Origin of the sequence: Pseudoalteromonas prydzensis (genome assembly GCF_001661495.1) — a bacterium.
Lineage (GTDB): Bacteria > Pseudomonadota > Gammaproteobacteria > Enterobacterales > Alteromonadaceae > Pseudoalteromonas > Pseudoalteromonas prydzensis.
Map to the genome: position 1 here is coordinate 1 of NZ_BDDT01000018.1, position 85,972 is coordinate 85,972.

Below are 85,972 nucleotides of genomic sequence, written 5' to 3' on the forward strand. Positions count from 1 at the left end.
TCCCATTATCACATTCAAATAATTTATTCTAATACACAAACACAAAAACAATTAAAATATTTATATAAATAACAATAATTACAAACTTAAGCTAAGCGCGCTGTGTGCGAAGAAACAAAGAAAAATGTGGTAACTTCAAGTAAAACAAACCTGTTAAAATTGGTTTATAAGCTTTTCGAAAACCATTACTATTGGCCGCTCTAAAATATAAATAACGGATATTGACATGCTAGATTTTGCTGTACTGGGAGTATTTATACCGACTTTCTTTTTTGTCTCAATTACCCCTGGCATGTGTATGACTCTGGCCATGACCTTAGGGATGAGTATTGGTGTACGACGAACTATGTGGATGATGATCGGTGAATTACTCGGTGTTGCCATTGTTGCGATAGCTGCGGTCGCAGGTGTAGCCAGTATTATGCTCAACTACCCAGCCGTATTTAATGCCTTAAAATGGCTCGGCGCAGGGTATTTAATCTACATAGGTGTGATGATGTGGCGCGCAAAATCAACCGTCAAATTAGATGCTCAAAGTCAGCTGAAAGTATCTCGACAAACTTTATTCTCACAAGGGTTTATTACCGCGATTGCCAATCCTAAAGGTTGGGCGTTTATGATTTCCCTCCTGCCGCCGTTTATCAATATTGACTACGCGATTGTGCCGCAATTGAGCATGTTAGTCACCATCATTATGCTCAGCGAGTTTACTTGTATGATGCTCTATGCCACTGGCGGAAAAAGTTTACGATTGTTTTTAAATCAAGGTGATAACATCAAATGGATGAATCGTATCGCCGGTAGTTTAATGGTTGCTGTAGGAGTATGGTTGGCAGTTAGTTAATGACCAACTAAGAAAAACGCTCGCGCACCACTGATGCCTAAATGAGTGATGCGCACTAAATTTTATCTCTTTTACATTGTTATTAACTCACGATTAAATAGTCCCCTTTTCATACTGTTCATTTAAAGCAACCACTCGCTCACGCAGTTTATCAGCAGTTACTTGGCTTGCAGCAATTGGCTCGTCAACGGTCACAGCCACCAGCGACCACTTCAGTCGTGGAAGTCGCCATTTTGCTTTGCGACTAAACATACTGCCCCATAAACCGCCCAGATGAACAGGAATAACGGGCACCGGTGAACGCTGTATAATACGTTCAATACCACGGCGGAAAATATCAATAGACCCATCGCCGGTTAATTTACCTTCAGGGAAAATCCCCACTAACTCACCGTTAGCTAATGCTTTTGCAACCTCATCAAATGCTTGTTGGAACGCCTGCGGATCAGATTTTTCACTGTCAATTGGAATTGCCTTGGCCATTTTAAATAACCAATGCAATGCCGGAGAATAGTAAATAGGAGCAAACACCATAAACCGAATAGGTCTTGGTGACGCCGCTAAAATAAACATCCAATCAACAAAGCTGACGTGATTACTCACCAATACAGCGGCACCTTCGCTGGGAATATTATGTTCCCCTTTGGTACGCACTCGATACATGCAAATAGTCAACAAGTAAATAATAAAACGTAAGAAGAACTCCGGCACCTTAGTATAGATATACACGCAGATCAGTAAATTTAATCCTGCCAGTAATAACAACAACTGTGGAATTGACCACGCAAATACAGACAGCGTTATAATACTTAACACCGCACTGGCGACCATAAACAACGCGTTTAACACGTTATTCGCGGCAATGATGCGTGAACGGCTTGATTCTACGGTGCGTTGTTGGATCAACGCGTACAGCGGCACAGTATAAAAACCAGCCGCAATACCTATGCCGGCCATCCAGATAAAATGCCAATACATATCACCGGTATGCAGTACTTGCTCAAGTGTAAATAATGCTTCGCTTGGTTGCTGGTAAAAGCTCATTGCCGGTTCTTGACTCAGTAGATACAGAAATAATGTGATCAACAAGGCACCAAACGGCACGATACCAAGTTCAATCCGAGAGCGAGATAGTTTTTCACACAGCAGCGACCCTATTGCAATACTTAATGAAAACACCACCAACGCGCTGGTGACAACAAGCTCATCACCAACCATCACATACTTCACGTAGTTTGGCAGCGCGGTTAAAATAATGGCCCCAATAAACCAAAACCAGCTGATGCCAAGTACGGACTTTCCGACTGATTCAGTTTGGGCATTGAGTGCCTTAAACAAACCTGTAGTCGATGAAAATAAATTAAAACTAAACACTAAATTAGCATCATTCGCTGCACTGAAAGGTATAGAGCGACTACTCAGATAGCCAATAATCGCCAAGCAAACAATTGTTACACTAATAATCGTCGGCCCCAAGGTTTGAGTAATGTAATACGTACCAAACGTTGTGCCGAGCAAAATGGCCACGAATGTCGCGGACTCAACAAGGCCATTAGCTTTGGTCAATTCATCGGCTGCGACGTGTTGCGGTAAAATAGAGTACTTTAGTGGGCCAAAAAAGGTACTTTGTAATCCAGTTAAAAATACCGTTGTTAACATCAGCCAAACAGACTGCGTTGAAATGGCCACTGCGCCTACCAGCATAATCGGGATTTCTGCAAGTTTTACGGCACGGATCAATTTTGATTTTTCTTTTTTTTCTGCAAGTTGCCCCGCCATCCCTGAAAATAAAAAGAACGGTAAAATAAATAAGCCAGCCGCTAAATTAGAATACAAAGCGCCATCGGCAACATTTGCGGTTTGAAAAATGAGTAACAGCAACACCGCTTGTTTATATACATTATCGTTTAACGCAGAGAAAAACTGAGTAACAAACAGTGGTAAAAAGCGTCGGCTCTTTAACAAAGCGCGCTGAGGTTTTTTATTATCTTGCATTGTTATCCTTACAAATTAACCTGACTGATGAAAAATGAACTCACCTCACTACAAAATAGATTACACAGTTAAAGGACAAATTACGATCAAACTTTACCGCCAAGCTATAAGAACAAAAAACCTGCATAACGGGCGTTAATGCAGGTTCTAAAGTCGCGTTGCAGTTATTAACTAAAAATGATTAATCTTGCCCCACAACTCTGCGACCACTAAAAGCATGCATGAGGGTCATACCATCGAGTAAATCAAGTTCACCACCGACCGGAATACCATGAGCTATGCGTGATGCAGCAACCTTATAACGATGGCACAACTGAGCGATATAATGCGCTGTGGTTTCGCCTTCAACCGTCGGGTTAGTTGCCAAAATCACTTCATTGATACCGCCTTGCTGCAATTTTTGCTCAAGAACATCAAGGCCAATTTCATTCGGACCAATACCATCAATGGGTGATAAGTGCCCCATTAACACAAAGTATAAACCTTTGTATTGCCCAGTCTGTTCAATCGCAAGTACATCAGTAGGTGATTCAACAACACACAAAATGCCGCTGTCTTGACGCTTAGGGCTTAAACAGATTTCACACTGTGGTTGCTCTGCAAAAGTACGGCACGACTGGCAATGCCCTACGGCACTCATCGCTTTGATCAGTGCATTACCAAGTTGCGTCCCCCCTTTACGGTCACGCTCAAGTAAATGAAACGCAATGCGCTGCGCTGATTTTGGGCCTATGCCCGGCTGACAGCGCAGTGCTTCAATTAACTGATTTAAACTCTCGGAAAGTTGCATGATTTGCCTTAGAACGGCATTTTCATACCTGGTGGTAATTGCATACCGCCAGTAACTTTACCCATGCGCTCTTGCGTCTCTTCTGCTACACGACGGACTGCATCATTGCAGGCAGCAGCAAGTAAGTCTTCAATCATGTCTTTGTCGTCTTCCATTAAGCTTTCATCAAGCTCAACGCGGCGAACATTGTGATTACCAAGCATAGTTACTTTAACTAAACCAGCACCGGCTTCGCCAACTACTTCTAAGTTAGCGATTTCGTCTTGGGCTTTTTGCATGCGCTCTTGCATTTGCTGCGCTTGCTTCATCATATTACCCATTCCACCTTTAAACATAACTTTCTCTCTTTCTATTTCTAATTGCCATGAAGATAAGGGCTATTGCAGTGAATTACAATGCCTGAATACTGTTTTCATCGATAATTGCAGAAAATAGCTGCTGTAGTTGCACGATATTTTCATCGCTGTTGATCACATCAATAGCTTGCTGATGACGCCCAGCATCTATTTTTTGCTGAATTAAATAAGGCGAATCAATCACCCCAGCAGCAAAATTGATGGTCAGGTCCACGTTATGCTCATAAATACTCGCTAAAGCAGCACTAAGCTTTTGTCTTAACATCGGGGTATCAAGGTGTTTTTGCGACTCATCCACTTCTAAATGCAACTGTTGCTGCTGTTTAGAATAAATTGAATGCAAGGCAAATTGACGCATCCGCCCGCCTAGTCCCATACGCTTAATTAAATAAGCCCATTCATCTTGCTGATGCGCGAAACGAATATCACTGATCGGACTTTGAAAATCATCCGGCACTTGAATATTTATTTCAGGCTCTGCCTCAGTCACCACTTTTTGTGGATTAATTTGCTCCAATAACTCTGGCGCTAAATTTTCTACTATTGTCTGGTGCTTCTCTTTAAAGTCAGGCTTTAAAACCTTTGTTGGCACACTCTTAGGTGTATAACTGCCAACCTCTGCTTGGCTAGGACTGGGTGTCCCCGTTATCTGGGGTTGTGGCTTTTTTACTGATAGATTGCTCTCAACCTCAGCTGTGCTATTCATTTGTGACTGTGTGGATAATTTACCACCAGACAGTGTCCCAGCACCGGAAATATTTCTATCACGTAAAATACGCGCTATGGCAGACTGCGCTTGTGCTTCTTTTTGGCCGACATCAGTGGTTGGCGAATACTCAGGCAATGAGGCGCTCTGCAGAGCGGCACTACTTTGTTCAACATCCGGTTGCTGTTCGTTACCATAATGCTCAGCGTAATGAGCATTGTCAGCATGAAAACCTTGCTCGGCTGCATTACTCATCACATCATCATATTGTGATGCTAATTGCTGCTCAAGTTCGCTATCTGAATCATCAGCTGTAGCATTACTATCACTCGTTTGTGACGCAGCTGCAGCGGCTTGAGTAGGCTCGTTATTGACGGTACTGAATTGCGCTTGCTGCACTGCCTCAGGGCTGACTGTATTATCGACGGTTTTGTCTTCTTCAGTGGCCGAAGTAGTAGATAATGTGGCTTGGTTATCAATATGCGCTGATGATACTTGCTTATTTTTATTTAGAATATCTCTGAGCGAACCCGCTCGATCACGCTTCTGTTCAGCCGATTTGGCTGTTGTGGTTGTGCTGGCAAGTACTTGGTTATCAATCGGTTGAAATGCCAATAAACGTAACATGATCATTTCAAAGCCTAAGCGAGGCTCTGGTGCCCACTGTAAGTCTTTTTTACCATTGAGCAGCAATTGATAATAAACCTGAATTTGCTGCGAGTCGCAGCTAAGCGCTACTTCACTAATAAACTCGCGGTTGTAATCGTCTAACTTGGCCGCATCAGGCACCAATTGCGTTAATTGCGTCAAATGTGTCAGGCCGATAAGATCGTCTAACAAAGCAATATAGTTTGGGTTTTGAGTCGCAACTTGCTCAATTTGCGCCATCAATGCTGGGCCGTCTTGGGCTAATAATGCAACCAATAAGTGCTGACTATAATGGTTGTCTATCAAACCAAGCATTGCTTGCACGGCTTGATGTTGTATATCACCATTCGTTTGTGCAATCGCTTGGTCGGTTAAGCTCAATGCATCACGCATACTACCATCAGCCGCTTTGGCGATAATTTGCAGTGCTTGTGTTTCAAAACGTAGTTTTTCTTCGCCTAACACGTATTCTAACTGTTGGAGTATTTCCGGTTGCGATAACGCATTAAGATTAAACTGCAAACAACGCGATAAAATAGTAACGGGTAGTTTTTGCGGATCAGTTGTGGCGAGTAAAAATTTAACGTGTTCAGGTGGCTCTTCGAGGGTTTTTAATAACGCATTAAAACTGTGCTTTGAAAGCATGTGCACTTCATCGATAAGGTATACTTTATAGCGCCCACGAGTGGGGGCATATTGTACATTATCAAGAATTTCACGGGTGTCTTCCACTTTTGTCCGTGATGCCGCATCAATTTCAAGCAAATCAATATAGCGACCGGTTTCAATATCTACACAGCTGCTACATTTTCCACACGGTTGCGCCGATATGCCTTCATCACAATTTAAGCTTTTTGCAAAAATTCGTGCGATGGTGGTTTTACCCACCCCGCGAGTCCCAGTGAACAAATAAGCGTGATGCAGTCTATTTTGTGTTAAAGCATTAATAAGTGCTTGTTTCACATGAGACTGACCGACCAATTCATGAAAGGTCTGGGGACGCCACTTTCTCGCTAGGACTTGATAACTCATTAATTATTCGCCTTCGAATTCAACCAATTTTAGGATTTTAATACCCATTTTCGCAATGCGTTGCTCGCCACCCAGTTCGGGTAACGATACGACAAATGCTGCATCTGTTGCATGACCACCTAATTTGTTCACTAACTTAGCAGTCGCTTCAATCGTACCACCCGTTGCTAATAAGTCATCCACTAATAACACTTTATCGCCAGAGACAATCGCATCGGTGTGCAATTCTAAAACATCTTCACCATATTCTAGCTGGTAATCTTGAGAGATCACGGCACGTGGCAATTTGCCAGGTTTACGCACCGGAATAAATGGGATGCCCAGTGCATATGAAAGTGGCGCACCAAAAATAAAACCACGAGATTCAGTACCAATGATTTTAGTAAAGCCTTGATCTTTATAGGCGCTAATAAATGCATTGATGGTTGCTTGAAATGCCGCAGGGTTAGCCATTAAGGTTGTTACATCACGGAACATGATGCCCGCTTTTGGGTAATCTGCAATAGTGGTAATGCTATCTTTGATGATAGACGGAGTTACTTGAGTCATAATTTAAATTATTTTATCTGTAATATTACAAAGCAGATAAGTATAACATCACAAAAATCAGTTGTCGGCAGGAAGTTTAGAAAAAGATAAGGCTGCAAAGGCAGCCGCTAAATTTGCATGGTGCAAATTAAGATACAGTGGTGATCCAGCCTAGGATTGCATTTAAACAGCCAATTCCTACAAACACGGCTAAAAACGCAAGAAAATACATTGCATTAAATGGGTCTTTAAAATCTTTATCTTCAGACATGAAGTACTACCTTTTATTAAGCGCGACAAATTAAGGCGCACATAATAGACGATGTAAAATAATCAATAAAGGTTTTAAGCGTGATTTTTTGTCACGATGACACCAAGTTTAGCCATTGCAGTTAACGTTGCAGTCGCACCTTGAAATAATTGCTCTGGCGTAAATTGCGGGGCGTGTTGAGCAACTTGCGCCACCAAAACAGGTAAACGAATACCTGGGGTAACATCTATAATCGATAATAACAGCGCCGTCATTGCATTGGTGGCAAGAAATTGCACTTCGTCATCTGTATCACGGTATACCACAAAATAGTGCGGCTGCTCACTAGGCAGTTGTGGTTGAAAATCCGCACTGATATGCTGCACAGGAAACTGGTAACTCAAGTTTCTAGCGCTGCTACTTAGATACAGAGGCACCTCGGTTAGCTCATCAGTTATTGCACACTCTATTGGATCGCTTTGTGCTATCGATACATCCAGCTCAATCCATTCATAATGGGCAAGCTCTAACATAAACACAGGATCACTTGGCTGTAATTCGTAGTCAGTACTTAAATAAGCTATAAACTCTCCCGCGATATCCAAAAAATAGGGAGAGTGGCAATCGTGCTCTGCAAAAAACCGCCGCACTAACTTTACCCAGTCATCATCGCTGTAAAGTGTTTTCAGTACTGGAAACCCAGAGGAAATAAAGCCGTTGATATTATTAAAAAATAGGTCACGGTAAATCGCCATACGGCGGTCTTCGATGCCATCAGGCTTTGGGTGTAATTGCGGGTTACGAATATGCGCCATAAACGCATGTTGGCTATCTATAAAGTTCATATCAGGCACTTTCTTTATTCTGTGTTATAGCGTGTTTTGCTTGTAGCTGATGGATGATATCCAACTCTTTTATAAGCTCAGGCATAGCTGGAATATTAAAATCACGCTCTAATAAGGTGGGAAACACCCCGTGATGCTGATAAGCAAGGTCAAGTAAATGCCACACCGGATCAATTACATCCGCGCCATGCGTGTCAACAATCAAATCATCCGCTTCATTGTAATGCCCTGCTACATGACCATACGCTATGCGGTTTGATGGTAAGTTCGCCAAGAAATGTTCGCTGTCGTAACCATGATTTACTGAATTTACATAAATATTATTCACATCTAGCAGTAACTTACAGTCAGCTTGCTGTAAAATTTCATTAGTGAAGTCCAATTCACTGATCTGCTGATCTGGCGCGGCATAATAAGAAACATTTTCAATCGCAATTTGTTGCTCAAGAATATCTTGTACTTGTTTAATTCGAGAGACAACATGTTTAATTGCCTGCTCAGTAAATGGGATCGGCATTAAGTCATACATGTGCCCATTGCCTGAACAATAACTGAGGTGCTCACTAAAGAGTTTAATGTTATGTGTTTTGAAAAATACTTTTAATGATTTTACAAATTCAATGTCTAACGGTTCAGGGGAGCCTATAGATAACGATAAACCATGGCAGAGGAAATTATTTGCGTCAGTAAGTGACTTAAACTGCTTAGCGAAACGACCACCCAATTTTAACCAATTCTCTGGCGCGACTTCCATAAAATCAATTTGGCTTGGCATCTGAGTAAACAACTCGTCGAGCATCTCTCGACGTAAGCCAAGACCTACCATGCCAAATTCATCTTGTTTTTTTACTACCATTTAAATCTCCACCAATAAAAAAGGGCCTATGCAGGCCCTGATTATGCATTGCGACTAATTTATACCAATCGTATTAAGTCGAGATTGGTATTGTCTCAATCAAAATTAGCTACGGCCACCACATTTACCTTCGCCGCATTTACCTTCTTTTTTAGCTTTTGCGTCTTTAGCATCACCGCCGCATTTGCCTTCACCACATTTACCTTCTTTTTTAGCTTTAGCATCACCGCCACATTTGCCTTCACCACATTTGCCTTCTTTTTTAGCTTTAGCATCACCGCCGCATTTGCCTTCGCCGCACTTGCCTTCTTTTTTAGCTTTAGCATCACCGCCGCATTTACCTTCGCCGCACTTGCCTTCTTTTTTAGCTTTGTCGTCTTTGTTTTTTGCATCACCACCACACTTACCTTCGCCACATTTACCTTCGGTAGCGTCAACTTGGTAGCCCGTCACCATTTGTTGAAATTCAAACGGATTTGCTTGTACATCTGCAGAAATGAAACTGGTGCTGCCTACTACTACTGCGCCTAATGTTAACGCAATGGAATTCTTTTTAATTGTATTCATTTTATGACTCTCTCTAAACAAAGGGTGTTATACCCAAACCACCTCAAGATGCGAGCGTCGTTGGAATTAAAAGCGATTTAGACAAGGCATTGATTGCAAATAATAGTGGTTCTATTGTTAAAATCAATAACGCAGTATAAATCGCTTTTAAACCAACCCGCAGGGCGTTTCACAGGCACTTACTCTCATCGTTGTTACTTCTTAAAAGGGACTGCATTCTTGCAAAGTAACGCCTTGATATTAAGCACCTGTGAAACGCTGAATTCTGCATTTTAAGGTGGTTTGGATATATTAGTAGACCTCGCTACAAAAAATAATATTTCACTTGCCAACAAGTTTTTATATTATTTTTTTGCATTCACTGCAAAAGTCTCACAATTGACTACATTAACTATGGAAGTAAAGTCGGGATTTATCAATATTATATTTATAGCTATGCTGCATGGTTGGCATCTTGAGGTAGCTTAAGTATACAGGTAAACTACGCCTCCTTTTCAGTAGTATGAAGTGTCTCGATCATGAAATTAGTTTTAGCGCCTATGGAAGGGGTTGTCGATTTTAAAATGCGTCAACTACTCACCGATATCGGTGGCTTTGATTTATGCGTAACTGAATTTGTTCGTGTTATAGATGCCTGCCTACCTGATAAAGTGTTTAAGCGCTACTGCCCTGAATTGCAAAACAATGGCTTAACGCGCGCTGGTACTCCAGTACGTATCCAATTACTTGGCCAAGTTGCACACGCATTGGCTGAAAATGCCGTAAAAGTGATCGAACTTGGTTCCCATGGTGTTGATCTTAATTTTGGCTGCCCTGCAAAAACCGTCAACAAAAGTAAAGGCGGCGCTGTGCTACTGAAAGATCCTGAGCACATGTATGAGATAATCAAAGCTGTGCGTGATGCCGTGCCAAACGAGCATCAAGTAAGCGCAAAAATTCGTTTAGGTTTTGATGATGACAGTAACAGCCAGGAAATTGTTGATGCCGTTGTCAGTGCTGGTGCCAATAGTATTGCGATCCATGCCCGAACGAAACGCGATGGCTACAACCCCCCTGCGTATTGGGAAAAAATCCCACCGCTTATCAAAGATAAAAATATTGCCGTGGTAGCCAATGGCGAAATTTGGCAAGTAGAAGATGCGCTACTTTGTCAACAACGCAGTGGTTGCACTGATTTAATGCTTGGCCGTGGTGCGTTGTCCCACCCGGATCTAGCGCGAAAAATAAAAGCACATATCAATGATGAACACTATGCGGGCTTACAGTGGGAACACATTCTGCATCACTTAATTAATTCAGCCATACATCAGGATCCAGCGAAAGATGAAAAATACTTTGCTTCTCGTACTAAGCAATGGTTGGGCTATCTAAAACGTCAATACTCTCAAGCCGATACATTATTTGATGAGATCAGGCGTTTGAAAATAAAACAAGATGTAGCTGATGTTTTGAAAAAATACGCAATTGCACCTTAACTTGATACACATCATGGTGCTTTTTGTTAATTAATGAATACTACAGCATTGCTCAACGAGGAAATAATCATGGTCAATGCTCAACACCACCTTCAGTTATTAAATACAGAACTGCTACAAGTAAGGCAAGCTTTGCTATCAAGGCTCTCAGAGTCAAATAACCTTATTCATCATGCATTGGTTGCAAGGTTACACAAACACAACCCCGAGCAGTGGTTAGAGCTACTACAAAAGCAACTTGGCACTGAATACCAAGATATCGTTTTACGTTTGGAGCAAGTTGAAGCTGCCATCTGCCAAATTGATATTGGCCAATACGGCTATTGCTGTGACTGTGAAGAAAAAATTGACCCGCAAAAACTGCTTATTGATCCTACAATCCAACGCTGTAGCAATTGCGAGTCTAATTTATAAAAGTATGTGCTTTATCACTTAAGGTGCAGTGATAAGTGTGGCAAACGCAAAACTGTAAGCCGGATAAAAAATGATATCTGTGACTAAATAATCAGCTTGTTGTGGGGTCATTTTTAGGCGTTTCAGTAAATTAACTTTCGCTTGTTGCACTGTCCAAGCATGGTAATGAATACCAAGATCGGTTTCCATCATCGCCAGCCAAAATATTCGCTCTGCATCGCTTAGCCCAGTTGCAGCTTGCTGGGCTGAGTCTCTAAGATTTTGGTAATTTTGCGCCCAGTCAAAACCCGTCGTTTGACTTTTAGACAGCGAAAAGCGCCGCTCAAGTACTGAATGCTGATGATCAGTCGCTAAATTAAGCGGATAAGCTTGCTGCTTGCTCCCCTTCAATCGAGATTGCACTGCAACCAACCAATTAATAGGTGCTTGAGTCGCTCCTGAGAAGTAATTTAGTTTACTTTGATACCAAGGCCCACCATTAGATAAACCATGTAAACCAGCACTACCGCGTGGTGTATACGACGCTAAAAAAGCATTGAAATCGGTTAATGTGTGCTTAATAACTACTGGTAAGTCTTTGCGGGAAAGACTTTTTGATACTTGCGTTTGCAATGCATCAAGCTCGATAGAATTAAGTCTTAGTTTACTTTCTTTCGCTGCTACGAGCTGTTGCTGCGTAAAACTGATCCAACTAGCAATACCCGCTGCAATATCCTGATGCTGATTGTATTCAAGCATATTTTCGAGCACAGGAATATATACCGGCCAGCTGAAATAACGCTGTGGAAAACGCTCTGCAATGACGAGGTAGTCTAATAGCTGCTTATCACTTGCTGATAACTCCAGAGACTGCATCGCTTGGTATATTGTGTGGCGCTCTTTTAAATACGCATCACTAAACGGCCACTGTGACTCAGATATGCCAGTGCTTATAACATTACTTGTCGGTCTTAAAAACTGATTGAGAGAGTATAATGCCTGTTCGGCTTGCTCTTTAGATTGATACTGCTTATTTCCATCACTGCATGCGCTCAAAAAAAATGCACTGAGGCATACCCATATTAAGTTCTTTAGCATAAATTTAATCCAATAAAAAAAGCCCCAATGGGGCTTTTTATAAATTGCTATAGCAAATTAAAGTTAAATTTTAACACCGTTGCGAGCGGCTTTATCTTTAATAAATACAGACCAACCTTTAGCAAACTTACGTGTGCGTGGGTCATCCATTGCTTTAGTAATTGCAGCATAAGCTTGCTTATACTTTTCTTGATAGTAATAAGCTTCTGCTAAATCTGAATAAATAGTTCCTTGCTTATCAGAACCTAATTCAAGTGCCTTGTTCAAACGAACAACGGCTGCACTATAATTTTGCGATTGCAATAATAATGAACCTGCTTTGCGATAAAGCTCAGCATCATCATCAAATTTTGCCGCTTCTTCATAGTATTTAGCTGCTTTTTCAATATCTTTAGAGCGATGATAGTTGCTCGCTACTGCGCTGATATTTTGTTTAGTACGTTTAACAATCTTATCATCAATTGACTTCTCTAAAACCTTAGCGGCTTTATAAGGAATTTCATTCAATGAATAGAAGTTAGACAAAACTTTATAATCAACTTCAGATTCAAAATAACCATTTTTGTAAGCTACTTCCATCGTTGCAAGACCAGTTTTGTAGTCTTCCGTCTGAAGGTAGTATTTACCTAAGCTTACCCATGCTTTTTTATCATCAGGCCAGATACGAACAATTTCTTCACCAACTTTAACCATATTTTTATAGTCTTTAAGTTCAAAGTAAGAACCTAATTTAAGTTGGTAAGGGCCTTTATTAGGCTCTTTTTGAAGCTTAATTGCTTTATCTGCCGGTGAAAAAACGTCTTTGAATTGTTGTAACTGGTAGTTAGCTTGGGCTATACGCGTATAAACCGTTGCATCTTCTTCACCAGTAAAATCCATCCACGCAACATATGCTTCTTTGGCTTTTGCATACTGCTCAGTGCCCGCGTACATATCGCCCAATGTTTTTAAACTTTGCTCTTGATCGGCAAAATTTAAAACATCAGGAGCAACAGCTAATTGTAGGTGTTTAATCGCAGTTTTATACTGCTCTTTTTGACCATACATGCTACCTAAATAGCGATTAACAGTTGCTTTGTCGAAATCATCAGAAGGATCTAACTCTTTCAACATCGCGATAGCTTCATCAAGCTTGTCTTCGTTATATAAGTCGAACGCTTTGATAACTTTCTTACCAACACGCTCTCCCATCACTCTAGTCTTTGCTTTTTTACGCTCTTCAATCTTTGCGTAATCCGGCGCAGCCAGAACGGATGCAGTAAATACTGCACCCGAGAGAGACATAAGTACCGCAAGTGCTGTTACTTTAGATAAATTTCTCATTACTTGCCTCCTTAGTTGCCTTGGTTAATTTTAAAGTCTAGCTGAACTTGTAAACCAACTTGCTTTTGTGGCTTACCGTCAATGATCTTAGGACGGTATTTCCACTTGCTCAAGGCACGCTTAGCTTCTCTATCGAAAATACGTTTAGGATCTGCGTCAATAACTTCAACGTCAGTTACGCCACCTAACTCATCGATTGAGAATGAAAGTTGAACCCAACCTTCTTTACCATCACGTGCTGCTTGTGTTGGATATTTTGGTTCAATACGAACGATAGGTGTCGCATCACCATCTCGTCCGAATGCCCCTGGACCACTTAGACCACCAGCCGAACTTCCCACATCGATGCTGCCCATATTAAATGACATTGCACCTGGATTTGGGTTGTTATTTTCCGGCTGTGGCGGCTGCGGTTTAGGCGGCTGCTTAGGCGGTGGAGGCGGCGGAGGCGGTACACGCTTCCGTTCCTGCACCTTAGATTCAGGCGGATTCGTCATAATTTCGACTATGATCTGCTCTTTTTGTTCCGTATTACGGTCAGCCCCACCAGAGATGAGGAAGGCCATGAAGTAGAACAAGCCGAAAGTAACTGCCCCACCTGCAATCAGTGAAAACAGAAAACGAATCATTACTGATCTCCAGCTATTGAAATTCTCAGGTTATCACCCGTCGCTTTGATCTGGTCCATAACTTTAACTACTACGCCGTGTTTTGCTTCTTTATCAGCTTGCAAAATTACAACTTCAGTAGGTTGTTCTGCTAATAAGCTTTCAATTTTTGCTGAAACACGTTCAACATCAACTTGTTGCTTATCAATCCAGATCTCGCCGTTGTCACGAATTGCAATAAAAATGTTAGCATTTTTTTGCTTCGTAGCTTGGGCCGCTTTTGGTTTATTGACCTCGATACCAGCCTCTTTAACGAACGATGTAGTTACGATAAAGAAAATAAGCATGATAAATACGATGTCAAGCATCGGTGTCATATCTACCGCTGCTTCTTCTTCTTCACGAAAACGTTGTTTACGTGCCATATTTAATTCTCTCTCTAGTGATGAGGCATGCTATCTACAAGTTTGGCTTTCACCATTCTCGCTCTTGCCTCAAGGCGTGAGCTAAAGAAAACTCCAGATAATGCCGCAACCATTCCAGCCATTGTTGGGATTGTTGCCATTGAAATACCTGATGCCATTAAACGTGCATTACCTGTACCTTGGCTGGCCATGGTTTCGAAAACCGCGATCATACCAGTTACTGTACCAAGTAAGCCTATCAAAGGACAAACAGCTACTAATGTTTTAATCAACAACATACGCTGATCTAATTTTTCAGACGCTTCAGAAATCCATGCTTCACGGATTCTGTGTGCGTACCAAGACGTAGTGTCTTGGCGGGCATCCCACTTTGCTACAATTTCCTTCGACATACGAGGAAACTCAGAAAGTAAGAACCAATAGCGCTCAATCATTAAAACCCACATAAGAAAGAGTGCTATCGCGACCACGTATAAAACCTGGCCGCCTGTGCCAACAAAATCCCTGATAGATTCCCAGATCTCCATCAGGACTAGCATTAGGCTTTCTCCTTCTCCGCGTGAGTCGCAACGATACCCGCGCTTTGCTCATCAAGGATGTGTAATACCGACTTACTACGACCCGCAACAACAGCGTGAAGAAGGATAAGTGGTAATGCAGCAATTAGACCTAGCGCAGTAGTTACAAGTGCTAGAGAGATGTTACCTGCCATGATCTTCGGATCACCTGTACCGAACAATGTGATTGTTTGGAACGTTAAGATCATACCGATTACCGTACCTAGTAGACCAAGCAGTGGCGCGATTGCAGCAAGAATTTTGATGATGTTGATACCAGCTTCGATACGTGGCGTTTCACGAAGAATCGCTTCATCAAGTTTAAGCTCAAGGTTTTCAACGTCTTGATTCTTGTTGTCATGGTACACCTTAAGAATACGACCCAATGGGTTATTTGTATTCGGTGTTGCAACATTTTTAAGTTGGCTCTTAATCTTACTAGTCGTAAGTGTAAGGTCAATAAAACGAACTGCAGTGATAAGCATACCTAAACCTAATAACGCAGTGATGATATAACCAACTACGCCACCTTGGTGGAAGTATTCTTCAAGCGTCGCTTTTTGTGTATTGATACGTAATATAGCACCACGTGTAGGATCCACGTATACGCCTGCATAGTTATCAGCAGAAGTATTTGCTAAATCATCAATACCAGCAAGGATATAGCTATCAGGTTGCTTACCTAGCGGCTGGATTGATTTAGTTTCAGGTGAGTAAATTAAGTAGCCATCGTCTGTAACTAAGTTGAAGTTACCGATACGCGTTACTTTCTTCACAGTCGGGTTACCGTCAAGACCTGCAACTTCAGTTTCAAACGTTGAAACTTTTGCTGACTCAGTCATTTCAGTTTGTAGTGAAATCCAAAGTTCTTCAAGTTCACGAACTGTTGGTAGTTCTTTAGCTGCTGCTAATGAACGTAAGATTTCAGCACGACCTGGCTTTTCAGCAGAAACAAGTGACGCTTCGATTGAACCGATTGCATCTTGTGCTGCACGACGTACAACACCAAACATCTCACCTAAAGTACCTTGTGCACTTTGTAGAGCTGCTTCTTTCTCAGCTAAAGTAGTTTCATTTTGTGCATATTGCTTTGTTAAGCTATCACCACGTGCTTTTTCAGCAGCTAATTGGCTTTTCGCTTTATTAAGTAACGCTTGCTTATCAGCACGATCTGATAAGAACTCTTGCTCACGTTGCTTATTGATTTTGCCTTCAGAGATACGCTCTTGCTTTACTTGCTCAAGGATTTTATCTAAAGCATCTGTATTTGCATGTGCATTCAGCGCGGTACCTGCAGAAACAGATAGTACTGCTGCAACAGCAAAACCTTTAAATAGTTTCTTCATTATTGATTACTCCGCGCCAAAGATTGGTAGTTTAACAAGTTCTAATGTCGCTTGCTTACGCGCCATACGAATAACTTCTTTAACAGGTTTTAGGTATTCATCACCTAATTCTTTCCACTGTTTAGTATTGTTATCCCATACCCATGCGTGCTTTAAGTCAAACGATTGAGCAACGTAAGTGATGCGACCAAGTTGGCCGAAATCAACGTTAATGCTCTTACCATCAATTTCTAAAGTACCTTGAGAAGCAGCAACTAAAGAGCTATAAGCAGCTTCAATTGTGTAAGCTTCTAATACTTGACGGAATTTCTCTGAAGTCGTTACAGAAGAAGAAACCATTGTTTCACGTAATCTTTCAACACGCGCCAAACGATTGTCACTGTTAAACGGAACGTCCGCTTTGATGAATTGCTCGAGCGTATCGATCATGCGATACATCAAAGGCACAACGTTTTGTTTTGTGTTGTCGATCGTAGCGATTTGACGGTCAAACGATTCGATTTGCGCGTTTTGGTCAGCGACCAAACGAGCAACGTGATCGTTGTATACTTTCAAAAGCTCAGATTCATCAACAACGCTACGGTACTCAGCTAATAGCTCTTGAGTTTGACCATATACGTTGTCAATTTTAGTTTGAGACTTAACCGCAGCCGTTTGAATTTGTAGACCTGCTTTTTGCACGTCATTCAAAGGATCTGCAATCACATTGCTGCTTGCGAATGCAAACGCGCCAACCAACGCAGTTGCTACAAGACTCTTTCTGATTTTAACAGACATAGTTCCCAACCAATTAAGTAATGTTACTTTTATAATTTAATTACCTCCCGAAGGAGACAACCCTGATATCTTTTAATAGATATCAACCCTCCAATAATGCTAAATGCAATGCACGCTGTCAACTTGATGTTTGGAATTAACTAGAAATAAATTAAATAGATCACGGCAAGCTAAAACCTCAAAAACAAAGGATTAACATAAATGCAACAGCCCTGTATTTTTAGATGGTGCAAAAGCCACTAGCTACAGCAACTTTATCTTCGTTCGTGAAACACAAAACATTAATGTAACATTTTATGTGTAATATAGATGGGTTAAAAAAAGTAAAAAAAAATTTTATATAAGCGTAATCATTCAGTAAAAAAGCCTTTTTATGCAGGTGAAGCTAGTGATGTTGGTGTAAAACACACACTCTTTGGACCGTTTACAGGAGCGAGCACCTACTTTTTATACCTAAATTTTACACTGCGGCTACTTCGGCTAGCTTAGCGAGCGAGATCACAGAGTCTACTTCTAATTTTTCAAAGATTTTAGTTTTATAAGTACTCACTGTTTTATTACTAATAAAAAGTTTTTCTCCGATTTGTTTATTTGATAATCCTTCGACCAAATACCCCATGACGGTGAACTCACGCTCAGTTAAAATTTGATCAAGATCTTTTTTATTATACCCCCCCCCATCGTGCGGAAAATATACCTGTCCACGTAAAACTAATTCTATCGCTAAGCTGATGTTCTCTAAACTTTCAGATTTATTGATAACACCTTGAGCACCTAGTTTTGCCGCAATGCGGATCAAATGATTAGCGTGTTTAGCTGACAAAAATAGTACCTTGCCATTATATCCGTTTAATAATGCACGCCTATACAAGCTAAAACCATCGGTATTACCTAGTTCAATATCTAAAATAAGAAGCTCAATACGATGCAACCGGAGAAAAGCTAATGCAGCCTTTGGCTCACTGACAAAAAAAGTATCTGCTATCAGAGGAGATTCTTTCAACGTTGCTGTTATCGCAGCACCAACCAAAGGGTGATCATCAACAATTAACACATTCTTTCTAATACACATTGAATAGGTAAACCTTTTACACTCTTTAGTTAACTACAACGACTCATTTTATAAAACTATGCAGTCTTGACCTCAGAATTTTACTTAGTCATTCTTCTCAGAACATCGCATTTAAATATAACGAAGGATGTACTTTTATCCCATATATTCATACATGGGAGTAGAACGGCTTTTGCGACGAATCTATTCAGCTCTTTTAAATTAAATTCAAAGAGATAAAAATTAAGGTATTACGATGACAGGCCTTCCTATAGGCTCTATGAGTTTTGCACTTAGCTTGTTACTATTTACTCCACAACCACAGCGTTATTATACCAATTCGCTTAATTAAGGAGTCAGGTTTAATCCCTCAAAATGATTTAGTATTATTGCGGATTGGTATTATACTCAAAAGTGAAAAACTTCGGGGTAAGTCGTGATGCAGAGTGTGAATTAATAGCCTTTTAAGGTCTGTTTCATAGAGGGGTTTGTCAACCAAGCCATAAAGCCCTATACATAAGACTTAGTTTGATAGAAGCAGCTAACCACTAAGTGAATAACACAAACGTGATAAATCGACTTTTAAAATAATAGGTAGCATAAAGATATTTAGAAAAACACTGACTATAAGAGAGTCTGCTGGATGGACATTAAAAAATAAGAAGGGAATTATGGTGAAACAGAGTCCTGTTTCACCAAGTTGAACCTAGGTTCACATAATAAAAATTATGCTAGTTCTACGTTCTCAGCTTCAGGGCCTTTTTGACCTTGCTTGATGCTGAAAGTCACTTGCTGACCTTCGCTTAGAGTGCGAAAACCTGAGCCAGTGATAGCGCTGAAATGTACGAATACGTCAGGGCCATTTTCTTGTTCAATAAAACCGAAACCTTTAGCTTCGTTGAAGAACTTAACTTTACCAGTAGTTGACATACTATATTTTCCTGTAAGTCAAAATTTAAAATTCAGCCAGTAATTGGCTATATCCTCCCTGAGTGAATGCCCAAAAATCCTTTGGGTAAAGTACAGGAAGAAATAATTGACCAAAACAGGTAACCATAAACGCCGCACATTAACCGAAAATTCTATACGCAAAAACTCAAAGCAAGTTAAGGTTAACATAATAAAATCGTTTTAGCTCTATTAATTCAGAATTATTTTAAACAGGCTTTAATTGCTGATTTTACACGCTATAGCAACACAGATAAGCGCTAGAAAGGCGATTAAAATACTCTTTTAATCGCCAAGGTAAGTTAAATCGTTACTTCACTTGCCAATCAATAATTGATTCCGCTTTGATAGGCACGACATGATCATCACCTAGTGGGTAGTTTGCAGGCACTGTCCAAGGCTGTTTCACTAAGGTTACAGTATCTGTATTTCTTGGTAAGCCATAGAAATCAGCACCATAATGACTAGCAAAGCCTTCTAATTTATCTAATGCACCAGCGTCTTCAAACGCTTCGGCGTAAAGCTCAAGTGCCGCATGAGCTGTATAAGCGCCCGCACAGCCACAAGCAGCTTCTTTTTTATCTTTATAGTGTGGCGCAGAGTCTGTACCTAAAAAGAACTTATTACTGCCACTGGTAGCCGCTTCAATGAGTGCGTGTTGATGAGTATTACGCTTTAATATCGGTAGACAGTAATAATGAGGGCGAATACCCCCAGCCAACATATGATTTCGATTATAAAGTAAATGATGGGCTGTGATCGTAGCTGCGACATTGTCAGAAGCGCTATTTACAAAATCAACCGCATCTTTGGTTGTAATATGTTCAAGAACAATTTTTAAGTCAGGGAAATCTTTTACGACATCCACTAAAATTGTTTCTAAAAAGACTTTTTCACGATCAAATATATCAATCGATGAATCTGTTACTTCACCATGGATCAGCAATAACATACCGACTTCTTGCATCGCTTTTAGCACCGGGTAAATCTTTTTGATTGATGTTACACCTGAGTCAGAGTTGGTAGTTGCACCTGCTGGATATACTTTAGCGGCAACAATTTTACCTGTAGCATGGGCTTTTTTAATTTCATCTGCGCTCGTGTTATCCGTTAAATAAAGTACCATGAGTGGCTCAAAGTTACCTTGTGGTCCAGCGGCCATGATCCGGTCTCGATACGCTAACGCGGTTTCAGTGCACGTTGCCGGAGGAACTAAGTTTGGCATAATAATCGCGCGCCCCATATAGCGGCTAATATCCCGAACTGTATCTTTTAATTGATTTCCATCACGTAAATGAACATGCCAGTCATCTGGGCGAGTGATCGTTAAGGTTGTTTGAGTATTGGAGGCTTGATTTGTCATTACTTGTTTCCACGGCTGAATTTAATTGATCATATGCATATGGCATAGCTGAGTAAAGATTTTATTGCTGTTTTTACTGTTGAATATTGGTAATGCATCGCTGCATCAGTGGCTTGACGTGCGCTTGCGTTTACAGCTAAGCATCTAAAATTTTTAATTTTTCTTTGTTTGTAAGTTAACAATCCGTTAATGTGGATGTATATTAACGACAAATATACGGTATATTCACGCGTGCCATATGCAGAATAAAATAGATTTATCATCAGCGCTTGATGTTAAAACCGAACAACTGAGTATTATTAATCAGTTTTCATCAAGCTTATTGCAACTCGATAAACTCGATGAATTGTTCGACTATGTCACTACTGAAGTCGTTAAACGCTTAGGCTTTGTTGATTGCGTTATTTATATCGCTGATAACAGTGGCACCGTACTGCATGAAGTCGCATCAATGGGTGTTTCCCATGCTAATAGTGACTATGCAATTGCACAAAAAACCATTGCATTTAATCAAGGTATTACAGGCTATGTAGCTTCAACAGGTCGCGCTGTAATTATAGGTGATGTGAGTACTGATAGCCGCTATATTGCAGATGTGCGCCCTGCAATGTCTGAACTGTGTGTCCCCCTAGTATACAAACAACAGGTTTTAGGTGTTATTGACTGTGAACACCCAGTACGCAACTATTTTACCGATGCTCACTTAGAGATTTTAACGACCGTCGCGCATTTACTTAGCGCAAAAATAAATCAGGTCAACACCGTTGAAAACTTACAGCAAACAGTTAGCCAATTAAATAGCGCGCAAAAGCTGGAAGGCACCTTATTACAAATAGCTAATTTAACCTATCAAGCCAATGATTTAGATGCTTTTTTAGAATCATTGCACAACATTATGACCAACTTACTGCGTGCTGATAACTTTTTGGTCGGTTTATACAACAAAAATATCGATATCCTTGATATTGTTTATATTGTTGAAGAAGGGGTACGTTCGAATGCTCATAAAAAAATATCCAAAGAACAACTAAAAAATACCGCCTCCTATTATTTACTAAATTTAGAGCAATCACTGCTTTTAAATAAGCAAGAATACCAACAACATATCGCAGCCGGTCATTTTAAAATGGTGGGCCGCCAATCTGAGTCTTGGCTAGGTGTGCCATTTAGAGTGAGTGATCATATGAGTGGCGTGATTGTGGTACAAAGTTACGATAAAACACATCATTACAACGATCATGACCGTGCCCTACTCACCTACGTTAGCCGTCAAATTAGCATGGCGATTGACCGACAATTGTCTCGCCAAGCACTTGAGCACCGTGCTTTACACGACGAGTTAACAGGCCTTGCAAATCGTTCGTTACTGATTGACCGAATAAAACACGGCATTTTACGCCTTACGCGTACATCTAAAGGATGCTATCACGCGCTGTTGTATTTAGATTTTGACCGTTTTAAAAGTATCAATGATTCACTAGGGCATGAGGTGGGCGATCACTTTCTGATTGCTATCTGTAAGTCAATTCAAGGCACTATTCGTAATACTGACACATTTGCACGACTTGGTGGCGACGAGTTTGCTATTTTTATGGAGAACATTACCCATAAAAACCAAGTCAACGATGCCCTAAAACGCATTAAAAATGCGCTTGAAGCACCGCTCAATATTGATGGCCATTTGTTACAAGCATCTACCAGTATTGGCGTGGCATTTTGTGAAAACGAAAACGATAAAGCCTATCAACTGTTGCAGCATGCTGACGCTGCTATGTACGAAGCTAAATCAACAGGCCGTGGACAAGTAAAATTTTTTAACAATACCATGCGCAAAAAGCTAAAAAGCCATGCTGATATCGAGAATGATTTACAACATGGTATTGAGCACGATGAATTTGAGCTTTACTTTCAACCTATTTTTGGCATCCAGAATTGTGAAGTGGTCGGTTTTGAAGCCCTTGTACGCTGGCATCACCCGAGTAAAGGCTTTGTAGCGCCAAATGACTTTATTCCAGTTGCAGAAAGCACTGGGCAAATTATTAACCTTGATTTGCATTTGTTAGAGCTTGCAGCAAAACAAATAGCGGCTTGGCAACAGCAAGGGAAACGGTTTTTGCGGATCACCGTAAATGTCTCGTCCAGACACTTTGCAAGTGTTGATTTCATCTCACAGATCCACGCGATTTATAACAAATATGCGCTCGAGTTAGGCTCACTATGTTTGGAGATCACTGAATCTGGCCTAATCGAAAATTTAGAGTTAGCGACCAAGATAATTGAAGGTTTAGCACCATTGAAAGTAAAGTTATGTTTAGATGACTTTGGTACAGGCTACTCTTCTTTAGGCTATTTACATCAACTACCCATTCATGTGTTAAAAATTGATAAAAGCTTTATTGATCATTTAAAAGATACCGTCACGCCATTGGTTGATGCCATTTTATCACTCGCTTCATCGCTTAAATTAGACGTGGTCGCAGAAGGAATTGAAACCCAAGAGCAATTAAGTATCTTGCAGCAAACGCAATGTGATTTTGGTCAAGGATTCTTAAAAGCCAAACCAATGCCTGCAGCGCAAGCTATCTTATTGATTGATCAACCGCTTTAACGTTTGTATAAAAAAGACCCTGCGGTGCAGGGCCTTAAACTAGAGTTAATATTTTCCTCTAGCCAACTAACCAATGCGCCATCAGGGCAATAACAGGTAGTGTTATCAAGGTTCTAAGAATGAATATTATGAATAACTCAAAAATATTCACTGGAATTTTGCTGCCCAATAATAACGCGCCAACTTCAGACATATAAATCAACTGGGTTACACTCATTGCAGCAATGATAAAACGCGTCACATCACTTTCAATAGTACCCGCGGCTAAAATTGACGGGATAAACATATCAGCAAAGCCAACCATAATCGTTTGCGCGGCGGCTTCTGCTTCAGGGATTTGTAATAGCTCTAAAAACGGAATGAACGGCTTGCCTAAATAAGCAAATATTGGCGTGTATTCAGCAATAACTAATGCAAACGTGCCCACCGCCATCACAATGGGTAATACCGCAAACACCATGTCTAAGGCGTTGTGAACGCCTTCTTTCAAGGTACCTACAAAGCCCGGTGAATGCTTAGCTTTATTTAGCGCTACATGTAAAGCATGGGTTAATATATTTTTGTCATGTGGCACGCGCTCTTTATGAGGATCAGGTTGGCTGCCATCAATATACACATCTTTTTTAAAACTTAATGGCGGAATGCGCGGCACAATCAATGCAGCAACAACCCCAGCTAAACACACCGTTAAATAAAACGGGGCAAATAACTTCTCCAGCCCTACCTGCCCTAATACCACTAAACAAAACGTAATTGATACGGCTGAAAAGGTAGTGCCAATAATCGCCGCTTCACGCTGAGTATAATGTTTTTCTTCATACTGGCGCGCGGTCATTAGAATACCCACACTGCCATCACCTAACCATGACGTGGCACAATCAACGGCACTTCGCCCTGGTACACCAAACAGCGGACGCATCACTTTTGTTAAAAATGTTCCCACTAATTCAAGTAAACCAAAATTCAGCAGTAAAGGCAGTAACAGACCCGCTAAAATAAACACTGAAAATAACACTGGCAGTAAATCTTTTAATACTAAGCCACCGGTATTTTCTGAAGTGATACCGGTAAAAACAGACTGTAGCGGCGCGGGGAGTGCTGAAGTTATATCAAGGTTATTAAGGCTTAAAACAGTCAGTATAATAAACGCCATACCAAATAAACGGATCACAACCCATAACCAGTGCACATCAAAAAGGTGCTTTAAAATAGCGGATTTCATTAATGTCGCTGGTTTAAATAGTTTCATCACTAAAGACAAAACACCTGTGGTACAAATGATAACGGTGATCAACAGATCAATATAGGATGCAACTGCCGTTTTTACAGCTTTAGCCATAACGGCAATCGGGATAGTCATCGCTCCATCCATTGGTACTGGAGTCATGAACAAGAATACACCGATCAGTGACGGAATGATAAAAGTTAACCATACCTTTAAGTCAAACTGCTCGGCAGAGGAAGTTAGATTAGACATTGTTTTCAACCTGTAGAAACCACAAAAAGAGCAAAAGCTCTTTTTGTGGTGTTATTATTATTTATTATTAAATTTTAATACCGCGTTGACGCAAAGCACTTTCCAGCGCTTGTTGTAAATCATTCATTGTACCCGGCTCTAAGGTTGTGCCTTCATCATCCATCCAAGTCAAACTCGTACCGCCATCTTTAGTACGACTGACTAATATTTGGTATTGGCCGTCTTCAATTGGCAATTCAGCTAACTCTTCGCCCCAAATAGAATCCCAAACGCTTGATTCTGGTTTGTTATAATCAGCAGTGATCAAACCACGCTCTTGGTCAATTTCAACAATCGTAAACGATAAACGCTCTAAAAATCCTGAAAAACGATCAAATATTACAAAGTAATCTTGCTCGGTCACTAATGCTGCATTGCCTTTATTATCAAAGCCCATTTCCAACGAAATAATGCCTTGCTGTTTACGTATTTCAACTTCAAGTTGACGATAGCGATAATCAAATTCAGCTACAACTTGGTTCAATGCGCGCACTTCTAACTGCTGTTGTAAAATAGGCGTCAGTGGCACATCTTTACTGTCGTATTCAGCTAACTTAGCACTTAACGAAGCCGTACGCTGATGCGATTTTTCTTCAATAGAAAAAATAAAGCGTTGCTGAGAAACTTCATCTTCGCTATCCCATAACCAACCTTCTTCTGGTTTGATAATGGCATACCAATCTGTTTCAATTGAACCTAACAGCTTGTCTTGTTTTATTGGCTTTGTTTGATGTTCGGCTAACACAGCCTGAACTGAGTCCCAAATAAATTCATCTAAATCGGCAATACCATCGTTTTTATCAAAATAAACACGTGCTTGCTTATCACCTTCTTCAACCCAACTGCCTTTCGCAACCGTTAGTACTTGCGCTGGCGGACGGTAATTCGTTGAATCAGGGTTATTATTATACTCAGCCACTTCCATCTTATAGATAGGATCTTGTGCTGGCTGCGCCAATTGCCCAGGCACTTGTACCGGCTCACCGGCACGGTAATTACGTTTATGATGTGCTTCGTCAGTAAACACACCACATCCTGACAAGCTAACCAACACGCTTACAGCAAGCGCTTTTGGGATCCAATACTGCACAGATAATTCTCCTTAGCATACCCTTAATTGTTTTAACAAATATATGAGTGGGTTATGCCGATTTGGTTCAGTGTAAAGTCAATATTAACTTTACGTATCTTGTTTTTATGCAAACCCCGTTACTTTGGGGCGCGGCTTAACAGTGATGCTAGCCAGTCGATATGCAAAATTTTAACTATGGTACTTTCCCATGCCACTAAAAACAAGAAACACCGTGCTTTAATAACAGCTTAATTAGCTCGCTCTGTAGTTTAGCGATTGTTTTGTGTTAAACTTCGCCGCCGTGTGGTAGTAATTGCCGGCTTAGTTCACTCTGAATGTTATTAATAATATAACCTAGGTACTTGAATTCATGACTACTTTTTCAAATCATCAGATCGTTTTAACTGCTATTGGCGATGATCGCCCCGGTATTGTCAGTGAATTAACCCAATTGGTCAGTGACTGTCACTGTAATATAATTGATAGCCGTATTGCCATCTTAGGCAATGAGTTTACCTTTATTATGTTGCTATCGGGCGATATGTCAGCAATTAGCCGCATTGAGCACACCTTGCCTCTCAAAGGTATGGAGCTGGGTTTACTCACTATGATGAAACGTACCGCTAGTCATACTCAAAGTGAATTTTGTGCTGGTTACACCCTTGAATACACAGGCATCGACACCCCTGGCACGTTAAGTAAAGTTACCCGCTTTTTTGCCGACAAACATATTAGTATATGTTCTTTAAAGTCAGATACCTATGACGAAGATGCAGACACCAAAATGCGCTGTGAACTGGAGTTTAACATTCCAGTAGAGGTTGACATAGACAGCTTTAAAGTCCAATTTGAAGACCTTTCACGTACTCTTAATGTCGATTATATATTTCGACGCATTCGCTAAGGAGCAAAGCATGAACACCATTAATCCATTACAAGCTGGCGATAAAGCACCTGCTTTTAGTTTACAAAACCAAGATGGCGAAACCATTAGTCTTGAAGAGTTATTAAAAGAACAACAAGTATTAGTGTACTTTTATCCAAAAGCTTCAACGCCAGGTTGCACAGTACAAGCTGAAAACCTACGCGACGAAAAAGACGTATTAGCTCAGCTTAATACGCGTGTGGTTGGTATCAGTCCTGATCCAGTAAAAAGATTAAAGAACTTTGAAACTAAAAAAGAACTTAATTTTGACCTGCTTTCAGACGAAGACCATGCTATTGCTGAAGCATTTGGTGTATGGGGCCACAAAAAATTTATGGGCAAAGAATACGATGGCATTCATCGTTTAAGTTTTCTAATCGGTCAAGACGGTACAATTAAGCACTTTTTCGACAAATTTAAAACCAAAGATCATCATCAAGTGGTGTTGGATTATTTGACTAAAGATTAAGCCGTAAGCCGTAAAAATATACAAAAGCGTTGCCAATGTGCAACGCTTTTTTGTTGGCAGAATTAACAGTAATATTCAAGGCACTGAGTTGCCACTGCACTGGCGGTTCAGCTCACAATCTTCTTTAAAATTATATCTGTGCTGATAGCGCTATCCTTTTATATTGGCTCAACAAACAAGTCCGCAATAATTTTCATAGCCAACGATAAAGCGGGATCATTTCCATGCACATCTCGATCAGCTGGACTTATCATAATATTCGGTTCGAAGTCTTCCCGAAAGGTATTATTTACATGATATAAACGCTCAAACCCGAGCTCTAGCCAAGTGTCACTCTTAGCTAATTTAACCGTTTTTATACCCCCTAATAAATCTGCCATAGGTGCACCAATGACATTTACGGCGCCAATTGCATCCAAGCCAATAGTCATTCCTTCTCCCATACTGCCAGTCCAATGACCAGCTAAGACTACAAATGGCTTAGCGTAGCGTGGTTTATTAGGATAAACATAGGCTTTTTCCATGTTAGCATCTTTGTATGAACTACCTGCTTCTTGTGTTTGGTATAATTGATAAGCGGTTTTTGAGTCCACAAAATGACCTAAAATTGGCTCTGCCACACTTGTATTGCCTCCGCTTGGCGTGTTCCTTAGATCTATGATCAACGCTTTAGTATTAGACAGTCCAGTGATTGCCTGTTTAAAATCCTTAACAGTATTGCCATTACCTAATGAGTTGTTAAATCGAATATAGCCAATGCCATCAAGTTCCATGTAAGTAACTGTAGGACCCTTTTTCATCGCATTGATTGAATCGTAGCTTGGCGCTAATTGGTAGGTTTCGATCTTATCGTGTTCCTGCAAACTGATAGTACGTTTACTATTTCTGTAGCCACCTAAACTAACATTGATCCCAAAATTTATTTGAGCCAGCGAGAGCTGCTCAAACTTTTTCCCAAATACTTTTTCAATTGCTTGTTTTGCAGGAACGCTTTCAATGGTTAATATTTCAGCGCCAGGACGGATACCGGCAATATCTGCTGCTGAATTACTTTTAATATCTTCAACAAAAAACTTATTGCCCTTATAAATTGCTCTAATATCCGATCCTGTCGGATACACACTAAAGTCATTCTCATTATAAGGGCCAAGGTTTAGGTGAGGGTCGTGAAAGTGACGTAAAAACATTTGCATTTCATCTGCAAATTCTTGCTTGTTGGTAGTGCCAATCGCCCTCACTTCAAACTCGCTAAAAAGCTGTTGAACGTTAAATTCTGGGCGTCCTAAGTATGCATACTGTTGCTTGAGAACTCCTTCAAGCTCCTCCCAAGCATCCCTAGAATCAAACTGCTCTTTTGTCATTATTTTAAAACTGCTTACTAAGATGATGCTTGCTAATAAAACAAATAAAATTTTTATTTTTATTTTCATTTTTATCCTTATAGTTTTATTCAATCTAACAATAGCGTTCAGGTACTCCAAAGCGACATACAGCCCGTTTCGTTAAAATATAACAGACACAAAAAAGAGTTAAGTGAGTGATAACCACTCTATAGCTGAAATTGCAAAATATCTAACCAAGCCAAGATTATTCGCCCAATGCTTTGTAAGGTCCCTCCAAATCCTCTTTTGCTCGCTCAATTGCTGCTTTAATAGTCGCCTTAGCTTGTGGACTATTTTTCCAACACGTAGTTCGAAGCATAGCAGCGACCATTTCTGCTATCTCATCCACCTGATAGGTCGCCAAGTCAGCAAAATTATCGATACCAATTTCTTCAAACCTTTTTATCACAGTCGGACCAACACCTTTTACGGCCAAAAGTGCTTTTCTCTGTGATTCAGAAAACGCCATAAATTTTCCTTATTAGCATAAATCGATGCGCTTAATCAGCAAATGTACCCTTTTTTCTAGATTGTTGCCAACGTATATTTGCCCACTTTTTTAAAGCGCATGTTATTGTGCAATTTGTTTATAGATAGTTTCTATTATGCATAAAGAGCTTATAGATCAAAGAAATGCTTTATTTTAGCTCACGAGCGACTACGTTGTTGGGTAAGCAAAGTCAGTCGATAAATAATGATTGGTAACGTGGGGAAACATAGCCACTGACTGTGTCGACATTTGGCTTATGCAAGCGCTAGGTAGCCTGTACCCAGCGTATCTTTATGAGTAATTTCTGGTTTAAATTTTTACGCACACAAAAATGGCATTGCCTGATTTTTCAGCCCATGGGGTTATTTTTTCGTAGTCATGTTCAAACACATGTATTGCAAAATAAGGTTTTAGGGCTTCTTTTAACTGGGCAAAACTAACAGCGACCATTGGGTGGTCGTCGTGCCATATGAGTGTTTCATCTGCTGTTGCTTTATTTATACTGAGCTTTAATGACTGCTGTTCGCCACTGCCACTGTAATGCCAGCCAGAGCGGAATGTGAATAAGCTGCCCGCGTTTTCAGCGCTATGCTCTACAAATGACTCGTTATCGATGTGATTTTTATCAACAACGTTAAAGCAAAATACGCCACCAGCTCTTAAAGCATTGTGCACACTTACAATACACTCTTTTAATTTGTTGATGCCATCACAGTAATGAATTGAATACAAAAAGCAGGTAATTAAATCCACTTGCTCAGTGACCACAAACTCACTCATATTTTGCAATGAAAATTGCGCTTCTGGGCAGCGAATGACAGCCCTATCTAGCATAGGTTGATTTATATCCAAGCCACTACTTTGATAACCGTTATCAATAAAATGACGTACATGCGGGCCCGTTCCACACGCTAAATCAAGGTGGGTATTTCCGCTATTACCGAAAATCTGCTGTAGCCTGTGAATAAAATAGCTTTGGGCTTGATAATCTATATCTGCGCACATTAAGTCATAGTGATCAGAAAGGTCTGTGTATAGCGCGTTCGCGGACATATTAGGCCTAATCATTTGTAGGAGGGTACGTTAAGCCGCGCATAATAAACTAATTATCACCATTAACGAAGCTGATTGAACGAAAAGAGATTTGTTGGGTTTCGTTTCACTTAACCCAACGTTTATTGTAAACATTAACTTAAAGCTTACCGCTCGCAGCTTTAGTTTATCCCTAAATATTTATGGACTTGCACTGATAAGCGCCAGTTTTTCTCGATGCACGTTTCAATTGCCAGCTTAGTGGCAGAGATTTTTTGGCTAATTGGTTGCAGGTAAACAAGTTTTGGGCTTACACCAGTTTTAACGAACAAGGCTTCAAGCTCTTCTACATGTTTTTGCATGGCGATTGGGTGCTTGATCTCATCAGCACGTTGCATGGCAGAAGTAAGTACTTCATAACCACCGCGCATATTGATTTTTGGCGATACCGTGACCCAAGTTTGTGCTGGCGCTAAAATCTCAAAGGTGCCACTGGTTTCTATTTGCGTGGTGTAGCCGTTGGCATGGAGTAGTTCACAAACAGGGTTTAAATCGTACATGCAAGGCTCACCACCGGTGATCACCACATGCTTTGCGCGATAAGCGCGATCTGCAAACAAGTTAAGTATTTGCTCAGCCGATGCGTCAGCCCAGTGATCTGAATCAGCTTTTTTCTCTACCGTGTCATCAAGTGATACTTTATACACGTCATCCACTTCCCACGTTTGCTTAGTGTCACACCAAGCACAACCGACAGGACAGCCTTGTAAACGTAAAAATATTGCAGGCGTGCCAGTAAAGCTCGCTTCGCCTTGAATGGTTTCAAATATTTCATTAATTTTGTACAAAAGTATCTCACTTACTACTTGGCATTAATTATGAGCGTCATTAATTATTGAGCATGAAGAAAGCCAATTTGAAAAATCAAAAATCACGGTCAAAAATTGTTATTTATGCTCCAGCCGTGTAGTATATCGCGCCCTGATATAAACCTCTATTAAAACTAAGAGCAAAACAGTTATGACGCAAAAAGTAGTTGTGATTTATTCCGGCGGTATGGACTCATTTACCGTATTAAATAAAGCCCTGCAGCAAGGCCATGAAGTGTATGCCCTGTCATTTGACTATGGTCAGCGTCATGTAAAAGAGCTTAAAGTTGCAGCGAGTGTCTGTGAAAAGCTCGGTGTATCACATAAAATTGTCGATATTTCTGCGATCAACCAATTGATCGGAGGCTCATCTTTAACTGACGATATCGATGTACCTGAAGGCCATTACGAAGCTGAAAACATGAAAAGTACGATTGTCCCTAATCGCAACATGATTTTACTATCACTGGCTGTAGGTTATGCGGTATCACTCAAAGCTAGCCAAGTATACTACGGCGCGCATTCTGGCGATCATGCTATTTATCCTGACTGTCGCCCTGAGTTCGTCCAAAAAATGGATGATGTTTGTCGTATTGCAAATTACGATGCGGTAGAAATTTTCAGCCCATACCTAAATGATACAAAAATCGATATCTTAACTGATGGTATAAAAATGGGCTTAGATTATAGCCAAACTTGGACCTGTTATAATGGCCGTGAAAAAGCCTGTGGTAAGTGTGGTGCTTGCCAAGAACGCTTGGAAGCGTTTAGCCTGAATAATATAACCGACCCTATCGAATACGAATAAACACTAAAAAGGCTATCATCTCGATAGCCTTTTTTCGTATTACTGCTCATTGCACACCATTCACAACCAACGCTTTACCTGTAATTTATAATCACTATAGGCTTTGCCAAATATTTTCTGTAACTCCCGCTCTTCGGGGATAATTTGAAACCAAGTTAAATAACCAATAAACGCAATGACGCACAACAGCGCCCACAACGATGCTAACCACACACCCCACGCTGCAAGTATAAAAGCAAAACCTAGATACATTGGATTACGAGAGAATCTATAAATACCTGTCGTCACTAATTCTGATGCTTGTTCTGGTTTTCTTGGATTTACAGTGGTCTTCGCTAAGCGAAAACTAACCACTCCAGCAATACAAAATACACAGCCTATAGCCAGTAAAATGGTCGCGGCATAAAAAATAAAAGCGGTAAAATCAATTACGCTATAATGAGCAATGACTGCCATAACGATAGCAAAAAAGACGACGACTATAATCGGAGGAATTTTATTATTTAGCATACTAACTCACTGTCATTGTTGTATTTAATTTTTTATAAACACATATTTAGATGTTCTTATTAAACACTCATCACACTGTATCACTAATGAATATTTTGCCAAGACTAATATTACGACAAATAAAGTTACAATTGTCAGCTTCATCATTGAGAGATTGTGGTTATACTTTAATCATTAACTAAAAAGGATAAGGGAATAAAATGTCAGGAACAACAATGGTAGTGATGATTGTATTTATCTCTGTTGGGTTTGGGGTAATGTACGATATGTATAAAAAACATTTAGAATTCAAGCACCGCACTCTCACTGATAATAAAGAATCAAATAACCAAATTGCAGCAGTAACAGCAGAAATGTTGGCACTAAAAGAGCGAGTACAAACACTCGAAGCCATCGTTACCGATCAAAGTTATAGCGTAAAACAAGAGATCAATAAGCTGTAAACAGCCTACTCTTCACAAGGCTTGTAAGAAATCCGAATACAGGTGCGCGTTTTCGGGCTTTTCAATGCCGTGAGCAGCTAAAAAACCGTTTATTGCTTGCCCACAACCTTGTGGTGCGCGGCGACTATCAATCTCAAAATTTAGCTGCGCAGCATGCTGCTTACCACGTGCACATAATTGCAAAGCCTGTTGCGAACGCAGCAAAATACTCAATGCGCCCACTTGCTCAGCAATAACCTGTTTGCTAAAACGGGCATAGCCTGCGTATTTAAACTGCTCACTCACATAGTCATTACTAATTGCGATCAGCGCGTTGATCAAGCCATGCAAAAAAGCATTTTCAGATTTATCAACAGCTAAAAAAGCCACTGTTTTTAGGTTAAACTCGCTTAGCTGGCAATCACGGCAATTGAGTCGCAATGTATAAAGCATTTGCTCATCAGCTATTTTTTGTTGTGCAATTAAAGTCAATGAAGCTTGCGCAAATGAACATCTCGCAAGCAATTTTGTGATGCTTTGCGGCTGATTATTAACAACTATGGTTAATTGCGGGTTTTGCGCTAAAAGTGGTAAATCATGGTGATTGTTAAACGGCGTACTGCTGCCCTGCTCACTTTTGAGCTGAAATAACTCTCTCACTTCGTGCTCACGGGCTATTTTTAACGCTAAAAAAGCAGTTTGGATCAATTCCGAGGTAGGTAAGTTCTCTTCCACGAACCAACGCCGACCAAATAATAACTTTTTTGCTTTAGTACAGCGGTAATTATCCGGACTAAGAATTGCCACTTGTAAGTAAATTTGTTCATCCTGCTTTGCGGCGAGCACTCGAAAGTGAGTTGAAAATTCAATATTATCAAGCGTTTCGTTGACACTTTGTAAGCTATGTTGATACCGCAAAAAATGTTGCGGAACCACCCAACTGGCGTTACTTAATTGCACAATCGGTGCATAAGCGATCGGCTGCTCACAGTTGTAGTGTAGCTCATTGTGAGTATATTTGACTGATGCAAAGTAATTGTTTTTATCTGACATAACTAAACCAAGTAAACGCGCTAACGCGAAGCACTGAAGATGAGTTATTTACGCTGGAACGCTAGTCGATAGATCACAGTGCTGCGTTTAATTTATCACTATTTTTTGATAATCATCGAGTACTTGCTGAAAATAGCCTCGGTCTTTATTTAACATTCGCGTGTAATGGGCAAGCAATTGATGAAGATATCGCTGCGCCTGTGTATGTTGCCAGATTTCAGCACCCGCAGCAGTTAATGGCTGTTGGCTATTAAAACTAACTTGAATCACTTCATAAAACCGGTTGTTTTCTTGCACCAGTTGCTCTTTGATAAGGCCCAAACCTAACGCTTGTAAACCTTGGCGTAAGGCATAGGTATGATGCACTGGACACACAATAAAACTGAGTTGCTCACGAAGCTTTACTGGGCAATTAGCGATAATCTGTTGTACTAGCCTAAGCAGTAATTCCCCGCCAACTCCAGCGATAATTATCAGCTGTTTAGCAGCTGATGACAGCTCAATAGTGGCTACGTCTTGACATAATACTCGCCATTGGCAAGCTGCTGCTTGCTGGTCACTAAAGCGTATGAGCGTGTTTTTAAGTTCATCCATTAGCGCAGGCACTATATCGACAAAATTTATTTGTTTGGCAGCACCTCGCTTCAGAAGTGCCATTCCAAGCTGACCATGATCACAACAACAATCCCAAATGACATCATACGGCGTGTTGATCAAATTATCGATGGCGCTAAGGCGATTACTTAGTTTCATTTAAGGCTAAACTTGAGCCGTTTTATAGATCAATGCTTTCAAACTTCTATCACTGTCTACTTCAATAAAACCATCCGTTGGCGCTAAGCGCTCTACAAATTCGATCGCGCCTTGGGTATGCTCAGCGATCAGTGCTATGAATGCGGCTTCACTTAACTCAGGGCTATTTGCACATAACAATAGTATGGTATTGTCGTTGAGCAATTCAGGTAAGCGGCGCAATACCTTTTGATAATCTTTAGTTAAAATGAAACTACCCTTTTGAAAACTTGGCGGGTCAACAATAATGACATCAAACGGCGCTGCTTTTTTCAGCTTCCCAAACGACTTTAAAATATCATGGGGTAAAAAGCTCACACCACGGTCAACCCCATTTAGTTGATGATTTTGTTTACCGGTGCGCAGTACCCCTTTATTCATATCCATATTGATCACGCTATCGGCACCGCCATGCATCGCAGCAATCGAAAAACCACAGGTATAGGAAAACAAATTCAATACTTTAGCGTGTTTACTATGAGCTTGCACAAATTCCCGACCACGGCGCATATCTGGGAATATTCCGGTATTTTGGCGGCTCATCAAATCAACTAAAAACTGGCAGTCGCCCTCTTTTACACTATGCGGGTTGGGCAGTTCACCATATAACAAGGTGTTTTCTGTTTGTTGCCCTGCACGCTGTTGAAAAACCAACGCGGTAACAGCATCAGCGGCATGTGTTTGTGACCATTCCCACAGTAACTGACTAAGCTGCTGTAGCTCACTCGCGGGAATTTCCTCATAAGAGATAACAAATAAACAAGGAGGATAAAAATCGATATTTAAATGACTTAACTGCTCAACACTGTGACCACGGCCATGAAACACACGACAAAGTTCATTGTCTGCTAAGGGCGCACTTTCAAGTGCCTTAATAAGGGGCGTAAATTTATGCATTTTTAATTAACTGTTGTTGTAATTCATGGATCTCATCGCGTACTGAGGCGGCTTTTTCAAACTCTAAATCACTCGCATACGCATGCATTTTGGTTTCGAGCTGTTTAATTTGCACTGCAATCTCTTTCGCACTCAACACTTGCTTAGATTCTTTGCGGATCAAGTGTAAATTATCTTGCGGACCAGCACGTTCGCCCACATCCATAATGTCGGTGATCTTTTTCAGTAACGCTTGTGGCTCAAGACCATGCTTAATATTATAAGCATGTTGAATATCGCGACGACGCTGGGTTTCATCAATCGCTTTAGCCATCGATTTGGTAACTCTGTCACCGTATAAAATAGCGCGGCCATTTAAGTGACGAGCTGCACGACCAATGGTTTGAATAAGTGCCCGAGCTGAGCGTAGAAAGCCTTCTTTATCCGCATCAAGTATAGCAACCAACGACACTTCTGGCATGTCTAAACCTTCTCGTAGTAAGTTAATACCTACTAACACGTCAAACACCCCAGCACGGAAATCTCGTATAATTTCAACCCGCTCAACAGTATCGATGTCTGAGTGCAAGTAACGTACTTTCACATCATGCTCAGATAAATAGTCTGTTAAGTCTTCAGCCATACGTTTGGTCAATGTGGTGACCAAGACACGTTCATCCAGTTCCACACGTTTATAAATTTCGGATAATAAATCATCTACTTGCGTAGCGACTGGACGTACTTCAATTTGTGGATCGAGCAGCCCCGTTGGACGAATAACTTGCTCAGCAATGTCGTCACCACAACGCTCCAACTCAAAATCCCCTGGCGTAGCTGATACATAAATTGTTTGTGGGGCTATTGCTTCAAACTCTTCAAAGCGCAACGGCCGATTATCCATCGCGGATGGCATCCGAAAGCCATATTCCACTAGGTTCTCTTTACGACTGCGGTCGCCTTTATACATAGCGCCGATTTGCGACACAGTAACGTGGGATTCATCAATAATCATTAATGCATCATCGGGCAAATAATCAAGCAAGGTTGGTGGCGGATCGCCCGGAGTACGGCCAGATAAATAGCGGCTGTAGTTTTCGATGCCAGAACAATAACCAAGCTCGGTCATCATTTCAATATCGTATTGCGTTCGCTGTGCAACGCGTTGCTCTTCAACGAGTTTATTAGCGCTAAGTAACTGTGCTCGGCGATCTTTTAATTCTGCTTTGATATGCTCAACCGCATCAAGAATTTTCTCTCTGGGAGTGACATAGTGGGTTTTCGGGTAGATAGTGGCCCGCACAATGTGTTTTTCAACCGCGCCAGTGAGTGGATCAAAAATACTAAGCCGTTCGATTTCATCGTCAAACATTTCCACTCGTACTGCGAATGTGTCTGACTCTGCAGGGAAAATATCCACCACTTCACCGCGCACTCGGTAAGTACCGCGGCTAAAATCAATGTCATTACGGGTATATTGGATCTCAGCTAAGCGGCGCAGCATATCCCGCTGATCAATTTTTTCACCAACTTTTAGCAACAGCATCATTTTCATATATGATTTGGGATCACCCAAACCATAAATAGCTGACACCGATGCTACAATAATTGTGTCTCTGCGCTCTAGCAATGCTTTAGTAGCACTTAAACGCATTTGCTCTATATGCTCATTAATCGAGGCATCTTTCTCGATAAAAGTATCGCTGGCTACAACATACGCTTCTGGCTGATAGTAATCATAATACGAGACAAAATATTCCACCGCGTTATGCGGGAAAAATTCTTTCATTTCGCCGTAAAGCTGAGCTGCAAGGGTTTTATTGTGCGCCATGATGATCGTTGGACGATTCAAATCATTAATAATATTTGCCATGGTAAACGTTTTACCGGTGCCCGTAGCCCCCAGTAAAGTTTGATGAGCAAGCCCGGCCTCTAATCCCTCACATAATTGTGCAATCGCGGTGGGTTGATCCCCTGCGGGTTTAAATTTAGACACCAGTTGAAAATGGTCACTCATGCTTGGCACTCCTGTACAGCTTGGTTACTGATCATATTCAGTTCTTTCATAAACCATTTATATGCAACAATTGCAGTAAATAAATTGCCCGCAGCAGCACCAATTAATAAACCCGGTAAACCGGCGTATACGTTACCAACGTAGGCAAATGGCACATAAAAAATAAACAGTCGGATCACACTCAAAATTAACGCATTCATTGGTTTATGTAAGGCATTAAACGATGAGTTGGTTAAAATAATCACGCCTTGTAAACCGTAACTCAAAGGTAAAGTGAATATAAATAAGGTGATCACATCAATTACTAATTGCTCTTTACCAAATAACTGGCTAATCACACCTGAAAATGCAATCAGCAGTAAATAAATAACAAACTGCCAAATCATCACAAACTTTAATGTTGTTGTGTACGCATCTTTAACACGGCAAAGCTTACCAGCACCAAAGTTTTGACTAATAAACGGCGGTAACGTCATTGATAAAGCTAACACCACTAGGCTTGCAATTGATTCAATTCGGCTACCAACACCAAATGCAGCAACGGCTTCAGGCCCATGATACGCGACCATCGCAGTCATTATCGCCATTGCAACCGGCGTTAACATGTTTGCGCCTGCCGCAGGTAAACCTATTTTTAATATTTTACGAATAGAGCTGAATGGTGTTTGGCTGTTTGCTTTTAAGCTTAATAAGCCTTTTTTTACCGCTAACAAATATAAAATGATAATTACCGCAACCGCCCAGGCAATAACACTGGCAATTGCTGCGCCTTGAATACCGAGCGCTGGGATCGGCCCAAAGCCAAAAATTAACATCGGATCGAGTACGGCATTAATAAGCCCCGCGCCCCCCATCACTATGCTGGGTGTTGTAGTGTCACCACTGGCTCGCAACACAGAGTTTCCCACCATAGGTGTTATTAAAAAAATACTGCCTAAAAACCACACACTCATATACTCGTGGATCAACGGTAGTACAGCATCCCCTGCACCTAACAACTTAAAAATAGGTGTAATAAGTAGATAGCCAAATAAAGACAAGCACAGCACCATTACTACAGCAACTAATAGGGCCATACTGGCGTCAAACCGTGCTTCTTCAATCTTATTACTGCCAAGGGCTTTAGCAATCACCGCTGAGGTACCAATACCCAAACCAATTGCAAGGCTTATCACGGTAAAAGTAACAGGAAACGTAAAGCTAACCGCGGCCAATGGCTCGGTGCCCAGTAAACTAATAAAAAATGTATCAACAATATTGAACATCATTAAGGTGATCATCCCAAAAATCATCGGGATCGTCATTTTCTTCAGTGTTGGCACTATCGGGGCATTTAATAAATCGGGAGCTGTGTTTGTCTGCAAAGTTGCGCGCATGGGAATAAATAAACCTCTTTTATTAAGCGTGGTATTTTAAAGCATCAAGGCTTTGCAAGCCACGCATTTATCAAGTGATTATAAATTGCTGACAAAAACGCCTAAAAAATAATAGAAAAGTGTTCTTTTTAGGTGCTTAGTGACAATTTCACTTCGAACACCCACTAAAAACAATAAAAATACATTTTTATTACCTTTATCACAAAAACATCGCGGCTGGCGCTGCATTTTTACACAAAATTTGCGTTAATCGAATCGTCACGAATAAATTTACTTATCAACCACACTCCTTTCAGCTTATTTTTACAAGTTGTTGTTTTAAAATAAGATAAAAAAACTGTTTTAAATGCTTGATATCCTCACAGCACCCTAAAAACATGGGTCTGCCAACGTTCTTAAAGTTTCATAAACAGAGTTATCCACAGAAACCGTGGATAACTCTTCCAAAGCCGCGTTAATAAAGGCCTACAAAGGGGCGACTTGAACAGCCGTGTGATAAAGTTGGCAAATACTAACTTTAGATAATTTGACTCAAACAGCTCAGAAAACATACTTAGCCCCTGTACCTGTAGCCGACGACCAAATTTGATAATTAGCACGGGTTTAAATGATAATTCTTTTTTTATCACTTATACCGCGCGGTCTAAGGTGATAAACGGTGTTCAATAAAAAAGCAGCTTTCGCTGCTTTTTTATTCGGTGGTAGTCTTTGCCAACTTGAGTAGTGCTGAAATAGGTTGTGATAGGTCTTCTCCTGTCTCATATTGCCTGTCTATGAGCTCCTCAGCGCCTCTAATCAACTCGATGAACTCACCGTGAGGGTTATTAGTAAAGTGCTTTAAATGGGACGTACGGCTCGCCAATTTACGATTACGTACTAAATCTACAATATCCTTTGGCACACCTTCTTGACTTAATAAACTGCATAACTCTGATAACGATTCATCAGTAATTTTTTGCAAATGCCTCTCGGGTATTTTTACCATAGCCTCTAGCATATAGAAACGATACGAGAAGACACCTAAAGCGACAATGCCGCAAAGCAACAACAATACAATAAGAACATCCATACTACATTACCTTTTAACTTGCCTCGGGATATCAAAACCAACGCTAAGAACAGCAAATTAGCATTAATCCCTATGCTGTATAAATCCCATAGTAGCCAGCTATCTTCACCATACTCGTTAGGGCTACTATCAAAATTTAGTGCAACGATGTTGCGATCAATAAACATTAAGGTGTTTAAAAGTGCGTTTACGGCCATCGTAATAAACACCAATTTAACTTGTTCGCTAAACAAAACACCAAATAACCAATGAAAACCTATTACTGCAAACGCTTGAAATAGCGAGAATATTGCCCACACTAAGTACCAATAATAAATCTGGTCATCGATGAGCAGTAAACTCAACACATTGCTGTGCAAGTAATCACCCAAAGCTAGCCCAGCAGACATAACTCCTGCGGAAATGGCGATCGAGAAACTTTTAGGTTTTAGGTAAATAGCCAATATGAACGCGAATATAAAAGCGATTAACTCAAGCTTATTAAGTGAGTAGCTTAAAATCACATCAATAATTGGCAGCTCCATTATCGAGGTTTTTTATCTTTAATTGGGTGTCCACCGCCGCCGTTCATTAGTTTCATTTCTGACTCTAAAGCAGCTGCAAAGTCAACTTTCTGATCCGTTGTTGGTTTTACTGGTTGTTTATCAACCCGTTTTAATTCATTTGTATTAGATAGGTTGATTGAATTATCAATTTTCATATTTAAACTCCTTTATTATTAAATATGGCCGCAAAATCTACATTACAGTTTCCATTTTTACAACAACCTCGTAAATTTACACTTCAATTTCAGTAAAAGGTAGTAGAGGTGCAGCACCTACTATGCGCCCATTCTCTACGTATACCGCGCCTGTTTGAACGCTATCACCTAGTACTACGCTTTGGCTGCTGTCGCTATACTCGACTAAGGTTGTGCCGTTTGTGTTTACTGAGACGATGGTTGCTATTGTGCGTTGGGTTTTATCGAGTACTGAGCCGAGTCTGTTTAGTGTGTTAGACATTGCTTACCACCTGTATTGTTTGGCTAACTGTAATAGCGCCTTGGTCACTGATACTTGCGTTAATTGTCATGCTGTCGCACGTCGCTTTAAATACTGAATCGGTGTAAGTGATACCAACTAACATACCTGGGCGAATTGGCGGTAAGTCGTCTAAAAGCTTGGTTCTGATCGTTGTATTTTGTTTCTTACCGCTGTTAGCCAGCTCACACGTTCCGCGCTGGCGAGCAGCTTGGTTGTGGGTGATTAGTGTGTCTACGACATCATTGGCAAACTGATCGCCAAGTGTACCCGCACGTTTGATTTTACACGCTACGCCTTGCTGCTCACCTCGTACAAATACTGCGTTATGCTCTTGGTTGATGGTTTGGCTAGTGCTGTGCTCAAGTATGATTGAATCGTTAAGTATTACGTCACAAATTGCATTGGCTGTGTCCCACGGCATTACGGGCCATGCTGGGACGACTGAGACAGTTTTAGTTGCGTCGTTAATATCGAGTATTGCGCCGACTGACTTAGCCACACTTAACAGTGCCGCAGCTGGGGTTAAATTGGTGTAGGTAAATGCGCCTGTAGGAATTGGGTAATCAATCATTTTATTATCGAGTGACCACCCCGTATTAACGAGTATGTCAGACATTATCCCCGCCAGTGTTTTAGCGGTTGGGTTGGCGTAGTTTGTAGCGCGAGCGTAAGGGTTAGATAGTAACGCAAAACGACTGCGACAACTTGCGCTGTAGCTTTGATTAGCAAAGCGGTTGCTAGTGCTTGGCTGCTCACAAATTACATAAAAGTCATAGCCATTTATTGAGATTTTAAGCTCTTGGCCCAGGGCGCGTTCAAAGTCGATACGTGAGCAAAATTTAATATTAGCTGTTGCGCTAAATTGGCCGCGAGATATAGAGTAATTAACGCTGTTGATTAGTATTTTTAAATCGTCTGAAACACGCACACAATTAATGGTTGGCTGCATGATGTATGTATTCCTAATTTGTGGCTCTATGGGGATTTTTCTATCAATGGTTGGTACGTCATCATCACCGCGAACAAGTCCGCCCGGTAAACCCCAGTAACACACTTTATCGGGGTTGTTAAAACGCATAACTAAGCGCCCACTGTTTACCCTTGCTGGCGCTGTGAACTCTAAATTCACATAGCCTTTAAACGGATGATTACGCCAATAGCAAATATATTCTTTATCGGTTTCACCGTAGTGTATTACCAGCTCACTTGACTCTAAAAGTGGCTTTACATGCCAATGCATCTCACGCGCTGTTTTGAGCAATTCTGAGCTGTTCCAAAGCGCTTTAAGCTCGGTTTGCTCAAAATCTAACTGAGTTAACCAGTTAAAATCCTTTTCGTTATATTCAATTGCTGTGATGATTTTATAAGGCATTTGAATAACGTTTGATAAATAGCCGCTGTTGCCCCATGTAACGCTATTTTGTGCTGTGACTAATGCGGTGGTTTTCCAGTCAAAACCAAATGCCACAGGGACTAATTCAGCGTTGCTAAAAGCAGTTTCAAACTCGGTTTTAACAGATTCTGTTTGCCATGCTAGCGCTTTACCTTGCGTGATTAATGGTGGGTTTAACCAGTTTAAATCCAACTCGGTACCAATATTCGCTTGCAAAAACGGTAGCGTTGGATCAACTGGCCCAGTGTCATCATGTAAACCAAAACGCATAAGCACAGGACTTATAAGGTTTTCTTTCAGCGCTGTGAATTTTAATATTGACATACAGTTTTTTTCATTAAGCTAATTAGCTATTTGATATGACTTCACGACTGGCTCAACCTCATCTATCACAGCAGGCATATAACCACCCGTTCTATCGAAAGCCATTATAATAATCGCGTTTTGGCTCTTAGCATTTAATTTAAACTTGCCAGCCGAATCAGTCATAGTGAAACTTTCGAAAATAAACGATGACTTATCTAACAGCCCAATCAACTGATTTTGACTTGCTGTATCATCTGAATTTTTTAGATCACCTTTGATTTCAAATGTACTTAACACCGATGAAAGTTCAAACGTTTGTGATAATGTTTTAGATAAGTCCATTATGATAATTTCCATCGAAGTGAGTTAAAAAATAGATAGCCATCTATAACTGAATAATTCTCAGGTATATCTATTGAGCTATTGTATATATATGGTGACTCAGTATTAGGAAGTCTTCCGACTAGCTGGCTAGATTCATTTTTAAATACTAGGTCAAGCCAAATTTTTCTGGTTAATGCTTGGGGATTGAGTTGTTTTTCCAAAGGAGTAGTTGGAGATATTGTATTTAAAATGCCAGTAGCCATTGTGTTTGGATCTAGCAATATTGGAACTTTAACTTTTCTGCTGAAATAAGATGTACCCGGCCTTAATAACTGAATACAATCATTGTCAAACCAATATGGATTATATCCAATAAGCGTATAAGCCATATCAAACCCAGCGCAGTCTAAACGACCGATAAATGATGCTGCCGAGTTATTTGATCCAACTCCTGTTTGCAATAGGTAAAACCATTCGCTAGTAGCAATTAAACACCATGTTGCTCCTCTTTTATCTAAGAACTGATTAGCTCCTTTATTTTCTGATATCCTTCCAGTCCAATCTTCGTAGTGAATAGAGCTAACAGGTGTTTCTATATCAGTCCATCCATCAATTGCGCCAATCATTGCTGCTTTACTTGTCAAATAGCTATTTCTAGCATCATCATAAAGCAAATAATACCAGTTCTGACTCGCGGGACTAAATATCATATTATTACTATCAGCTGAGATTTCATTAACTACCCAGCCTGCACCTAGTTTTTCACCATAACCATCGACTAAACACTTTTTTAATAACTGCAACATAGAGCCATTGTTTAAATCTAGCTGCGGTGCGCCGGGGTCGTCCCATCTATAAACTGTAACTGCTTGAGGCATAATTTAATCCTTATTTCCGCGAAATGATAAAGTTGAATTGTCACGCACTATTTCTGAGTGCCCGGGCGAGACTGAGCGTGTAACCATGGTTGGTTTACTTGCAGCTAGAGTCTCGAATAAGAACGCTTCGCCGGGGTTAAGTCCTGCGCCAAACGCCTCTTTACGTAAGATGAAATACGGTGCGCCTGCAAAGCTGTTAATGGGCGCACAGTCGTTTAGCGTGTCGCCGCTGTAAATGTTGCCTACCGACTCACCGATTACGTTGTAAGCGGTGGTTGATGTAAACACGATGGCCCAGCGCTGTGCTATTGCACCAATATTGGTTAGTTCAATTGGATATTGAGTTGTATTGATAGCGCTTGATGCAGCCGCGCCAAAATCACCAAAATTGTTTTGCCACGCGGCTAATGTGCGCTCGTCTTTTGTTTGCGCTTGAAAGTCACCAAGCACTTGCACACTGCTAACCGTTGCGCCTGCGGGATAAGCGCGGTTTAGCGGTGTTAGTAGGCTTAATTTCTCGCTGTCGATTGCGTCAATTAGCGCCAATTCTGATTGTATGGCCGTGATAATAAACGGCGGTGAAAATGCGCTTATTCCCGCGTTAATAGTTATATCACCTGTAACAGCATCGTAGCTGTAATTGTCATCAGTCACAGACCACAAACTTGCACCGGTGCTATCAACAATATCGATAAAATCAGCATCAGCTAAAACGTTAATCGTTTGGCCGCTTGATAACGTTGCAACGGCTGTGCGCTCGCGGTTTTGTACGCTAACAGGGTTAAACGTATGGAAAATTGGCACAGTGCCGTTATTTGGTAGCGTTGAAGTATCAAAGCCACCCGGCGGCGATGGTACTGTAGTTACTTCAATTTCGTTATAGTCAAATCGAATTGAGTCGGGCTTAACATCTTCACTAAATGCTAAATCTACATAGCCTGTAACACTTACTGTACCCGTGCAATTAGTGCCTGTGATATTACCGCTTAAATCGCTAGACGCTGAGAACGTGGCACCCGCTGCGGTTTCAAACGTAATATAAACCGAGTCACGCGCAAAGTTACTGCTCGGTAACTGCCAGCGCTTAGCATTGATTGTTAACGCACCTTTTTGAATTAATGCGCCAAGGTTTTCGGTTACTGTGCCGTTATAATCAACGCTATCAATTTCTGTGATTACGCCAGTATCATAATCAATTGTCGCAAACACATAACCGCCTGAGATAAAACGGCCTTGGCTATCGTCTTTATATACTGTTTCGTCACCCGTTTTTTTGAGCTTAGCCGAGCCTTTTAAAACGGTTTCATCAGCGCCCAATGTGATTACTGAACTCGTTGTAAATGAATGAAACCTAAAATCTTGGTTTGATACATAGTAAAGCGTAAAATATTGGTCTTTAGCCACGGCGGGGTTCAATTTTGCACAAGAGAATGTACCATTTTTATAAAGCAGTGAATTAAGTTCGCCAGTGCCAGCATTAATTTTAAGTGTTTTAACACCTCTTATCACGTTGCTTGGCTGATCCAAGTAGCTTGTGTCGTAATACCAGGTGTATTGATACTCACCATAAAATGTAGGCTCAGCTTCTAAAACATCATCAACACTAATGTTTATTTGAGTAATTTCACCGTAGCTTAAAATGCGCTTAGTGCGGTAAATACTAAATGGCTCTGAATCTGGTTTAAGTCCTATCTTTGTATTAACTGTGGTAATACTTGGCGTTAACGTACGTGTGATTGACTCTACTGTTAGCTCTTGCCCTTGTGCGTCAACTGCACCAGTCATTAAGCTAGTGCCGTGAAATTTAGTGCTAGCAAGCCCAAGATAAGGCAGCATTTCAGCGACTGTGTCGGTGTCTTTTAGGTCTTTAGCTTCAACGAGTAGCACGTTTACAAGCGGGTCGTCTGGTTGGTCGCTTAAGAATATATGAGCGTCTTGCAAGCGGCTTGAATCGTCTGTGCTAAGCGCTGGATATAATTTAACGAGATCAAATGATGATCGGGCATGGTCAATGTCACTGATTGAACTAAACACAGCGTTTAATTTACCGCTAACAATTGCATTGCTGGTGCGGTGGCCGCCAGCGTGTGGCTCGTTGCCAATGCGCTGCGGTTCAAATATTTTTAAATCGGTTCTTTTCATTATATTTCCTATTATAAAAAGCGCTTTAAACAGTTTTTAAACGTAAATTAATGTTTTGAAAGTGTGCAGGGGCGGCATCTGCAAAATGCGTATGCGGCGCGGCTTCAACAGCTTTTTGGCTGTGGTCCCACACCACATTAAACACAGTGCCGCGTATTGTTATTTCAAACGCGGTGAGGGTTGTTTGTGCATGCTCATGCAATGGTGTAAATACGCTAGCGTCTTCAAAATCACTGTATAAATAGATTGGGCGGCCTGCGGGTATCGGTGTTTTTTCAATGTGCTGCGCGCCGTTTAGTGCGCGTTCGGTTTGCTCGGCTACTGGCAAGTAATCAAACTCATTAAGCCAAACAAAGTTATCCAGGCTTTGTGCATTTATTACGATCATTGGGTGTTACTCAACTGTTCAAGTTTTTGTAAAAATTGCTCTTCAAACTGAGCTAATAAATTGGCGGATTGGCCGCCAGGCAATGCAAGTTCAAGGCGCACGGTTTTGCTATTGCTCGGCTGTTGGTTTTTAAGCATGGTTATCAATTCACGTACAGCAGTTGTAAGGCTGTTTAAATCGGCGTTAGATGCGTTATTGCTGGGCGTATAATTGTTTGTAGGCGCTGTATAGCTTGGCGTTGGTGCAGGCGTATACGTCTGTACTTGTTCAACTGCTTTTTGAGTGGTGCTTTGCGCTTTTATCGCTTGCTGCTGTGCGCTAATAGCTGCATTTAACGTGCTCTTTTGCTCACGGGTTAGGTATGTAAGCTGCTTATTGATTTTGTTGTATAACTCAGTCAGTGCTTTGCTACTGCTGGCGTTATCAATTTGGCCGCTGAATTTACTAAATTGTGTATTTTGAGTATCGGCATAAGCGCGGCGTTCGCGCTCTTCGTTGATCTCTTTTGAGTCTAAATCGTAAGGGCTGCGGCCGTTCTCTTCCTGATAATCTACTACGTCACTTACGCTGGCACGTTGCGATTGATTGTATTTATTTACACTGCTTGAGGCGCGATTTGCTGAGGCAGCAACACGTTCTAATTCTTCTTTTTGCTCACGTAAGCTTTTTGATGCTGATTCGTTCGCTTTAATTTGATCATTCGTGGCTTGCGTACCAGCTCTGGTTGATGCAGTCGCGGCATCTTGTGCGCCTTTAAAATCGCCTAGTAGATTATTTACAACACTTAACACATCGCCTAAGCGTTGCTTTTCATAGTTGTATTGCTGCGCTGTTAAATTGCCTGCTTGATAGCGATCATTTAAGCGCTCAAGTTCATCTGTTAAACGGCTATGTTCGCGTTGTAATTCACCTAAGCTTGCAAGCTCTAGCTGCTGAACGCGTGTTAAATCACTTGTTTGGTTAGTTAAGCGCTGCTGTTGAATGGTCAGCGCGGCTTGCGCTTGGGCTTTTTGCTCAGCGGTAGCCGTACTGCTCGCCATGACTTGCTGATTGGTTTTTATTGCGTCTCGGGTTTTCTCTAACTCGCGGGTAAAGCGGTTTACTGCGTCACTGTTTGTGTCAGTAACTGGCTTTAAAGCATTTGCTTTTTCAATGAGTTTATCGAGTTCTTTAGTTAAACCCAGTGCAGCAGCGGCGGCTTGAATGCTTGAGGGCACAGTTTGATCTGTTGCGTCTGCGGCGGCAATGGCAGCCTCAGCCCATTTTAAATAGGCTTGGCGTTGTACGGCTAATGGTTGCTCTGATTCTTGCATTAGCTCATAGGCTGCGCGTAATTTATTAGCGGTATCATCGAGCGTTTTTGATGATGTTAAACCTAACTCCGCATAGGCTTTTTCTACATCACCAGCAAATATTTTTTGACGCTCAAGTAATGCGCCGTGTTCTTCAAACTTTACTTTTAGCGCATCTAAAATGGCTAACTGGCCCTGGTACTGTTCACCAGCGCCGGCAATTGCAACACGGGCAGATTCTATGCTTTGTATAAAACCATCAACACCAACTTTTACACCGTCTAAGCTTGTTGCCTGCTGCTCTAATGATTGAATCGTTTTAAGGGCTTCGGGCAGTGATAGCGTAAGCAGTTCTTGGCGCTGGCGCTCGGCCTCTGTTGCAGCTGCTGTGGATTCGGCTAATTTACGTTGTTGGTATTCTAGGTTTACATAGCGCTGGGTGGCTTCGTCCCAAACTAGCTTACCGCTTTCTATCAATGCGTCTAATTCGGCTGAATTACGGATGATCAAACCCGTTGAGTTAGCCAGCATTTGTAATTCATCTGCTAATGCTTTGGCTTGTATTGCACTTGCTTGTTGCGACTTTCTAAGTGATTCCTCTGCCACGAGCAAATCTTTATACAGTAAACCAACGTCGATTAACTCGGTAATTAACCAGGTGTATAAACCTGCCTTACCTACGGCTTTAAGCGCAGTACTCCATTTAGTTGCTGCAATGCCTGCGGCGTTAGTTGCCACGGTGGTTGAGCCAATAGCAGCTGTGTAGGTTCTTAGTGATGCAATGGCCGTGGTTGCACCGCTGATCACACTACTAAAATAGTTACCCACTTTAAGCGCCAGCCACACTTTAGCAACAGTGGCTATTTCTTCGCGGTATTCATAAAGCGTGGTGGCTGCACCTTTAATTGCATTACCTGTACTTACGATTGTGTCGCTAATTTTTTGCGCCCATTCTTGCAAACGGCCATCTTTCGCCATTGCTGCAAATTCAGTATTAAGCGCGGTAATATTGGCTTTTAACCAATCCATTGCGCCGCTTTGCGCTATAAGGTTATAAAACTGCTCCATGTTGTCTTTAGCGTTTGACACTTGCCCACTAAAGAGCGCCATTTGTGCCGCAGCAGAGCCAGCACTTGCGCGACCCATTTCATCGATCAAGCCTTTTATTACATCACGGCCTAACTTACCTGCGCTTGATAGCTTTTGCAGCTCAACGGTGTTTTTACCCGTTACTTTTTCAAGTAGATCCCAAACAGGTATACCGCGCTCCACCATTTGTAGGATTTCTTCGCCCTGGAGCTTTTGTTTTGCCCACGCTTGGCCGACCGCCAGGCTGATACCTTCAACCTCTTGAAACCCGCCGCCGAGCTTTAATGCTTGGTCGGTAATGGCCTGCATGGTGCCATCCATTGGATCAAGGCCAAACGCTTTTAGTTTTACAAATGCCTGGCTTACTTCACCCATTTGTAACGGGGTGTTTTTAGTAAATTCTTTTACCCATGCTGTGGCTTTTTCACCGCCTGCAATGCCGCCCATAAGCGCCTGCATCTGCACGCCGAGCTTTTCAAATTTATCACCGGTGCTAAATACTTGGCTTACTGCTTGGGCTACACGATCAAACCCCACATAAGCCGCAGCCAGAGCGGTAACTTTACCAATTACGCCGTCAAGGCTTTGTGCTTGAGCGCGTTGGGCTGTAGTGCCTTGGCGCAGCTCATTACTAAACTTATCGACAGAGCGGCCAGATTTATCAAACTGGGCTGCTAAATCACGCTTGGCTGCACGCAGGTTATTAGTATCAACATCAGAGCGTTTAAGGGCTGTTTGTAGTGCAGCATGCTTACTCGTTTGCTGGGTAAGCTCGGTGCGCATTTGGGTTAGGTCTTTCTCAGCGGCTTCTAATGAGCGCGCGAGTTGCACAAATGGCTTATCAGTGTTTTTAGCTTCGGTTTGTAATTGGTCGAGGGCTTGAGCTGCCGCCGCTGTGGCTATTTCTTGTTGTTCTAATTTTTGCTTTGACTGCTCAAATGCACGTATTAGATCAGCTTGATTAGCTAATCCGTCTAATTCGTTGGCAAGCTTGCCTGCTGTTTGGCTGGTTTTTTTTGCACTGGTATCGGTTTGGTCTAGTGATTCACTGAGTTTATCAGCAGCAGGATTAGCCGCATCGGCGCTTTGCTCAATGTTACGCAGCTCTTGAACCAGCTGCTCAATATTTTGCTTGCCTGTAGCTTCGGCAACTATGCGTAGGGCTAATTCGAGGGTTTTATCTGCCATTGGTTAACTCAGTTTTAAACGGTGTTTAAATGGGGAATAAAAAGGCTCAAGGGCTGAGCCTTTTGGTACGAGGTAATTGATTAAGCGTCTAGCTCGTCAATGTAGAATGGTTCGTCTTTGCCATTTACAAGCTTTGCTGTGCCTTCAAGTGCAGCACTTACAAACTCACTGCCGGCTAAATCAAGCTCTTTAGTTGGCATCATTGAGGTGTCGTAAATTTCAAAATTGACTTGCTTACCATTGGCTAAGTTGGTGCCTTCACCAAAAATACGTAAACGTGTTTGTGACTTAGTACCGCCTTTAATGCGCTTACCACTGCGCGCGTTATAACTGCCTGTAATGGTAATACTGCCACCAGCGGCTAATGAACCACCTTTAATTGAACGGATCATACCGAGTGCAAAGTTAAACTCGTAATCAACGCCTGCGACTTTAGTTTCAGTGGCTTGCTTAACAACGACGTTATCAGTAAAGTTTTTACCACCAACGGCAACCCACGACTGATTATCAGGTAATATCACTTCTTTATCTGTTAACGTACCCGCCGCATCGTTAATGGCTGCAACTTCGCCCATTAATGCTAAAGCCACCATTTCGGCAGGTTGGTCGTCAAACTCCCACGTAATAGCCGCTGGCTTAGCAATTTTTACATCATCCAGGGCTTGGCCTTTGCTGGCCTTTTTATTTGATGTACGGACGACTGAATCCGCCTCAGTTTTAATACCAAGCTTAGTGGTGTTAATTGGGCCAAAAATTTGGCCTGTGCTTACGCCTTGTTCGTTTAAGCGATCAACAAAAATATTGCCCGCTAGTAAAATACCGTCGCTCATATTAAAGCGCTCCTTTAAGAGTCATTTGACATGTAAAAGCCAGTGGGTAATACGCATGGCCTTGGGTGAATTGTGGTTTAGCTGGGGTGTTTACTCTTAGCCATGGCCCCGTACCATTAAGTACTTTGCCCGCCATAGCGCGAATAATGTTAGTTAAGTGCTCGCCTGCGTTATCTTGCTTACGAACAACTAATACAACTATCCATGTTTGCGTTAGCTTCATTAAATAGCCGGCGTTTTTACTCTCTGGTAAATTATCGCCGTAATACATTAAGTGAAGGCTGGGTGTTGTTTGGCGGTCTTCCTTGATGTCTGCTAGTTCATCACTCAAGTAAACGCGCTTAATGCCTGGCACTTGTTCAAGCGCCTGTTTAAGCGGGTGCTGAGCTGCAAAGTAGTCAGTGGTAATTTCAAACATCAGATAAATCCCTTTGTTTTTTCTCGCGCAAATACAGAGCCAGCACTTTGTATTGTGGCTGTGTCTTGTACTTTGGCGTCTTGGCCTAGTGCGTCAACGCCTATACTTAGCTCACCTTTTGCTACTGACATTAAAAATTTAATTGCGTCCTTGTAACGGGTTTCTACATGCTCAGGTACATCGTTAGTGCCGAGCTTGTAGCGAGCAATATCACAACAAAACTGCTCAAGTAGGTTCGGAACGGTGACAAGCGGCAGCTCATAACGCCCAGCTAAATAGCCGTTAATTACGTCGCTTGCATCGTTTATAGCCTGCTCAATAACTGCGGTATTAATTACATCAACGGGGCCATCTTCGCGCTCACTTAAATAGATAAGATCACGTTCACCAAAACGTTGTTGCATTGCGGTTATTGTTGCGTAAGCCATTTACTCGCCCTCGCCTGCTTTGGCTAATTCATCTTGTAACCAATACCAAGCAGCATCACGATCAGCAGCTGATACCTTAACCTTAATTACTTCACCTTCGGTTTCGCCTGGCGCTTCGTAAGTCAAATCAGTACAAGCAGGGATACGTTCCATTTGTGCATCAATCATTAATGCAATAACGGGCTGTAGTTCTATTGGTGCTTGGGTGTAATCAACGTTTGCATAGAGCAAAGGGTTGTCTAAATCTGCACCCAGGTTATTTGCGTCCAGCTGTGGGTTCTGCGCAGTACTCGCATCGAGCGGTATAGCTTGCACCGATAAGCGTGGATCATTTTCAATTGCATCAAGCTGCTCTTGATCAAGACCATCGGCGGGGATTTCATTTTTACCTTGGTTGAAACTGAGGCCAGCTCGGCGGTAGCCTGTTGGCTGCATGCAACTGACAATAACAGCAGAGATAAGGCTGAGTTTAAGCGTTTTTGCCATTTCATTATTACTCCTGGTTTCAAAGTATGGGGCTATAACGCCCCGTACTTATTAGGGTTTAACTATTGATGGGATTAAAGGTAATCAGCGACTAATAGCTCTAAACGGCCTTTCAGTTCGTTTGAGCTGTTTGAGTCAAGCTCACGCTCTAACATACGTGTAGCTAGCTTTTCCATGCTGGCAGGAACAACTAACATGGTTGATTTAATACCGAGCTTACGGCCACCGTCAGCTGTAAAGCTGCGCATTTTTTCAATGCTGTTCCATAAATTATCTGGCGTTAACGCACGTTTATTAGCAAAGGCAAGCTGCCAAAAACCAAACCCTGCGGCATCACGACAATCAACGCCGTAACGGTACTGTTTAGAAGTAAATACCGCCTCGTCATCAACTTTGGTCATGGCAAGTAATTGTGGTTTTTTACGTTCTTGAAAAATAATCGGCTTAAGGGCTTTTGAGGTGTCTAGCACAAACCACGGCTCCCCCTCGTAAGCAACATCTTCGGCCATGTTCGCTGTTGATACTGCTGCGCCAGTGCCGTCTGCATTTGGTGCTACTGGGTGGTCAGTATCAAAAAAGTTTTGTCCGTCGTAGCACAAGGTTGTAAAACCCGCTGCGAGTAATTCAAAACACATTTCATCCGGGTGAATTGCCGCCGCGCTGCCCATTTCTTTAAAGATTGGGGAATACACGCCTAAGTTATCGTCTTCAATGTCGTTGCGGTCTACGCCTACTGTTGACTCGTAATCGTCATTGGTAATGGTATAAGCGTGCGCTTTCATGCTTTGAACATTACGATCACCCACCCATTTAGCCAGACTTGGGAACTTGCCCAGCCAGCCATAGGTATTACTGGCCGAGGTTGATTTAATTACACTGGCAATTTTTGTAAATTGCGGTGTAGCTTCTGATTTACCTGCTTCAAACTCGGTTTTAAAACCAGTAAATAAAGCGGTTAATAATGCTGGGGTCACTAAAGCCATTAGTTTTGCTCCTGTTTAGCTTTGGCATAAGCAGCATGAGATAGACCTAGTTGGTCTGCGGCATACTTGTCTTCTGCGGTGAGTGCTGCTAAGCCGTCTTTGTCTTGCTCTGGCTTAGGTGTATGGGTGGTTTGCTGAGCGGTAAGGCTTGCAATCGGTGAACGGGCATCTAACACTGCTTTTAACGCTGCAACGCCCTGCTGATTACCTAACGATGTTAAATATTCAACTTCTGACGCAATAATACGGCCGTCTTGCTTGGCTTTATTTACTTCTTGCTCAACCGATTGCGTGGCGCTGCTGCTTTTAAGCGCGACCATTTCAGTGTGCAATGCGTTATAGGTTTCTACAGGCACGTACTTAGCTAAATTAACTTCATTAGGGCTATTCGCTTTAAGTGCTGCAACGGCGTCATTAGCGTTACTGAGCTGGGTGGTGAGCGTGTCGGCTTCGTCGGCCTTGGCCTTCAAAGCGGCGAGTGCTGTTGTTGCTTTGGTGTAATCTGCATCGGTGACGTTATCACCATCCACAGTGACACCTAGCAAGCTCAGCAATTTTTGAGCTGCGTTCATGGGTGTATCTCCATTGTTAACATGGGTTTTAGAAGTCTTTAAAACGGCGACTTTGTCCATACCATCAACCGCAGGGTCGTTAGTCAGGGCAAAGTGGCGTAATTTGGTTGGGCGGCCCGTTTGTTTGTCGTAATGAAAAACAGGGCTTATAAAGCGGTACTCGTCGTTTTTTAGGTGTGCGCGGGCGCTGGGTGTCCAACGAACGTTAAGAGCATAAAGCCCCTCGCCTGGTACATACTCTAAATCGCTTGGGTTAAACCAACCGCTGGCAGGGGCTGGTTTGCCGTTTTCTTCGGCGTTTAGGGTTTGGTGCTCGTAGTCAAAATGGTAATCGTTAGTGCGGGTGCTAGCTGTGCTTTTTAATAGCTCAAATGCTGCTTGATCAAGTAACCAGGCATTGGCAGGTACGTCGAACGGGCGGCCATCGTGTGATTTAAAGTGACCATCTGGCATCACCATTACGCGCTCACTGATACCTTGCTCGTTTATTTCGCTTGCAAAGCGGCACGCAGCAAACCCCAAGTTATTCGGGTGCTGAGCGTTTAATACTACAAGTGGTTGTGGTTTTTTAGTCGTCATGGCTGAACACAGGTTTTAAAAATCTGTGTTCAGTTTGGTATTTAAGGGATGTTTGTTGGCCGTGCGGTGTTTCGGGAAAAGCTTACATTAATTCGTGCTTAAATCTGCTGAAGAGTTAGGTTAGACAATGTAGTCTCAAGTTAATCTATTAAAACTGTTTAAAAGGTGTTTAAAATCGCTCCTAAGCACTTAGTAATAAATTTTAAGCTATCTCTTTGAGGTATCATTAAGTTTACCTTAAAACCAGCAGGAAGCCTCTTCAATATAATTTTCAATAGATTTGGGATCATTTTCTTTTTTAAGCAAATTTAGTAATACACTAACTTTTTTAATTAGCTCAGAATCTGAGCTGTAGGCTGTTAAAAAATTATAAAAGTCAGTTAAATACTTTTCCAAAATATTATCTCGATTTTTTCTAATAAAATAACCATGTGTTCTGACTAAATGTTCAACTTCATTTATAACAAACTCAAAATGATATCTACCTAAAAAGTTTTCTACACTTTCAAGTTCTTCTAAATAAAAAGTAATTAGTGACAGCTTGCCTATAACAATTTGCTCAATTCTATTTGCGTTCATTTTTATTAGGTAAGTAATTGAGCTATCTTCTTCATCACTTGTAAACCAAACTAAAGTGGCTTTGTTGATTTGAGACATTTTACGCTCTTTGTTGTCTACTTCTAGAGATAAACAGGTATTCAAACTTCTGCTTAAGTTATCTAACTGATTTAAAATGTGTGTTTCTTTAGCGCTTCTCAGGCTTGATTTAATTTGAGTTTCTAAGTGCTTATTCTGTTCTAAACCCACTTTAATTAGTTTTTCCGAATGTAACCTTTGCTTTTCAGACTCAGAAAATTGCAGCTCTTGGGCTGCTTTGTTCAGCTCCAACTGTTCTAAATTAATTTTTGCTGTTTTTTCTGCAGAAATAGCAGCTTCTAAACCTGCTTTTTGCTGCAATCTAAGTGAATAAATTAGAATTAAAATGGAGCAAAATGTTAAAAGTGGATTTAAAAGCCCACCAAAGAAATCGCCTGTTGCCCCCCAATCTGCCAGTGATTTAGCCGGGCCAACACCAAAATAACTAATAAATACCCCTACGATTAGTGAAATAGGAATCAACAATAAAATCAATCCTAACAATAACTTACTAGACATCGAATTATCCTTATTCAAAATCACGCCTCTTTACCCTTTGATTTATTTTCTTGTTCAGCATCTTGCTTACGACTCACATCCACTTTTTTGATAAGCTCCATCATTAATTCTTGCGTATTTAAGGGGAAGCTTTCTTGCTGAGCTACATTAGTTTGTCTTGATGCAAAAATCCTCTCAGCTATTGAGATTTTAAGTCTATTTTGATCTTCTTCAGGTAAGGAGGAAATGTATGGAGTAATTACTTTTAGGTCTAGTGCTGTCCGATGATAATTATATTGTTGCTCTCTATGCTTAGCAGATTCTCTCGAAAGGTAAGCAGCAGGTATTGATAGAATAAAAACTAACACTGTTCTGAATATCGAGCTTTCCCAATCGAAACCTGAATCTGTTGAATCATAAAATGAATAACAAACTATACCTATTATTATAATCATACACCCAATCGAGCCATATCTTAGTCCATTAGCTGCTTTTCTTTCGTGTAAAGCACTTGTATCGAAATCTTGGGCCATCGTACGATTAGCTGATTGGCCTAAGAGATCATCCATTTGTAAACTTTTGGAGTTTAGATCTGCTATAGTGCTATCAAATTTATCCCTAAGAGTTTCAACTTTTAAGTTTAATTCTTTTAACTCTTGTTCAGCTGCGGCTTCCAAACTATTCACTGATGATTGATGACTTTTAAACAGCTTATCTGTTTGTTTATTATACTCATTAAGCTTTAATTTCAACTCACCTTCTATAGTATTCATTGATGCAGTTACAAGTTTTTTTTGAGCTTTAGAGAAATTAAAACTATCAGACTTGTCTGACGCGTTAAAAGCACTTATTAATATATTAATTTCTTTTGATAACGAATTAGCAATTGCCTTAGCATGGCGTGAAAGTTCATGATTTTGTAGGTATGAACCCATGAAAATTTCAAAATAATTCTCTAAATTGTGTATATGATCTGCAATTTTTATAATACTTAATTCTGGTTCTAATAATGAGTTTTCCAAATAAAGTGAGCGAACATCCACCTTATTTAAAAATGAATCATCCATTCTCTTTATTGCCTCAGAAACATCATAATTAAGTGCTTCAAAGCTAAGCTCTAACCCACTGACCTCTTGTTTTACAACACTAAAATCACGAATAGCCCCATCTTTCCCAACCATCTGACCGAAAATTTCATTTTTTAGTTCTATATAGCTTTCATTAATTGACTCTATAATTTGAAAAACTTCTTTTACTAGCATGATTCCATTCCTGATTATTTTTATTTTAAATTTGCATCTATTCTACATAACTTTGTCTAGATTAAACTAAAAAGTCACTCAATATCTCAATCACTTCTTTCTCATCATCCTGTGACAACCCTAAAAACGGCCTTGCTGGTATGGCGGCTAAACGTGGGATCATATCGCTGGTGCCACCAAATTGATGAATAGCGCCGTATTCCATATTTGTACCAAACTCCAACGATTCATCACCTACGTTATAAGCGAACGTGTCGCGTAGTATGTCGTTTAGCCTGAGTATTTTATCTTTGTTCTTTTTTTTACTCTTGGCGTAATCTGGGCTAAGTGGCTGCCACGGTTCGCCATTTGGGCTGCGTTGCTCGTCAAAGTGATCGCGATGGGTCAACATTAAATGTTCGCCCACATTGCCAAGTGCTGGGGCTAAGTTATCTAGGTTCTTTACCAACTGGGTAAGCACATCGCTTACAGCGGTTGCGCCCTCTGTGCTTATTTCAATACGCGCACCAGCCATTACACTAGCCCTTCGTCAAATGCTTGCATGTGAGTTTGCTGGTCCAGCCCTGCAATAAGTGCTGGCAGTAAATCAGCAATTTGGTTAGCCTCTTGCCCTTTAGCTTGTTGCTCTAGCTTTGCAAATTCGCGGCATGTTTGTAGTGTGTATGGGGTTTGCTGTAGTAGCTGCTGTGCTTGCTCTATTAATTTCATCGTCTTTTATCCTGTGATTTAGCGGCATCTTTTACTAGTTGGTCTATCCAGCTTACAAGCTCTGGTTGCCATTTTTTAAGCTCTTTACGAGCAAGCGCCCAGGCTGTGAATGTCTCTGCAAATTGCTCGTATTTATTCACTGCACCGTAATAGGTAACGGGCAAGGCATTTTTTAATAGCTCTGGCGCACCTGCGTAATAGTGTACTTGGTGGCCAAGTTCGTGCAGCCAAGTTGACACTAAACTATGTGCTTGGTGTTTATCTAGTGAATCTGCATTATGCGAAATAGTGTGATCACGTTTTATTGTTTCACCGTGCCAATTATACGGGTATTCACCTTTGTTGTTTGCTGAGCGCTGCACGGTAAGTGCAGCACTGTCTTTTAGCGCTTGCATATCAACTTTAGCTAAGTTTTGGGCGCTTTTCACTTTTACAACTATGTGCTCATACCCTACAGAAGTAAAACCCCCGCAGTTTTTAGCACCGCGAATGCTGTATTGCATGCGTGCATAAAATTCATCTACGCCTAAGTACTCGCCTACTTCACTGCGTATAGCGGCATTTGCTTTAGAGCCTGCACTCATTTGGGTTTGATTTACAAATACGGTTTTAGTTTTTTTGGCTGTTAGAAAGTCGTTTAAGCCTTCAAGTACTTCACTGTCTAGCTGGGCTAGTAGCGGATCAAGCTTTAGTGCTGTGACGTTTTTAGCGCTGCTATAAGCCGATGGTACAATGCGGGTAGCTTGGTAATCCTCTATGCGCTTAGCAAGCGGTGGCTTATCTGCTATTTGCTTTTTAACCTGGCTTGTTAGCTGGGCGGTATTTTTGGGGGTGTAGTCAAAGCCCGGATCAATGCCCAGTGGTAGCTCAAACTCTTCGCCCGTTTTTTTATTAGTCCAACTATAACTACCGTTATCGGGCGCTGTGCCTACGGTTAGGCCACGGCGCTTAAGCTCGCGTTCGCTTAAGCTGTATTTTTTACATTTGCAGCCCCAGCCATTACTGGGGCTGTGGGTGTCCCACCATGGATCATCAACCGGTAGCACCATGTTATTCCATTTCAAGTGTATTACGCGCGGGGTTTCGCTATCGCCGTGCTTGTATAACGCATAAGGGCGTGTGGCTTTAAGCGCTTGTATTTGCCCCTCACGTCCTGCGTTATAGGCTTGGCGTATATTGGTTTCGTATATTAATTGGCTACGCCATGCGGGCTGGCCGTTATGCTCCCAGCCGTAACGGGCTTTGATGTTATTAAATTCGTTTTGAAACCAGCCCAGGCTTTTACCTTCGCTTATGGCTTTATCTACCGAGGTGTAAAAGTCGTTTAGCATGTCGGCTTTGGTTACGCCTGCAACCATAAACGCGCGGTTATGAGCACTCTGCCATACATCATCCCAGCTATTGCTGGGTGTATTTAGCTTTTGCCGAAAAAAATTGATGCCATCGTCAAATGGCAGTGAGCCATATCTAACAGCCATCTAACGGCCCTCATCCACTTCTAGTGCGCCTAACAACTCACTTGCTGCCATTGCCTTTGCCATTATCTCAGTAAGGCCCTCTGTGCTTATTTGTGGCTCTAATTCAAGTATGCCGTCGCGTATTTCTTCTAAGCTACTGGCATTTTTGACCAGCTCAGTTACCGCATCGCTCATGCTATTTAAGTGTGTTTGTGCTTGTGCGGCAAGCTGCTCGGCCACTAAGTCGGCGTTGTCTTTTTGCGGTGCGGTTTTGAGTGCAGCAAAGCCTTTTAAAGCGGTTTGTGGTTCAGATGGGGTAAGGCTGAGTATCGCCTCTCCCTTTTCAGGCAGTGGGATTTGGGTTTTTTCGCTCACCCATTTTGCGGGTATTGGATAGTTGACCTCGGTCAGTATTTTGAGTGCTGGGGCTAACTGGGCAATGTCTTCGGCTTCGCTGGTGTCGAATTTAAAGCGCGGTATACGGCGTGCGCCTGAGTAACTTTTAGAGTTAAGCGCATGCATTGGGTAAATAATATCGCGCGTTATGGTGTTCGCTACTTGCTTTAAATCGCTTTCGGTTATGTCGTTTAGTACGTCCATGTGAACATTACCAAGGGCGTTAGTGCTAGTTTTACCGTCGGCTTGGCTGGTAAGCGTTGCGCCTAATACCGCTTTGCTTTGAGTGGTCTCGCACCACTTGATCATGGCTTCAAATGGATCTGATTGACCGTTAGCAGCATTTTGAAATTCAATTTCCATGCCTTTAGGAATAATGCCGCCTGCGTTATGGCCGATGCTAAGCACGGCACGTAACAAAGTTGCTTTTTCGTCATCACTTGCGCCATTTGGGTACTTACCTAAACGCAGTGGTAAGCCGTAAATCTCTAGGAACTCAGCAAGGTCACGGATTGAATAGTTTTTAAATAAGTACGGCCATGCCACCGTTGACGTTAACCCAGTGCGGTGAATATACCCTGATTTACTGCGGTGAATATGCGCGCACCAGCCAAACGGGTTTAACGCTTGGCCTGTGTAGCTGTTGTCGCGCAGCATTAACTGGTTGCGGTTATCTGGATGGGTTTGGAATAAGTTTTGATCACGAAACTCATAACCGGTAATAATATGCTCGCCGCTATCAAACGCCCAGTTAAGCTCGTTACACGAAAACGATTTTAGTATAGCGTCGCTACAATCAAAGATTAGATCCTCTAACCAAGTGGCATCTTCTAGTATTTCTTGTATTGCTGCGGCGTCTTTTTCTTCTTGCTCTGTTGCGTTACGTGGCGGCTCTACTGACCAATCGTATTTAAGCCAGCCTCGGCGGCGTTTGGTAAGCTCACTAAATAGGTGGCCGTCTTTATCTTCCATGTCTTTGGCTAAGTCGGCCATGGCCGCTAAGTTACCTGCGTCGGCATCTTTAAGTAATTGCGCTAACTTTGCAGGGGTAAGCGCCTCGCTTGGGTGCTCAGCAAATTGGCGCATTAGCATGCCCACACGGCTATCTTGCTCGGTTTGGGTTTGCTTAAAGTCGGTTGATTTAATCGGGTTGCCGTGAATATCTACTATTTGGGTCATGGGTTTACTCTAACTTTAATGATGGGCTTAATGCTTAGTACATATATATCAAGCGTTAATGTGTGTTGGTGGGCCTTGGCTAAACTGGCGGCTGTTATATCTAATTGCTGTACTTGGGCGGTGAATATCTCTTGATAAACCACCCTAAAGCGCCGCGCTACCATGCGGCTTTACGATCACTTGCAAAATCGTCGCTGTGGTCTGGCCGCATGCTATTTACGTTTTGCTGAGCTTTACTAGGTAGTGGTGTAAATTCGATTGCGCTGCCATCCATTTCTGCGGCGCGAATTAGCATGGCTATTGATACCGCGCTATCACCGTGGCGTTTGTTGCCATCGCTACCGGTGTTTTTACCCTTATCTACCTGTGCAATGCCGTTTTTAAGTTTGATTTGGCCTAAGTCGTCTAGTACGTCCTGGTCTTTTGGTAGCGTTATATTGTCGGTTTCAAAATAGTCTTTTAGTTTTGGCATCCACTCGCGATACCAGGCTTGCGATAAATGCACACAATCAACTAGCTCAGTGCCATAGTTAAGGCTGGCAGCTTCGGCTAAGTAACCGCCATTACCTGTGGCGTCAAAGGCAAGGCCACGTAATTTTGGTAAACGGTCACAAATATACAGCATGATTTGCTTTTGCTGCTCGTAAGTTACGTTGCGCAGCTCAACCATAAACGGCACGGTTAGGCTGGTGTCTTGGTTTATTTCACCAATACTGAATACGGATAAATCGCCTTTACGGGCGAAATCCTCACCAAAGGCGTGAGTTAGATCAGGATTTAACCTACTTATAAGCTCGTCAATATTTTGCTTACACCAAGTCGCTACGTCTTTTACGCGCTGCTCTTCGGTCCAGCTTTCAAAGTCGGTGGGCGCTTCATAACGTAGTACTTTGCAGTCATCACTTAAGGCACGTTCGCGCAGGCGGCGGCTTAGGTATTGGCCTGCGCCTTGGCTTGGTACGCAGTAAAGCTCCTCGTTAGCGGCATCCTGTGTGGGGTAAAAATCAACTTGATTAGCAAGCCATGCGTCTTCTTTGGCTTGCGTCCACTCTTGCCCACTCACTAAACAAATACGTTTATAAAGCCCATGCCTAAGCGCTTTATCAATAGGAATATGATGCACGGAGTACTTTTTAAGACCGCGCCGAGCTTGGGTAATTAGGGTGTTAAATAGGTTATCTACGCCGTTATGGGTCGAAATAATACGTACTCGCCCGCCCCACATTGTAAGCGCCATCGCGGCTTTTAGTACTTCATCTAGCTTGTCGTGGAATGCGGCTTCGTCTATTACTACGTTACCTTGGCGACCACGTAAGTTGCGCGGGTTTGAGCTTAGCGCTACTATTTTTTTACCGGTACTTGGGAATTTAATTTCAAAGGTGTTGATTGATCGCTTGGTGCCGTCTGGGTCTTTTTCTTCAAATATGCCCTCTTCTACTTCGCCCATAACCATGTTGAGCTTTTGCGCCCAAAATGCACAGGCATCTATAAACTCCTTAGCCATTTCTTTATCTGAGCCAAGGTAATAGGTGTTTTGTGCGTTTGCGGGTGCAGCTGCGCTTAATACGTCGTCTAGCGCTTCGGCAAAGGTTAACCCAGTACGGCGAGACTTTTCGGCAATTTTTACTATTGCATCGTCTTCCATCCATGCTTTTTGATAACCAAAAAGTATGTCTGTGCCCATGGCAACCGCTAAAGAACCTGCGACTTTGCTAAGCGGTAGTTCGTTAGTTTGGGTAATACTTTGCGCGGTGCTAGTCATGCTTTAGCCCTAATATATCGCGTTTGAAAAAGGCCAGCATGTCGTCTGCGGTTTGCGGTAAGTTTTCGTTTTTAACCTTTTGGTCTAGGTCTTTAGCGAGCTTTTGCGCATAGGCTTTTTCTATTTCTTGCTGGCGTTTGTGGGCGGCCATAGCGGTTTGCTCAAGGCGCTGAGCTGCGAGCATGGCGTCTTTTATGGTGTCGATGTCTACCGCTGCATCTTCGTCGGGGTTCATCATTTGCTGCTGCATAGCGCGGAACAGCTGAGAACGGCCCATTTCTAAAATAAGCTTGGTGGTATCGCCTGTGGGCTTATCGCCAAGCTCGGCGGTAAGTGCTTTGGTTGACTCGCGTAAATCGCGTAGCTTTTGGCCTATGGCTTCGGTTTTTTGGGCATGGCGGCTTAAGCCACTGCGGCTAATAGTTGCACCCTCGTCTAAGCCTGACTCGATGATCAAGGTATTTACGGCATCAAGTATTTCGCCCTGACTAAAGCGCTTATCGCGTAGCATTGAGTCGAGCTGCTTTTTAATATCTTCGGGCAGTAAATCAACTTTACTGGGTTGGCCTCTGCGGATTGACTCGCTCATAGTTACCCCCGAGGCCCTGGGCGTTTAATGCCAGGAACAACACTTATGCCCTCAGCTACGTCTATGCCTGATTGCGTAATACGGGCAACCCATGTGTTTTCTGTGAGTTTATCGAGTGTTATATAGCCGTTTTGCTCTAACCAATTGAGTAAGGTTTTAAGCTGATCACGACTACAACCCAACGCATAGCGCTGTAGCACATCAGCTAACATACTGCTGTTAGCGCCGTAATCGGCGGATTCTTTAAGGGCGATTAAAATGCTAATTCGTTGATGTTCGGCTTGAACTTGTAACATTGCCATGATGGTTTTTTCCTGTAGTAAATTATTGTTGGCTTAGCTATCGCTGCTGCGCGCGCCTCTAAGTTCGTTTTCCATTAGTAGATCAGTTAGGCGTTTTAGGTCGGTTAGCTGGGGATTTAAGCCGTCAATTTTGCCGCTGACTTCGATCAAGCGTTTATCTAGCTCGTGTAGATCTTCTGAGTTGGGCAAGTCTTCAATGGTTTTCTCGACAGCGCTTAAACGGGTTTCTAACGCTTTTGAAATATCTTCATGTGCTTTCTTAGTAACAAAGGTACTGCGCAGCCAAGCCAATGCAGCGGCCCCAACTATGGCAATACCTACCGTTAAAATGGCTTTGTACCACTCCAAAATAAAATCCATGCTAAGCCCTGTAATGCTGTTGTTGTATTTCGATGAGTGATTGGCACTCAACACAGGTACTACAGTTTTTAACCGCTTTACGCCGCGCTGAGGGGATTTCAATCCCGCACTCTTGGCAATGCTCAAATGCTGCACCTGGTTTTTTGGTTTTTTCACGATGTAGTGATAGCGCAGCATCTAACAGGTGTTGTTCTATTTTTTGCGCATCGTCAAATTTGCTCAATTTGGTTTCCTTACTTTTTCAATTACGTTTTTAATGCCTTGCTTAACGCCCGGTGCAGCTTTTTCAACTGAGCGGCCAATTACATAACCACCAATACCTAGTTGCAGTAAGTCCCATGCTTGCTCTGATAATCGAAACGCCAACCATCCGAATGAGTCAAAGCACACCAGCACTAAGAACGTCAACATGGTGATTGGCCGCCAGTTACGCTGTAACCAGCTTTCGCCTTTGGCCTCGGCGGTAATAATTTGCGATTGCGCCTCTAGCACTTTGCCTTGTAGCTCAACAATTTTGCCCTCAAGCTCTAGCACTTGGCTTTGCGCCGTATTTTCGATGCGCTTGAGTTCATTGGTAACGATTTGGCGTTCTTCGTCGTTGGTAAAGAGGTTGTCAATTAAGTTGGTGACAGGCTCGACCACGTTAAACCAGTTGCTAATTGCCATTTACTTGCTCCTCACCAAACTTTAATTGTCGCTTGCGCTCGTTGGTAATTGCCTTTTGCAACGCCTGCCAAACCTGTTTAGTTTTGGGGTTGCTGTTTAACATTTTGTTGGTAAATGACTCGGGGTGCTGTGAGTTGTATTTTTTACCGGTGGCCTCTTCGTAACTTGGCTTAACTACCTGCTGCTCTATTTCGCTAAACACTAAGGTAAGCGCTAGCTCTTTAATAACGGTGTTTTGCGCTGTGGTAAGCGGTTTTACTTTAGCGACCATTAGATTCTCCAAAACGCTTTTTGAGGGCTTCGCGGGCGTTTTTATAGCTTTGCTGGCCGTCTACGCGCAGCTGTATGTCGATGGATCTAACTGATTGCCAGCCTTTGTTAAAGTGGCTTTGCATAGTGCCGCAGTGGCTGTGCAGTGGGATTTTGCGCGGATCGAATGGCATGTTGTGCATACGTGCATCAACCTCTTGTTTCATGCGCTCATCACGACCTTTGCGATATGACCACTCCCAATTGCTGCCCATTTAATGCACCTCTAACAGCTGTTTAACAGCGTATTCAGAGGCGTGAGCTAGGCGGTTATACCAGCCCTCTAGGTTTGGTTTTTGACTTGGGTCATTCGCGCAAATACGGGCGTACTTACGGCCACGGTTTACGCTGAGCAATACGGTTAGGCTAAGTGCTGGGCGCTCTACGATAGCGGCTAAGGTTTTTGGCCCCATACGGCTATCTGGTTTTGAGTTTACTAGTCGCTGGGTGAGCATGGTCATGGCGGGTGCGCCGTGCTGCACTGCGCCATCAAGCAGCATAAAATCAACACCTGCGGGGACTTGCTCGCAATACATAGCACGCCAATAGTCACGGTGATAAAGGCGAACAGCATGGGCAAAGGTTAGGTTTTTAATATCAAGGTTTGGGTATGCACGCTGACTAATTCCGTACTTTGTAAGGCCACCACGGTCTGATGCTATATCGTTTAACCCGCCGTCACTGCGTAAACCGCCCTCTAAATATAGAATTGACAATATGCACTGGGCAAATTTAAGCGAATAAGGAGCAAGCGCCGCTTGTATTTCGGGCGATTGTTTAAAGTAGTTTAAGTTGTGGGTGTTAAATACGAACATACCGAAAAGCCTTGCTGTTTTTCGGTATTGTGGTGTGACTTAGCTAATTAATGGCCTTGCGGAGTTTTGGGAATTAACTCATTTCAAAATTACTTGCTAACTCAACAACATCTTTATATTTTTCCATGTCAGATTCAATATTATTATAGCCAATAGATAACCTCAACATGTCATCATCGCCGATGTCACGAACACTTAAGCCACTGATTTCACGTATTACTTGTTCAAAATCTGTAGTTTTTCTTGCGAAAACCTTTTCAAAATAACTGAACAATGTTATCGAACTTGAGAGTTTCTTTATTCTTTCACCGCTTCCTGGGTCATATTTCTCTGCACGCATTAGAATACCTAGATGCTGATTAGGATTCGATATATCTAAATATATATACCTCAGATCCTTTTGTAGCTCTGATAAGCTATATGCCTTTGAGTCAAATTTATTTCTATCTATATCAGTAAGTAACTCATCATATACTGACTTTTTATGATGTAATAAAGTTAACATTGTAAAAACCTTAACAATATCGATTTTTACTGCATTCAATGAAAATACAATTATTTTTATTCTATTTGTTATCTTTATAGCTTCCCTTGGTGTAATCTTAAAAGCATTAAATAATGAGACTGCAAATTTTAGAAATTTCTCTTTTACATCTTCAACAAATGGAAATAATAGTAATTTACTCTCATCTAAAAAACTGCTTTCTAAAAAGCTAGTATCACAATGTGTTAGCAATAACTCTTTCGATAAACTAGTCCGGATAAAATATCTACTATCAAAAAACCTATTCAAATAAGATTCAGCGTTAAAACCTTGTCCATAAACAGCTTTTATAGTGTGTTGTAGTTCTTTCGTGTTCGTTGCCACTATGAAAACAAGCCCTGGTATATCAAAAACATGCTTTATTGCTTCTAGCATTTCTACTGCATAAGTTGGCTTACACCTATCTAACTCATCAATAAAGATGTAAGCGGGATAATCTATTATAGTCGTACAACTTTCATCAAAAGGGTTTTCTCTAACAAGTTTTACCCAATCTTTTATAGATTTACTCAATGCTTCTACATTTTGTTTGTGGCTTTTGTGTTCACTATAAAATTGACTAAGTATCGCTTCACCAGCTGCAGCAAAATTAATTTCATTTTTTTTACTATCACTTGGCTTGCTAGCATCATCACATTTAGGGTCTGTTGTTTCAGCTTCACTATCCGATGAAAAAACACTTAAATCAAAGCCTAGAAACTTTTTCATTACAGCACTTGCAACTTTAGGTGCTGCTTTTTTAAGTACATTGTTTGCTTTATCGATGGCCGACTGAGTGCCTTTTTTTGATGTTTGCTCTTTTAACTGCTCTAACAACTCCGTTAGCACTGTAATTAATGGAGACTCAAGATAATCCGTTGACCATGCATCAATATAAACGACTGGATGATCTTGCTTTAATGAATTTGCCCAACGCTTCAAAAAGTAAGTTTTCCCAGCCCCCCAATCAGCATTTAAGTTCAAAACATGACTTTTAATGCTGTCAATATCGCTTCCTCTGGTTGGGTTTACCTCATTATTAATTGTCTGAGTGAGGAAGCTTGCATGTTTTGCTCTATCAAGCAGATCCGGTGGTAAATTTTCATTCTGAAATGGAGTTTCACTATCCCAGTTAAATCGACTCATGTAATATCCTTTTTGTTGTCATAATACATAACTATAAACAAAAGGATTTACTATGTCTTCCTTATCAGAAATTTACAATTCAACTAAATCAGCTTTCTATGAGAGGTTATCTCACCCAATTTTAGGTAGCTTTATTATATTTTGGCTCGTGTTCAATTGGGAAGCAGTTTTATTTGTAATTTTCGGCAATGAAGACATGCTATACAAATTTAAGTGGGTTAATGAAAATCATACAGATATATTGCAAAATTTTGCCTACCCACTGGCTTGCTCTCTTGCCGCTACCCTCATACTCCCTTTTCTTTCTCTATACCTAAGACTCTTTACAAACAAAATACATCTATGGGGGTTATACATTGATATTAATTTTAAGAGAGCTGTTGAAGCTCTCAATAAAAGTTCTTCTGTTAACGATTTTGAAACCGTAAGCATAGAATTAAATCGGACTGAACAAGCTTTAGATTTAGCAAAAACTCAATTTGAAAGTGAATTAAGTTCATTAAAAAGCCGTTTTAATATGTTCACTCCTTTAATGCTTGAAATTGACATTCCTCAAGCTCTTTTAGATAAACATCTAAATAGTAAAGAACAATGCAAATTAAATATTTTAGTTGAACTGTCTAAAGTGCCTAACAAATCTCTCAGAATTGAAGAATTTTTACAAAAAGACATAAAGTTAAATAGTGAGCTTCTAACCGAAATTATGAAAGAGTTTAGTTTCCATGCAATTGTTCATAGTGATACTGATGATTATGGTTACCCGGGTACAAAGGTGGAACTGTCAGATGACGGAGTGTTAGAAATTCTAAACTTGAAAGCCAAAGTTATATCGCAAGAAATGAACCTTGGACGTAACAGTCCCCTACCAAAGCTAATTTAGTTACGATATCAAAACAAGCTTCTCTGCCTCCTTTCAACCTCAATCCTGCGCTGTTGCTGAATAATTTCAGCAATACGCCTTTGAGTTAGCCCAAACTTAATAGCTAATTTTTCCATGTTATAGCCGTTAAACTCTTGCCATATTTGAATATCACGCAAAGCTGCTTTTAGTCGTTGGTCTGTTGGTATGTATACATCGCGACCACCAAAATAATGACCTATTGCTAGGGTAATTGCCTCACCTAATATGCGCGGATCATTAATTTTAGCTTTAGTTAATTCAGCCTCTATGAGTAAGGCTAATGATTGTAAGTTGCTAGGCCAGCGCTTGCGAACGGCTACGGCATCCTCTGGTGATAGCTGAGTAAGACAATGTTGCAGCTCTTCAACACTACTACCAAATAGCTCTGTTTGCTGCTCTGTATGATTAGCCATTATTATCACCTTGTTGCTCTTTTAGTAATTCGCGCTGGTACCACTTTTTTAGTGGTTCAAGCACTTGAATAGCTTGCTGCTGGGTTAAAAAGTGCGTGTGGTAACTGACGTTTGCCCCTACTTTTGCACGGTTTAGTATGCGATTTACGTAGGCATCTAACGCGGTTTCTGAACCATCGCGCACAATCCCTTGCTTGTGCATAGTGATCCAAATAGCGCGGATTTTGTTTATTTCACCATGTTGCTTTGGTGATGATTTAGGGCTTAAACGGCGTTTAGCTTTGGTTTTAAACCCTGCTTTTTTAAAGTGTTCTAACACTTGGTTTAACTCTGACAAGCTCATTTGACTACACGATGTTTTGCCCGCTGAGCCAAAAAGTGCAGCGCGGTAGGTGTCGTCGTCTAACCATAGCTGGCTTTTAGCTATGTGAATTAGCTGTATAAGTTTTTGCTTAGTCATGGCGTTTAAACTCTTCTAACTGCTCGCGTAGGCTTAAATAGCTTTGGCAAATGTCTGCGCCTTCTTGCTGTGTAAACACGCTGCTATCAATTGCAAAAGTGTGTGATAGCTCTAAAAACTTAACCAATGCGGCCAGCTCTTTGAGTTGTAGGCTTGGCGTTACTTGTGTATTTGGGGTAGTCATAAAACCTCCTATGTTTGCTGTTTATCAAAGCTCTTGCTAATTGAAAAAGCTTTGATAAAAAGCCGCATCCATGCGCACTTTTTGGTTACTTAACTGGGTTGTGTTATACCTTTTTGCACTGGTGGGTTAATGCCGACCAGTTGGCTTTGCACTACAAATGTGATGTTTTGAAATACAAAGTTGATATTCACGGGCTCTTTGCTTTTAGCTACGAGGGTTACAAGGCTTTGTAAGTCGCTGTGTTCGTTTACTTTAATTGTTGGTTTAACTTCCATGGTTAGTGCTCCTTTATAGCTTAGCTATATCAAGTGAGATTGCGCGCTCTTGCTCGCCTACGGTTTCGTAAAAACGGATAAAACGGGTTGAATCTATGACTTGGATTGCATCGGCTATGATGTCCATAGCACGCTGCCATTTACCGCTGTCGTCGGTGATTTTAAGGCGGCGCAATCCAAGCACTTTTTGCACGCTGACTTTGCCTTTTTTATCGGTGGCAAAGGTTTGCTCAATAATCAGTTTTAGGTTTTCGTTTGCGCCCTCGCTCCACTCGTTTAGGCATTCGTCTATTAACTCTTTTGCTATTAGCAGCTCTGGGCCAAGCTCGATGCTCTCTTGTACTTGCAGGGTGATTTTTTGCTTGTGATCAAAACTGCGTAATGTGACGTTGCCCTTTTTACCGCCCATTTCTACTGCGTACTCTTGGGCAAGTAAGCCCATGAATGCGTCAAACTCGCTCATTTGCTGCTTTTTAAATTCAGCAAGTTGATAGCTTTGTGCCTTGGCTAGTTCAATCGCTTTTTGTACAAATTCATGACGAATTATGTCTGCTGGGCGAATGCCTTTGAGTGGTACTTGTTGGCCCTTGTGATTGATTAAAAACTCTTGTGGCATGGTGGTTTATCCTTCTATAAACATGATGATTTGGCCGTACAATTTTGCTGGGCGAACTTGGCGCGTTTGCCCGTTTTTGGTTTCGGTTATAACTGGTAAATGTGCTGGGGCTTTGCCTGCCACTTCGATGATGTGGCGGCTAAAGCCTTTATGTGAGCTGATAACTCGCAGCCCTCTTTTTTGCAGTTCTATTAATGTGTCGCGTAGTTCCATGGTTATTTACTCTCGCAAATTTTTGAGTGAGGGCAGCCATTACGACACGCCCTATAAAGTGCAACACGTACATGATTGGTTGCTGCAAACTTTTTAGCCTGGTGCTCTAGGCATACGTTGATTGGGATCACATCAAGGATTGGGCAATCAACAGTGCTTGCCATAAAAACACCCTCGACACGTTGCTGAATGACTTTGGTGTTTGCCTTGTATTTACCGTTTATTACTTGGCTTACAGTTGCTTTACTCACCCCTAGTTTTTGAGCTACGAGGCGCATCCCTTGCGCTTTTGTTTCATCAGCAAGTACTTGCAACCAGTTAGTTGTAGTCATGCGCCTCTCCTAAGGTAACGGGAGCTATTTGCACTGTTTTGCGCTTTACTTCTTTGAACTTAACGAGCTTGTTAGTATTGGCATCAAACACGCCTTTAGTTTTGGGGATCGGCCGTTTTGGCCCGGTATTTTTAAGCATGCGGTAAATAGTTGTCTCCCCTGCTCGCTCTATTAATGAGCCTGAACGCGGGGCATTTTTTACAACAAATATGTACCCCACTTTTTTAAGTATTGAGATATATGAGCGAGCTGATGACAGCGACACATTAGCGGTACTTGCCACTTGGCCTGCATCAAACTCGTTTAGGATGCGCATTGATTGCCACATGCGTTGTCTCCCTGAATTTCTATTAGTTACACCACTGTTTACAGGCTGTTCAAACGGGTTATAACTGGCATTTAAAATGCTGTAGTAAATGTCGTCATGATCAGCATGTTCAGCAATCGCGTTTGCTGCGACTAGGCGCTTTGCAAAGGCTTTTAAGCTATCTAATGTGGTGTGTTCGATTGCGTCGCGCACTTGTTGCAATGAAAACCGTTTTAGGATTTTCATTGCTTGCCATGCGTCTTGTAATTTTTGGCGGCTCACTGGTTTTCCCCTACGCTTTTTTAAGGAAAAATTCTTTTGAGCCCCACTGTTGCAGGTCGATACTTGTTAAGCCGTTAGCAAGTGCGAATGCCTCTATTTTTGATAGGCCAGTGATGATGCGGCGTACTTCGCCGTCAGTATCACTAAGTAGCTGTTTGAGTAAATCATCTTGAATAGTTAAAACAGGCTCGATTACTGCGTTAACGATGATTTGTAAGTCTTCAAACTGGGTTGGCTTGAACTCTAACCATTCTGAAATACGGTTATAGAATTGACGATGACGCTGTAATTTACGGCGTACTGATTCCATGCCAATTAATACTACTGGGCAGTAGGTTAGGTCGTGAATGTCTCGCACGATTTCTAGGGTGTTTTTGTCGTTTAATAGGTAGTCGGCTTCATCAATAAATAAAGTGCGATTAGAGATAGCCATGTGCTCAATGATGTAATTAAGCATGGCTTCACGGGTATAAATATCAGGGCCGCTTAACTCTTTAACTATTTGGCGCAGTAATTGGGTTAAACTCATGCCTGATGTAGCGCGGATATAGATACCATCGCAGCGGTTTACCAACCATGCAGTAGCGGTAGTTTTACCTAAGCCTGGATCACCGTAAATTAAGCCGATGCCTGGCACGCCATGCGCGCGCTGTGTTAGTGCTTCAACCATCATTTGAGTGGCTACTACGTTACTTACGATCGCTATTTTAGTTTTCATGGTTTATTCCTTTACTGTTTATGCAATTGAGTTAGTGCAGCAGGTGCTGCGTTCATTTCTGTTAAAAGGTCATCTAGTCGTGCTGATAAGGCACGGTTTTGCTGCTCCCACGTATTCAGCCAAAGCGCATCTACATCACTTAATTGGTTGTTTAAGCGCTGCTTTTTGTGGTACATGGCTTTGTCTTGTGGGTTATTAAATAACGGTACTGGGTTGATATTTGCCGCCGCAGTTTCATCACTTAACTGCTTGCGACGTTTTTCAAATTCGCTTAGCTGCTCGTCGCTGTAGGTTGTTACAGGCTTGCTATCAAGTGCTTTAATTGCTGATTGAGTAATTACATTGGTATGTTCAACACTTTGTTTTGGTAACGTTGCAAGGGCTTTGTTTTGCGCGCTGTAATGGCTGATTACTTCGTTTGCTATATCTGATACATTCACTGATTTAGCTGTCTTTTTAAGCTCTTTTAGCTTGCGTGACGTTTCGGCTGCTTGGCTGCGTTTAGCGTGGTTTGCTACGTCTTGACGGGTCATACCTGCTGATTGAATTTCGTGATCTACCGCGACACAAATAAACTCGTTATTCATGCGATTAAATACGTAAATACGGCCTACGTTTTTAGGGTCCCATTTGCACAGCACTTCATCGCCTACTATTGCGCCAAGCTCAGGCGCAATATAAAAACCGCCACTTAGCTTGATACCTTCTTTACCAATAATGCGTAAGCCTCTGTTTGATGGCACAGGTTGCAGCATTACGTCGAGTAGGCGCTCGTCTTTGATCACTTTGATTTGGTCGCGACTTGCTGCGAATAATTCAAATGGTGTTTTGTTGCCTATGTTGCTGTGTGGTTTGTGGTGGTAACGGTTGTCGATCCAGTTATCTACGAACTCTTGCAGCTGCTGGGCTGTCATGTTGATTTCGATTGCTGATTTATCGCCGCCCTGCTTTGCTAATAAGCGTTGTGCAAATGTTTTGCGCGCTTCGATTGCTTGACGTTCTGATACGTTATGGCCGATATAGCCTGTTAGTAGCTCGGCTAAATCATGTGAGAACGTTTTGAAAAAGCGCTCGATATATGGCTTTTCTTCACCGCTAAATGGGCGTGTCGTTTCGTGCTTTATATCGAGTGCATCAAACACACTAGTAATTTGAATTGATGTGTAGTCTTTGCCGTTATCAGTACGAGCAATTTCAGGGATACCCCAATCAAGTATAGCTTTACGGATAACTAAACAAATACCGGTGCTGTCGCTGGTTGGGTGGATCACAACTTTAGAACGGCGTGTGTATACGTCGATAATACCGATTAGTGAATGACGGCCATCAACGAGCATTACGTCAGACGGGGTTGAATCGAACTCCCATAACTGATTAATACGTTTAATGTTTTCGTCCATTTTACCCATGGCGCTCATATACTTGTTTTTCCAAGCATCAGGGTTTGCCATTTTGGTATAAAGCGCGCTGTTGTCACGCTTCCAACGTGTTAGCCATTCACGGATTGTGGTTTCTGCTGGGATTGCTTTGCCCTGGCTGTAAAAACGGGCTATTAAACCTTCTTTTACTTGCGTGGCTTTTACGTGTGGGTATTGGTAAATCATAGCGATGCAAAAATCACTAAGCTCTGGATCAGAGTCGATGATTGATTTGCCTGAGCGCTTAATTTTTACAGCAAGTCCTGCAATGCCTTTTTGATCTACCGTTTTTTGCCAGCGCAATAAGGTAATACGCGAAACGGATGGGATTAAGCTTTTGTGCTCTGCTGGTATATCTAACAAGCCTTGGTTATAGCGCTCACTAAATAGATCAAACCCTAAAACTTTAGGTAGACTGTTCGCACTTACAAACTCTTTGGCTGCGTTTAATAAATAGATTTTCGCACTTGCTTTGGGTGGGATATTCTCAAGCCCTGCGAGTTGCTTTAAGTTTTGATGCTTAAGTTCTGTTGCTAGTTGTTGGTTTAAACGATCACTTTGCTCGTTCACAGCAAGGTATCCTTTGCCACTTTGGGCTGCTGGCGATTGATTATCTTGAATCATTGCTTGTTGCACTTGCACACAAATGTGTGCAGGAAGTTCAACAAGTGCATACTTGCGAACTTTTCCGCCTCGGCCTTTTACTTCTGTATAGGGCCATGCCTCAGCCTTAGCTTTTAATTGAATACTGCGCTTACTTACTAACAAGAATGCAGCTATCTGGTGAGCTGTTAATAGTTCCATTATTCAACCCTCATTAATTTACGGCGGCCTGCTTTACGATTTGGTTTACCATCTACCCCATAACGTTCAGGCCATATTTCAAAGGCGCTGACGCCAATTACTTCGGCAATTATTTTTTCAACTACGGGATAAGGCCGATGTAAAGCGGTTTGCACAGCGTTTGATGTATAGCCACGACTAAATGAAAGTTGACGACAAGACCAACCCTCAACTTCTAAGGCTGCCTTTATTTCTGTTACCGTCCAACCTGGACGATTTGCATGTTCCATTTTATGCACCCTTTCGTGTGTATTTTGTATTCATGCACACAAATATATACACACAAAGTTGTGCATACAAGCATTATTTGCACACAATTGAGTGCATTACAATTAAGGCATTGATTTATATGTGAAATTAATTTTTTAGTTTTTTGCTTGGCTGGATCGCGCTTCGCGCTTTGAAGTGCGAAGAGATCGCACTTCGAAGAAAAGCAGATTTTCAATTTTTATTTTGTATGCACTCGCTTGTGTGATTAAATACTGTTATGTCCACGATCATAACTATTGATAAAGTTAATGCCTGCATTCAATGAGTACTTAAAAACGTTAAGAGAACGTAAGTTCTTAGATATCGGAACAGTAGCCGAACGAACTGGCGTGCATAGAAACACTCAATCAAAATATGAGGATAGTCGCGATCCCCCTTTCGATTATTTAGTGGAGTTTTCAGCTTTAGTTGGTGAGCCATTTATCAATGTTTTATTAAAACGCCTGGATGATTCTAAAGCTTCACCAAATGCAATTGATCGTGCGTTAGACTCTTTAACACCAACGCCTGTGGCCCATACTCAGAGCCAACTGAGTGACGAAAATCATACTGATAAGTTACAAGTTCAACTAAGTGAAGAGTCACACACGCTAATACCAGCAAGTGCATTAATTTCTATAGATACTAGCAATAAAACTATTGATGCTGATTCGATTTATGGGTTTTTAAACCCAATGAATGGTGGTTATTTTGCTGCCAAGTTAAAGCTTACAAATTCTAAGCTTCATTTGTTGTTTGATCACCCTACTCGTAAAGACTTGAGCTTTGCAATTGAAGGTGGTGAAACCGAATCTCATTACATTCTAAAAACACTCGGTTTATTAGGAAAAGTTGTGAAAGCTGAGCTTAGCTTTTAATTTATCAATGAACGCCGTTTTTATCACGGTTTCGTACTTTTATTTATCATTAATTCGCGGTTTGTCTTTTCGCGCTTTATTTTTATAAAACAGCGCTTAAACCCTTATTTATCCCGCGTTTTCCCATCTATTCTTATCTATTCCCTAGTTATCATTTAGATCTGTTAGTTACAGTACCTATGAGCTAATGGGTTTATTTAAATGCCAACTTACAGTTAAGAGAAAAGCTTAACAGTATGAAATAAAACAAAAAATACAAAAAACGCCATTATAAGCATTGAATTAAAGACCATAAATTAAGCACCAAGATCTTCACCTCATTTATTTTTCAGCGCATTTCATTAAGGGCAACTTGAATGAATAGCTAAATTTAATCGCCACGAGTTTGCAACTTAAGCTACTTGCATTAAAAAAGTGCATTTCACAAATTTATTCGTATAAAACTAGATAAATGATCACTTTTATACTTTGCAACAAAATCAATTTGATCATTTATCAACCGCAAAATGTCGTGGCTTTAAGAAATATCACGATCTAAAACTGTAAAATGAGGATAATAAAAGCTACAAAACAGCCAGATTGAACATAAAAACATCGAACAGACTGCTTTTTTTTGTTTAAAAGGTTTTATGTGTTGACACTTTGCAGCGCGGTCATTAATATTTCGCCCCGTTGAAAGGCACATACGCTTCCCCCTTAGCTCAGTTGGTTAGAGCGACGGACTGTTAATCCGCAGGTCCCCCGTTCGAGTCGGGGAGGGGGAGCCAGTCTTTTCAGCCATAAACGATTCCCCCTTAGCTCAGTTGGTTAGAGCGACGGACTGTTAATCCGCAGGTCCCCCGTTCGAGTCGGGGAGGGGGAGCCAAATTTATGTAATATGATATTGTTCCCCCTTAGCTCAGTTGGTTAGAGCGACGGACTGTTAATCCGCAGGTCCCCCGTTCGAGTCGGGGAGGGGGAGCCAAATCATATAAAATTAAGTTAATGTAGTTCCCCCTTAGCTCAGTTGGTTAGAGCGACGGACTGTTAATCCGCAGGTCCCCCGTTCGAGTCGGGGAGGGGGAGCCAACTTAAAGAATCCATTAGACTTTCCTAAATAATTCCACTACTCTACTTAAATCAAAAATATATTTTTAAATGCGTTATTAACATGCATAAAAATAGTTTGATTAATCAAGGATATGATTCCTTTCCCTTTGATCTACTAAAAGAATAAGACATGGCTGGTTTTAAAAAACTCATATTTATTCAATTAATATCTTGGCTAGTGTTTGCAAGTATTGGCGGTTATTTTGTTGCGTCAGCGTTTGATAATGCAGCAAGTAATGCACAACATAAAGCGCAATTAGTCGTTAATAACTATATAAATAAACATTCGATTGCCGAAATATCACCTGAGAAACTTCAGCAAGTGCTTGCTGATGGGAATACTTTTTCCTCTTTTATTCTGCGAGATCAGCAAGGCAAAGAACTCATTAATATTCAATCCCCTACTCCTTTACCTGCGATTGCTCAATTAGTAGAAACCAGTTTTAATTCTGTTCGGCCTCAATTTGCAGTAAACCAAGCATCGGATATTAAAGTTGAATTCATGATAAATGCTAATAACCTTGGGTTGTTACTACAACAAGGTCTATTTGTTGTTATTTTAGTATCAGGCTTAATGGCGATTATTCCCATTGTTTTCATGAAAACCATGTTCAAAAAGTTAAATCGCAGTATAAGTATGACGGTAGCCGATGTTATCGATGTATATATCAATCAAAATCAAGTCAATAATGGTCTTGAAACAGCGATTAATAACAACAAAATAAAGCAGTTGGGCGTTGATTTAATACCCAGTTTTAATCGTCTGGCGCATTTTTTACAAAGTAAGCACGATGATATTCAAAATGCGGCACACTCTATCAAGCAAGAAGCGTATAAAGATGTAGTAACTGAGCTTGGTAACCGTAATATGTTTGTTGAATATTATGAAAAACACATTGAAAGCAGCGAAAAAAGTACCTTTGGCTCACTGGCAATGGTGCGTTGTAGCGAACTACAAGCAATTAACCAGACCCGCGGCTATCAAAAAGGTGATGAATACGTTAAAGCTGTCGCTGATATCATTAAGCATATTAGTGGCACCTATACTGGCAGCAAGGTTTTTCGTTTAAACAGCTCAGATTTTGCCATTGTCTTACCAAACACGCCACTTAAAGAATCAGAACGTTTTGGTGATAACCTGCAGTCTCGCTTTACCCAATATCAACAAACTCAAGAGTTAAGCTCAGTAGCAAACACGGGGATTGTTGGTTACGAAAAAGGCAAACCTTTAGGTGAGCTACTTTCAGTGGTAGACAACGCGATGAGCATGGCGCAATCAAAACAAGCAAACGCTTGGCATGTTCAACGTGAAACCGATTTAGTTAATAATGTCAGTGCTGGGTTTGGCAACCAAAACTGGCGCAAAGTGATCAATGAAGTCATTGAGTCTGAACGTGTGCATTTAGTTATGCAAAACATTATGCCAATCGGTAAAAGCATGAAAGCTTACGCTGAAATTCAAGTGCGTTTCAAAACCGCTGAAAATCAAGTGCTGCCTACCGCTTCGTTTTTAGCTATGGCCGAAAAACTTGATATGGCAGTGGAAATTGATCAGTTAATCATTAATTCATCCCTAGAAAAAATTAAGAGCCGCAATTTTTCTGAAAAATTCTTTGGTTTAAATGTGACCGCTTCAAGTGCACACAATGATCAGTTTGTAATTTGGTTAGAACGTCGCTTATTAAAAGATACTAATATTGCCTCAAAACTGGTGTTTGAAGTCAGCGAGTTTGGCCTACAACAAAATATTAAAGCCAGTAAGCGCTTTATTGATATGATCCATCGGGTTGGTGCACGTATAACCGTAGAACGTTTTGGTGTGGGTTTAACCTCATTTAAGTTTTTCCGTGATTTGAAACCTGATTTTATCAAAATGGACGCAAGTTATACCCGCGGCCTTGAAGAAGATAAAAACAATCAATATTTTATGCGTTTAATGGTGGATTTAGCACATAGGATTGGGGTGAGTGTTTTTGCTGAGGGCGTTGAAAGCCAAGAAGAAAAGCATATTATTGAAACCCTATGCCTCGATGGTGTACAAGGTTATTACATCGAAAAACCCAAAGATATTTAATCAAACTAAAAGGTGCGTTAAGCACCTTTTCTGTTTATTGCCCTTCACTCACCTGTTATTAAACGCGCTGGCTAATAAATTCCCTTTCCCCTGCTATTGTAGGTACTTTAGTTAATAAACAGTAAACGTTTCTTTTGCAATCGAGAAAATGTTGAATGCAATTAACTATCATTACTAAATGAGCGGTTTATTTGCCCGCTACGTGTTGTTAAACCGCCAATAAAAAAGGATAATGTCGGCGTTTATTATAGCTTGAGGCGAACATGACAGAATATGTCTTGCTGTTGATCGGCACAGTGCTGGTTAATAACTTTGTGTTAGTACAATTTTTAGGTTTATGCCCGTTTATGGGTGTATCTGGCAAACTAGATACTGCAATAGGCATGTCTCTTGCGACCACCTTTGTGTTAACCCTAGCCTCTGTGACTAGCTATTTAGTGCATCACTATATCTTGGTCCCGCTTGATATTACTTACCTGCGGACTATGAGCTTTATTTTAGTGATTGCTGTGGTTGTTCAGTTCACCGAAATGGTGGTCAGAAAAACCAGTCCAACACTTTACCGTTTGCTTGGTATCTTTTTACCATTGATCACCACTAACTGTGCGGTGTTAGGTGTAGCACTATTAAATATCAAAGAAGATCATTCATTTTTACAATCAGCGGTTTATGGCTTCGGTGCTGCCGTTGGTTTTTCTATGGTACTTGTTTTATTTGCAGCGCTTCGTGAACGCTTAAACGCTGCTGACGTACCTACCCCATTTAAAGGCGCATCAATTGCGATGATCACCGCAGGCTTAATGTCGATGGCCTTTATGGGCTTTACAGGATTAGTGAAGTTTTAACATGACCTTGTTTTATGCCTTGATTGCGCTGGGTTCACTGGCACTTATTTTTGGGTTGATCTTAGGATTTGCTGCGGTACGTTTTCGTGTGCAAAGTAATCCTATTGTCGAACAAATCGATACCATTTTACCACAAACGCAGTGTGGCCAATGCGGCTACCCGGGTTGTCGCCCGTATGCTGAAGCGATTGCCAATGGCGATGAAATCAATAAATGCCCGCCAGGTGGCGAAGCTACCGTTAAAAAACTTGCCGACTTAATGGGTGTAGAAGCGAAACCTCTTGCCGGTGGCGAGCAAGCAGAGCCAATCAAAACCGTTGCTTATATTCGCGAAGACGAATGCATTGGCTGTACAAAATGCATTCAAGCCTGTCCAGTTGATGCCATTGTTGGCGCCACGCGTCAAATGCATACGGTATTGATTGATGAATGCACAGGCTGTGATCTCTGTGTTGAACCTTGTCCTGTTGACTGCATTGACATGTTGCCAGTTGAAACCACCAAACAAACGTGGAAATGGCAACTTGATGCAATCCCAGTTACACAAATTGATTAAGGGGCACACATGGAAAAGCTAATTGCTCAAATTAAACAAGGTAAAGTGTGGCCATTCCCTGGGGGGATCCACCCACCGGGGCAAAAAACAATCTCCACAGCTCAAGCAATTACCCGCTTGCCTTTACCCGACAAGCTAGTTGTTCCGTTAAAGCAGCACATTGGTGCTAATGGCAAATTACTCGTTGAAAAAGGCCAGCAAGTACTCAAAGGGCAAGCCCTTACTAAACCTGTTGCAAATTGGTCCGTGCCTATTCACGCGCCAACATCTGGTGTAATTACTGATATTTGCCAAATGCCTTCGGCGCACCCGTCTGCATTGCCTGAATTAAGCGTTATTATTGAGCCTGACGGCCAAGATAACTGGTGTACATTAACACCTGTTCCATCACCAAACTTGCTTTCTCACGATCAGCTTATTGATATTATTCATGATCGCGGCATTGCAGGTATGGGCGGAGCAGGATTTCCAACCTATATAAAAGCTGATAGCCGCAAAGCAATCGAGTACTTAATAGTTAACGCAGTAGAATGTGAGCCCTATATTACCGCTGACGATATGCTAATGCGTGAACATGCCAATGGCATTGTTGCTGGCATCGAAATTATGCAGCAGTTATTAACACCAACGCTCACCATCGTTGGTATTGAAGATAATAAGCCTGAAGCCATTGCAGCCATGCAGGCAGCAGCTGAGCATAATGACAAAATAATCATTCAAACAGTGCCGACGATTTACCCATCTGGTGGTGAAAAGCAATTAATTAAGTTGCTCACCAATAAAGAAGTTCCCAGTGGCGGCATACCTGCTGACATTGGCGTATTAGTGCAAAACGTGGGGACTTTATTTGCGGTTAATCAAGCGGTTTTCGAAGGTAAACCACTGATTGAGCGGGTTATCACTGTCACGGGTAATACAATTCATAAACCAGGTAATGTTTGGGCGTTATTAGGCACTGAGATAAAACACTTACTTGACTGCCAAGGATTTTCACCAGTACCACAACAGCGTGTTGTAATGGGCGGCCCGATGATGGGCTTTACCTTGCCAACGGTACGTATTGGTGTGGTAAAAACCACTAACTGTATTTTAGCGCCAGATCACAATGAACTGGCCGAGCCTGGCCCTGAAAAAGCCTGTATTCGCTGTAGTGCTTGTGCAGATGCCTGCCCTGCCTCATTGTTACCTCAACAATTACAGTGGTTTGCTAAATCTAAAGAATACGACAAGCTCAAAGAACATAATCTATTTGATTGTATAGAGTGTGGTGCTTGCGCCTATGTATGCCCAAGTGAAATTCCACTGGTGCAGTATTATCGCGTTGCCAAAGTTGAAATAAAAGAACAACAAGCAGAGCAAGTTAAAGCTGAACGTGCGAAAGAACGTTTTGAACTGCGTAAGCTGCGTCTTGAGCGTGAGCAAGAAGCACGACAAAACCGCCATAAGCGCAAACCAGCAACTGAAAAGTCAGCTGACGAAAAACAAAAAATTGCCGATGCACTGGCACGCGTTAAAAATAAACCAGCAAAAGACGACGACAAATCGGCCGTTGCTGCAGCAATTGCCCGTGCAAAAGCTAAAAAGCAACAGCAAGATACTACACTTGAGCCAGATAACAGCGAAGTTGCACTAGAGCGCGCAGCGCGCAAAGAGCAAGCGCGTAAGTATAAAGAACAAAAAGCCGCAAGTGACGACGCACCAGCGCAGCAAGATGATAAAAAATCAGCTGTTGCCGCCGCCATTGCACGTGCAAAAGCAAAAAAGGCTGCACAAGCAGCGGAATTAGAAAACGATAATTCTGAGAATGAAACAGCTGCAAGCACTCCTGCAGATGATAAAAAAGCCGCCGTTGCAGCTGCCATCGCTCGCGCGAAAGCAAAAAAGGCGGCACAAGCTGAACAGGCTGCCAGCGTAGCAAGCGATGACTCACAGAGTAAGTCGGCATCTACAGCTATAAACGAAACAGTAAACGCCGAAGATAAACCAGAACAAACAGCACAAGACAAGAAAAAGGCCGCAATTGCAGCTGCTATTGCCCGAGCAAAAGCCAAGAAACTACAACAAGAAGGAAGTGATAAGTAATGAAGCTAACGATGGCCAGCTCGCCGCATAGCCACAGTCATAAATCACTGAGCAGATTGATGCTAACAGTGATTTTAGCCTGTATTCCTGGACTTATCGCGCAACTGTATTTTTTTGGTACTGGCGTAATAATCCAGCTTGTTTTAGCCTTGCTTACTGTCAGTATTAGTGAAGCGATTATCATGCTAATTAGAAAGCGCCCAGTATGGCCTGCATTAAGTGATGGCAGCGCTTGGCTCACGGCAGTATTATTGGCGCTAAGTATTCCGCCGTTGGCACCGTGGTGGGTTATTGTGATCGGTAGCTTTTTTGCTATTGTCATTGTTAAACAGCTGTATGGCGGACTTGGCTTTAATTTATTTAACCCCGCCATGGCAGCGTATGTGTTACTGCTGATTTCATTCCCAGTACAAATGACCACTTGGATGCCTGTTAATGATTTACTCGCAAATCCGGTTAGCTTAGCTCAGCAACTGAGTGTTATTTTCAACGGTTTTACAAGTGGTGGTTTTAGTGTTGATCAACTCAGAGTTGGTGTTGATGGTGTAACAATGGCCACACCTTTGGATACCATCAAGACTGATATCGCCCATGGTTTAACCGTAACTGAAAGTATGCAAGCCGCAATTTTTAATAGTTGGCTAGGACAAGGTTGGGGCTGGGTAAACCTTGGCTTTTTGATTGGTGGTTTATACCTAATTAAAGCCAAGGTTATAAATTGGCATATCCCTGTTGGTGTAATTGCATCACTTACTACGTGTAGTGCTATTGGCTATATCGCAGCACCGGGCACTGAGCCTGGCGTGGTATTTCACTTATTCAGCGGCGCAACCATGCTGGGGGCATTTTTTATTGCCACCGATCCTGTGTCAGCAGCTACCACTAATCGCGGCCGATTAATTTACGGCGCGTTAATTGGTTTATTAGTTTATTTAATTCGTACTTTTGGCGGTTATCCTGATGCTATGGCCTTTGCAGTATTATTACTGAATATGGCTGTACCGCTGATAGACTACTATACCCAACCGCGTACTTATGGCCATGGGGTAAATAAATGATCATTTCATCAATGACAAAAAATGGCAGTATTTTAGCGCTGTTTGCACTGATCACCACCGGCGCTGTAGGCGTTATTCATAGCCTCACTGCAGATAATATTGCCGAGCAAGAGCAAAAACAACTGTCCTCACAACTGCAAGCTGTATTGGATCCGCATTTTTACGATAATACCCTTTACCAAGACTGTGCCATTATTGATGATCCGCTTTTGGGTGATCATCCACAAACAATTTACCGTGCGCGTATAGATGGGCAACCAATCGCTTTAGTGATGCGTCACGTAACGCCTAAAGGTTATAGTGGTGATATCGAGTTATTGACGGCGGTGTTTGCTAATGGTGAAGTTGCTGGTGTTCGTGTTACAAAACATGAAGAAACACCTGGCCTTGGTGATAAAGTAGAAATAAAAAAATCATCATGGATCACCTCATTTAAAGGTCAAACATTACTAAGTGAAGACGACGAACGTTGGGCAGTTAAAAAAGATGGCGGTAGTTTTGACCAATTCACAGGAGCGACAATCACACCCCGTGCGGTGGTTGGCTCAGTGAAACACGCTGTGTTATTCTCAAAAAATAATTTCGATGCGGTATTTAGTGCCGATAACGCATGCCAAGTAGGTGAGCCATGAGCCAATTAAAAGAACTGTTTAACGAAGGAATGTGGAAAAACAACCCTGCCCTCGTGCAATTACTCGGTTTGTGCCCACTACTGGCCGTAACATCAACGATAACCAATGCGATGGGCCTTGGCCTTGCCACGTTAATGGTATTAGTTGGCTCAAATGTGACTATATCTGCCGTGCGAAACTTCGTACCTAAAGATATTCGTATCCCTGTATTTGTGATGTTTATCGCAGGCTTTGTAACCATAGTACAGTTACTAATGAACGCTTATACGTTTGGCTTGTATCAATCTCTTGGTATTTTTATTCCACTGATAGTAACTAACTGCGCCATTATTGGTCGTGCTGAGGCGTATGCTTCTAAAAACCCAGTTCATTTATCTGCGTTTGACGGTTTAATGATGGGCTCAGGGTTTATGGTGGTACTAGTTGTACTTGGCGCAATGCGCGAGCTAATTGGACAAGGCACTTTATTTGATGGCGCAGACTTACTACTGGGCCCATGGGCATCGGTTTTACGCATTGAAGTATTTAGTTTTGATAATCAATTTTTGCTCGCTATTTTACCACCCGGTGCATTTTTAGGCTTAGGCTTACTGATTGCTGCTAAAAATGTCATTGATGCGCAAATAAAAGCAAAGCAAGTTGCACCACCAGTGGCCGAAAAAGGCCCACGAGCAAGGGTCACCAGTTTAACTTAAGGGGAAGCGCACAGTATTTACTGTGCGTTTAAGTTGCATGAATAAAGAAAAACGTTACGAAATACTCTCGCGCCTGCGCGAGCAAAACCCACATCCTGAAACCGAGCTTGAATATTCAAGCCCGTTCGAGCTGTTAGTTGCGGTAACATTATCAGCACAAGCCACCGATGTGGGCGTCAATAAAGCCACGCGCAAGCTCTTTCCCGTAGCCAATACACCGCAAGCTATTTTAGATTTAGGCCACGATAAACTTCGCGATTATATTAAAACCATTGGTTTGTTTAACTCTAAAGCCGCCAATGTGTACAAAATGTGCCAAATTTTAGTTGATCAGCACAACAGCGAAGTCCCTGAAAACCGTGAAGCCCTTGAAGCCCTACCCGGCGTTGGCCGAAAAACTGCAAACGTAGTGCTCAATACCGCCTTCGGCTGGCCTACAATCGCGGTAGATACCCATATCGACCGCGTATCAAACCGCACTAAATTTGCCATGGGTAAAAACGTGGTTGAAGTTGAGAAAAAACTCGAAAAAGTGGTACCAAAAGAATTTAAAGTCGATGTACACCACTGGCTCATATTACATGGCCGCTATGTATGCGTAGCCCGCAAACCAAAATGTGGCAGCTGTATTATTGAAGACTTGTGTGAGTTTAAAGATAAAGTAGAGTAAGTTAGTGACTACTTTGAGCAATAAGCGGAAGTTCGCGCAAACACGTTTTTGGACAAAAGTGAGCTAAAGATGAGAGCTGCAGTAGCTCACTTCAGATAAAAAAATGTATTGATAACGTCTAAAGTAGTGGCCAAATTTAATTGGCCATTACACATTACAGCTCCCTAAATCTCTATTTAAACAATTATTTATAAGCCACTTGCTTGGAAGAGCGCATTTAAATCATTGTTCACTATCAACTCAAGGTTTTCAGTTATTTTTTCAGTGCTCCAATTCCACCAAGCAATAGATAGTAATTGTTGTATTGTAGCTTCATCAAAACGATATTTGATGATTTGTGCTGGATTACCGCCAACGATGCAATAATCAGGGACGTCGGACACAACAACTGATTTACTCGCAATAATTGCACCATTTCCAATGGATACGCCAGGCATAATAGTTGCTTCATAGCCAATCCAAACATCATTACCAATTTTAGTATCGCCTTTGAATGGTAATTCACCTTCAGAAGGTAAACTTTTTAACCAATCATGACCAAAAATGTAAAAAGGATAAGAACTAAAACCTGACATTTTATGATTTGCACCATTCATAATGAATTTGACATCTTTTGCAATGGCACAAAATTTTCCAATGATCAATTTATCACCAATAAATGGAAAATGATAAAGCACATTTGATTCGAACCTTTCAACACCTTCAGGATCATCATAATAAGTGTAATCACCAACTAATATATTGGGCGATGTAATGAAATTTTTAAGGAAGCCAACTTGAGGAAAACCTTTCATTGGCTCTTTATCATTTGAATTTGGGTATTTCATTTTCATCCTTTAAATTGATAGTACCTAACTATTCCAGCTCAGAAAGATAACATTGTTCATTTTCTGAAAAACATACTGAAGGACGAAGCAAAATTGTATCTATTTCGTATGTTTGTCATCAAATTAATATGGCAATTTATCTGCCTCGACACCGATATAATCAGGTTCGATGTAAGACTTAAACTTAACCGATTTTATCACAGCTTAGTTGAGCATTGAATTTCAGTTAGCTTAACGCTGGACAAAAGCGTGTCAGTGGCTTTGCTAGATTAGCATTTAATGGATTAGCTGATGTATGGGAAAGTAACAACAACCCTGCTCAGCACGCGCGGCTACGGAATGGAGGCGAAGCCGCAATGCAGTAG

The 85,972-nt window shown here is 41.6% G+C and carries 93 protein-coding genes and 4 tRNA genes; 22 read left to right on the top strand and 75 right to left on the bottom strand.

What is annotated here, in order from left to right; all coding sequences use genetic code 11:
• Positions 1-226 precede the first annotated feature (226 nt).
• On the top strand, positions 227-844 hold the full coding sequence (locus A7968_RS20440) for a LysE family translocator (RefSeq protein WP_064668379.1): 618 nt from the start codon (positions 227-229) through the stop codon (positions 842-844).
• Between the two features lie 93 nt (positions 845-937).
• Here the strand turns inward: A7968_RS20440 and A7968_RS20445 are convergent, their stop codons facing one another.
• The 9 genes from A7968_RS20445 to A7968_RS20480 form a co-directional block, all read right to left on the bottom strand.
• On the bottom strand, positions 938-2,839 hold the full coding sequence (locus A7968_RS20445; protein ID WP_064668380.1) for a 1-acyl-sn-glycerol-3-phosphate acyltransferase: 1,902 nt from the start codon (positions 2,837-2,839) through the stop codon (positions 938-940).
• A 181-nt stretch (positions 2,840-3,020) separates the two neighbouring features.
• A complete protein-coding gene (recR, locus tag A7968_RS20450) occupies positions 3,021-3,629 on the bottom strand; it encodes a recombination mediator RecR (RefSeq protein ID WP_064668381.1) in 609 nt (202 codons plus the stop codon).
• Positions 3,630-3,637: 8 nt separating this feature from the next.
• Positions 3,638-3,964 (bottom strand): YbaB/EbfC family nucleoid-associated protein, encoded by a 327-nt coding sequence (locus A7968_RS20455; protein ID WP_064668382.1) that lies wholly within the window; start codon positions 3,962-3,964, stop codon positions 3,638-3,640.
• Positions 3,965-4,019: 55 nt separating this feature from the next.
• Entirely contained in the window at positions 4,020-6,371 is a 2,352-nt protein-coding gene (dnaX, locus tag A7968_RS20460) for a DNA polymerase III subunit gamma/tau (RefSeq protein ID WP_064668383.1), read from the bottom strand.
• Positions 6,372-6,374: 3 nt separating this feature from the next.
• Complete coding sequence (gene apt, locus A7968_RS20465; RefSeq protein ID WP_064668384.1) at positions 6,375-6,920, bottom strand: adenine phosphoribosyltransferase; 546 nt, start codon at positions 6,918-6,920, stop codon at positions 6,375-6,377.
• A gap of 127 nt (positions 6,921-7,047) precedes the next feature.
• A complete protein-coding gene (locus tag A7968_RS23730; protein WP_016707776.1) occupies positions 7,048-7,170 on the bottom strand; it encodes a hypothetical protein in 123 nt (40 codons plus the stop codon).
• A 74-nt stretch (positions 7,171-7,244) separates the two neighbouring features.
• On the bottom strand, positions 7,245-7,994 hold the full coding sequence (locus tag A7968_RS20470) for an HvfC family RiPP maturation protein (protein ID WP_064668385.1): 750 nt from the start codon (positions 7,992-7,994) through the stop codon (positions 7,245-7,247).
• 1 nt (position 7,995) lies between these two features.
• Positions 7,996-8,850, bottom strand: a complete 855-nt coding sequence (locus A7968_RS20475; protein WP_064668386.1) for an HvfB family MNIO-type RiPP peptide maturase — start codon at positions 8,848-8,850, stop codon at positions 7,996-7,998.
• A gap of 105 nt (positions 8,851-8,955) precedes the next feature.
• The gene (locus tag A7968_RS20480) at positions 8,956-9,417 is read right to left on the bottom strand and encodes an HvfA family oxazolone/thioamide-modified RiPP metallophore (RefSeq protein ID WP_064668387.1); all 462 of its coding nucleotides are present in this window, start codon (positions 9,415-9,417) and stop codon (positions 8,956-8,958) included.
• Positions 9,418-9,935: 518 nt separating this feature from the next.
• Between A7968_RS20480 and A7968_RS20485 the strand changes: the two genes are divergently transcribed.
• Both A7968_RS20485 and A7968_RS20490 read left to right on the top strand, forming a co-directional pair.
• Positions 9,936-10,892: a tRNA-dihydrouridine synthase gene (locus tag A7968_RS20485; protein WP_064668388.1), complete on the top strand. Its 957-nt coding sequence runs from the start codon at positions 9,936-9,938 to the stop codon at positions 10,890-10,892.
• 69 nt (positions 10,893-10,961) lie between these two features.
• Positions 10,962-11,306 (top strand): TraR/DksA C4-type zinc finger protein, encoded by a 345-nt coding sequence (locus A7968_RS20490; RefSeq protein WP_064668389.1) that lies wholly within the window; start codon positions 10,962-10,964, stop codon positions 11,304-11,306.
• A gap of 18 nt (positions 11,307-11,324) precedes the next feature.
• Here the strand turns inward: A7968_RS20490 and A7968_RS20495 are convergent, their stop codons facing one another.
• From A7968_RS20495 to pyrC, 10 genes are all read right to left on the bottom strand, one after another.
• The gene (locus A7968_RS20495; RefSeq protein ID WP_064668390.1) at positions 11,325-12,383 is read right to left on the bottom strand and encodes a hypothetical protein; all 1,059 of its coding nucleotides are present in this window, start codon (positions 12,381-12,383) and stop codon (positions 11,325-11,327) included.
• A 63-nt stretch (positions 12,384-12,446) separates the two neighbouring features.
• Entirely contained in the window at positions 12,447-13,706 is a 1,260-nt protein-coding gene (locus tag A7968_RS20500) for a tetratricopeptide repeat protein (RefSeq protein WP_064668391.1), read from the bottom strand.
• Between the two features lie 11 nt (positions 13,707-13,717).
• A complete protein-coding gene (locus A7968_RS20505) occupies positions 13,718-14,335 on the bottom strand; it encodes an energy transducer TonB (protein WP_016707784.1) in 618 nt (205 codons plus the stop codon).
• The gene (locus A7968_RS20510) at positions 14,335-14,739 is read right to left on the bottom strand and encodes an ExbD/TolR family protein (RefSeq protein ID WP_064668392.1); all 405 of its coding nucleotides are present in this window, start codon (positions 14,737-14,739) and stop codon (positions 14,335-14,337) included. Before A7968_RS20510 ends, A7968_RS20505 begins: the two co-directional genes overlap by 1 nt.
• 14 nt (positions 14,740-14,753) lie before the next feature.
• A complete protein-coding gene (locus tag A7968_RS20515) occupies positions 14,754-15,278 on the bottom strand; it encodes a MotA/TolQ/ExbB proton channel family protein (protein ID WP_064668393.1) in 525 nt (174 codons plus the stop codon).
• Complete coding sequence (locus A7968_RS20520) at positions 15,278-16,642, bottom strand: MotA/TolQ/ExbB proton channel family protein (protein ID WP_064668394.1); 1,365 nt, start codon at positions 16,640-16,642, stop codon at positions 15,278-15,280. The genes A7968_RS20515 and A7968_RS20520 overlap by 1 nt, the downstream gene beginning before the upstream one ends.
• A 6-nt stretch (positions 16,643-16,648) precedes the next feature.
• Positions 16,649-17,419, bottom strand: a complete 771-nt coding sequence (locus A7968_RS20525; protein ID WP_016707788.1) for a DUF3450 domain-containing protein — start codon at positions 17,417-17,419, stop codon at positions 16,649-16,651.
• A 460-nt stretch (positions 17,420-17,879) separates the two neighbouring features.
• Complete coding sequence (locus A7968_RS20530) at positions 17,880-18,473, bottom strand: response regulator transcription factor (RefSeq protein ID WP_167542983.1); 594 nt, start codon at positions 18,471-18,473, stop codon at positions 17,880-17,882.
• A 723-nt stretch (positions 18,474-19,196) separates the two neighbouring features.
• On the bottom strand, positions 19,197-19,400 hold the full coding sequence (locus A7968_RS20535) for a cold-shock protein (RefSeq protein WP_064668395.1): 204 nt from the start codon (positions 19,398-19,400) through the stop codon (positions 19,197-19,199).
• A 328-nt stretch (positions 19,401-19,728) separates the two neighbouring features.
• Positions 19,729-20,781: a dihydroorotase gene (gene pyrC / locus A7968_RS20540; protein WP_064668396.1), complete on the bottom strand. Its 1,053-nt coding sequence runs from the start codon at positions 20,779-20,781 to the stop codon at positions 19,729-19,731.
• 238 nt (positions 20,782-21,019) lie between these two features.
• Between pyrC and A7968_RS20545 the strand changes: the two genes are divergently transcribed.
• Positions 21,020-23,389 carry an EAL domain-containing protein gene (locus A7968_RS20545; protein WP_064668397.1) on the top strand — a complete coding sequence of 790 codons (2,370 nt, stop codon included), beginning with the start codon at positions 21,020-21,022 and terminating at the stop codon, positions 23,387-23,389.
• A gap of 58 nt (positions 23,390-23,447) precedes the next feature.
• Here A7968_RS20545 and A7968_RS20550 read toward each other — a convergent pair whose 3' ends face one another.
• Positions 23,448-24,866, bottom strand: coding sequence for a YjiH family protein (locus A7968_RS20550; protein WP_064668398.1), 1,419 nt, complete (start codon positions 24,864-24,866; stop codon positions 23,448-23,450).
• Positions 24,867-24,933: 67 nt separating this feature from the next.
• A complete protein-coding gene (gene bamC, locus A7968_RS20555) occupies positions 24,934-25,995 on the bottom strand; it encodes an NlpB/DapX family lipoprotein (RefSeq protein ID WP_064668399.1) in 1,062 nt (353 codons plus the stop codon).
• 352 nt (positions 25,996-26,347) lie between these two features.
• Between bamC and A7968_RS20560 the strand changes: the two genes are divergently transcribed.
• Together A7968_RS20560 and bcp are read left to right on the top strand one after the other, a co-directional pair.
• Positions 26,348-26,881: a glycine cleavage system transcriptional repressor gene (locus A7968_RS20560; RefSeq protein WP_064668400.1), complete on the top strand. Its 534-nt coding sequence runs from the start codon at positions 26,348-26,350 to the stop codon at positions 26,879-26,881.
• Between the two features lie 10 nt (positions 26,882-26,891).
• Complete coding sequence (gene bcp / locus A7968_RS20565; protein WP_064668401.1) at positions 26,892-27,371, top strand: thioredoxin-dependent thiol peroxidase; 480 nt, start codon at positions 26,892-26,894, stop codon at positions 27,369-27,371.
• Positions 27,372-27,529: 158 nt separating this feature from the next.
• Here bcp and A7968_RS20570 read toward each other — a convergent pair whose 3' ends face one another.
• The 4 genes from A7968_RS20570 to queE all read right to left on the bottom strand — a co-directional run bounded on the left by A7968_RS20570 (position 27,530) and on the right by queE (position 31,123).
• Positions 27,530-28,801 carry a S41 family peptidase gene (locus tag A7968_RS20570; RefSeq protein ID WP_084448253.1) on the bottom strand — a complete coding sequence of 424 codons (1,272 nt, stop codon included), beginning with the start codon at positions 28,799-28,801 and terminating at the stop codon, positions 27,530-27,532.
• Positions 28,802-28,958: 157 nt separating this feature from the next.
• Positions 28,959-29,222, bottom strand: coding sequence for a helix-hairpin-helix domain-containing protein (locus A7968_RS20575; protein WP_064668402.1), 264 nt, complete (start codon positions 29,220-29,222; stop codon positions 28,959-28,961).
• 330 nt (positions 29,223-29,552) lie between these two features.
• The gene (locus tag A7968_RS20580) at positions 29,553-30,296 is read right to left on the bottom strand and encodes a class I SAM-dependent DNA methyltransferase (protein ID WP_064668403.1); all 744 of its coding nucleotides are present in this window, start codon (positions 30,294-30,296) and stop codon (positions 29,553-29,555) included.
• A 161-nt stretch (positions 30,297-30,457) separates the two neighbouring features.
• Positions 30,458-31,123 (bottom strand): 7-carboxy-7-deazaguanine synthase QueE, encoded by a 666-nt coding sequence (queE, locus tag A7968_RS20585; RefSeq protein ID WP_064668404.1) that lies wholly within the window; start codon positions 31,121-31,123, stop codon positions 30,458-30,460.
• Between the two features lie 148 nt (positions 31,124-31,271).
• On the opposite strand from queE, the gene queC reads away from it, so the two are divergent.
• Positions 31,272-31,952, top strand: a complete 681-nt coding sequence (gene queC, locus A7968_RS20590) for a 7-cyano-7-deazaguanine synthase QueC (RefSeq protein WP_227008908.1) — start codon at positions 31,272-31,274, stop codon at positions 31,950-31,952.
• Between the two features lie 60 nt (positions 31,953-32,012).
• Here the strand turns inward: queC and A7968_RS20595 are convergent, their stop codons facing one another.
• Complete coding sequence (locus tag A7968_RS20595; protein WP_064668406.1) at positions 32,013-32,462, bottom strand: methyltransferase family protein; 450 nt, start codon at positions 32,460-32,462, stop codon at positions 32,013-32,015.
• A gap of 200 nt (positions 32,463-32,662) precedes the next feature.
• On the opposite strand from A7968_RS20595, the gene A7968_RS20600 reads away from it, so the two are divergent.
• A complete protein-coding gene (locus tag A7968_RS20600; protein ID WP_064668407.1) occupies positions 32,663-32,905 on the top strand; it encodes a hypothetical protein in 243 nt (80 codons plus the stop codon).
• A gap of 12 nt (positions 32,906-32,917) precedes the next feature.
• On the opposite strand, the gene A7968_RS20605 is transcribed toward A7968_RS20600, so the two are convergent.
• The 37 genes from A7968_RS20605 to A7968_RS20780 form a co-directional block, all read right to left on the bottom strand.
• The gene (locus tag A7968_RS20605; protein ID WP_064668408.1) at positions 32,918-33,937 is read right to left on the bottom strand and encodes a hypothetical protein; all 1,020 of its coding nucleotides are present in this window, start codon (positions 33,935-33,937) and stop codon (positions 32,918-32,920) included.
• Positions 33,938-34,024: 87 nt separating this feature from the next.
• Positions 34,025-34,690 carry a tRNA (adenine(22)-N(1))-methyltransferase gene (locus tag A7968_RS20610; protein ID WP_064668409.1) on the bottom strand — a complete coding sequence of 222 codons (666 nt, stop codon included), beginning with the start codon at positions 34,688-34,690 and terminating at the stop codon, positions 34,025-34,027.
• Positions 34,691-34,696: 6 nt separating this feature from the next.
• Entirely contained in the window at positions 34,697-35,626 is a 930-nt protein-coding gene (locus A7968_RS20615) for a class I SAM-dependent methyltransferase (RefSeq protein WP_064668410.1), read from the bottom strand.
• Positions 35,619-37,619: an excinuclease ABC subunit UvrB gene (gene uvrB / locus A7968_RS20620; protein ID WP_064668411.1), complete on the bottom strand. Its 2,001-nt coding sequence runs from the start codon at positions 37,617-37,619 to the stop codon at positions 35,619-35,621. Before uvrB ends, A7968_RS20615 begins: the two co-directional genes overlap by 8 nt.
• Positions 37,616-38,995 (bottom strand): MATE family efflux transporter, encoded by a 1,380-nt coding sequence (locus tag A7968_RS20625; RefSeq protein WP_064668412.1) that lies wholly within the window; start codon positions 38,993-38,995, stop codon positions 37,616-37,618. The genes uvrB and A7968_RS20625 overlap by 4 nt, the downstream gene beginning before the upstream one ends.
• Before the next feature lie 691 nt (positions 38,996-39,686).
• On the bottom strand, positions 39,687-40,064 hold the full coding sequence (locus tag A7968_RS20630) for a hypothetical protein (protein WP_244270415.1): 378 nt from the start codon (positions 40,062-40,064) through the stop codon (positions 39,687-39,689).
• On the bottom strand, positions 40,016-40,453 hold the full coding sequence (locus tag A7968_RS20635; RefSeq protein WP_227008905.1) for a hypothetical protein: 438 nt from the start codon (positions 40,451-40,453) through the stop codon (positions 40,016-40,018). Before A7968_RS20635 ends, A7968_RS20630 begins: the two co-directional genes overlap by 49 nt.
• Positions 40,454-40,587: 134 nt before the next feature.
• Positions 40,588-40,764, bottom strand: a complete 177-nt coding sequence (locus A7968_RS23250) for a hypothetical protein (protein ID WP_157586803.1) — start codon at positions 40,762-40,764, stop codon at positions 40,588-40,590.
• Between the two features lie 76 nt (positions 40,765-40,840).
• Positions 40,841-41,065 carry a hypothetical protein gene (locus tag A7968_RS20640; protein WP_064668415.1) on the bottom strand — a complete coding sequence of 75 codons (225 nt, stop codon included), beginning with the start codon at positions 41,063-41,065 and terminating at the stop codon, positions 40,841-40,843.
• Positions 41,058-42,803, bottom strand: coding sequence for a hypothetical protein (locus A7968_RS20645; RefSeq protein WP_064668416.1), 1,746 nt, complete (start codon positions 42,801-42,803; stop codon positions 41,058-41,060). Before A7968_RS20645 ends, A7968_RS20640 begins: the two co-directional genes overlap by 8 nt.
• An 18-nt stretch (positions 42,804-42,821) precedes the next feature.
• Positions 42,822-43,127, bottom strand: coding sequence for a hypothetical protein (locus A7968_RS20650; protein WP_064668417.1), 306 nt, complete (start codon positions 43,125-43,127; stop codon positions 42,822-42,824).
• Positions 43,127-43,987, bottom strand: coding sequence for a hypothetical protein (locus A7968_RS20655; RefSeq protein ID WP_064668418.1), 861 nt, complete (start codon positions 43,985-43,987; stop codon positions 43,127-43,129). The genes A7968_RS20650 and A7968_RS20655 overlap by 1 nt, the downstream gene beginning before the upstream one ends.
• 3 nt (positions 43,988-43,990) lie before the next feature.
• A complete protein-coding gene (locus tag A7968_RS20660) occupies positions 43,991-46,129 on the bottom strand; it encodes a hypothetical protein (RefSeq protein ID WP_064668419.1) in 2,139 nt (712 codons plus the stop codon).
• Between the two features lie 25 nt (positions 46,130-46,154).
• Positions 46,155-46,517, bottom strand: a complete 363-nt coding sequence (locus A7968_RS20665; RefSeq protein WP_064668420.1) for a hypothetical protein — start codon at positions 46,515-46,517, stop codon at positions 46,155-46,157.
• Positions 46,514-50,086, bottom strand: a complete 3,573-nt coding sequence (locus A7968_RS20670; RefSeq protein ID WP_064668421.1) for a tape measure protein — start codon at positions 50,084-50,086, stop codon at positions 46,514-46,516. Before A7968_RS20670 ends, A7968_RS20665 begins: the two co-directional genes overlap by 4 nt.
• A gap of 80 nt (positions 50,087-50,166) precedes the next feature.
• Positions 50,167-50,916 (bottom strand): phage tail tube protein, encoded by a 750-nt coding sequence (locus tag A7968_RS20675; protein WP_064668422.1) that lies wholly within the window; start codon positions 50,914-50,916, stop codon positions 50,167-50,169.
• A gap of 1 nt (position 50,917) precedes the next feature.
• Positions 50,918-51,334, bottom strand: a complete 417-nt coding sequence (locus A7968_RS20680; RefSeq protein ID WP_064668423.1) for a phage tail terminator protein — start codon at positions 51,332-51,334, stop codon at positions 50,918-50,920.
• Complete coding sequence (locus A7968_RS20685; protein ID WP_064668424.1) at positions 51,334-51,762, bottom strand: gp436 family protein; 429 nt, start codon at positions 51,760-51,762, stop codon at positions 51,334-51,336. Before A7968_RS20685 ends, A7968_RS20680 begins: the two co-directional genes overlap by 1 nt.
• On the bottom strand, positions 51,763-52,248 hold the full coding sequence (locus A7968_RS20690) for an HI1506-related protein (RefSeq protein WP_064668425.1): 486 nt from the start codon (positions 52,246-52,248) through the stop codon (positions 51,763-51,765).
• A gap of 74 nt (positions 52,249-52,322) precedes the next feature.
• Positions 52,323-53,231 carry a Mu-like prophage major head subunit gpT family protein gene (locus A7968_RS20695; RefSeq protein ID WP_064668426.1) on the bottom strand — a complete coding sequence of 303 codons (909 nt, stop codon included), beginning with the start codon at positions 53,229-53,231 and terminating at the stop codon, positions 52,323-52,325.
• Complete coding sequence (locus A7968_RS20700) at positions 53,231-54,382, bottom strand: phage protease (RefSeq protein ID WP_064668427.1); 1,152 nt, start codon at positions 54,380-54,382, stop codon at positions 53,231-53,233. Before A7968_RS20700 ends, A7968_RS20695 begins: the two co-directional genes overlap by 1 nt.
• 237 nt (positions 54,383-54,619) lie before the next feature.
• Positions 54,620-55,537, bottom strand: coding sequence for a hypothetical protein (locus A7968_RS20705; RefSeq protein WP_064668428.1), 918 nt, complete (start codon positions 55,535-55,537; stop codon positions 54,620-54,622).
• 20 nt (positions 55,538-55,557) lie between these two features.
• Entirely contained in the window at positions 55,558-56,778 is a 1,221-nt protein-coding gene (locus A7968_RS20710; protein WP_064668429.1) for a hypothetical protein, read from the bottom strand.
• Between the two features lie 61 nt (positions 56,779-56,839).
• Entirely contained in the window at positions 56,840-57,292 is a 453-nt protein-coding gene (locus A7968_RS20715; protein ID WP_064668430.1) for a phage virion morphogenesis protein, read from the bottom strand.
• Positions 57,292-57,486: a hypothetical protein gene (locus tag A7968_RS20720; RefSeq protein WP_064668431.1), complete on the bottom strand. Its 195-nt coding sequence runs from the start codon at positions 57,484-57,486 to the stop codon at positions 57,292-57,294. Before A7968_RS20720 ends, A7968_RS20715 begins: the two co-directional genes overlap by 1 nt.
• On the bottom strand, positions 57,483-58,964 hold the full coding sequence (locus A7968_RS20725; protein ID WP_064668432.1) for a phage minor head protein: 1,482 nt from the start codon (positions 58,962-58,964) through the stop codon (positions 57,483-57,485). The genes A7968_RS20720 and A7968_RS20725 overlap by 4 nt, the downstream gene beginning before the upstream one ends.
• Positions 58,965-60,518 (bottom strand): DUF935 domain-containing protein, encoded by a 1,554-nt coding sequence (locus A7968_RS20730; protein WP_064668433.1) that lies wholly within the window; start codon positions 60,516-60,518, stop codon positions 58,965-58,967.
• A gap of 157 nt (positions 60,519-60,675) precedes the next feature.
• On the bottom strand, positions 60,676-62,280 hold the full coding sequence (locus A7968_RS20735) for a terminase large subunit domain-containing protein (protein WP_064668434.1): 1,605 nt from the start codon (positions 62,278-62,280) through the stop codon (positions 60,676-60,678).
• Positions 62,273-62,869 (bottom strand): DUF3486 family protein, encoded by a 597-nt coding sequence (locus tag A7968_RS20740; RefSeq protein WP_064668435.1) that lies wholly within the window; start codon positions 62,867-62,869, stop codon positions 62,273-62,275. Before A7968_RS20740 ends, A7968_RS20735 begins: the two co-directional genes overlap by 8 nt.
• Before the next feature lie 2 nt (positions 62,870-62,871).
• Positions 62,872-63,171, bottom strand: a complete 300-nt coding sequence (locus A7968_RS20745) for a VpaChn25_0724 family phage protein (RefSeq protein WP_064668436.1) — start codon at positions 63,169-63,171, stop codon at positions 62,872-62,874.
• A gap of 33 nt (positions 63,172-63,204) precedes the next feature.
• Positions 63,205-63,531 (bottom strand): DUF2730 family protein, encoded by a 327-nt coding sequence (locus A7968_RS20750; RefSeq protein ID WP_064668437.1) that lies wholly within the window; start codon positions 63,529-63,531, stop codon positions 63,205-63,207.
• Between the two features lies 1 nt (position 63,532).
• Positions 63,533-63,754, bottom strand: a complete 222-nt coding sequence (locus A7968_RS20755; protein ID WP_064668438.1) for a TraR/DksA family transcriptional regulator — start codon at positions 63,752-63,754, stop codon at positions 63,533-63,535.
• Positions 63,751-64,197, bottom strand: coding sequence for a 3TM-type holin (locus A7968_RS20760; protein WP_064668439.1), 447 nt, complete (start codon positions 64,195-64,197; stop codon positions 63,751-63,753). The genes A7968_RS20755 and A7968_RS20760 overlap by 4 nt, the downstream gene beginning before the upstream one ends.
• Complete coding sequence (locus A7968_RS20765; protein ID WP_064668440.1) at positions 64,187-64,468, bottom strand: hypothetical protein; 282 nt, start codon at positions 64,466-64,468, stop codon at positions 64,187-64,189. The genes A7968_RS20760 and A7968_RS20765 overlap by 11 nt, the downstream gene beginning before the upstream one ends.
• On the bottom strand, positions 64,458-64,721 hold the full coding sequence (locus A7968_RS20770; RefSeq protein ID WP_064668441.1) for a hypothetical protein: 264 nt from the start codon (positions 64,719-64,721) through the stop codon (positions 64,458-64,460). Before A7968_RS20770 ends, A7968_RS20765 begins: the two co-directional genes overlap by 11 nt.
• Positions 64,722-65,321, bottom strand: a complete 600-nt coding sequence (locus A7968_RS20775; protein ID WP_064668442.1) for a glycoside hydrolase family 108 protein — start codon at positions 65,319-65,321, stop codon at positions 64,722-64,724.
• 73 nt (positions 65,322-65,394) lie between these two features.
• Complete coding sequence (locus A7968_RS20780) at positions 65,395-66,990, bottom strand: KAP family P-loop NTPase fold protein (RefSeq protein WP_064668443.1); 1,596 nt, start codon at positions 66,988-66,990, stop codon at positions 65,395-65,397.
• A 52-nt stretch (positions 66,991-67,042) separates the two neighbouring features.
• Between A7968_RS20780 and A7968_RS20785 the strand changes: the two genes are divergently transcribed.
• Entirely contained in the window at positions 67,043-67,870 is an 828-nt protein-coding gene (locus A7968_RS20785) for a hypothetical protein (RefSeq protein WP_064668444.1), read from the top strand.
• 8 nt (positions 67,871-67,878) lie between these two features.
• Here A7968_RS20785 and A7968_RS20790 read toward each other — a convergent pair whose 3' ends face one another.
• From A7968_RS20790 to A7968_RS20840, 11 genes are all read right to left on the bottom strand, one after another.
• Positions 67,879-68,304 (bottom strand): Mor transcription activator family protein, encoded by a 426-nt coding sequence (locus tag A7968_RS20790; RefSeq protein ID WP_064668445.1) that lies wholly within the window; start codon positions 68,302-68,304, stop codon positions 67,879-67,881.
• Positions 68,297-68,764: a gp16 family protein gene (locus A7968_RS20795; protein WP_064668446.1), complete on the bottom strand. Its 468-nt coding sequence runs from the start codon at positions 68,762-68,764 to the stop codon at positions 68,297-68,299. The genes A7968_RS20790 and A7968_RS20795 overlap by 8 nt, the downstream gene beginning before the upstream one ends.
• Entirely contained in the window at positions 68,757-68,948 is a 192-nt protein-coding gene (locus A7968_RS20800) for a hypothetical protein (protein WP_064668447.1), read from the bottom strand. The genes A7968_RS20795 and A7968_RS20800 overlap by 8 nt, the downstream gene beginning before the upstream one ends.
• 89 nt (positions 68,949-69,037) lie before the next feature.
• Complete coding sequence (locus A7968_RS20805; RefSeq protein WP_064668448.1) at positions 69,038-69,223, bottom strand: hypothetical protein; 186 nt, start codon at positions 69,221-69,223, stop codon at positions 69,038-69,040.
• Positions 69,224-69,236: 13 nt separating this feature from the next.
• Positions 69,237-69,839 carry a DUF3164 family protein gene (locus tag A7968_RS20810; RefSeq protein ID WP_064668449.1) on the bottom strand — a complete coding sequence of 201 codons (603 nt, stop codon included), beginning with the start codon at positions 69,837-69,839 and terminating at the stop codon, positions 69,237-69,239.
• 6 nt (positions 69,840-69,845) lie between these two features.
• On the bottom strand, positions 69,846-70,052 hold the full coding sequence (locus A7968_RS20815; RefSeq protein ID WP_064668450.1) for a hypothetical protein: 207 nt from the start codon (positions 70,050-70,052) through the stop codon (positions 69,846-69,848).
• A 2-nt stretch (positions 70,053-70,054) separates the two neighbouring features.
• Complete coding sequence (locus A7968_RS20820; protein ID WP_016707848.1) at positions 70,055-70,384, bottom strand: helix-turn-helix domain-containing protein; 330 nt, start codon at positions 70,382-70,384, stop codon at positions 70,055-70,057.
• Entirely contained in the window at positions 70,371-70,973 is a 603-nt protein-coding gene (locus tag A7968_RS20825; protein ID WP_064668451.1) for a hypothetical protein, read from the bottom strand. The genes A7968_RS20820 and A7968_RS20825 overlap by 14 nt, the downstream gene beginning before the upstream one ends.
• Before the next feature lie 10 nt (positions 70,974-70,983).
• Positions 70,984-71,691 (bottom strand): AAA family ATPase, encoded by a 708-nt coding sequence (locus tag A7968_RS20830; RefSeq protein WP_016707850.1) that lies wholly within the window; start codon positions 71,689-71,691, stop codon positions 70,984-70,986.
• A gap of 11 nt (positions 71,692-71,702) precedes the next feature.
• Complete coding sequence (locus A7968_RS20835; protein ID WP_064668452.1) at positions 71,703-73,913, bottom strand: Mu transposase C-terminal domain-containing protein; 2,211 nt, start codon at positions 73,911-73,913, stop codon at positions 71,703-71,705.
• Entirely contained in the window at positions 73,913-74,182 is a 270-nt protein-coding gene (locus A7968_RS20840; protein WP_016707852.1) for a helix-turn-helix domain-containing protein, read from the bottom strand. Before A7968_RS20840 ends, A7968_RS20835 begins: the two co-directional genes overlap by 1 nt.
• Before the next feature lie 276 nt (positions 74,183-74,458).
• Between A7968_RS20840 and A7968_RS20845 the strand changes: the two genes are divergently transcribed.
• The 13 genes from A7968_RS20845 to nth all read left to right on the top strand — a co-directional run bounded on the left by A7968_RS20845 (position 74,459) and on the right by nth (position 84,780).
• Positions 74,459-75,079, top strand: coding sequence for a helix-turn-helix domain-containing protein (locus A7968_RS20845; RefSeq protein WP_227008904.1), 621 nt, complete (start codon positions 74,459-74,461; stop codon positions 75,077-75,079).
• 690 nt (positions 75,080-75,769) lie between these two features.
• Positions 75,770-75,846: transfer RNA gene (locus A7968_RS20850), tRNA-Asn, on the top strand.
• A gap of 21 nt (positions 75,847-75,867) precedes the next feature.
• Positions 75,868-75,944, top strand: a tRNA-Asn gene (locus A7968_RS20855).
• A 22-nt stretch (positions 75,945-75,966) separates the two neighbouring features.
• Positions 75,967-76,043, top strand: a tRNA-Asn gene (locus A7968_RS20860).
• Between the two features lie 27 nt (positions 76,044-76,070).
• A tRNA-Asn gene (locus tag A7968_RS20865) sits at positions 76,071-76,147 on the top strand.
• Positions 76,148-76,298: 151 nt separating this feature from the next.
• Positions 76,299-78,242, top strand: coding sequence for an EAL domain-containing protein (locus A7968_RS20870; protein WP_064668454.1), 1,944 nt, complete (start codon positions 76,299-76,301; stop codon positions 78,240-78,242).
• Positions 78,243-78,505: 263 nt separating this feature from the next.
• Positions 78,506-79,087 (top strand): electron transport complex subunit RsxA, encoded by a 582-nt coding sequence (gene rsxA, locus A7968_RS20875; RefSeq protein WP_064668455.1) that lies wholly within the window; start codon positions 78,506-78,508, stop codon positions 79,085-79,087.
• Between the two features lies 1 nt (position 79,088).
• Positions 79,089-79,643, top strand: a complete 555-nt coding sequence (rsxB, locus tag A7968_RS20880; RefSeq protein WP_064668456.1) for an electron transport complex subunit RsxB — start codon at positions 79,089-79,091, stop codon at positions 79,641-79,643.
• A 9-nt stretch (positions 79,644-79,652) separates the two neighbouring features.
• Positions 79,653-81,725, top strand: coding sequence for an electron transport complex subunit RsxC (rsxC, locus tag A7968_RS20885; RefSeq protein WP_064668457.1), 2,073 nt, complete (start codon positions 79,653-79,655; stop codon positions 81,723-81,725).
• Entirely contained in the window at positions 81,725-82,783 is a 1,059-nt protein-coding gene (gene rsxD / locus A7968_RS20890; RefSeq protein ID WP_064668458.1) for an electron transport complex subunit RsxD, read from the top strand. Before rsxC ends, rsxD begins: the two co-directional genes overlap by 1 nt.
• On the top strand, positions 82,780-83,415 hold the full coding sequence (gene rsxG / locus A7968_RS20895) for an electron transport complex subunit RsxG (protein WP_064668459.1): 636 nt from the start codon (positions 82,780-82,782) through the stop codon (positions 83,413-83,415). The genes rsxD and rsxG overlap by 4 nt, the downstream gene beginning before the upstream one ends.
• Complete coding sequence (locus tag A7968_RS20900; protein ID WP_064668460.1) at positions 83,412-84,110, top strand: electron transport complex subunit E; 699 nt, start codon at positions 83,412-83,414, stop codon at positions 84,108-84,110. The genes rsxG and A7968_RS20900 overlap by 4 nt, the downstream gene beginning before the upstream one ends.
• Before the next feature lie 37 nt (positions 84,111-84,147).
• Positions 84,148-84,780 carry an endonuclease III gene (gene nth, locus A7968_RS20905; protein ID WP_064668461.1) on the top strand — a complete coding sequence of 211 codons (633 nt, stop codon included), beginning with the start codon at positions 84,148-84,150 and terminating at the stop codon, positions 84,778-84,780.
• Between the two features lie 188 nt (positions 84,781-84,968).
• On the opposite strand, the gene A7968_RS20910 is transcribed toward nth, so the two are convergent.
• Positions 84,969-85,607: a Vat family streptogramin A O-acetyltransferase gene (locus A7968_RS20910; RefSeq protein ID WP_084448254.1), complete on the bottom strand. Its 639-nt coding sequence runs from the start codon at positions 85,605-85,607 to the stop codon at positions 84,969-84,971.
• Between the last annotated feature and the right edge of the window lie 365 nt (positions 85,608-85,972).

Excerpts from the sequence above, each read along its gene's own strand:
- A7968_RS20475 (WP_064668386.1), bottom strand. The coding sequence starts at position 8,850 with ATGGTAGTAAAAAAACAAGATGAATTTGGCATGGTAGGTCTTGGCTTA.
- rsxD (WP_064668458.1), top strand. The coding sequence starts at position 81,725 with ATGAAGCTAACGATGGCCAGCTCGCCGCATAGCCACAGTCATAAATCA.
- A7968_RS20575 (WP_064668402.1), bottom strand. The coding sequence starts at position 29,222 with ATGGCGTTTTCTGAATCACAGAGAAAAGCACTTTTGGCCGTAAAAGGT.
- A7968_RS20805 (WP_064668448.1), bottom strand. The coding sequence starts at position 69,223 with ATGGAAGTTAAACCAACAATTAAAGTAAACGAACACAGCGACTTACAA.
- A7968_RS20785 (WP_064668444.1), top strand. The coding sequence starts at position 67,043 with ATGTCTTCCTTATCAGAAATTTACAATTCAACTAAATCAGCTTTCTAT.
- A7968_RS20730 (WP_064668433.1), bottom strand. The coding sequence starts at position 60,518 with ATGACCCAAATAGTAGATATTCACGGCAACCCGATTAAATCAACCGAC.
- nth (WP_064668461.1), top strand. The coding sequence starts at position 84,148 with ATGAATAAAGAAAAACGTTACGAAATACTCTCGCGCCTGCGCGAGCAA.
- rsxB (WP_064668456.1), top strand. The coding sequence starts at position 79,089 with ATGACCTTGTTTTATGCCTTGATTGCGCTGGGTTCACTGGCACTTATT.
- A7968_RS20630 (WP_244270415.1), bottom strand. The coding sequence starts at position 40,064 with ATGGATGTTCTTATTGTATTGTTGTTGCTTTGCGGCATTGTCGCTTTA.
- A7968_RS20595 (WP_064668406.1), bottom strand. The coding sequence starts at position 32,462 with ATGCTAAATAATAAAATTCCTCCGATTATAGTCGTCGTCTTTTTTGCT.
- A7968_RS20520 (WP_064668394.1), bottom strand. The coding sequence starts at position 16,642 with ATGAAGAAACTATTTAAAGGTTTTGCTGTTGCAGCAGTACTATCTGTT.
- A7968_RS20780 (WP_064668443.1), bottom strand. The coding sequence starts at position 66,990 with ATGAGTCGATTTAACTGGGATAGTGAAACTCCATTTCAGAATGAAAAT.
- uvrB (WP_064668411.1), bottom strand. The coding sequence starts at position 37,619 with ATGAGTGACCATTTTCAACTGGTGTCTAAATTTAAACCCGCAGGGGAT.
- A7968_RS20790 (WP_064668445.1), bottom strand. The coding sequence starts at position 68,304 with ATGGCTAATCATACAGAGCAGCAAACAGAGCTATTTGGTAGTAGTGTT.
- A7968_RS20560 (WP_064668400.1), top strand. The coding sequence starts at position 26,348 with ATGACTACTTTTTCAAATCATCAGATCGTTTTAACTGCTATTGGCGAT.
- A7968_RS23730 (WP_016707776.1), bottom strand. The coding sequence starts at position 7,170 with ATGTCTGAAGATAAAGATTTTAAAGACCCATTTAATGCAATGTATTTT.
- A7968_RS20745 (WP_064668436.1), bottom strand. The coding sequence starts at position 63,171 with ATGGCAATGTTACAAGTTCAAGCCGAACATCAACGAATTAGCATTTTA.
- A7968_RS20660 (WP_064668419.1), bottom strand. The coding sequence starts at position 46,129 with ATGAAAAGAACCGATTTAAAAATATTTGAACCGCAGCGCATTGGCAAC.
- A7968_RS20665 (WP_064668420.1), bottom strand. The coding sequence starts at position 46,517 with ATGATCGTAATAAATGCACAAAGCCTGGATAACTTTGTTTGGCTTAAT.
- A7968_RS20580 (WP_064668403.1), bottom strand. The coding sequence starts at position 30,296 with ATGTCCGCGAACGCGCTATACACAGACCTTTCTGATCACTATGACTTA.
- A7968_RS20510 (WP_064668392.1), bottom strand. The coding sequence starts at position 14,739 with ATGGCACGTAAACAACGTTTTCGTGAAGAAGAAGAAGCAGCGGTAGAT.
- dnaX (WP_064668383.1), bottom strand. The coding sequence starts at position 6,371 with ATGAGTTATCAAGTCCTAGCGAGAAAGTGGCGTCCCCAGACCTTTCAT.
- A7968_RS20640 (WP_064668415.1), bottom strand. The coding sequence starts at position 41,065 with ATGTCTAACACACTAAACAGACTCGGCTCAGTACTCGATAAAACCCAA.
- A7968_RS20695 (WP_064668426.1), bottom strand. The coding sequence starts at position 53,231 with ATGGCTTTAGTGACCCCAGCATTATTAACCGCTTTATTTACTGGTTTT.
- apt (WP_064668384.1), bottom strand. The coding sequence starts at position 6,920 with ATGACTCAAGTAACTCCGTCTATCATCAAAGATAGCATTACCACTATT.
- A7968_RS20750 (WP_064668437.1), bottom strand. The coding sequence starts at position 63,531 with ATGGATTTTATTTTGGAGTGGTACAAAGCCATTTTAACGGTAGGTATT.
- A7968_RS20505 (WP_016707784.1), bottom strand. The coding sequence starts at position 14,335 with ATGATTCGTTTTCTGTTTTCACTGATTGCAGGTGGGGCAGTTACTTTC.
- A7968_RS20480 (WP_064668387.1), bottom strand. The coding sequence starts at position 9,417 with ATGAATACAATTAAAAAGAATTCCATTGCGTTAACATTAGGCGCAGTA.
- A7968_RS20445 (WP_064668380.1), bottom strand. The coding sequence starts at position 2,839 with ATGCAAGATAATAAAAAACCTCAGCGCGCTTTGTTAAAGAGCCGACGC.
- A7968_RS20495 (WP_064668390.1), bottom strand. The coding sequence starts at position 12,383 with ATGCTAAAGAACTTAATATGGGTATGCCTCAGTGCATTTTTTTTGAGC.
- rsxC (WP_064668457.1), top strand. The coding sequence starts at position 79,653 with ATGGAAAAGCTAATTGCTCAAATTAAACAAGGTAAAGTGTGGCCATTC.
- A7968_RS20670 (WP_064668421.1), bottom strand. The coding sequence starts at position 50,086 with ATGGCAGATAAAACCCTCGAATTAGCCCTACGCATAGTTGCCGAAGCT.
- A7968_RS20625 (WP_064668412.1), bottom strand. The coding sequence starts at position 38,995 with ATGCGCGCAACTTTGCAGACAAACACAGCTCCCGATTTATTAAATGCC.
- A7968_RS20710 (WP_064668429.1), bottom strand. The coding sequence starts at position 56,778 with ATGCTAGTAAAAGAAGTTTTTCAAATTATAGAGTCAATTAATGAAAGC.
- A7968_RS20535 (WP_064668395.1), bottom strand. The coding sequence starts at position 19,400 with ATGTCAACTACTGGTAAAGTTAAGTTCTTCAACGAAGCTAAAGGTTTC.
- A7968_RS20610 (WP_064668409.1), bottom strand. The coding sequence starts at position 34,690 with ATGAAACTAAGTAATCGCCTTAGCGCCATCGATAATTTGATCAACACG.
- A7968_RS20820 (WP_016707848.1), bottom strand. The coding sequence starts at position 70,384 with ATGACTACAACTAACTGGTTGCAAGTACTTGCTGATGAAACAAAAGCG.
- A7968_RS20725 (WP_064668432.1), bottom strand. The coding sequence starts at position 58,964 with ATGGCTGTTAGATATGGCTCACTGCCATTTGACGATGGCATCAATTTT.
- A7968_RS20550 (WP_064668398.1), bottom strand. The coding sequence starts at position 24,866 with ATGTCTAATCTAACTTCCTCTGCCGAGCAGTTTGACTTAAAGGTATGG.
- A7968_RS20655 (WP_064668418.1), bottom strand. The coding sequence starts at position 43,987 with ATGCCTCAAGCAGTTACAGTTTATAGATGGGACGACCCCGGCGCACCG.
- A7968_RS20760 (WP_064668439.1), bottom strand. The coding sequence starts at position 64,197 with ATGGCAATTAGCAACTGGTTTAACGTGGTCGAGCCTGTCACCAACTTA.
- A7968_RS20515 (WP_064668393.1), bottom strand. The coding sequence starts at position 15,278 with ATGCTAGTCCTGATGGAGATCTGGGAATCTATCAGGGATTTTGTTGGC.
- A7968_RS20870 (WP_064668454.1), top strand. The coding sequence starts at position 76,299 with ATGGCTGGTTTTAAAAAACTCATATTTATTCAATTAATATCTTGGCTA.
- rsxG (WP_064668459.1), top strand. The coding sequence starts at position 82,780 with ATGATCATTTCATCAATGACAAAAAATGGCAGTATTTTAGCGCTGTTT.
- bcp (WP_064668401.1), top strand. The coding sequence starts at position 26,892 with ATGAACACCATTAATCCATTACAAGCTGGCGATAAAGCACCTGCTTTT.
- A7968_RS20800 (WP_064668447.1), bottom strand. The coding sequence starts at position 68,948 with ATGACTACCCCAAATACACAAGTAACGCCAAGCCTACAACTCAAAGAG.
- A7968_RS20490 (WP_064668389.1), top strand. The coding sequence starts at position 10,962 with ATGGTCAATGCTCAACACCACCTTCAGTTATTAAATACAGAACTGCTA.
- recR (WP_064668381.1), bottom strand. The coding sequence starts at position 3,629 with ATGCAACTTTCCGAGAGTTTAAATCAGTTAATTGAAGCACTGCGCTGT.
- A7968_RS20775 (WP_064668442.1), bottom strand. The coding sequence starts at position 65,321 with ATGTTCGTATTTAACACCCACAACTTAAACTACTTTAAACAATCGCCC.
- A7968_RS20440 (WP_064668379.1), top strand. The coding sequence starts at position 227 with ATGCTAGATTTTGCTGTACTGGGAGTATTTATACCGACTTTCTTTTTT.
- A7968_RS20650 (WP_064668417.1), bottom strand. The coding sequence starts at position 43,127 with ATGGACTTATCTAAAACATTATCACAAACGTTTGAACTTTCATCGGTG.
- A7968_RS20500 (WP_064668391.1), bottom strand. The coding sequence starts at position 13,706 with ATGAGAAATTTATCTAAAGTAACAGCACTTGCGGTACTTATGTCTCTC.
- A7968_RS20795 (WP_064668446.1), bottom strand. The coding sequence starts at position 68,764 with ATGACTAAGCAAAAACTTATACAGCTAATTCACATAGCTAAAAGCCAG.
- A7968_RS20470 (WP_064668385.1), bottom strand. The coding sequence starts at position 7,994 with ATGAACTTTATAGATAGCCAACATGCGTTTATGGCGCATATTCGTAAC.
- rsxA (WP_064668455.1), top strand. The coding sequence starts at position 78,506 with ATGACAGAATATGTCTTGCTGTTGATCGGCACAGTGCTGGTTAATAAC.
- A7968_RS20645 (WP_064668416.1), bottom strand. The coding sequence starts at position 42,803 with ATGTCAATATTAAAATTCACAGCGCTGAAAGAAAACCTTATAAGTCCT.
- A7968_RS23250 (WP_157586803.1), bottom strand. The coding sequence starts at position 40,764 with ATGAAAATTGATAATTCAATCAACCTATCTAATACAAATGAATTAAAA.
- A7968_RS20720 (WP_064668431.1), bottom strand. The coding sequence starts at position 57,486 with ATGAAATTAATAGAGCAAGCACAGCAGCTACTACAGCAAACCCCATAC.
- A7968_RS20675 (WP_064668422.1), bottom strand. The coding sequence starts at position 50,916 with ATGAGCGACGGTATTTTACTAGCGGGCAATATTTTTGTTGATCGCTTA.
- A7968_RS20545 (WP_064668397.1), top strand. The coding sequence starts at position 21,020 with ATGCAGAATAAAATAGATTTATCATCAGCGCTTGATGTTAAAACCGAA.
- A7968_RS20830 (WP_016707850.1), bottom strand. The coding sequence starts at position 71,691 with ATGAAAACTAAAATAGCGATCGTAAGTAACGTAGTAGCCACTCAAATG.
- A7968_RS20705 (WP_064668428.1), bottom strand. The coding sequence starts at position 55,537 with ATGTCTAGTAAGTTATTGTTAGGATTGATTTTATTGTTGATTCCTATT.
- A7968_RS20900 (WP_064668460.1), top strand. The coding sequence starts at position 83,412 with ATGAGCCAATTAAAAGAACTGTTTAACGAAGGAATGTGGAAAAACAAC.
- A7968_RS20765 (WP_064668440.1), bottom strand. The coding sequence starts at position 64,468 with ATGGTCGCTAAAGTAAAACCGCTTACCACAGCGCAAAACACCGTTATT.
- A7968_RS20600 (WP_064668407.1), top strand. The coding sequence starts at position 32,663 with ATGTCAGGAACAACAATGGTAGTGATGATTGTATTTATCTCTGTTGGG.
- A7968_RS20485 (WP_064668388.1), top strand. The coding sequence starts at position 9,936 with ATGAAATTAGTTTTAGCGCCTATGGAAGGGGTTGTCGATTTTAAAATG.
- A7968_RS20700 (WP_064668427.1), bottom strand. The coding sequence starts at position 54,382 with ATGACGACTAAAAAACCACAACCACTTGTAGTATTAAACGCTCAGCAC.
- A7968_RS20455 (WP_064668382.1), bottom strand. The coding sequence starts at position 3,964 with ATGTTTAAAGGTGGAATGGGTAATATGATGAAGCAAGCGCAGCAAATG.
- A7968_RS20770 (WP_064668441.1), bottom strand. The coding sequence starts at position 64,721 with ATGGGCAGCAATTGGGAGTGGTCATATCGCAAAGGTCGTGATGAGCGC.
- A7968_RS20635 (WP_227008905.1), bottom strand. The coding sequence starts at position 40,453 with ATGTCTGCTGGGCTAGCTTTGGGTGATTACTTGCACAGCAATGTGTTG.
- A7968_RS20605 (WP_064668408.1), bottom strand. The coding sequence starts at position 33,937 with ATGTCAGATAAAAACAATTACTTTGCATCAGTCAAATATACTCACAAT.
- pyrC (WP_064668396.1), bottom strand. The coding sequence starts at position 20,781 with ATGACAAATCAAGCCTCCAATACTCAAACAACCTTAACGATCACTCGC.
- A7968_RS20685 (WP_064668424.1), bottom strand. The coding sequence starts at position 51,762 with ATGGCTTACGCAACAATAACCGCAATGCAACAACGTTTTGGTGAACGT.
- A7968_RS20740 (WP_064668435.1), bottom strand. The coding sequence starts at position 62,869 with ATGAGCGAGTCAATCCGCAGAGGCCAACCCAGTAAAGTTGATTTACTG.
- A7968_RS20680 (WP_064668423.1), bottom strand. The coding sequence starts at position 51,334 with ATGTTTGAAATTACCACTGACTACTTTGCAGCTCAGCACCCGCTTAAA.
- A7968_RS20715 (WP_064668430.1), bottom strand. The coding sequence starts at position 57,292 with ATGGCTGGTGCGCGTATTGAAATAAGCACAGAGGGCGCAACCGCTGTA.
- A7968_RS20735 (WP_064668434.1), bottom strand. The coding sequence starts at position 62,280 with ATGACTAGCACCGCGCAAAGTATTACCCAAACTAACGAACTACCGCTT.
- A7968_RS20570 (WP_084448253.1), bottom strand. The coding sequence starts at position 28,801 with ATGAAAATAAAAATAAAAATTTTATTTGTTTTATTAGCAAGCATCATC.
- A7968_RS20690 (WP_064668425.1), bottom strand. The coding sequence starts at position 52,248 with ATGGCAAAAACGCTTAAACTCAGCCTTATCTCTGCTGTTATTGTCAGT.
- A7968_RS20840 (WP_016707852.1), bottom strand. The coding sequence starts at position 74,182 with ATGGAACATGCAAATCGTCCAGGTTGGACGGTAACAGAAATAAAGGCA.
- A7968_RS20615 (WP_064668410.1), bottom strand. The coding sequence starts at position 35,626 with ATGCATAAATTTACGCCCCTTATTAAGGCACTTGAAAGTGCGCCCTTA.
- A7968_RS20835 (WP_064668452.1), bottom strand. The coding sequence starts at position 73,913 with ATGGAACTATTAACAGCTCACCAGATAGCTGCATTCTTGTTAGTAAGT.
- A7968_RS20815 (WP_064668450.1), bottom strand. The coding sequence starts at position 70,052 with ATGGAACTACGCGACACATTAATAGAACTGCAAAAAAGAGGGCTGCGA.
- A7968_RS20810 (WP_064668449.1), bottom strand. The coding sequence starts at position 69,839 with ATGCCACAAGAGTTTTTAATCAATCACAAGGGCCAACAAGTACCACTC.
- A7968_RS20910 (WP_084448254.1), bottom strand. The coding sequence starts at position 85,607 with ATGAAATACCCAAATTCAAATGATAAAGAGCCAATGAAAGGTTTTCCT.
- A7968_RS20525 (WP_016707788.1), bottom strand. The coding sequence starts at position 17,419 with ATGTCTGTTAAAATCAGAAAGAGTCTTGTAGCAACTGCGTTGGTTGGC.